94 protein-coding genes and 2 tRNA genes (2 of these 96 only partly in view) are annotated in these 115,343 nt (G+C 58.3%); 19 read left to right on the top strand and 77 right to left on the bottom strand.

Translation table 11 applies throughout. The features are described 5' to 3' along the window. The 4 genes from E7002_RS04455 to dinB all read right to left on the bottom strand — a co-directional run. On the bottom strand, window positions 1-476 hold the beginning of the coding sequence (locus E7002_RS04455; protein ID WP_303727662.1) for an RluA family pseudouridine synthase. Its footprint begins 559 nt before the window's first position; only the first 476 of its 1,035 coding nucleotides appear in the window; its start codon is at window positions 474-476; the stop codon falls past the left edge of the window. Then, window positions 476-1,012: a signal peptidase II gene (gene lspA / locus E7002_RS04450; protein ID WP_303727661.1), complete on the bottom strand. Its 537-nt coding sequence runs from the start codon at window positions 1,010-1,012 to the stop codon at window positions 476-478. The genes E7002_RS04455 and lspA overlap by 1 nt, the downstream gene beginning before the upstream one ends. A 3-nt stretch (window positions 1,013-1,015) precedes the next feature. After that, a complete protein-coding gene (gene ileS / locus E7002_RS04445; RefSeq protein WP_303727660.1) occupies window positions 1,016-3,877 on the bottom strand; it encodes an isoleucine--tRNA ligase in 2,862 nt (953 codons plus the stop codon). 262 nt (window positions 3,878-4,139) lie between these two features. Continuing rightward, window positions 4,140-5,414 (bottom strand): DNA polymerase IV, encoded by a 1,275-nt coding sequence (gene dinB, locus E7002_RS04440; RefSeq protein WP_303727659.1) that lies wholly within the window; start codon window positions 5,412-5,414, stop codon window positions 4,140-4,142. 142 nt (window positions 5,415-5,556) lie between these two features. Here dinB and E7002_RS04435 point away from each other — a divergent pair, with 142 nt between their 5' ends. After that, the gene (locus tag E7002_RS04435; protein ID WP_066662792.1) at window positions 5,557-6,699 is read left to right on the top strand and encodes a histidinol-phosphate transaminase; all 1,143 of its coding nucleotides are present in this window, start codon (window positions 5,557-5,559) and stop codon (window positions 6,697-6,699) included. 165 nt (window positions 6,700-6,864) lie between these two features. Here the strand turns inward: E7002_RS04435 and E7002_RS04430 are convergent, their stop codons facing one another. Further along, entirely contained in the window at window positions 6,865-7,788 is a 924-nt protein-coding gene (locus E7002_RS04430) for an AEC family transporter (protein ID WP_303727658.1), read from the bottom strand. A gap of 238 nt (window positions 7,789-8,026) precedes the next feature. Between E7002_RS04430 and E7002_RS04425 the strand changes: the two genes are divergently transcribed. The 4 genes from E7002_RS04425 to E7002_RS04410 all read left to right on the top strand — a co-directional run bounded on the left by E7002_RS04425 (window position 8,027) and on the right by E7002_RS04410 (window position 13,863). Then, window positions 8,027-8,626 (top strand): TetR/AcrR family transcriptional regulator, encoded by a 600-nt coding sequence (locus E7002_RS04425; protein WP_303727657.1) that lies wholly within the window; start codon window positions 8,027-8,029, stop codon window positions 8,624-8,626. A 39-nt stretch (window positions 8,627-8,665) separates the two neighbouring features. Further along, entirely contained in the window at window positions 8,666-9,811 is a 1,146-nt protein-coding gene (locus E7002_RS04420) for a DUF5692 family protein (protein ID WP_303727656.1), read from the top strand. A gap of 189 nt (window positions 9,812-10,000) precedes the next feature. Next, window positions 10,001-12,541 carry a hypothetical protein gene (locus E7002_RS04415; protein ID WP_303727655.1) on the top strand — a complete coding sequence of 847 codons (2,541 nt, stop codon included), beginning with the start codon at window positions 10,001-10,003 and terminating at the stop codon, window positions 12,539-12,541. Window positions 12,542-12,660: 119 nt separating this feature from the next. After that, complete coding sequence (locus E7002_RS04410; RefSeq protein WP_303727654.1) at window positions 12,661-13,863, top strand: amidohydrolase family protein; 1,203 nt, start codon at window positions 12,661-12,663, stop codon at window positions 13,861-13,863. 12 nt (window positions 13,864-13,875) lie between these two features. On the opposite strand, the gene E7002_RS04405 is transcribed toward E7002_RS04410, so the two are convergent. The 6 genes from E7002_RS04405 to E7002_RS04380 form a co-directional block, all read right to left on the bottom strand. Further along, the gene (locus tag E7002_RS04405) at window positions 13,876-14,286 is read right to left on the bottom strand and encodes a helix-turn-helix domain-containing protein (RefSeq protein ID WP_303727653.1); all 411 of its coding nucleotides are present in this window, start codon (window positions 14,284-14,286) and stop codon (window positions 13,876-13,878) included. Between the two features lies 1 nt (window position 14,287). Continuing rightward, window positions 14,288-14,701, bottom strand: a complete 414-nt coding sequence (locus E7002_RS04400) for a hypothetical protein (RefSeq protein WP_303727652.1) — start codon at window positions 14,699-14,701, stop codon at window positions 14,288-14,290. 185 nt (window positions 14,702-14,886) lie between these two features. Next, the gene (locus E7002_RS04395; protein WP_303727651.1) at window positions 14,887-15,351 is read right to left on the bottom strand and encodes a PIN domain-containing protein; all 465 of its coding nucleotides are present in this window, start codon (window positions 15,349-15,351) and stop codon (window positions 14,887-14,889) included. Next, window positions 15,348-15,668 (bottom strand): type II toxin-antitoxin system RelB/DinJ family antitoxin, encoded by a 321-nt coding sequence (locus tag E7002_RS04390; protein ID WP_303727650.1) that lies wholly within the window; start codon window positions 15,666-15,668, stop codon window positions 15,348-15,350. Before E7002_RS04390 ends, E7002_RS04395 begins: the two co-directional genes overlap by 4 nt. 238 nt (window positions 15,669-15,906) lie before the next feature. Beyond that, the gene (locus E7002_RS04385) at window positions 15,907-16,488 is read right to left on the bottom strand and encodes a macro domain-containing protein (RefSeq protein ID WP_303727649.1); all 582 of its coding nucleotides are present in this window, start codon (window positions 16,486-16,488) and stop codon (window positions 15,907-15,909) included. Between the two features lie 42 nt (window positions 16,489-16,530). Next, a complete protein-coding gene (locus E7002_RS04380) occupies window positions 16,531-17,799 on the bottom strand; it encodes a hypothetical protein (protein WP_303727648.1) in 1,269 nt (422 codons plus the stop codon). Between the two features lie 969 nt (window positions 17,800-18,768). Between E7002_RS04380 and E7002_RS04375 the strand changes: the two genes are divergently transcribed. Together E7002_RS04375 and E7002_RS04370 are read left to right on the top strand one after the other, a co-directional pair. Then, the gene (locus E7002_RS04375; protein WP_303727647.1) at window positions 18,769-20,361 is read left to right on the top strand and encodes an ATP-dependent endonuclease; all 1,593 of its coding nucleotides are present in this window, start codon (window positions 18,769-18,771) and stop codon (window positions 20,359-20,361) included. Continuing rightward, window positions 20,348-22,048, top strand: a complete 1,701-nt coding sequence (locus tag E7002_RS04370) for a UvrD-helicase domain-containing protein (RefSeq protein ID WP_303727646.1) — start codon at window positions 20,348-20,350, stop codon at window positions 22,046-22,048. The genes E7002_RS04375 and E7002_RS04370 overlap by 14 nt, the downstream gene beginning before the upstream one ends. A gap of 423 nt (window positions 22,049-22,471) precedes the next feature. On the opposite strand, the gene E7002_RS04365 is transcribed toward E7002_RS04370, so the two are convergent. After that, window positions 22,472-23,356, bottom strand: a complete 885-nt coding sequence (locus E7002_RS04365) for a DUF4238 domain-containing protein (RefSeq protein ID WP_303727645.1) — start codon at window positions 23,354-23,356, stop codon at window positions 22,472-22,474. 119 nt (window positions 23,357-23,475) lie between these two features. After that, window positions 23,476-24,132: a restriction endonuclease subunit S gene (locus E7002_RS04360; RefSeq protein WP_303727644.1), complete on the bottom strand. Its 657-nt coding sequence runs from the start codon at window positions 24,130-24,132 to the stop codon at window positions 23,476-23,478. Window positions 24,133-24,201: 69 nt separating this feature from the next. Between E7002_RS04360 and xerA the strand changes: the two genes are divergently transcribed. Next, window positions 24,202-25,155, top strand: a complete 954-nt coding sequence (xerA, locus tag E7002_RS04355; protein WP_303727643.1) for a site-specific tyrosine recombinase/integron integrase — start codon at window positions 24,202-24,204, stop codon at window positions 25,153-25,155. Continuing rightward, window positions 25,152-25,646, top strand: coding sequence for a hypothetical protein (locus E7002_RS04350; protein ID WP_303727642.1), 495 nt, complete (start codon window positions 25,152-25,154; stop codon window positions 25,644-25,646). The genes xerA and E7002_RS04350 overlap by 4 nt, the downstream gene beginning before the upstream one ends. Here E7002_RS04350 and E7002_RS04345 read toward each other — a convergent pair. The 8 genes from E7002_RS04345 to pta all read right to left on the bottom strand — a co-directional run bounded on the left by E7002_RS04345 (window position 25,612) and on the right by pta (window position 36,593). Next, a complete protein-coding gene (locus tag E7002_RS04345; RefSeq protein ID WP_303727641.1) occupies window positions 25,612-26,799 on the bottom strand; it encodes a restriction endonuclease subunit S in 1,188 nt (395 codons plus the stop codon). The genes E7002_RS04350 and E7002_RS04345 overlap by 35 nt on opposite strands. Further along, the gene (locus E7002_RS04340) at window positions 26,789-27,793 is read right to left on the bottom strand and encodes a PIN domain-containing protein (protein ID WP_303727640.1); all 1,005 of its coding nucleotides are present in this window, start codon (window positions 27,791-27,793) and stop codon (window positions 26,789-26,791) included. The genes E7002_RS04345 and E7002_RS04340 overlap by 11 nt, the downstream gene beginning before the upstream one ends. A gap of 109 nt (window positions 27,794-27,902) precedes the next feature. Further along, window positions 27,903-29,414 (bottom strand): class I SAM-dependent DNA methyltransferase, encoded by a 1,512-nt coding sequence (locus tag E7002_RS04335; RefSeq protein ID WP_303727639.1) that lies wholly within the window; start codon window positions 29,412-29,414, stop codon window positions 27,903-27,905. Between the two features lie 17 nt (window positions 29,415-29,431). Then, a complete protein-coding gene (locus tag E7002_RS04330) occupies window positions 29,432-29,935 on the bottom strand; it encodes a hypothetical protein (protein WP_303727638.1) in 504 nt (167 codons plus the stop codon). An 8-nt stretch (window positions 29,936-29,943) separates the two neighbouring features. Then, window positions 29,944-33,039, bottom strand: coding sequence for a type I restriction endonuclease subunit R (locus E7002_RS04325; protein WP_303727637.1), 3,096 nt, complete (start codon window positions 33,037-33,039; stop codon window positions 29,944-29,946). 66 nt (window positions 33,040-33,105) lie between these two features. Further along, the gene (locus E7002_RS04320) at window positions 33,106-34,521 is read right to left on the bottom strand and encodes a hypothetical protein (protein WP_303727636.1); all 1,416 of its coding nucleotides are present in this window, start codon (window positions 34,519-34,521) and stop codon (window positions 33,106-33,108) included. A 91-nt stretch (window positions 34,522-34,612) separates the two neighbouring features. Further along, window positions 34,613-35,497: a DegV family protein gene (locus E7002_RS04315; protein ID WP_303727635.1), complete on the bottom strand. Its 885-nt coding sequence runs from the start codon at window positions 35,495-35,497 to the stop codon at window positions 34,613-34,615. A 94-nt stretch (window positions 35,498-35,591) separates the two neighbouring features. Beyond that, window positions 35,592-36,593, bottom strand: coding sequence for a phosphate acetyltransferase (gene pta / locus E7002_RS04310; protein ID WP_303727634.1), 1,002 nt, complete (start codon window positions 36,591-36,593; stop codon window positions 35,592-35,594). Between the two features lie 183 nt (window positions 36,594-36,776). Here pta and E7002_RS04305 point away from each other — a divergent pair, with 183 nt between their 5' ends. Further along, window positions 36,777-37,799: a glycosyltransferase family 2 protein gene (locus E7002_RS04305; RefSeq protein ID WP_303727633.1), complete on the top strand. Its 1,023-nt coding sequence runs from the start codon at window positions 36,777-36,779 to the stop codon at window positions 37,797-37,799. A gap of 352 nt (window positions 37,800-38,151) precedes the next feature. On the opposite strand, the gene E7002_RS04300 is transcribed toward E7002_RS04305, so the two are convergent. The 6 genes from E7002_RS04300 to rnd all read right to left on the bottom strand — a co-directional run bounded on the left by E7002_RS04300 (window position 38,152) and on the right by rnd (window position 43,516). Then, on the bottom strand, window positions 38,152-39,372 hold the full coding sequence (locus E7002_RS04300) for an acetate/propionate family kinase (protein ID WP_066662847.1): 1,221 nt from the start codon (window positions 39,370-39,372) through the stop codon (window positions 38,152-38,154). A gap of 145 nt (window positions 39,373-39,517) precedes the next feature. Next, the gene (locus E7002_RS04295) at window positions 39,518-39,919 is read right to left on the bottom strand and encodes a histidine triad nucleotide-binding protein (protein WP_303727632.1); all 402 of its coding nucleotides are present in this window, start codon (window positions 39,917-39,919) and stop codon (window positions 39,518-39,520) included. Window positions 39,920-39,970: 51 nt separating this feature from the next. Next, on the bottom strand, window positions 39,971-40,231 hold the full coding sequence (gene xseB, locus E7002_RS04290; protein ID WP_066662853.1) for an exodeoxyribonuclease VII small subunit: 261 nt from the start codon (window positions 40,229-40,231) through the stop codon (window positions 39,971-39,973). Between the two features lie 9 nt (window positions 40,232-40,240). Next, complete coding sequence (gene xseA, locus E7002_RS04285) at window positions 40,241-41,593, bottom strand: exodeoxyribonuclease VII large subunit (protein ID WP_303727631.1); 1,353 nt, start codon at window positions 41,591-41,593, stop codon at window positions 40,241-40,243. A 9-nt stretch (window positions 41,594-41,602) separates the two neighbouring features. After that, window positions 41,603-42,265, bottom strand: a complete 663-nt coding sequence (locus E7002_RS04280; protein WP_177168503.1) for a zinc metallopeptidase — start codon at window positions 42,263-42,265, stop codon at window positions 41,603-41,605. 102 nt (window positions 42,266-42,367) lie between these two features. After that, complete coding sequence (gene rnd, locus E7002_RS04275; RefSeq protein ID WP_303727630.1) at window positions 42,368-43,516, bottom strand: ribonuclease D; 1,149 nt, start codon at window positions 43,514-43,516, stop codon at window positions 42,368-42,370. A 73-nt stretch (window positions 43,517-43,589) separates the two neighbouring features. Between rnd and E7002_RS04270 the strand changes: the two genes are divergently transcribed. Then, on the top strand, window positions 43,590-44,498 hold the full coding sequence (locus E7002_RS04270) for a diacylglycerol kinase family protein (RefSeq protein ID WP_303727629.1): 909 nt from the start codon (window positions 43,590-43,592) through the stop codon (window positions 44,496-44,498). A gap of 260 nt (window positions 44,499-44,758) precedes the next feature. Here E7002_RS04270 and E7002_RS04265 read toward each other — a convergent pair whose 3' ends face one another. The 3 genes from E7002_RS04265 to E7002_RS04255 are packed head-to-tail and all read right to left on the bottom strand — an operon-like array spanning window position 44,759 to window position 47,065. Continuing rightward, a complete protein-coding gene (locus E7002_RS04265; protein WP_303727628.1) occupies window positions 44,759-45,622 on the bottom strand; it encodes a TerC family protein in 864 nt (287 codons plus the stop codon). Between the two features lie 27 nt (window positions 45,623-45,649). Continuing rightward, a complete protein-coding gene (locus E7002_RS04260) occupies window positions 45,650-46,210 on the bottom strand; it encodes a Fe-S-containing hydro-lyase (RefSeq protein WP_303727627.1) in 561 nt (186 codons plus the stop codon). 9 nt (window positions 46,211-46,219) lie between these two features. Continuing rightward, window positions 46,220-47,065, bottom strand: a complete 846-nt coding sequence (locus tag E7002_RS04255; protein WP_303727626.1) for a fumarate hydratase — start codon at window positions 47,063-47,065, stop codon at window positions 46,220-46,222. Between the two features lie 120 nt (window positions 47,066-47,185). Between E7002_RS04255 and E7002_RS04250 the strand changes: the two genes are divergently transcribed. After that, window positions 47,186-47,980, top strand: coding sequence for a teichoic acid transporter (locus E7002_RS04250; protein WP_303727625.1), 795 nt, complete (start codon window positions 47,186-47,188; stop codon window positions 47,978-47,980). Between the two features lie 883 nt (window positions 47,981-48,863). Here the strand turns inward: E7002_RS04250 and E7002_RS04245 are convergent. The 13 genes from E7002_RS04245 to E7002_RS04185 all read right to left on the bottom strand — a co-directional run bounded on the left by E7002_RS04245 (window position 48,864) and on the right by E7002_RS04185 (window position 64,075). Continuing rightward, on the bottom strand, window positions 48,864-50,225 hold the full coding sequence (locus tag E7002_RS04245; protein ID WP_303727624.1) for a hypothetical protein: 1,362 nt from the start codon (window positions 50,223-50,225) through the stop codon (window positions 48,864-48,866). A gap of 390 nt (window positions 50,226-50,615) precedes the next feature. After that, a complete protein-coding gene (gene murB / locus E7002_RS04240; protein ID WP_303727623.1) occupies window positions 50,616-52,223 on the bottom strand; it encodes a UDP-N-acetylmuramate dehydrogenase in 1,608 nt (535 codons plus the stop codon). Beyond that, entirely contained in the window at window positions 52,216-54,096 is a 1,881-nt protein-coding gene (locus tag E7002_RS04235) for a TIGR03960 family B12-binding radical SAM protein (protein WP_303727785.1), read from the bottom strand. The genes murB and E7002_RS04235 overlap by 8 nt, the downstream gene beginning before the upstream one ends. A 12-nt stretch (window positions 54,097-54,108) precedes the next feature. Further along, window positions 54,109-55,413 carry a YcjF family protein gene (locus E7002_RS04230; RefSeq protein WP_303727622.1) on the bottom strand — a complete coding sequence of 435 codons (1,305 nt, stop codon included), beginning with the start codon at window positions 55,411-55,413 and terminating at the stop codon, window positions 54,109-54,111. 30 nt (window positions 55,414-55,443) lie between these two features. Further along, the gene (rodA, locus tag E7002_RS04225) at window positions 55,444-56,628 is read right to left on the bottom strand and encodes a rod shape-determining protein RodA (protein ID WP_303727784.1); all 1,185 of its coding nucleotides are present in this window, start codon (window positions 56,626-56,628) and stop codon (window positions 55,444-55,446) included. A gap of 12 nt (window positions 56,629-56,640) precedes the next feature. Next, window positions 56,641-58,785 (bottom strand): penicillin-binding protein 2, encoded by a 2,145-nt coding sequence (gene mrdA, locus E7002_RS04220; protein ID WP_303727621.1) that lies wholly within the window; start codon window positions 58,783-58,785, stop codon window positions 56,641-56,643. 9 nt (window positions 58,786-58,794) lie between these two features. Next, window positions 58,795-59,313: a rod shape-determining protein MreD gene (gene mreD / locus E7002_RS04215; protein WP_303727620.1), complete on the bottom strand. Its 519-nt coding sequence runs from the start codon at window positions 59,311-59,313 to the stop codon at window positions 58,795-58,797. A gap of 8 nt (window positions 59,314-59,321) precedes the next feature. Further along, window positions 59,322-60,242, bottom strand: coding sequence for a rod shape-determining protein MreC (gene mreC, locus E7002_RS04210; protein WP_303727619.1), 921 nt, complete (start codon window positions 60,240-60,242; stop codon window positions 59,322-59,324). 15 nt (window positions 60,243-60,257) lie between these two features. Beyond that, window positions 60,258-61,307 (bottom strand): rod shape-determining protein, encoded by a 1,050-nt coding sequence (locus E7002_RS04205; RefSeq protein ID WP_066662920.1) that lies wholly within the window; start codon window positions 61,305-61,307, stop codon window positions 60,258-60,260. A gap of 257 nt (window positions 61,308-61,564) precedes the next feature. Continuing rightward, window positions 61,565-61,969 carry a nucleoside-diphosphate kinase gene (ndk, locus tag E7002_RS04200; RefSeq protein WP_066662922.1) on the bottom strand — a complete coding sequence of 135 codons (405 nt, stop codon included), beginning with the start codon at window positions 61,967-61,969 and terminating at the stop codon, window positions 61,565-61,567. Between the two features lie 36 nt (window positions 61,970-62,005). Next, window positions 62,006-63,364 (bottom strand): tetratricopeptide repeat protein, encoded by a 1,359-nt coding sequence (locus E7002_RS04195; RefSeq protein ID WP_303727618.1) that lies wholly within the window; start codon window positions 63,362-63,364, stop codon window positions 62,006-62,008. A gap of 52 nt (window positions 63,365-63,416) precedes the next feature. Next, on the bottom strand, window positions 63,417-63,950 hold the full coding sequence (locus E7002_RS04190) for a peptidylprolyl isomerase (protein ID WP_303727617.1): 534 nt from the start codon (window positions 63,948-63,950) through the stop codon (window positions 63,417-63,419). 49 nt (window positions 63,951-63,999) lie between these two features. Further along, window positions 64,000-64,075, bottom strand: a tRNA-Arg gene (locus E7002_RS04185). A 110-nt stretch (window positions 64,076-64,185) separates the two neighbouring features. On the opposite strand from E7002_RS04185, the gene rlmD reads away from it, so the two are divergent. Both rlmD and rsfS read left to right on the top strand, forming a co-directional pair. Then, window positions 64,186-65,502, top strand: a complete 1,317-nt coding sequence (rlmD, locus tag E7002_RS04180; RefSeq protein WP_303727616.1) for a 23S rRNA (uracil(1939)-C(5))-methyltransferase RlmD — start codon at window positions 64,186-64,188, stop codon at window positions 65,500-65,502. A 38-nt stretch (window positions 65,503-65,540) separates the two neighbouring features. Then, a complete protein-coding gene (rsfS, locus tag E7002_RS04175) occupies window positions 65,541-65,954 on the top strand; it encodes a ribosome silencing factor (RefSeq protein ID WP_066662932.1) in 414 nt (137 codons plus the stop codon). Window positions 65,955-66,037: 83 nt separating this feature from the next. Here rsfS and yqeK read toward each other — a convergent pair whose 3' ends face one another. From yqeK to rplU, 7 genes are all read right to left on the bottom strand, one after another. Next, entirely contained in the window at window positions 66,038-66,832 is a 795-nt protein-coding gene (gene yqeK / locus E7002_RS04170; RefSeq protein WP_303727615.1) for a bis(5'-nucleosyl)-tetraphosphatase (symmetrical) YqeK, read from the bottom strand. Window positions 66,833-66,836: 4 nt separating this feature from the next. Next, the gene (gene nadD / locus E7002_RS04165) at window positions 66,837-67,523 is read right to left on the bottom strand and encodes a nicotinate-nucleotide adenylyltransferase (protein ID WP_369692492.1); all 687 of its coding nucleotides are present in this window, start codon (window positions 67,521-67,523) and stop codon (window positions 66,837-66,839) included. Then, a complete protein-coding gene (locus tag E7002_RS04160) occupies window positions 67,523-68,794 on the bottom strand; it encodes a glutamate-5-semialdehyde dehydrogenase (RefSeq protein ID WP_303727614.1) in 1,272 nt (423 codons plus the stop codon). The genes nadD and E7002_RS04160 overlap by 1 nt, the downstream gene beginning before the upstream one ends. After that, on the bottom strand, window positions 68,791-69,918 hold the full coding sequence (gene proB / locus E7002_RS04155; RefSeq protein ID WP_303727613.1) for a glutamate 5-kinase: 1,128 nt from the start codon (window positions 69,916-69,918) through the stop codon (window positions 68,791-68,793). Before proB ends, E7002_RS04160 begins: the two co-directional genes overlap by 4 nt. After that, window positions 69,918-71,312, bottom strand: coding sequence for a GTPase ObgE (gene obgE / locus E7002_RS04150; RefSeq protein ID WP_303727612.1), 1,395 nt, complete (start codon window positions 71,310-71,312; stop codon window positions 69,918-69,920). Before obgE ends, proB begins: the two co-directional genes overlap by 1 nt. A gap of 105 nt (window positions 71,313-71,417) precedes the next feature. Then, on the bottom strand, window positions 71,418-71,669 hold the full coding sequence (rpmA, locus tag E7002_RS04145; RefSeq protein ID WP_066662942.1) for a 50S ribosomal protein L27: 252 nt from the start codon (window positions 71,667-71,669) through the stop codon (window positions 71,418-71,420). Between the two features lie 21 nt (window positions 71,670-71,690). Then, window positions 71,691-72,071, bottom strand: a complete 381-nt coding sequence (gene rplU / locus E7002_RS04140; protein WP_066662944.1) for a 50S ribosomal protein L21 — start codon at window positions 72,069-72,071, stop codon at window positions 71,691-71,693. A 266-nt stretch (window positions 72,072-72,337) separates the two neighbouring features. On the opposite strand from rplU, the gene E7002_RS04135 reads away from it, so the two are divergent. Then, entirely contained in the window at window positions 72,338-73,183 is an 846-nt protein-coding gene (locus E7002_RS04135) for a hypothetical protein (protein ID WP_303727611.1), read from the top strand. 93 nt (window positions 73,184-73,276) lie between these two features. Here the strand turns inward: E7002_RS04135 and thrS are convergent, their stop codons facing one another. From thrS to E7002_RS04090, 9 genes are all read right to left on the bottom strand, one after another. Continuing rightward, window positions 73,277-75,193 (bottom strand): threonine--tRNA ligase, encoded by a 1,917-nt coding sequence (gene thrS / locus E7002_RS04130; protein ID WP_303727610.1) that lies wholly within the window; start codon window positions 75,191-75,193, stop codon window positions 73,277-73,279. 98 nt (window positions 75,194-75,291) lie between these two features. Further along, a complete protein-coding gene (locus E7002_RS04125) occupies window positions 75,292-75,810 on the bottom strand; it encodes a zinc ribbon domain-containing protein (RefSeq protein WP_082867905.1) in 519 nt (172 codons plus the stop codon). Window positions 75,811-75,887: 77 nt separating this feature from the next. Further along, entirely contained in the window at window positions 75,888-78,554 is a 2,667-nt protein-coding gene (locus tag E7002_RS04120; protein WP_303727609.1) for a valine--tRNA ligase, read from the bottom strand. Window positions 78,555-78,628: 74 nt separating this feature from the next. Continuing rightward, the gene (gene clpX / locus E7002_RS04115; protein WP_303727608.1) at window positions 78,629-79,972 is read right to left on the bottom strand and encodes an ATP-dependent Clp protease ATP-binding subunit ClpX; all 1,344 of its coding nucleotides are present in this window, start codon (window positions 79,970-79,972) and stop codon (window positions 78,629-78,631) included. Between the two features lie 37 nt (window positions 79,973-80,009). Further along, window positions 80,010-80,630 carry an ATP-dependent Clp endopeptidase proteolytic subunit ClpP gene (clpP, locus tag E7002_RS04110; RefSeq protein ID WP_303727607.1) on the bottom strand — a complete coding sequence of 207 codons (621 nt, stop codon included), beginning with the start codon at window positions 80,628-80,630 and terminating at the stop codon, window positions 80,010-80,012. Between the two features lie 144 nt (window positions 80,631-80,774). Then, complete coding sequence (gene tig / locus E7002_RS04105) at window positions 80,775-82,334, bottom strand: trigger factor (RefSeq protein ID WP_303727606.1); 1,560 nt, start codon at window positions 82,332-82,334, stop codon at window positions 80,775-80,777. Window positions 82,335-82,419: 85 nt separating this feature from the next. Continuing rightward, window positions 82,420-82,504, bottom strand: a tRNA-Leu gene (locus tag E7002_RS04100). A gap of 144 nt (window positions 82,505-82,648) precedes the next feature. Next, window positions 82,649-84,532 (bottom strand): AMP-binding protein, encoded by a 1,884-nt coding sequence (locus E7002_RS04095; protein WP_303727605.1) that lies wholly within the window; start codon window positions 84,530-84,532, stop codon window positions 82,649-82,651. A gap of 14 nt (window positions 84,533-84,546) precedes the next feature. Continuing rightward, complete coding sequence (locus E7002_RS04090) at window positions 84,547-85,125, bottom strand: helix-turn-helix domain-containing protein (protein WP_066662961.1); 579 nt, start codon at window positions 85,123-85,125, stop codon at window positions 84,547-84,549. Window positions 85,126-85,373: 248 nt separating this feature from the next. Between E7002_RS04090 and serC the strand changes: the two genes are divergently transcribed. Further along, a complete protein-coding gene (serC, locus tag E7002_RS04085) occupies window positions 85,374-86,462 on the top strand; it encodes a 3-phosphoserine/phosphohydroxythreonine transaminase (RefSeq protein ID WP_303727604.1) in 1,089 nt (362 codons plus the stop codon). A gap of 254 nt (window positions 86,463-86,716) precedes the next feature. On the opposite strand, the gene E7002_RS04080 is transcribed toward serC, so the two are convergent. From E7002_RS04080 to E7002_RS04020, 13 genes are all read right to left on the bottom strand, one after another. Further along, window positions 86,717-87,778: a class I SAM-dependent methyltransferase gene (locus E7002_RS04080; RefSeq protein ID WP_303727603.1), complete on the bottom strand. Its 1,062-nt coding sequence runs from the start codon at window positions 87,776-87,778 to the stop codon at window positions 86,717-86,719. Window positions 87,779-87,895: 117 nt separating this feature from the next. Beyond that, a complete protein-coding gene (gene rpoD, locus E7002_RS04075; RefSeq protein ID WP_143117342.1) occupies window positions 87,896-89,104 on the bottom strand; it encodes an RNA polymerase sigma factor RpoD in 1,209 nt (402 codons plus the stop codon). 152 nt (window positions 89,105-89,256) lie between these two features. Next, entirely contained in the window at window positions 89,257-89,850 is a 594-nt protein-coding gene (locus tag E7002_RS04070; RefSeq protein ID WP_303727602.1) for a hypothetical protein, read from the bottom strand. A 535-nt stretch (window positions 89,851-90,385) separates the two neighbouring features. Next, entirely contained in the window at window positions 90,386-91,456 is a 1,071-nt protein-coding gene (locus tag E7002_RS04065; protein WP_303727601.1) for a radical SAM protein, read from the bottom strand. Next, window positions 91,362-92,351 carry an NAD(P)-binding domain-containing protein gene (locus tag E7002_RS04060; protein WP_303727600.1) on the bottom strand — a complete coding sequence of 330 codons (990 nt, stop codon included), beginning with the start codon at window positions 92,349-92,351 and terminating at the stop codon, window positions 91,362-91,364. Before E7002_RS04060 ends, E7002_RS04065 begins: the two co-directional genes overlap by 95 nt. A gap of 52 nt (window positions 92,352-92,403) precedes the next feature. Beyond that, window positions 92,404-93,333: a DegV family protein gene (locus E7002_RS04055; protein WP_303727599.1), complete on the bottom strand. Its 930-nt coding sequence runs from the start codon at window positions 93,331-93,333 to the stop codon at window positions 92,404-92,406. Between the two features lie 5 nt (window positions 93,334-93,338). Beyond that, a complete protein-coding gene (locus E7002_RS04050; protein ID WP_066662985.1) occupies window positions 93,339-94,271 on the bottom strand; it encodes a DegV family protein in 933 nt (310 codons plus the stop codon). Between the two features lie 15 nt (window positions 94,272-94,286). Further along, the gene (locus E7002_RS04045) at window positions 94,287-95,192 is read right to left on the bottom strand and encodes a DegV family protein (protein ID WP_303727598.1); all 906 of its coding nucleotides are present in this window, start codon (window positions 95,190-95,192) and stop codon (window positions 94,287-94,289) included. Window positions 95,193-95,200: 8 nt separating this feature from the next. Then, on the bottom strand, window positions 95,201-96,667 hold the full coding sequence (locus tag E7002_RS04040; protein ID WP_303727597.1) for a nicotinate phosphoribosyltransferase: 1,467 nt from the start codon (window positions 96,665-96,667) through the stop codon (window positions 95,201-95,203). Next, window positions 96,660-98,033 (bottom strand): regulatory iron-sulfur-containing complex subunit RicT, encoded by a 1,374-nt coding sequence (locus E7002_RS04035; protein ID WP_303727596.1) that lies wholly within the window; start codon window positions 98,031-98,033, stop codon window positions 96,660-96,662. The genes E7002_RS04040 and E7002_RS04035 overlap by 8 nt, the downstream gene beginning before the upstream one ends. After that, complete coding sequence (locus E7002_RS04030; protein WP_303727595.1) at window positions 97,999-99,144, bottom strand: DNA polymerase III subunit delta'; 1,146 nt, start codon at window positions 99,142-99,144, stop codon at window positions 97,999-98,001. The genes E7002_RS04035 and E7002_RS04030 overlap by 35 nt, the downstream gene beginning before the upstream one ends. Beyond that, window positions 99,141-99,851, bottom strand: coding sequence for a dTMP kinase (gene tmk, locus E7002_RS04025; RefSeq protein WP_303727594.1), 711 nt, complete (start codon window positions 99,849-99,851; stop codon window positions 99,141-99,143). The genes E7002_RS04030 and tmk overlap by 4 nt, the downstream gene beginning before the upstream one ends. A gap of 175 nt (window positions 99,852-100,026) precedes the next feature. Then, window positions 100,027-102,543 carry a DNA topoisomerase I gene (locus E7002_RS04020; RefSeq protein ID WP_303727593.1) on the bottom strand — a complete coding sequence of 839 codons (2,517 nt, stop codon included), beginning with the start codon at window positions 102,541-102,543 and terminating at the stop codon, window positions 100,027-100,029. A gap of 225 nt (window positions 102,544-102,768) precedes the next feature. Between E7002_RS04020 and E7002_RS04015 the strand changes: the two genes are divergently transcribed. Continuing rightward, on the top strand, window positions 102,769-103,284 hold the full coding sequence (locus E7002_RS04015) for a hypothetical protein (protein WP_303727592.1): 516 nt from the start codon (window positions 102,769-102,771) through the stop codon (window positions 103,282-103,284). Between the two features lie 80 nt (window positions 103,285-103,364). On the opposite strand, the gene E7002_RS04010 is transcribed toward E7002_RS04015, so the two are convergent. From E7002_RS04010 to thyX, 4 genes are all read right to left on the bottom strand, one after another. Continuing rightward, a complete protein-coding gene (locus E7002_RS04010; protein WP_303727591.1) occupies window positions 103,365-104,072 on the bottom strand; it encodes a hypothetical protein in 708 nt (235 codons plus the stop codon). 108 nt (window positions 104,073-104,180) lie between these two features. Continuing rightward, on the bottom strand, window positions 104,181-108,560 hold the full coding sequence (locus E7002_RS04005; RefSeq protein WP_303727590.1) for a leucine-rich repeat domain-containing protein: 4,380 nt from the start codon (window positions 108,558-108,560) through the stop codon (window positions 104,181-104,183). Between the two features lie 467 nt (window positions 108,561-109,027). Further along, a complete protein-coding gene (locus tag E7002_RS04000; RefSeq protein ID WP_303727589.1) occupies window positions 109,028-110,293 on the bottom strand; it encodes a DUF1385 domain-containing protein in 1,266 nt (421 codons plus the stop codon). Between the two features lie 40 nt (window positions 110,294-110,333). Beyond that, window positions 110,334-111,020 carry an FAD-dependent thymidylate synthase gene (thyX, locus tag E7002_RS03995; protein WP_303727588.1) on the bottom strand — a complete coding sequence of 229 codons (687 nt, stop codon included), beginning with the start codon at window positions 111,018-111,020 and terminating at the stop codon, window positions 110,334-110,336. Between the two features lie 83 nt (window positions 111,021-111,103). Between thyX and E7002_RS03990 the strand changes: the two genes are divergently transcribed. Next, window positions 111,104-112,042, top strand: coding sequence for a class I SAM-dependent methyltransferase (locus tag E7002_RS03990; protein ID WP_303727587.1), 939 nt, complete (start codon window positions 111,104-111,106; stop codon window positions 112,040-112,042). A gap of 3 nt (window positions 112,043-112,045) precedes the next feature. On the opposite strand, the gene E7002_RS03985 is transcribed toward E7002_RS03990, so the two are convergent. Next, window positions 112,046-113,482 (bottom strand): response regulator transcription factor, encoded by a 1,437-nt coding sequence (locus E7002_RS03985; RefSeq protein WP_303727586.1) that lies wholly within the window; start codon window positions 113,480-113,482, stop codon window positions 112,046-112,048. A gap of 272 nt (window positions 113,483-113,754) precedes the next feature. Between E7002_RS03985 and E7002_RS03980 the strand changes: the two genes are divergently transcribed. Beyond that, window positions 113,755-115,343, top strand: the 5' portion of a protein-coding gene (locus E7002_RS03980) for an FAD-binding protein (RefSeq protein ID WP_303727585.1). It continues 136 nt past the right edge of the window; the window shows 1,589 of its 1,725 coding nt (coding positions 1-1,589); it begins with the start codon at window positions 113,755-113,757; its stop codon lies off the right edge, out of view.

Below are 115,343 nucleotides of genomic sequence, written 5' to 3'. Positions count from 1 at the left end.
GCGCCGCAGGCATCACTCTTCGCGCACATCATTAGACCGCTCGTATCCATGTCGAGACGGTGCACGATGCCAGGGCGGTCATCACCCTGCACGTGGGCCAGGCTGTCGCGGCCATACGCATAAATGAGTGCATTTACCAGGGTAAACGACGGATGATTGGGCGCAGGGTGCACGCAGAGCCCCGCCTGCTTGGAAATGACGATCATGTCGTCGTCTTCGTAGCGAATATCGAGCGGGATGTCCTCGCCACGCAGGTCGATATGCTGCGCCTGCGGCACTTCCTCGTACACGATGGTGTCGCCCGCACAGACCTTCGTCTTCTTGGTAGCGGTAGCTCCGTTCACGAACACGGCACCCGCCTCGATCTGCTTGGCAGCCTGACTGCGGCTTTCGTAGCAATCGCGAAGCGCCAGGTACGCATCAAGGCGCATACCCTCGTCTTCGCCACCCACCTGGCACATGAGGGCGCGCGCCATTATTCGCCCTTACCCGCGTCGGCAGCAGCGGAAGCCTCGTCGGACGCAAAGATGGAAAGCAACAAGCTAATCATGAGCAGAGCGATTCCCACCGTGACGCCGATGTCGGCCACATTGAACACGGGGAAATCGATAAAGGTGCAGTTAATAAAGTCGACCACGTAGCCATACGCCAGGCGGTCGATGGCATTGCCCAGGCCACCCGAGGCAACAAGGGCAAGCGAGATGACCTCGAGCAGGGCAACCTGGCCCTTACGCGCCACCGAGGCGAACCACAGGATCACGGCAACGCTGATGATGACGCTGAAGACGCCCAGCGCGAACGTGGACTTGCTGAAGATGCCCCAGGCAGCACCGGTGTTGTGCACCAGTATGAACTGGAACAGACCCAGCACATTGTCAACGAACACCTGCCCCACCTGGCCATTGTCGAAGGCAACCTTGGTAATGCGGTCGAGAATAAGCCAAACGGCCACGATGACCGTGAAGGCCACCGTGGCATGCTTGGCGGAAAGTCGCTTCATAGCGTTGGGCATGCGCTATTCCTCGGTGAATCCAATTTCGTCGAGCACGTTGCCGCAGCGCTCGCACACATGGGGATGCGCGGCGTTGCCGCCCAGGTCGCGGTAGTTCCAGCAGCGCGGGCACTTTTCCTTCTCGCTCACGCCGATGGTCGCGGCCATGTCCTCGCCCTCGCACTGCGAAAGTTCGACGCCGCTCACGATGAACAGCTCTTCCAGCATGCCAGCGTCGTAGGACTGCAGCGCCGCGAAGGCGTCGGCGGGAACCTGCAGCTGAACCGTTGCTTCCTGGCTCTTGTTCACCAGGCCGTTGCTACGCGCATCTTCCAGCGCCTTGGTAACCACCTCGCGCGCCTGCAGCACGTAAGCGAACGAATCGGCGATGGCAGCAGTATCGGCAGGCAGCGCAGGCACGAAGTCGTCGCGCGTGGGCCAGCCAGCCAGCTGCACCGATTCGGGACGACCCTCGCGGTTGCGAATGGCCTCGGGGTAATGCTGCCACACTTCCTCGGTGGTGAAGCTGATGATGGGCGTCATGATGCGAACGAGCACTTCCAGGATGTTCATGAGAACCGTCTGGGCGCTGCGACGCAGCGGGCTGTTCGGGGCTTCCGAATACAGGCGATCCTTCAGCGAATCCAGGTACACGGCGGAAAGGTCGCCCACCACGTAGTCGTACAGCGCGCGATACGCACGATGGTACTGGTACGCGTTGAACGCGGCGTCCACGTCGTTGAGCAGCTGTTCCAGGCGCACCATGGCCCACTGGTCGATGGGCGTGAGTTCGTCGAAGCTGGCGACGCAGTTCACCTGGTCGTCGAAGTCGGGCAGAGAGCCCAGCAGGAAGCGGAACGTGTTGCGGAAGCGGCGGTACGCATCGGACACGCGCTTCAGGATGTTGTCGGAAATGGACACGTCAACCGAGTAGTCGGTGGACGCAACCCACAGGCGAAGTACGTCGGCGCCGAACTTGTTGCACACTTCGTTCGGGTCGATGCCGTTGCCCTTGCTCTTGCTCATCTTCTCGCCGTTTTCGTCGACGGTAAAGCCGCAGCAGACAACGCTCTTGTAGGGCGAGGTGCCAAATGCGCCCACGCCACACAGAAGCGAGCTCTGGAACCAGCCACGATGCTGGTCGGAACCTTCCAGGTACATGTCGGCAGGCCACTTCAGTCCGTCGGCCTCGGCGCGGTGCTGCAGCACGCCCACGTTGGACACGCCGGATTCCCACCAGACGTCGAGGATGTCCTTTTCGGGAACCAGGTCGGTGCCGCCGCATGCGGGGCAGCAGGTGCCTTCGGGCAGGTACTCGGCGGGCTGCTTGGTGAACCAAGCATCGGCGCCTTCGGTGTTGAACAGGTCGATGACCGCGTCGAACGTCTCTTCGGTAGCCACGACTTCGCCGCAGTGCGCGCACTTGAACACGGGAATGGGCACGCCCCAGTTACGCTGACGCGAAATGCACCAGTCGGGACGGTCTTCCACCATGGCGCCAATGCGGTTGACGCCCCATTCGGGCACGAAGCGCACGTGGTTGTGAATCTGGTCGAGCGCCTTCTCGCGCAGACCCGTTTCGTCCATGGAGACGAACCACTGGTCGGTGGCGCGGAAAATGACGGGCTCGTGGCAGCGCCAGCAGTGAGGATAGCTGTGGTTGATGTCCTCGTGCAGGATGAGCGTGCCGCGCTCGCGCAGCCATTCGATGATCTTGGGGTTGGCGTCGTTCACGTCCATGCCGCTGAACGGGCCGCCGGTGCCCATGCCCTCGCCCGTGTAGAAACGGCCGTCGTCATCGACGGGCATAACTACGGGAATGCCGAACTTCATGCCGGCCTTGTAGTCGTCGACGCCGTGACCAGGTGCACCGTGAACGATGCCCGTGCCGTCTTCCAGCGTGACGTAATCGGCGTGGATGAACGTGCCCTCTTCGCCAGCATCGCCGAAGATGGGCTGCTTGTACTTGTTGCCAGCCAGCTGCTCGCCCGTGGCGTGCCAGACCTCGCCGTTTACTTCCACCAGGTTGCATTCCCAGCCGAACTTCTCGCAGCACTTCGCCGCCAGCTCGCGGGCGAAGATGGTGGGGCGACCGTCGTGCATGACGGCCACGTACTCGGCCTTCGGATGCAGGATGACGATGACGTCGGCAGGAAGCGTCCAGGGCGTGGTGGTCCAGATGGCCACGTCGACAGAGCCCTCGTAGGCTTCCAGGCCCGCAGGCGTGGTGGTGAGCTCGAAGCGCACGAAGATGGCGGGGCTTACCTCGTCACCGTATTCGATTTCGGCTTCGGCCAAAGCGGTATGGCAGTGGCTGCACCAGTGGATGGGCTTGCGGCCGCGATACACGGCGCCGTCGAGGTACATCTTCTTGAAGACTTCTACGTTCGCGCTCTCGTAGGTGGGTTGGAACGTGAGGTACGGATGATCCCAGTCGGCGTTCACGCCCAGACGCTTGAAACCATCGCGCTGCACGTCAACGAACTTTTCGGCCCATTCACGGCACATCTTGCGGATGACCGACTGAGGCAGCTCGTTCATCTTTTCGGTGCCGATCTTCTTTTCGACCTCGTGCTCGATAGGCTGGCCGTGCGTATCCCAGCCAGGGATGTACGGCGTGAAGTAGCCACGCTGCGCGTTGGTCTTGTTCACGAAGTCCTTCAGGATCTTGTTGAAGGCATGGCCAATGTGGATGGGGCCGTTGGCGTACGGAGGGCCGTCGTGCAGCACGAACGGCTGGCCGTCCTTGTTCTTCTCCAGCACCTTGTGGTAGATGTCGATGTCGTTCCACCACTGCAGGCGCGAAGGCTCGTTCTGAGGCAGATTACCCCTCATCGCGAAGTCAGTCTTGGGCAGAATCATCGTCTGTTTATACGCGTTGGCCACTTCTGTACCTTCCACATATGCCTAAATTTACAAATGGCTATTATAGGGGCAAAACGGGCGCGGTTGAGCGGCGGCGCAAAAACGCCAAATCCACGCGCGCGCCGAATGCGCAGTGCTGGGGAAATGGAGCAATGCATGAAGCGCGGCGGTGCGCGGCGAACGAGCCCGATGTATACAGCTGCTGAGCGCGCCGAATCAAGCCTCTCACCAAGCGCGCATGCAAACGGACCTGTAAACTGCAGCCGCTGGCCGCAATCGACAGTTACTTGTAGTCAGCGGGATTCTTGCTCGAGCTGCCCGTAAGGTTCTGGCGCGTGCGCATCTCGCGGCCGAACTGCACGGCGTACTCGCCAAAGCGATCGCGCACCATGTCGGTGGCTGTCTTCAGATTCTCGCGCTGCTCTTCGCTGGGCAGGCTGGCATCGGGCGCTTCGTCTTCCAGCTCGAAGAGCGAATCTTGCACGGGCGCTTCCCCATCGAATCGCGAAATGCCACACCCCACCAAGCGCACCGCCGTTCCCGGATGCCACAAGTCGCAGAGCATGGAACGCAGATGCGCCGCAATCACGTACTCGTCGTTCGTGGGCCCGGGCAGGCGCTTCTGCGCGCTGCGGACGTTCAGGTTCGCGTAGCGTATCTTCAGGGAAACCGTGCTGCCAGCCATGCCCTTCAAGCGCAGGCGACGCCCCACCTTCGCGGCCACGGTGCCAAGGGCGGCCTCGATGTCGGCGCGCTCCGTTAGGTCGTGCGCGAAGCTGATCTCGTTGCTCACCTGCTTCACCGGCTCGCCCGCGGAGATGCCATCGGTGTCGGCACCCAGGCAACGTGCGCGCATGGCCTCGGCATTCTTGCCGAACACGCGCCGCAGCACGTCGGGATCGGCCGCAGCCACCTGGCCCAGCGTGGTGATGCCGAACTCCTTCAGGTGAGCCTGGGCTACGGGGCCAATGCCGCTCATGCGCGACGTGGGCAGCGGCGCCAGGAAGGCCGCCTCGCGCCCCGGGTACACCACGGTGATGCCACGCGGCTTGTCGGCTTCGGAAGCCGTCTTCGCAACCGCCTTGCTCACGCCCAGGCCAATGGAGCAGGTAACGCCCAGCTCGTGCACGCGGCGTTGAATGCGCATAGCCACGCTCACGGGGCTTTCCGAGCGATGCGCCGTGGGCGTGATGTCCAGGAACGCTTCATCCACACTCACCTGCTGAATGAAGGGGCTTTCGCTTTCCATGATGGCCATGACCTGGCGCGACACCTCGCGATAGCGACTGAAGCGGCCTGGCGTCCAAATGGCCTGAGGGCACAGACGCCGTGCCGTTGCCGCCGCCATGGCGCTACGCACGCCAAATGTGCGCGCCTCGTACGAACACGTGGAGACAACGTCGCGCGCGTCGGCCGAGCCGCCCACGATAACGGGCTTGCCGCGCCACGCGGGATGGTCCAACTGCTCCACGGAGGCAAAGAACGCGTCCAAATCGAGGAGCATGATGGCACGACCGTTCCACGAACTATCGTTCGCTTGCACCATATCTTGTGGCACGAATGCGGTCTCATTGTTGTCTTGTTCGAATCTCATGATGCAAGAATAGCATGCGCCGTGTATTGGGGTTCCAATGTGCTAGCATTGACACTCACGCGCGACGTACGCGCTACGGAAAGCGGGTATTAGAGAGGGGTCACCTATGAGCATGCCATCCCTTTTGGGCTTCAACGGCACGGCCGACTATAGGCAAACCGTCACCACGCTCCCCCAAAAGCCCGTATGCCTTCCGTACGAATTACGCACCGAAATGACCTGGATGGATTTCTGCCATCCGGTAAACCCCATGGGAACCCCCAAGCCGTTCATCCAAGCCATGCATTCCGCGCTGGTGGAAGGCGAGCTTGCCTACGTTCCCGACCGCGACGGCCACGTACTGCGCGACGAGCTGGCCCGCTATCTGGGCATCGACCGCTCGTGCATCCTGGTGGGCACGTCGGTCACGAAGATGATCCGCGCCACCGCGCAGGCCTACGCATGCGGCGTGGTGGGCATTATGATGCCCGCGCCCGCCGATTACGCCCTGGCAATTTCCAACGCTGGGCACGACTACATCGAAATCGAGAACCCCACGTCGTTCGCCACGCTGGACGCCTACACCGCACGCAGCATGTACGGCGACTTCGACGGCATGGTCCTGGCGAACCCGTCCTACCCCACCTCGCGCCTGCTGCAAAGCGACACGCTGGTGCACTACCTGGAAACCTGCGGATGGGTCATCGTGGACGAAAGCTACATCGAACTGGCGTTTGGTGCGGAAAGCCTGCTGCCGCTCATCGAGCGCTACAGCAATCTGATCGTAGTGCGCTCGCCATCGGTTACCTTCGGCATGCCGGGCGTGCCGCTAAGCTACATCGCCGCGAACCCCGCTACCATCAAGCAGATTCGCCAGTTCTACGACGGTGCCGACGCCACCATGTTCGCCGAGGTACTGGCCAAGTCCATCGTGCGCCACGGCGACTACCTAGAGCGCACGCATGAATTCCTGGACACGGAAATCCCCTGGATGCAGTGCATGCTCAGCCTTATTCCAGGCATTAGCATCCACCCCGCCGAGGGCAACTTCGTGCTGTGCGAGTTCACGCCCGGAGAAGAGATGCGCCTGAGCGTTACGTGCGCCGAAGAGCTCATCGTGAAGCTGCAGCTGGCAGGCTTTTTGGTAAACCGCCTGGCAGGATCGCCGGGCCTACCCTCCGACGAGTTCTTCTGCGTCTGCGTACGCACGCGCGAGGAAAACCAGAAGCTGCTCGATGCCATGCGCGGCATCATCAACGGCGACAAGTAAGCTGCGGCGAAATACTTACGAATGCAAGCGCTCGGGAGACCGGGCGCTTTTGTTTTGCGTGGTGAGTTTGGTGGTAGGTGGCGCATGCAAGCGCTAAGAAGCCCAGCCACCCTGGGCTAGGCGACTCGCCGAACCCACGAGTGTCTTGACACACGCAAGCGAAAGCTACAGCAGATACACGGCGACAACGAGCGGCATCGTGATGATGCACAACAGCGTGGTGACCACATTGATGATGCTGGCGTACCCCGCGTCATTGCCGTAGATGTTCGCCATCTGGTTCACCGTGGAAGCCGCAGGAGCTGCCGCACCCAAGAGCGTGATGAGCAGGATGTTGGAAGCGTCGGGCGCAAGGTTCGCAAGCAGCAAGAGCTTCATCGCCCCCAGCGCGAGCAGGGGCAGGGCCACCAAGCGCAGCAGCACGGGAATGGGCAAGCGGCGGAACCGCACCAGGTCGGACGCCTTGATGCCGCCCATGATAAGGCCCGTAAGCAGCATGGCCAGCGGACCAATCATGCTGCCGACAGAGCTTACGGCGTTGCCCAGCGGGCCAGGAAGTTCGATTTGCAGCAAGAACAGCAGGCCGCCCACGTACGTGGCGATCATGTTCGGCGAAAGCACAATCTGCCGCCAGTCGACCGTGGTCTTACCCTGCAGGGTGCTCTTCCCCACGCTCCACAAAAACGCGTTCTGCACGAAGATGAACGGCGTGCAGTAGATGACCCATTCGGAGCCCAACAGGCTCACGACCAGGGGAATGATAAGGTTGCCGGCGTTCGAGTACGTAACCGACGCGCGCTCCACCGCCGTAAGGCCCAGCGGGCGCTTCAGCAGGAAGCACACCAAGTTGTAGGAAGCCTGCACGATGACGGCGGCCAGGCAGGAAAGCATGAAGCCGGAGCGCAGGTCGTCGGTGAGCTCCACCTGAAAGGCGGAGATGATCATGCACGGGCTCACGATGTAGAGCGAAAGCAGCGACACGCCATGGCTGTGCTCGGGCTTCGCGATGCCCGTTTTCACGAGCGCGAACCCCATGGCCATGATGATGAAGAGGGTAAATATGTTCCATGCAAGCGTAAGACTGAGCATGGGGCAATGATACGGCATGTCTGCGCGAGCGCGAGACCACACCACGGAAATGTTCGGCTAAGTTCATCTACTGCAGGCAGTCGAACAGCCGCGGAGCAGCCATTGCGCAGGTTTCCGCCATGAATTCCAGCCGCGCCCACTCCGTTGACGCATCGAGCGATGTGTTCATTGACGCTGCGTCAACGCGAAGCGTATATTCGAGCCATCAGGGTTGACACAGCGTCAATGGAGAGGGGCCATGGCAATGATCGACCAGATTGAAATCACCGATTCGCCAGATCGTCGTGCGGAAATCGTATCCGCCGCACGCACCCTCTACGAAGAGCGCGGCATGGCGCACACCACCGTAAAGAGCATCACCGCCGCCGTGGGAGTCACGCGCAGCCTGTTCTACCACTACTTTCCCGACAAGGACGCCGTGACCGAAGCGGTCCTGGACGATTACGTCGAGGAGTTTCGCGAGATGGTGGAGCTGTGGAACGACAACCGCGAACCGGGCAACGTGCGCAAGGCGCTTCACGATTGCATCCGCATGCTCAAGCGAGGCGTCTTCGACAACGGATCGTTTCGAACAGATTTGGCCCACAACGAAAACGCAAGCCTCTACCTGCGTTTTCTTTCCCGGTCTGCCGACGTGCTCGCACGTTACCTCACTAACACCACCGCCGTTGCCTACGCGCAAAGCCATCACTTGGAAATCGAGCACGTCTACGAGATGTTCTACATGCTCATCATGGGCATGGTCGCATTCATCCGCAGCCATCCCGACGCGTCCGACGAGGTCCTGGAAAGTCTCGTCGCGCAGACGCTGCACCTGGATCTAGGGGACAACGAGTAGCACGGTAGACGCCACTCGTTACAAGGTTAGGAGGAGATTATGCTATTCGACGTGTATGGGGCAAATGCGCTGTACCAATGGGTAGGCTGGGTGCTCGTGTTCGGCGGGCTCATACTACTGAACGAGTTTGCCCGAAGAAGCAAGGCCGGCGGCATCATCATGTTCGTGGCGCTTCCCATCGCCATGACCATCTACTGCATCGCCGTAACGGTGGGCGCCGGGTCGGGCGCCGAATGGGCGCAGAACAACCCCACGGTCCTGTTCCAAAACGGCTGGTTCCACTACGCGAAGGTGTACGCGGCGCTTACCGGCTGCATTGGCTTCATGATCATCAAGTACCACTGGGGCAAGCTGGGCAAGGCCACTTGGTTCAAGTGCTTCCCGTTCATCATCGTGGGCATCAACATCCTCATTGCCGTGGTAAGCGACTTCGAGAGCTTCGTTCACCTGCTGCAATATAATGCGGGCGTCATCCAGGACCCCACGGTGCCCGGATCCGACGGCGCATTCGTCGACGCCGCCACGGGCTCGATCGTATGGGTAACTTCCGAGCATGCCACGCAGATTGCCGGTTTCAACAACCTGTTCAACGGCATTGCGGGCCTCATCGACATCTTCTGCATGACCGGCTGGTGGGCCGTGTACACGTCGAAGAAGAAGGATGACATGGTCTGGGCTGACATGACCTGGGTGTTCGTGATTGCCTACGACCTGTGGAACTTCTGCTATACGTACAACTGCCTGCCCAACCACGCATGGTACTGCGGCTTGGCGTTGCTTCTGGCCCCCACCGTGGCCGCGGCCCTTTGGAACAAGGGCGGCTGGATTCAGAACCGCGCCAACACGCTGGCCATCTGGTGCATGTTCGCGCAGGTATTCCCGCAGTTCCAGGATTCCTTCCCGTCGTTTGGCTTCGACAGCGTATTTGCCGTGAACTCCACGCTGAACACCACCACGAACACCGTGGTCTCGGTTCTGGCGCTTGGCGCGAACGTGGCGGCGATCGTCTACATCTTCTACCGCGCGAAGAAGCTAGGGGTGAACCCCTACAAGCAGGAAGTGTTCATTGGCACGCGCGATTACGAGACCGCCCGCGGCCGCATCGCAGAAGGCGAGCTGCCCGAGCATGAGGTTGCGGAATACGAGCGCGCCCACAAGATTCTAGCTGGCGAGAAGGCCGCATAAGCGGAGCGAACAAATAGACTAGCGAACATCGCCCCGGGCCATTGGCCTGGGGCGATTTTTTCCGGTAAGAGAGTTACGTACCATTACAATTGAAGCGAGAGGCTTTACGTATACGTCAATATTACGGCAATCCGCAAATACAACTTGCATATCCGAGCAAACACAGAAGAGGCGAATGAGCAGTTGACGATGGACGAAATGACAAAAGCGATTGAGAGCGGGGGCGAACAGCGCCCTAACACCACTCGCGCATTTCTGGGTCAGTATTCCGCCACATCAATCCCGAATACACCAATCGAACGGTTTTTCCCAAAGACAGGGATAAGCAAACTTCGTTACTATGGCGTCGAATCGGCGCACGACCTCGCAAACGTGCCCATAGACATAATCGTCGAGGCTTCAAAGACAAGCCCTTCCCTTGTACTTGAAGCAGAACGATGGCTTGTTACCAATTTAAACCTGCACCATAAACCATACAAAACGCCGCATAAATTCGATGGCGCCAAAAAATGCAGCGAAAAAGCCAGCAGCACACCCATTTCGTCAATCACGACCCCGGGAATCGCATCCAAACTATCCGAAGCAGGCTTTGTTTACGTTAGTGACCTCGCAGGCTCTTCAATAGAAGACATTTTAGCCATTAAGGGCATGGGAAGTGGCAGGCTGAAGAAAATGGAGTCTGCGGCAGCCACGCTCGGCCTTACTCTCACATTCAAATCAATAACCGATGATTCGACTAGCCAAGCGACATGCGCTGAACAGAGGTCATTCAGAAAGATGATGTGGGAGTCCATGCTTCGTCACGGATGCACGCACGACAATCTCGTCGAGTCACTTATCAGCGATTATCCCTGCGAAAGAACAGCATTTACGATCAATGTGCCAGATGGAAAAACAGCATTCATCCCCCTCGATTTAACCAACAGCAAGTCGAATATTTGCTCGCTAATCCGCTATCAAAAGGGACCGCTGCTCAAAACCACAGAGCAAGCTTATTCAATACTCCAATCGCTAAGCAAAGGTGGACGCGAATCAATTACCGAAATACGCCCAACGGGAAAACCACTCGAATTAGCATTAGAATCACTCTGCACATCCAGTATCGGAGCAGTCGCCGCAAAGCTCGGAATGGCAAGCGCCTCAACCCTCTTAATCGAGCTGATTAATGCATTAAATAGGCTCGGCTATACAAACCTCCTCCCACAAAAGGCAAAATGTCTGGCAAACCGATGCCCCGATTGGATCAGAGACGTTCCACTATCCGTGTTCGATTTTCTATCTATTCCCAACGAATGCAATACGATTACGCAAGCAAAGACTGTTCAAGATTTATCAAATTACACCGAAAACAACCCACTGTTGTATTGCATCTACGAAGAGATTATCGACTATGCCGACATATGCTACAGGGCGTACAGCAAATTAAACTCGATCCACCAAGCCGTCGCTGACATTATTTCTGATTCCAGCTCAAAACCAAACCAAAGGCAAGTCGACCTAGCCAGCCGGTACTATACGCAAAAAGGACTTGGTGTCACATTAAATAGCCTAGGATCGGAATATGGCATAAGCCGAGAACGCGTCCGCCAAATCATTAAAACGTGCCCCACACAAGATGAAATATCATGCAATATCGTGTTCACAACGCTTAGAATTGCGGTTTATTCGCAGCTCTTACGAACAAATGGCTTTCTTAGCTATGAAGCATTAGAAGCCCTACTAGCAACATACGGCTTTAACTCAAATATTCATCTCGAACAATTCTTAACGTTAGACGCGGGAACGACCTACCGCCAATCAAATCAAACCATCGTGCTAGCAAAGCACCCATGCGCTTCGTGCCCCAAGGCGGATTCGCTCTGCAAAACCGCAAGAAAAGACAGGACTTCAATCTGCCGAACTGATTTCAGTAACATCTGCAAGTGCAAGTCCTGCCCGACGCACGAGAATCTCTCATTTCAAGTAATAGCGGCAACCAATCATGCAGGCTACGAAAAGGGCCAGCTCATACTATGTTATAGCGAGGACGCTAAACAGCATCCAGCATATTTAACAACAATCGAGGACCTCTCAATGGCAGCTCCCCCATTACCCCCAACGGCCGTTCCTCAAGTATTCACTTGCTCGAACTCCGCATATCGCTATATGACTGAAGCTGACATTCCTATCGTTCACATCAATGCCATCTACAAACAAAACGAAAATGACCTTACTGCTCAAGGTATTACCAACCGTGAATACCTTTATCAGTTAATCAAACTTGCCGATAGTCGGCTTTCCCTCAATGCCTACCCATGGGTGACAATCAAACTAAAAACAAATTGCAAGACGTTCGTCGAATTCCTTAAAACCAAAATGGCAAACAACCATGGATATTTGCCATATAAAGAAGTAAAGCAATTGGCGAAAACCGCAGGGTTAACTGAGGACTACGAATCAAAACTCGTTTTGAGTCCTTACCTCTTGCTATGCATAGATCGATGGTACTATTTGCCGGATTTCGCACTAGCGAACAAAGACCAATTGGTCTCCCTGGTAAATAGCTCAACCAAAAACGTCAAAAACGGTCGAATGATATCCGCCAGGGACTTGTACAAGCTATGCACTAAAGACTACCTCGATCTCGGCATTAGAACAGACAAACAACTCTTTAACGCGCTAAAAAGCATCGGCCCGACTAACGCATTTCGAGCAAAGCACTATCCATACCTATTAATAACTAGAAAGTAGACCAGCATCGAAAGATGCAATACACCACAGCACGAAAACGCATCTACAAGAGCAGGCGATAGCTGAAACGGATACAATGACGGCAAACTGGCATGGATCAAGGAGGGAGTGGTTCAGGCATGGTGAAACGCATTTCGCGCAGAGACGCGCTCAAAGCCGGGGGCATGGCGCTTGCGGGCGCAGCGGGGTCGGCGCTGCTAGGGGGATGCGCGCAAACCGCGGGCTCCACAGCGCAAAGCGGCTCGGTGAATAACGAAAGCTCCCTGATCAGCGATCGATCGAGCGTACCCGCGGACGCCACGGGGGCAAACGCCAAGGAGCCGGCGAGCATCGCCTTCACCGACGGCTCCCAGGTGGAGATCGACGAGCCCGGCGTAGACATTCGCTACGACATCGTCGACAGCCACCTGCACTATTGCGACTTCCTGGAAAAGACCGATGGGTTTGCCGCGCTTGCCCGCGCGCAGGACATGAGCGGCGTATCGGAATCGGTCGTCTTCGGCCTGGGCATCGCCAAGCAATGGGACGAGCATACAGACAAGGCTCCCAGCTACTACCTATCAAATGATTCGCGGTGCTACTACTATTCGGGCACCGACTTCCTGCTGGCCGAGGAGCTGCTCGCCCAACCGGAAGACATTCGCAAGCGGTACCACCCCTTCTGCTGCGGCATCAACGGCAACGACCGATTCTCCGCCGACCACATCCGTCAGCTGCTACGCCTATACCCAGGGTTTTGGGAAGGCATCGGCGAGATCATGAGCCGCCACGACGATCTAACGGCTCTTACGTACGGCGAACCGCCACACATCGACCATCCGGCGTTTCTAGACGTGTTCGACCTTGGCGCCGAAGAAGGCCTGCCCGTAATGATTCACCACAACATCACCGCGCAAAGCAGCGAAGAGGTGCTCTACCTCGACGAGCTTAAGCGGGCCGTGGAGCACAACCCCGAGTGCAACATCATCTGGGCACATGTGGGCATTTCCCGACGCGTGGAAATTCAGCACCTGCCCGAGATTGCCGCGGAGATGCTGGCCACGCACCCCAACCTGTACACCGATTTGTCGTGGGTGGTGTACGACTACTACGTACAGGACAACTTCCCCGACCGGTACAACGACGGCGACACGATGGACGACTGGGTGGCGTTGTGCGAAGAATTCCCCAACCGCATCATGATCGGCACCGACAAGGTGGGCCACTGGAAGACCTACCCCGCCGAAGTGGTGAAGTACTACGACCTGCTCGATCGCCTTACGTCGCAAACCGCGCAAGCCATCTGCCACGATAACATTTTGGGGCTTGTGAAGAGGTACTAGTGAGGGCGGGCACTAGGATGCGGAGGCGATTTGCCTATTCAATGACGATGAAGCCAAATCGCTAGACCGCTCGTCCGTTGATTCCGCATTCGCATCATCCAAAGGAACGCTTTCGCAACGCCTAATAACTTCCTCGCGAGGCATAAGCTTAATCGGCATGACATCGCAATCAAGGGCAGAAGCAATGCGAGCAATCGTGCTAATTCGCATGTTCGAATCTTTTGAAAGCATCTTGGATACCGCAGCAGGAGAAACGCCCATCCTCTTAGCAAGTTCCTTTTGAGTCACGCCAAGTTCTTTCATGCGCCCATAGATTTCGCTTTGCAAGTGCAAGTTCATGGAAAACTCGATTACCTCCGGAGAAAGCACCGCATCGACATACTCATCCCCCACAAACTCAGCGAGAGACATTCGCATAGCCATTTCACTCACTCCTCTCTAGCAAGCCATCCACGATTCGAACTTTGGGCCTAATGACTTTTATCACGTCAAACATCGACTTATGCTTATGCGCTTCAAAGGCATCGAGCACCACAAACAATCGCTCTTCTCGAACCCAATACATTACGACGCGCCATAACGTACCGCGAACACGAAGCTCCACAAGACTCAACGAGCCATTGGCAATCACCGAATCAAAGTATCTTTGACGAAATGCAAAGTCCACTCCAGCTTGATAGCCTTGAGCGTCAATGGCTTCAATGATGGAATAGAATTCCGTCAAAACAGGGCGATCCTTTTTGAACCGTTTTTGAAGGATGGTTTTAGACTCGCTTCGCCTTACGAGCGCATAAAAGAATCCAGCTATTTGCTTCAGCATCCACTCATCATTGTACATTGGCCTACCCCTCTATAAATCAACTTATAAGTTGAGTTTTGAGACGCTGCGCCTGCGAAATGGCAAGCAGTCCCATATGAAGGGAATCAGAACGGAATCACGAAGCGATGCGAAAAGGGTCGCGCTAAAGTCGCGGAAAGGATGCGGAAAGAGAGCGAGGAAGCGATTAAGCCATCCGAACCGAATCACCAAGCAATGTCGCAGTAATCTACGCCGGTTCGCTCTTCATACCAAGCAAAGAACGTCGCAGCATCTAAAACGGGGATGCGCCTGTTAGGGTCTCCGCAAAAATCCTTCGCATTACGACTAACGATGACATCGGCGCGTAAAGAAGCGGCTGCTTCGTAAACGAGGGCGTCTTCCAAATCGGCCCAACCAAGCTGCAGCGCCCTGTCCACCTCGTCCGCGCCAAGAGAGCACACATGCACGTACTTACGCAAGCGCCGAAGTTCCAGGGTGACGTCTGCAGCAAGCGAGCGCTTCCCGCCTTCGGTAAGAACATAGGTAAGATCGCCAAACTGCGCGGGGCTCATCCACAACTCAAGCTCGCCCAAGGCGGCTAATGCAAGCATAAGCTGCGCAGATTCGCTAAAGGGGCGTCTATCCCGCAACGCATCGATGAAGATGTTGGTATCCACCAAAGCCTTCATTCGAAATCGCTTTCCGTTGCGTAGCCACGAGAAATAAGACGTTCCCGCTTAAGTCTTTCGGGATCGGAAATATAGAAATCACCGCGATCGACAATAGCTATCGACCGAACCTCGTTCAACGCACGCTGCAGATCTTCCTTGCTTACATGACGAGAAGGCGCAGACGAACGCTCGAATGGCAGCTCCTTATGAGCGATGACGTAATCGTACATACGATTAATGGCCGCGGAGGGCGAAACGCCCAAAGCTTCCAGCGCGCGCTTCCCCGCTTCCTTTTTTGACTTGCTCATGCGAGCGGTTACCATCACATCACTCATAATGCACCTCCTGCATGTACAACGTACAACATGATTTAATTCGCATCAAGAACTAGCATGCAGTTGTTTACGCGCCGAAAAGAATTGCCCCATATGAGCGACCAGCTTAATACGCTCCACGCAAATCGAATGAGGTACTTGAACAGCTACTATGCACATAATGCATATTACGATGAACGAGCAATGTGCACTATCTGCACATTGCTAAGAGCAAATCATGGCAAAACCCCAGGAGACGCTACGCAAGCGAATCGGGCAAGTCGAGCGAATGCGCATAACTCCAGGAAAGATTGGCAGGCGGGTTAGCAAGCCGACGGTACGCCTGCGCCATGAGGCGTGCGACCACATCGTGCGGCACCTTGCCGCAACCAGCGCCAAAGGCGGGAAGCGCAATCGCCTTCACTCCCCCACACATGGCTTCAATGAGCGCGGAACGCGTGGCATGGTAAACGACCATAGGGTCGCGTACGACCGACGGCACACGCATGACGGGCGTATGGACAAGCGTTATACCAGCGTATTCGACCGAGATGCTGGTGGCTACAGGCTGTTCCCCGAACCAATCATCAAGAATCTTACGCTGCACGGCCCGCTTGAGCCCCTCGCCAAAATACGAAACGATAGCCGCGTCGTAGCCGGCGTCCATGAGCCCATACGAATTACCCGGCGCAACGACGCAATCGACCTGGGGATGTGCATCCATGAACCTGGCGAAGTCGTCTTGCGCGACATGTACGCCCGGGATGGATTGGAACGCGCGATTCCAGGCATCAGTCATGCCGGGGGCCACGTCGAGGAGGTAGATGGTTGGGAGGTTCATGGGATGTTCCTGGTCTATCACGCGAATAGATTACGTACCGCTTTACTCATCCTCGTTACGTTTGTCGATGACCCTGGCGTCGTTGGCTTCAAGCGCCTTTTCGTCGGCATGCATTTTCAAGAAGTGGACGCCGTCACCATCGATGAGCATTGCGTCGGCCTCGTTGTAGATGAAATTCATGCGTGCAAGCTCACCCTCGCGCTCTTCGCCTATCAACGCAACTGGATCGTCGACTCCTGCTGCCCGGCGATAGCGGCTCCTTTTGATTGCTGCTTGTCTCTGCGCCTCCTTGTGCAGCGAAAGAGGCGTAAAACGCGGAGCGTTATGAGCCACAAAGTGAGCTGCATCGAAGACCGGGTTCTGGAGCTCGTATCCATCGTCTTCCGCGTCAGGCACGGCAAACAAGCCGCCACGCACCCCCTTGATCCTCTCTGCGAGCAGGCCCTGGGCCCTATCGCGAACCTCGGCATAATCATCGAGGCATTTGCCGATCTTCTCGCGCTCGCGTGCGATTCTACTGACGCTGAAATCCCCGTCGTATTGCATTGAAGCCTGCTCTGCGGCCAAGAAGAGCCGAAACGCAGCCTGCGCGTCTCGCTCCTTGCCTTGGAACTCGTGAAGTCTTGCCCGAACCTCGTCGTCCTTCAAACGCCTGGAGCGTTCCATGCGCGCACCGAACTCGCGCATGGCCTTCACTTGGAACTTCCACGCCTTGAGGGTTTCAACGCATATTCCCTCAATGGAGTTATGCACGGCCTGCCTCTTCTCGGGGTTGGTCGAGATTTCGTCGTACTGGGAGAGATATTCGAGAAGTTTCTCGAACCGAGCTTCTATGTCCGCCTCCCGCTCAAGCCTCATCTCCTGCTGGATTGCGGCGATGCCAGACTCGATGCCCTCAAGCTGCTTGCTTATCTCTGCCATGTAGGCCTGGCCCACAACGATTGCCGCGCCCTGCAGAGCTAGGTTTGCAACCGCAACAGGTTGGAGCTTCGCCTGCCTGATTGCAGCTTGAGGCTGAAACTTGCCATCCTTGAGGATGCCAAGCTGCTTCCACTCCTCCCAGCCGGGAGTCTTTCGATTAAGCAGATCGTTCCATCCTGCACCTTCGGGGAATCGAACGATGGCATGGTCCCATTGGGCCACCGCGTCTGCCGCCTTAGCCGCCATAGGTATCAGGGCGTCGGCGTATGCCTCTCCACCGATGGACCTGACATCGAGGGTCACATGATCATAAAGGGCGAGGTCCACGTCCTCGCTATCTAACTTGGGAACTATTTCGTTACCTTCCGCAGGAACGATGGCATCACCCACGCACTCCTCCCCTGGTTCGGATTCGTCGTCGCGTTTATCGAAAAATGGAAATCGCATTGCCATAGCCACCTGTTGATATATTCCGAATGCAAATGATTTGTAAAACCAATTTTATCAGGCAGCAGAATGCTGGAATATGCGCGGATTGGAAAGAATGCGGCTTCTTGAGCTTGATCCAATACTTGGACGGAGAAAACACTCTCGGGCAGCTCTTACGGAACACCCCACATCGCACCGACTTCATTCGTATTTTGAAATAATCTAGTAGCACCGCGTGTTCCTGTAAACAATAAGGGAGTTCACCACGCTCTGATCATCAAACCCAACGGTCCGAGCAAGAGGGTAAACGCCTCGCTAACGCCCGGGAAATCATAGGGCCCGGATACAATTCGGCATTCGCTTACTAAATGCCGAATTGTTTAATGACGAATCCAACGGAAACGAGAGAGATTGATCAAGGCGATTCGGGCAAAGCGGAGGCGGATAAAATCCCACCGAATCTGGAGACATTAGGCGTACGCCCGTTGGAAAAAATGCTTATATTGCGCATAAATCAGCAAAAGTAAATCTTGCTAAAGCGCAAAACCAGATAACGCGACCCAACCCATCTCAGCACGCCCAACTCTGCATCCTGCCACCATGGGAAATAGCATGCGAGCGAACGACCCTTAACGTCATCTCCCATGCCGAAAGACATTGCTCACGCCACCAGAAAGAACAGCGCAGTTGAAAAGCTTCAGCAAAACGGGATTAAAGCAGCAATACTCCCTTAGTCGGAATTTGAGGCTAAAACATATAATGGGTTAGAACACCTAATTCAAACGAAGTTCTAGACTAAAACATCCCCCTAGAGCCCGCCTCAGGAAGCAAGGTTGTAACGCTCCTGAATGCTACAGGGTTTTGCAACTCCGTCGCTAGCGGCGCGGCAGCTCTGACGGCAATAACCCTCGGATCGGAAGGTGAAAGACTTTGCGAATCTCAGAAATAGTCATTAATAATCACAGCAGAATCCCAGATTGCAAAATTGAGGCTAGAGACAACCTCGTTCTTGTCGGCTCGAACGGAAGCGGAAAGAGCTCTATTTTAAGATGCTTGGATCTTCTTTTTGGAAAAACAACGCAACAGCTATACTACAGCATTACCAAAGCTGACTTTGGCAACGAGGCACTTCCGCTCATCATCAGAGGAAAGCTAGCAGACATCAATGACGACGAGCTCTCGTATTTCCCCGACGAAGTCGATCCCCTCGACGAATTGCTGACCGTCCTTCTGAAAGCCGAGATCGAAGGCGACGATGTCTTGATTAGCCGTTATTGTCCGTATGGCCCGAGCAAAAACAATTTGACCACCGCTCAACTGAGGTGTATCGGATGGAACTTCGTACCATCCGACTTCTCAGCAAGAACACTGAACTCAAGCAGAAAAACAATTATCGACGACTATCTAGACACGATTGACGCATCAGGAAGTCAAAGTGAGCTATCGACAGCGATTGATTCACTCTGCGGAGCAATCAGTAATTCGGAAGCATTCGACGATGCACTAAATTCTTTGGCCGCACTGCTAAACGTGGCTTTACCGAGTGGCATGAAATCCTCGGATCTTCGCTTCATTCCGGGCGCCGCAATTGATGGCAACCTATTAAGCGATGTGCGCTTACAAATAAAGTGCATGTCTGGAGAAATGAGAGAAGCGACAAAGCAGTCAGACGGAACCAAAACGCTGATCGCTTTTGCAGTCTTTAATCTATTGCATTCTGGGGGGATTCTCGCAATAGACGAACCGGAAACGCATCTCCACCCAACAGCACAGCGAAATCTAATGAGCATCCTCCAGGCTAAGGGTGGGCAACTTATTATCGCTACACATTCCGGCATAATTGCAAGTGAATTTAACCCGGATAACATCGTCGTCACCAAAGTAAACGCAACCCCTACGCAACCAAAAAAGGACTTTCTCCAAGAAGATCAAAAAGCCCTGGCCAGATGGTGGATCAGCTCTCGTATTGAACTATTAACCGCCAGCCACATTATTGCAGTTGAAGGCCAATCGGACAGAATGGTTCTGGAAAAAGTTGCCAAGATGACTGACCGCCACCTGGAAAGAGACGGCATAGAAATACTGGAAGCCGGAGGCTGCGGCGAAATGAAGCACGTAATGAAAATCTTTGGCTCTGCAGGGTTTGGAGCAGCCGTAAGCGTCCTTATCGACCAAGATGCCGAAACAAAGATGGCGACAGAACTTGGTGTTGCCGTCACAGACCTGAAGCAAAAGTCTGTATTCGTCTCTCATGCAGACCTTGAAGATGAATATGTTTGCGCACTAGGGTCTAAAAAAATATGGAACGCATTAAACACATCAAGTCTTTTCACCCCGAACATGCTAAGAAATTGCGTCATCAATAATGGGTCGTCATTACCGGGAAACAAAGAACTCGCTTCTTTTTGTAGGAACAAACATAACAAGACCGCCTGCGCCGTTGTTGCATGCAGCCTACTCGATCGCAGCTCGTCACCAAAAGTATCGAGCGTTATAGAGGTTCTAAATAATGCCATCAAATAATCTCGTTCCCACCAAGGAGCAACAAGAAATATACGATTATCGTCCGCTAGATATGATAATTACCGCACCAGCTGGATGCGGTAAAACAGAAGCTCTCGCATATCGAGCGAAAGGCCTTATCGATCGCTTCAGCTTTATCGGAAATGGAAGAAAACTCCTAATCGTGACTTTCACCAATCAGGCTAGAGACAATATTGACGAAAGGCTCAAACGATATATAACAGTCCAGCAGCTTAGACAATGTGTCACCGTTTGCAATTTTCATGGCCTCGCTTCGAGAATAATTAAAGCTCATGGAAGAATAATTGGCTTCGATGATGATTGGAATATTGCAAATTTCGATTGGACAAACAGAGTAATCAATACTCTGAGCTGCAATAAAACCATCAAACGAGAGGTTTCCGAAATCCTGCAATCAACAAAGCAGAAATACGTAACAGATACCGAAGTCAAAACGCAACTGCATAAATGCGCTAGCCCTTCTGGAGACATTGCAGCCTCCATTGAGACAATGCGCATAAAGAAGAAGATCATTACTTACGATGACCAAATCAGGATTGCCTTATGGATTCTACAAGACAAAAGAGTTGCCAAAGTTTATAGCAACCACTTTTTCGCCGCGCTAGTCGATGAATTTCAGGACCTAACTCCGCACCAACTCAATCTAATAATGGCCCTTTGCGGAGAGCGTGTCACTTACGCGGGTGACTTGGCGCAGAGCATCTTTTCATTTGCGGGCGCGGATTCGAAACTAACATACGATTCAATTGCGATTAAAGGAAGGAGGCACATAAGGCTACTCAAATCGTTCCGATCGTCGCCCGCCGTTCTCAATGCCACAAACGCTCTGATTCCAATAACCAAAGGAGACCCTCTCGTAGCCGCATTCCCCGCGCATTGGGGAAATGGAGGTGTATCCTCTTCAGTCTTATTTCCCAACCAGCACGATGAGGCCAAATGGATCGTCGATCTCAGCAAGACCATTCTTGAGCACTGCCCAAATCAAAGAATCGGAATCATTGCAAGAACCGCTTTTCGAGCAAAAGAGGTAAAACGCTGCCTAGAATCGCAAAACATATCCTACGCTGATTGGGGCGATGGATTGTTTAGGCCAAAACTAGCATCAGCGCTACGTAGCGCTTGTGACCTTCTTTCAGACCAGTCATTCAAAACACCATTAGATTTATATCGTTATATTTCAAGCCATTTTGCAACTATTCAACAGATACCCACTGACGAACTGGAAACCGCAAGCGGATGGCTGTTCGACCAAGTAACCCAATTTGGACAGCGGGCGATTCCTTCGATTAAGGGACGAATTCGCGAGAACAAGGGAAACGAAACAATCGCAACCCGCTCAGGTATCCACTGCTTAACGGGGCACGCAGGAAAGGGACAGCAGTTCGACTGGGTTTTCATCGTTGGATTGGAGCAGGGAACCATTCCATTCTACAAAGCCAATACCGACGAGGAAATAGCAGAGGAGGCTAGAATTCTTTCAGTGATGATTTCACGCGCAAGAATCGGATTTATAGCAACGAGCACTTCGTTTAATGCGTCGGGGCGCAGGAATGCTCCCTCCGACTTTTTGCCATATCTAACCGAAATGCCGGGGCATCTCGCAACTGCCAATATGGTAGAGTCCTGGTTTTCGCAAGCCGACTGGCAAGCCATCGCAGAAATGTAGAACCTGCCTGTCCTTCATTATGAAATCCACAATGAGAACGCGAGACTTAACGTAACCACATGCGAGGAGCGCTTTCTAGATTCAGAATGTTGCAAACCAACGATTGAGACAGAATTAACATACCCTTGCACAACTCATTAGCACACGACTCGTACCTGCCAATACGACGCCCCCTACAAGAGCTCCTAATCCATATGAGTCGCAGAAGGCGTCGTTTCAATGAGAGAAAGAAGCGCACAGTAGACCATTTCGAGATCCGCAGATTGCACGCCACGAGGTTAGCATACGTAACGTATCTTTTTCGTTAAGACGCTCCTAGACGACAGTTGCATTTGACTGTAGCACAAGATTCACAAGGGACTTCGCCACATCTGAAGGCGGCGATACTGCCGGACATCATCGAATGCGTCATAAGCCAGGAGCTCAGCACAACGTCTTCAACTCGCCCAAAGCCGAGTCAAGCAAATCACCTGCATTCGCCACGGCAAAATCCCAGACGTCGTTGCCATTCAGCAAAGCGGCATTTAACCGAATCACCTCTTCCTCAGTTGCTTTGCTGTATTGGTAAACATTATTGTCGTCAATAAACAAGGCAGCATATCTGCTGGAGAGGGGCATATAAGCCAGATCGAAGACATAACTTTCGTCGTCAGGCCCCAGAAAGTACACCGGCATGGAAGTTGTTATGAACCGCATAGAAGAAGGCGCTTCAACAATGACCATCCTCTTATCAGCCAATGCGTTATAAATTCGATTGATAGGTACGTCCGGGTGATTGGAGAACAACAATGTCTGCATTATCGCAAGGTCGGCTACAACTTCCAAATTATCACCCAGACCATAGCGGTCTAAGGTAGCCCGCTCCTGTTCGGTGATACCGCCACCAGCTTCAACGTCCTCAACAACATTCTTAACGTTTGCGCGGCCCCTCCCAAGAAATAAGGGGTGACGAACAATATTGCTAGCCGCCAAAATACATGCGGCAAGTCTGCCGTCCAGGAACCCCTTGCCAACGAAGCTTCTCGCGACACAGCATTGCAAAAGCCTGCTGTAGCATGGAGCAAGTCTCCCTTCCATCCCAGAAAGCTGCTCCTCAATACAATTATCCAGGAGTCTATGAGCAGCTTCGTTGCAATCCACATTGCACGAGTCGACCTCGTACAAATTATTTTCGACACACACGTTCTCTGGCGTAGTCACAAAACTCGTACCGCTTTGACGCCGGTAGGCATATAGCCTTCCGTCCGAGTTCGTGAAATATCGCAAGTAGAATCTCGGTATGTAGTGCTGCCTCTTCGTGACGACCATCGCTTGCCCTAAATTATCTTGATGCTGCCAAATCACTTGCCGTTAGACGCATAAAGATCTCGTCCCTGATGCGTCATCCTGCCCTTGCCACCATGTACTACATCGCATACTTTGCCATTTTACCGAGCAGATAGCCGAAGAGGCGCCGTGCTAAGAAATACGTGTAAATGATTATTTGGCAGCGTAGGTAGCTCGACTTCGGATACGTCAATCTTGCCTGACATAAGCTTCGGCAACAAGCAATCTCGCAGCTGCTCGAGCTCCTTATTTTCGTCAACATTGTTTCTGTACAAGGAAAATAGGCCTTCAAGCCCTTTGACATCTTCCGGATTTGGCATTTCGAGAATCAGAGAGTTTAGGTTCTTCTGACTAATCTTTTTCTGAACAGCACCGGTGACAATGTGAGGTATTGCGGTTCTGCTCAGCGCAACATAAAGCATCTCCATAGGGTATTCGTCACAGGGCTTGAGAATGTGTGCGTGATTGTTGACCCAGTACTTCCCCCAAACGTATTGGAGCACTGGATAACCGTCGTCGGTTATCACCGATCCATCCTCGCCAAGCAGAATACGGATGCCGTCGAACAGGTAGTCATCGACATAATCCATGACTGATGTGGCACCGTAATACGGATATGGTCCCTTGCGTTGCTCACGATCACGGCTATTAAGCGGAATGCGTTTTGAGTCTTCGAGTTCAACGATGTCGCCGAACCTCACTTCGCGACAATCGGTTTGCAATGCTGCTTCAAATTGAGCAGTGCCAAGGTCAAGCAAATAATCATTTGTCGCACCCGATCAGCATGTCCAACAGAATGTTTCCATCCCCCGCTGAAAGGAACTGTGATGGAAACAACTATCAACCTCGTACTCATCCAAATGCAACCCATCCTCAACTGCGACCAGCTGAAACGTTTGGGAGAGGTTCTCCGTTTCGCCTTATCACCACGACAAGAAGCTAGCGCCGATCTGCTTCGGCTCTTCCTGACGGCAAAGGAGGTCGAGGGCTGCTCATCCCGCACCATTACCTACTACGAGAGCACCATCCGGCATATGGTCAAATCCATCGGCAAACCATACACCCAGATTGAGAGCGATGACCTGCGGGGCTACCTTGCCGACTATGAGTCCAAGCGCAATGCCAGCAAGGTCACGATCGACAACATCCGCCGTATCCTATCCAGCTTCTTCTCGTGGCTCGAAGACGAGGACTACATCGTGAAGAGCCCCGTTCGTCGCATCCACCGCGTGAAAACCGCAACCATCACTAAAGAAGTGCTGAGCGACGAGGACCTGGAAACCCTGCGCGACAATTGCACGAACGCTCGCGATCTCGCCATCGTCGACATGCTGGCGACTACGGGCATGCGCGTGGGAGAGCTCGTCGGCCTTGATATTGCCGATATCGATCTGCAGGAGCGCGAGTGCATCGTTACCGGCAAGGGAAACAAGCAACGCCCGGTCTATTTCGACGCTCGTGCCAAGCTCCACCTGCAGGCATACCTTGATAGCCGCGCCGATGATAGCCCTGCACTGTTCGTCTCGCTTGATGCCTCTGCAACACGTTTAAGCATAGGCGGAGTCGAGACGCGCCTGCGCAACCTCGGCAAAGAGTGTGGCGTCCTGCGGGTTCATCCTCATAAGTTCCGACGTACACTGGCGACTCATGCAATTGACAAGGGGATGCCCATCGAGCAAGTGCAAAAGCTGCTTGGTCATGCGAGAATAGACACCACCATGCACTACGCGATGGTGAACCAGAACAACGTGAAAGCTTCGCACAGGAAGTATTTGGAATGAGCAAAGCAGAGCTTGTCGATATATGCAGGTATCGGACAGACAGCATACCCGTCGACCCGCAAACCTATATTTCTACAGAATCGATGCTGCCCAACAGAGCAGGCGTCACAGCTGCATCTTCTATCCCTTCCACTGGTAAGGCTCGTGTTTTTCGCAAAGGTGATACGCTCGTCTCAAACATCAGGCCCTATTTTAAGAAGATCTGGCAGGCGACTGCCGATGGCTGCTGTTCGGCCGATGTGCTTGTTTTTGAACCGTCAAACTGCGACGCCGATTATCTTTACTGGCTGCTCTCGGATGATTCCTTCTTCGATTACATGGTCGCCACTTCCAGGGGCACGAAGATGCCACGTGGCGACAAGGCCGCTATCGTGCATTACGAGTTTGAGCGCATGGACGATAAAGACCAGGTCGCTATCGCCAATACCCTCAACCCAATTCGAGAACTAATCAATATCAATCAGCAGACAAATGATTATTTGGCAGCGTAGGTAGCTCGACTTCGGATACGTCAATCTTGCCTGACATAAGCTTCGGCAACAAGCAATCTCGCAGCTGCTCGAGCTCCTTATTTTCGTCAACATTGTTTCTGTACAAGGAAAATAGGCCTTCAAGCCCTTTGACATCTTCCGGATTTGGCATTTCGAGAATCAGAGAGTTTAGGTTCTTCTGACTAATCTTTTTCTGAACAGCACCGGTGACAATGTGAGGTATTGCGGTTCTGCTCAGCGCAACATAAAGCATCTCCATAGGGTATTCGTCACAGGGCTTGAGAATGTGTGCGTGATTGTTGACCCAGTACTTCCCCCAAACGTATTGGAGCACTGGATAACCGTCGTCGGTTATCACCGATCCATCCTCGCCAAGCAGAATACGGATGCCGTCGAACAGGTAGTCATCGACATAATCCATGACTGATGTGGCACCGTAATACGGATATGGTCCCTTGCGTTGCTCACGATCACGGCTATTAAGCGGAATGCGTTTTGAGTCTTCGAGTTCAACGATGTCGCCGAACCTCACTTCGCGACAATCGGTTTGCAATGCTGCTTCAAATTGAGCAGTGCCAAGGTCAAGCAAATAATCATTTGTGCGTCTAGCGACTATCTGCTTTCCGAATATCGCATCAAGCAATGCGACGGTTTTTCTTTGGTCGTTCAGGCTCGGAAGGTTTATCTCGATTCGTGACAGATCATCTGGATGGACACGAAACACTTTCATGCCCTTTACGTACTGCCTAAGAAGCAGCTTGAAGCGAGGAGTGTGCATGAGATAGTTGAGGTAGGCAGGCTCAAGGAGGTCACGGTGCTCAACGCGCACGATCGTGGTCTCTGTACCCGCTACAGCAGGAATGCCTTCAGGGTTGTTGAAAAGAAACGAGTGGCCTAAGTCGTCTACTGTTTCAGAAGTCAAGACGTAGACGATGTCCTGGTCTTGGAGCCACTGCCCGTCCTTTATTCGCTCGTCTGATGTGATGTATGGGATTGGCTTTTGCGGTTCATTGACATCGATGCGAAGCTCGAAGCCTTTATACAAATCGCCATAGTGTATGTATAGGTAGTCGCCATCTTCGTGCATGCGCGCACGTGGCACACTGGCGCCGCGGCTGAATGAGCAAAGCTCCCCAAGCATTCTAGAACACATATCTAATAGCCTCCAAGCTATCCTTGTCATAAGCGATATCAATTATGTGATTGTCGACTAAGCAGAGCATAGACGGTTCATTGGCGACTTGAGAAACGCGAAATACAATCTCGCAGTATGTGGAGTCGCCATCAGGATTAGTTGACCAAAGCGTCGAAAAATACCTTGGGCAGCCGTCGCTATCCATTTCGAGGCTAAACTGCTTCAAATTGTATGATGTGTCGCTTTGGTAGCTTAGGTTGCCGGCCTTGGCGATGGCTTCCATGTTGAAGAAGACCAGGGATCGTAAGATTTCATTGGCTTGGCTCGAGTCTTCTATTTCTTTGAGCGGAAGGCCTGCATCTGCGCCGCGTCTGCTGTTTAATTCGTTTAGGTACTTCTGGAACTCTTCTGGATCAGAGCAGAATATTATGGTTTCGCCGTTAAATTCGTTTTCAAATTCTTCCTTTATTGATTTAGCTGATAAGCGATCGTCTTTGGTTATCAAGACTATTTCATCCATCTTGTTGTCTCGCTTGTATTGCAAAAGAGTTTCCCAAATTAGTGCATCTTTAAACCCCTTGTCAGAGGCTTTGTTTTTCCCCTCGAAGGGAGCTTTTTTTGCCAGCGCTCTTTTTACGACCGACTTGAAGCAGGTCTCTGGTATGGAGGCGACGGTAAACTGCGTCATGCCGAATGATCCGCGTTTGCAATGGGTGTCGAAGTGGTCGTCCAGCCATTTCCTGTAATTCGTGACGCTCAAATTGTGTTCGAATTTCCAGTCAGGAAGAACGATTCTTTTTAAATCATCAGTCTTGTTTTTGTATTTTTCGCATTGGCTACGATGTATTTCTTCAACTACAACTTCAGGAATGACAAATTTCATATCATCATACGCATCAGCATATTCGGCCAAATCGGAGTAAGCTTCCATACGTTGGATGATCCAGGATTTTGAGTAGTCGAAACAGTTTTCCGAAAAAAGTACATTGCTATCAAAAAAGACTGCTATCACTTTGTGCGCCGTCCTAAAGAATTATTTCTGTCATGATTCGGTCCGGGGAAGGGGCCTATTCAAGAGCATAAAACATGGTGCTATTGATGCTCCTGGTTGGTTTGGGTGATTAAAGCCTATAGCCGATAGCCTCCAAGTTCTTTCGAATCTGCTGCTTCAGGCGATCGGATTCCTCGAAACACTTTGCAAGCTCGCCGGTAAGGCGGGCCATCTTCTCCTCAAAGGGCTCGCCGTCATCTTCGTCGTCTTTGATGCCTACGTAACGTCCAGGGGTCAGGATGTAGTCCTGCTTGGCAATCTCCTTAATGTCAACGGCCGCGCAGAAACCCTTTTCGTCTTCAAGCTCGCTCTTACGGAAGGCATCGAACGCTTCGGCGACTTTGGCAATGTCCCCATCGGTGAACTCGCGCAGGCGGCGGCTCACCATGGTGCCCATCTCGCGTGCGTCCACGAAGAGGGTCTTGCGCTGGCGGTTCGGCTCCTTGCTGATGATCCACAGGCTCACCGGGATGCCTGTGCTGTAGAAGAGCCTGTCAGGCATCGCAACGACGCCCTCGACCAGTCCAGCCTCGACGATTGCCTGACGGATGGCGCCCTCGTTATTCTGTTGGGATGAGAGCGATCCGTTGGCCAGGACCAAGCCCATTTTCCCGTTTGCAGCCAAATGGTGAATCATGTGCTGCATCCAGGCGAAGTTGGCATTTCCCTCAGGCGGGATCCCGTATTCCCAGCGGGGGTCTTCTTTTAGCTTGTCCCCTCCCCAGTCTTTGAGATTGAAGGGTGGGTTGGCCAGCACGAAATCAAATCGTTCATTCTTGTGAGCATCGTTAAAGAACGTATCTGCGTTGAACTCACCGAGGTCGGCATCGATGCCTCGAATGGCAAGATTCATCATCGCCATTTTCCATGTGGTGGGATTGCTCTCCTGTCCGTAAACCGAGAGATCGTCGATCTTTCCTTGGTGGTTGCGCACGAATTCCGCTGACTGCACAAACATGCCGCCGCTGCCGCAACAGGGGTCGTATACGCGCCCGTGATATGGCTGGATAATCTCGACCAGCGTACGGACTACGCAAGCGGGCGTATAGAATTCGCCGGCATTCTTACCTTCGGCTTCGGCGAACTTGCTTAGACAATACTCGTACGTGCGGCCTAGGATGTCTCGGGTATCGCCCTTTTCGGCCATTTGCACGTTGGTAAAGAGATCCACTACTTCGCCGAGTCTCCTTTTATCGAGTTCCTGGCGAGCAAAGTTCTTTGGCAGGATACCTTTCAGCTTATCGTTCTCGCTCTCGATGAGCCGCATTGCATTGTCGATTGCTTTGCCAATCTCGGGGGTATGCGCCGCTTCGGCAATCACGGCCCAACGAGCTTCTTTTGGCACCCAGAAAATGTTCTTGTAGGAATACTCGTCGCGGTCTTCCTCGAATCTTTCGCCTTCGTCGATGAGCTCTTGATAGCGTACGTCGAACTTATCGGAGATGTATTTTAGGAAGATGAGGCCGAGTACGACGTTTTTGTATTCAGAGGCATCGATATTGCCGCGTAGTTTATCTGCGGCGCTCCAAATTTGCTGCTCAAAGCCTACTTCTGCCGTATTATCAGTTTTTTTCGGGGCCATAAATGCTCTGCTTTCCATTAGTGTCGTTTTTGCGGCTGATTTCGAGCGCTATTTCTCTGTTTAGGCCCAAGCTTTGTTCGTATTGCGTCAGCGCAGGCATCCGTTAGGGGGTCGCCTATCGCTCTTTTGTAGTCAAATCCGAGGAGCTGCATTGCTTTTAACGTGTCCACAGAAACGAGAGACTTGAATTGCTCGAGGCCAGTAGCGTTGTTGTCTGATAGGTGGGGTTTTAGGATGTCCAGTACGTCTCCTATGGTATTTTGCAGGTGCTCGATATCCTTATCGGTAATCTCGTAGCGTTGTAATTCTGATTCGTATGCGCGAGCAATCGCAATGGCTCGAGCGCGCTCCGCCACCAGTTCGTTGATAATTTCTTCGTACGAGTTACAAATCTCCTCTGTTTCCTTCTTGGTCCGGATTGTCTTGAATTTGTTCACCACCATGCCGGCCGTTTCCTTAGCGGCTAGTACCGCTAGCTCGGCCCCTACAGTTCCAATCATACCAACCGTTTGCTCGTTCATGCGTTTCCTTACTCGTATATCTTCGTGTCGGCCCAGAGCTCGCATTGCGCCATGACGGTAGCCATGGCTTCTTCGGCGCCCTCGGGTGGGTATTTGTATTTGCGAAGCAATCGCTTGATCGTCCTGCGCATACCGGCCCGCGCGCTCTCCTTGCGCTGCCAGTCGATAGTCGCGCTCGACCGCATTGCCTCGGTCAACTCGCGCGTAATAGCAACAAGCTGGTCGTTGTCGTAGAAGTCTTTCACCGCCTGCGGCTTTGTGATAGCGTCGTAGAACGCCATCTCCTCATCCGTCAATCCCAGCTTATCAGCGTCGGAGCGATCCTTCATCATCTCCTTGGCCATGTTCACGAGCTCTTCGATAACCTGCGCGTTCGTCAGCATGCCGTTCAGGTAAGCGTTAAGCGTACTCTGCAACATATCGCTGAACTTCTCTGCCTTCACCACACTAGTCTTCTGATACGTCCGAACACGCTCTTTGATAAGCCGTTTCAGGCTCTCTACGGCTATATTCTTTTGCTTCATGTTGGCGAGTTCCTGTAGAAACGCCTCATCGAACAAAGATATTTCTACAGCATCCTTGCCGAAGAGGTCAATCACGCCGTCGGCCTGCACGGTCTGCTCCAAGATAGCGGTCACGCGCTTGTTGAACTCAGCGTAGGTCATACCGTTTCTACCGGATGGCTGCCGCCCGGTGAGGCGCAACACTTGCACGCGCAGAACGGAAAGGTATGCCGCCTCATGCTGGTCCTCCTCCGACACCAGGCTCTTACAAAGCGAAAGCGCCTGGTTCATCAGCTGGCACTGCTTGACGAAATCCTCGCGGTCTTCCTCGTGCGCTGGCTCCAACAGCCAGTCCGTTCCCTCAGCGATAGCCATCGCAAGCTGCTGCTTGCTATCGGTGAATATCGTCTTGGCATAGTCGAAGCCATACATAAGATCGCGGCAAACATCTAACTTCTCTAGGAATTTCGGATAGGCAGTCGCCGCCACGTCCATGTCACCGTAATTATGCTGGTCGCGGTTGGTGTAATCCTTCATCGCCCGCTTAAGTGCTCGAGCGATGCCAATGTAATCGACAACCAGACCGCCCTCCTTGCCCTTGCACACGCGATTAACACGGGCTATAGCCTGCATCAGGTTGTGGCCTTTCATAGGCTTGAACACATACATAGTGGCCAGACTCGGCACGTCAAAGCCCGTAAGCCACATATCTACTACGATAGCGATCTTTAGCGGATCGTCATCCTTCTTGAACTTGCGCTCCATCTCCTTCTTGTGCGACTTTCCACCACAGACGTCGAACCATTCCTCCGGGTCCTGATTACCCATCGTCATAACAACGCCGAGTTTGTCCCTCCACTGGGGACGCAGTTCCATCATGCGATAGTAGATTTTCATGGCAACAGGTCGGCTGTAAGCCACGATAAGAGCTTTGCCCGCCAGAACGTCAGCACGATTGTTCTCGTAATGCTCAATAATGTCCCTGCAGAGCGCATCAATCGTCTCGGGCGCGCCAAATATCGCATCGAGCCCTCCCGTATCGCGCTTAGCCTTTTCGATGCTCGCCTCGTTGGCCTGTTCGGCGAACTCAGAATAGGCAGCGTCCAGCTGGGCAAGCTTGTCCGAGTTCAGCTTCAACGCAACAACTCGACTTTCGTAGAAAACGGGGCGAGTTGCGTTATCCTCCACCGACTGGGTCATGTCATACACGTCGATGTACTCGCCAAATATCTCACGCGTGTTCTTGTCCTCAGTCGAGATTGGCGTGCCCGTGAAGCCAATGTAGCTCGCATTCGGAAGGGCCTTGCGCACAACTCTGGCCGCACCAATTCGGATGTTGCCCTCAGCATCCATCGACTCAGTAAGGCCGTACTGACCACGATGCGCCTCGTCAACCATCACAACCACGTTGCTCCGGTCGCAAAGAGGCTCGTCACCATCCATGAACTTCTGCATTGTCGTGAAGATGATGCCATTCGCCTCACGCCCGATGAGCAGCTGTTTGAGATGCTCTCGGCTCTCAGCTTGCACGGCCGTCTGCCGCAGGAAAGGCGCACACCGCGTGAACTGGCCATATAACTGGTCATCCAAATCGTTGCGGTCGGTAATTACCACGATGGTCGGGCTACTCAAACGCTCCTGCAGCAAGTGCGCGAAGAAAACCATCGAAAGCGACTTTCCCGATCCCTGCGTGTGCCAAAACACGCCGATCTTGCCGTCGCCTTCAACCGCCTCCACGGCACGTTCGGCCGCTTTCTTCACGCCAAAATACTGATGATACCCCGCAAGAATCTTGATAACCCTGCTCGCATCATCATTGAAGCAGACGAAGTTCTTGACAATGTCGAGCAATCGCGCCTTCGGCATCATACCGTCAAGCATCGTCCTCCAAGTGGCCGACTTCGTTTCCGAATAATCGCCATCTACGCTCTTCCATGAGACATAGCGGTCCTCGTCGGCTGTAATCGTGCCCACACGCGTCTCGCTCATGTCACTCATCACGCAGAATACGTTCGGTACGAACAGGCTCGGTATCTGCTTCATGTACTGCCGCAGCTGTAGGTAAGCATCCGAAGCGTCGGTCTCCTCACGCGAAGGCGACTTCAATTCGAAAATGACGAGCGGCATCCCGTTTACGAAAACGATCACGTCGGGACGCTTCTCCGAGTACTCCACGAACGTCCACTGGTTCACCACGTGGAAGTCATTATTGTCAGGATCGTCAAAATCAAGGAGGTAGACGATGTCGTCGCGCTCTTCCTTGCCATCGAAGAAATGAACCTCGACGCCAGACTGCAAGTAATCGTTGAAACGCTCATTACGCTGCTCGAGCGATCCGGCATCGATGCCATCGAGCTTCAATACGGCTTCCTGTATAGCCCGCTCAGGCAAAGCCGGATTGATTCGCCGTAACGCCGATGGCAACACACCCGGTAGAAACACATCGTCATACTTATCGCTCGTGCGGGCCACGTCAGGCCCGTAAAGGTAGTCGTAACCCAGATCGTCGCGCAGATGCTCTATGACCACCTGCTCGTAGAAGTCCTCGTTAATGGGCATAGAAAACGAGCTATACGACATAGACGATGTGCTGCCTGACATGCAAACCACCTTAATCCAAGCTCAACAACAAACTATTACAAACAACAAGGGCAGAGTGCGTAAAAACTACGCTTCAGACAACAGCGGTTTCATGCCCTCTTGAAAGCGCAGTGATTCATTTAACGCAATCGAATTAGAATCAAAGACCAAACCAACTATTCGTTCAATCACAGAGTCATCAAAGCCTATACGCTTGAGAGTCTGAGCGTACGTAAGCACTTCCAGAAAACGAATCCGGTCAATATCAGAATCACTCAAAGCACCTGAATAAGTGCCGTGAAAAACTCCGCCCCTCAATTTAGTCAATGCGTCCGCTATTTGAAATATTTCGTCATCCGATAACGTTCTCGCTTCACCACAATTGCCCAAATGAAATAAGGCGCTCAGCGATGAATCGACAGCCGATTTTAATAACCCATAGGCTCTCATGATCGACTGACGCTGGCCACGATTTCTTCCGATTCCGGACACCCTATTATTGACCTCTTTCAAAAAACAGGCCACAACGTCAGAACCGTCAGAGGGAAAAGCTTTAGCATATTTAAGAAATTTTCGCCTTACAGATTTGTACGGATCGACCTCGTATTTCAAATACAATTCCCTGTCGGCATTACACTCAGCCTCAAATGCCGTATAGATTGAAGTAAAATCAATCAATGAATAATCTTCTTTAAAACAACGAAGCTCATTTTCCGGATAGTGTCTACAATCATATTCGGTATTATCTGCAGCAAATTGCAAAACCTTCTCTATATGCGGAAGATATAAGCGAAATCCGGCAATATGACCCACCTTCGCAAGAGGAACTCGAGAGGACGAGCATTCACGCAAGCGTCCAATAAAGCTCTTTTTATCGGACGTCCCAGAAAAAAGATCGACTCGAAGTCGCCCATACGAATGTCTATATCTGACAATCTGCAAAAACCGAACTAGTATTTTATATACCCTGAAGACATAATCAACACTGTTAGAGGGCTCGAAAGAAACCTCAATCTTCGGATGAAGCATCAAGTCGCTTGACGTGCCGCGACTGAGAATTCCCCCGTATTTTAATGCGACCCCGACAGATGAGCCTTCAAATATAATCTTCCAGGCACGAACGAGTTCAGACCCATAGACTAAGTCGACTTGATTACCCTCTTCGAAATTAGACTTGAAATAGTAATAATCAGCGGGACTGAAAAAATCATCAACCGCCTCACCAGTAAGCTCAAAACCGGAAACGGGCTTGTCAATGTACCTTTCGAAAATATAGCGAGGATACAAGTCAACGGCGCCACAACAAGGCTTAGCGTAATCAATGCTAGCATCGGACTTTTTCCCAGATAGCGTGCGGTAGCTAATGTCAAATCCAGCATCGATGCAATGACGATAGATTATTGGGTAATCATTTTCGTCTTTTGCGTACAAACGCAAACTATCAGAACGCTCAACCAGTAGACAATCCGCACCAAATAAATGCGTGTGACTTATCTCTTCCATACCAGTAAATCCGATCAACAACACCAGTCAAAAAGGCGGATGCCGCCATAGCTTCTCCAGAGGCCAATAACTGCCGGAGCAAGAACCTCCTCTACCCCCTGCTCCCCGCAAGGAAGAACAACGCAAGCGTACCCGGGCCAGAGTGCGACCCGATAACCGGATCCACGTAGTTAATCGTGAAATCCCGAATATCAAACGACGGCTCGGCCTCGATCATGGCCTTCAGCTCCAGGGCATCCTCCAGGCAGTCGCCATGCGAGATGGCAATATGCTGCGGGCCGTAGCTGGAATCGTACGACTCGACCATATGATTGAACAGCGCCTTGATGCTGCGCTTGCGGCTGCGCACCTTCTCGCGGGGAATCAGATGCCCGGGGTTGTCCATATGCAGTACGGGCTTGATGGACAGAATGTTCGCCGCCGTGGCACTCGTGCGCGACACGCGCCCACCACGATACAGGTACATCAGATCGTCCACGGTAAACCAATGCGCCAGATGGAACCTATGCTCTTCCAGCCACGCATGCGTGTCCTCGATGCTTTTCCCCGCCTCGCGCATATCGGCCGCGTACAGTACCAGCAGGCCCTGGCCCAGCGACGCACCGCGCGTATCGCACGTGTAGATCTTGCGCTCGGGGTACTCGCTGCGCATGTTGTCCAGCAAGTTCACCGTAGCCTCGTACGTACCCGAAAGCCCGCTGGAAAAACCCACGTACAGAATGTCCTGCCCGCGGTCCAGAATGCTACGGATGATATCGGACGACGCCTGCTGGTTCGGCAGGCTCGTCGTGAACACCTTGCCCTCGCGCATCATGCGGTAAAACATGCCCAGGTCGGTGGTTTCGCCCTTCAGGTAACTCGTGTACTCGTTACCCTCGTTCATGAAGCGCAGCGACAGGATTTCCAGCTCATGCGCGTCGATGAGCTCCTCAGTCAAGTTACAACTGGAATCGGTGAGAATCGTATAGCTTGGCATGCCCACTCCTATATACCCAATAACCTGGGATTAGCCTACCACAAAAACGCGGCGGCAGGTCTTCCCCACCGCCGCGCCTATGCACGCGTTTTCGCTACTGCGCCTTCTGCGCTTGGCACTGGACGCACGTGATGGCCACCACGCCCACGATGTCGGCAGCCGACGCGCCGCGCGAAAGGTCGTTCACGGGCTTGGCCAGGCCCTGCGTAATCGGGCCGTACGCTTCGGCCTTCGCCAGGCGCTGCACCAGCTTGTAGGCGATATTGCCCGCGTCCAGGTCGGGGAACACCAGGATGTTCGCCTTGCCAGCCACCGGCGAGCCCGGCGCCTTGCTGGCACCCACGCTGGGCACGATGGCGGCATCGGCCTGCATCTCGCCGTCGATGAGCATCTCGGGCGCCGTTTCCTTCGCTAGGCGCGTGGCCTCGATCACCTTGTCACGATCGGCACTGGCCACCGTGCTCTTGAACGTGGAGTGCGACAGCAGCGCGATGCGCGGTTCCGTGCCAAAGATGGTCTGCCAGCTGCGACCCGTGTTCACGGCAATCTGCGAGAGCTTTTCGGCGTCGGGCTGAATTTCCAGGCCACAGTCGGCGAACATGAACACGCCGTCGTCGCCGTACTCGCAATCGGGCACCGCCATCACGAAGAACGAGCTCACGGCCTTCACGCCCGGGGCCGTCTTCAGGATCTGCAGCGCCGCGCGCAGCACGTCGCTCGTGGCATGGCACGCGCCGCACGTCATGCCGTCGGCGTCGCCCAGCTTCACCATCATGGTGCCGAAGTAGATGACGTCATCCATCTTCGCCAGGGCGTCTTCCATCGTCACGCCCTTGTGCTTGCGCAGCTCGTAGAACGCTTCCGCGTAGCGCTGGCGGTCTTCGCTCTTCGCAGGGTCCACGATGCGCGCGCCTTCCAGGTTATACGCGCTACCCGCAATGGCTTCCGCATTGCCCAGGATGACCAAATCGGCAATGCCGCCCGCCAGAATCTCCTGCGCCGCGGCAAGCGTGCGCTCGTCGTCGCCTTCCGGCAGTACGATCGTCTGCTTGCTCGCCTTCGCACGTTCAAGCATGGCATCGATGAATGCGCTCATAAAATCGCCTTTCTTTCAGCTATTATGCCTGTCTAGAGAGTACTTTATTCAGTTTGTATGATGATACCCGATATCAATGTCACCAATTTGTAGAATGAGCGTGCGGCAGGAATTAGCGGCCGCGTGCACCCATTTGGTGCACTTGTGCGTTACCCCCAGGGTTGGGAAGGAAATCTACCAAAGGTGAAGACAATCTCGTTCGCCATCCCGTGCTATAACTCGGCCGCCTACATGGACAAATGCATCGAATCGCTGCTCACCTGCGGCGACGATATCGAAATTCTCATCGTGAACGACGGCTCCACGAAGGACAACACCTCCGAAAAGGCCCACGAATGGGAAGAGCGCTACCCCGGCATCATCCGCGCCATCGACCAGGAAAACCGCGGCCACGGCGGTGCCGTGAACCACGGCCTGGAATGCGCCACCGGCCTGTACTTCAAGGTGGTCGACTCCGATGACTGGCTCGATTCCTCCGCCATGGTGCACGTCATGGCCTACCTGCGCCGCCAGGTAGAACGCAAGAACCCCACCGACCTGGTCATCGGTAACTACGTGTACGAAAAGGTGCACGAAGGCACGCGCACCGTCATCGGCTACCGCAACGTGTTCCCCCAGAACCAGGAATTCACCTGGGACGACATCAACCGCTTTCACAGCAGCCAGTACCTGCTCATGCATTCGGTCATCTACCGCACCGACATCCTGCGTGGCATGAACCTGCAGCTGCCCGAGCATTGCTTCTACGTGGACAACATCTTCGTGTACGCGCCGCTGCCCCACGTGCGCACGCTGTACTATATCAACGAGGACATGTACCGCTACTTCATCGGCCGCGAAGACCAGAGCGTAAATGAGTCCGTCATGCTTTCCCGCATCGACCAGCAGCTTCGCATCACGCGCACCATGATCGACGCGGTGGACGTCATCAACGACGTGCCGCAGCCCAAGCTGGCCAAATACATGGAAAACTACCTGTCAATGATGATGTGCATCTGCAGCGTGTTCCTGCGCATGGAAAAGACGCCCGAGAACGAGCAGAAGCGATCCGATATCTGGAAGTACCTGGAAGACGCCAACCCCGAACTATATCGCCACGTGCGCTACAACGTGCTGAACATGGGCACCAACCTGCCCTTCGAGTTCGGCCGCCGCATTGGCCTGGGTGGCTATCGCCTGGCGCAGAAGATCTTCAAGTTCAACTAGCGCGCATTCGCATCTCTAACGCAACTGGCCTGGGATTTCTCCCAGGCCAGTTTTCTTATGCCCGCAATGTCGTAGCTATCCCTGTCCTTTTCCGGAAAAGGACAGGTTTGGGGGTGCTGATACGGACTCGGGATTCGCATTTTCCCAGGTCGCGAACTGAAGCAAGGTCCAAAAGTTACATTTTTCCGGAAAAGGACAAGCTTTGGCCCGCGATAAAGCTCCGGACAGCACGTTTCCCCAGGTCGCGAGTTGACACAGGGGTCGAAGCAACATTTTTCCGGAAAAGGACAGTCCAGCGGCACTTGCGCGCCCCATCAGACCACACGCGCACCCCTTAGGCCGTACGCCCGCCCTACCCCTTGTAAGGCACGATCTGGCTGGACTTGTGCACCAGCGCGTACGTGTCGCGCGCAATCATGAGCTCCTCGTTGGTGGGCACCACGATGATGCGCACCTTCGACTTGTCGTGGCTGATCAGGCGCTCAAAACCGCGCTGCTCGTTCTTCGAGGAATCCACCACGATGCCCATAGGCTGCATGCCCGCAAAGATAAGGCGGCGGATGATCGAGCTGTTCTCGCCAATGCCGCCGGTGAGCACGATTACGTCGACGCCCGCCATTACGGCCATGTACTGGCCGATGTACTTCTTTACCGAGTTCGCGTACATGTCGTACGCCAGCAGCGCGCGCTCGTTGCCTTCCTGGGCGGCTTCCTGCACCGTACGCATATCGTTGCTGATGCCGGAAATGCCCAGCAGGCCCGACTGCTTGTTCAGCAGGTCCGATACGTCCTGCGTGGAAAGGCCCTCGTGGTCCATGAGGAACGGCACGATGGCCGGGTCGATGGCGCCCGAACGCGTGCCCATCATCAGGCCGTCGAGCGGCGTGAGGCCCATGGAGGTATCCACCGCCACGCCATGGTCGATGGCGGAAACCGAGCACCCGTTACCCAGGTGGCACGTAATCATCTTCAGTTCCGAAAGCGGCTCGCCCAGAAGCTCGGCCGCGCGCGAGGCAATGTAGCGATGGCTGGTGCCATGCGCGCCGTACTTGCGGATGCCGTACTTCTGGTACAGCTCGTACGGAATGGGATACATGTAGGCCTTCGGCGGCAGCGTCTGGAAGAACGCGGTGTCGAACACGGCAACCTGCAGGCGGTCGGGCAGCACTTCCTCGCAGGCCTTGATGCCCTGCAGCGCCGAAAGGTTGTGCAGCGGAGCCAACTCGGCCAGTTCCAGGATCTTGTCCTTCACGTCGGGCGTGATGACCACCGACTGGTTGAAGTACGCGCCGCCCTGCACGATGCGATGCCCCACCGCGTCGATCTCGCTGACGGAGTGGATGGGGGCACGCGGGCCTTCTACCAGCGAGCGCAAAACCACTTCGATAGCGGCCTTGTGATCGGGCAGGAAGGTGTCGATGACGACTTCGTCTTCGTCGATGCCGTGCTTGTGGAAGGAATCCTTCGAGCCAACACGTTCGCAGAGGCCCTTGGCTATGACCTTTTCGGTAACGATGTCGATGAGCTGATACTTCAGCGACGATGATCCGGCGTTGATTACCAGAATGTTCAAAGTCGGCCTCCTTCCATCTCTGGGGATTCTACCAACACACGCGTGCATACGCCGTCTACCTGCGGCGTTTATCGGCAAGCGGCGGTGCCCCGTTGCAGAGCGCCGCCGCTTAAGTGAAGGCTTATTCAAATGCGGGTTTTAAGTCCTATTCTGCGGAGGAACCGTGAATTTCCGCGGCATTCGTAGCCGCCGTGCCCCAGTCCTGGTCGTTCGGGCGCGGCATAAGGCCGCCACCGAGCACGTGCACATGCAGGTGACGCACGCTCTGGCTGGCGTTTTCGCCCGTGTTCACCAGCAGACGGAAGCCGTCCTCGTGGATGCCCTTGATGTCAGCAACCTTCTGCACCGTGGCAAACAGGTGCCCCAGCACGTCCTCGGGCACGTTGTCGGCCACGTCGGAGTAATGGTCCTTCGGGATGATGAGCGTATGCACGGGCATGAGCGGCTCCATGTCATCGAAGGCGATGACCTTGTCGTCTTCGTACACCACGCTCGTGGGGATTTCGCCCTTGGCTATCTTGCAGAAGATGCAGTTCTCATCATGCATGAGGGTTCCTTTCGTGAAATACCAGCTAGATGGTTGGATTACATTGTAGCCCTACGCCTTGTGCAGCGTGGTGTCGATTTCGTCATCGGTGGCGTCCTGTTCCAGTTCGCCCATGAGGGCGTCGACCTTCTGCTGGGCGCCGTCGAGCCTGCCACGCAGCTCGCGCAGCAGCGCCACGCCGCGCTCGTAGGCAGCCAGGCTGTCTTCCAGTTCCAGCGTGTTGCTTTCCAGCTGTGCCACGATCTGGTCGAGCTGGGCCATGGCCTGGCGGAACGACAGTTCGCTGATGGGGGTTTCCTGAGCTTCGGGCATGAGTGCTCCTTACGATTGGCTTGGGTTGGGAGTGGACGATTCTACGGCGCAGTCGAGCGTGCCATCGCTCACGCGCACGGAAATGCGGCTGCCAGCGGGGGCCTGCTCGACGGTTTTCACGATGGCGCCCGCTTCGGTGCGGGCGAGCGAGTAGCCGCGACCCAGAATGGCCAGCGGCGAGAGGTCATTCAAGCGGGCGGCGCGCATGCCGATCTGCTGCTCGGCGGCAGGCAGAATGGCCTTCCCCGCCGTGCCCAGGCGCTGCGCCTTGCCAGCCAGCTGCTGCCCCGTAGCCTGAAGCGCCGTGCGGCCATACGTGGCCAGGCGCGTTTCGTACTGCGCCAGCGCGGCGGCGTCGCGTACCAACCCGCCGGGGATGGCGCGCTGTAAGCGACCTGCGGCGATATCGATGGCCTGCGCGGGCGCGGCCAGCAGGAAGTGCGGGTCGCGGAAGAAGGGCTTGTCCTCGAAGCGGCCGATGACCATGCTGCTGCGCTCTAGGCGGCCCGCCAGACGGTCGTGCATGGAGCGGCCACGCGCCAAGATGCCCTCGCGCAGCTCGCGGATGTCGGGCGCAGCGCTTTCGGCAGCGGCCGTGGGCGTGGATGCGCGCAGGTCTGCCACCATGTCGGCGATGGAGGTGTCGGGCTCGTGCCCAATGCCGGTGATCACGGGTACGGGACACGCCACGATGGCGCGCGCCAGGCCCTCGTCGTTGAAGGGCATAAGGTCCTCGAACGAGCCGCCGCCACGCACCAAAAGCACTTCCTCGGCACCGGCGGCTACCACGCATTGCAAGCCCTCCACCAGGCCCGCAGGCGCTTGCGCACCTTCCACGGGCACGCCAGCCAGCACCACACGCGCCAGCGGGTAGCGGCGGCGCAGCGTGCGCAAAACGTCGTGCACGGCAGCGCCACGCGGCGATGTAACCAAACCAATGACCTGCGGGTACGTGGGAAGTGGGCGCTTGCGCGCGGCATCGGTGAGGCCTTCGGCCTGCAGCTTGCGCGCCAGGTTCGCTACCTTCGCGCGCAAATCGCCTTCGCCGGCAAGCGCCAGGCCGAAAACGTCGAAATTCATGCGACCCTTCGCCGCATACAGGGTAAAGCGTCCGGTAAGCTGCACGAGCATGCCCACGCGCAACTGCACGCCCGTGGCGCGGAAGCGGTTCTGCCACATCATGCAGGGCATGGAAGACGCCTCGTCCTTCACGGTGAAGTACACGGCCTTGTAGCCGGGCTTGTTCGAGACTTCCGACACCTCGCCCACCAGCGTGACGGTGCAGGATTCAAGCGCGCCCTTCGCAAGCTGCATGGCCTGCGAAACGCTGAGCGGCTTGCGTACGCCTTCCCCCTCTGCCATGAACGAGCCCTAGCGACGCTGGCCGATGAGCCAGAGCAGCTGCAGCGCAGATACGAGCGCGGCGGCTACGTACGTGAGGGCGCAAGCGCGCAGCACGCTGAAGGCGCCGGCGCGTTCGCCCTGAGGCAGGCCCGCGGCTTCCAAGTACTGCATGGCGCGGTGACTGGCGTTGAATTCAACCGGCAGCGTGACCAGCTGGAACAGCACTGCGAATGCATACAGGATGATGGCCAGGTCGATAAGGCCTGCCAGGTTCATGAAGATGCCGGCGAGCAGAGCGATCATCCAGGCGTTCGAGGCGAAGTTCACCACGGGCACCAGCGCCGAGCGGAACTTCATGGGGCCGTAGCCCTGCGCGAACTGGCACGCATGGCCAACCTCGTGGCACGCCGTGGCAATGGCCGTGATGGACGGCTGGCTATACGCATGCGGGTCAAGCGTGATGGAGTTGTTGCGCGGGTCGAAGTGATCTTCGCTTTCGCCGCCGCGATGGAACGGCACGCCCTGCACGCCGTTGTATGCAAGCATGTTCTGGCCCGCCTGCACACCCGTGAGGCCCCAGGAAGAGGGCACGTTGGAGTACTTCTTGATCTGGGAGTTCACGTATGCCTGGGCGCCAAAGCCGATGACGGTGGATACGACGATGAGGATGATATAACCGGTAGAGAACATGAACAGGCCTTTCGTAGCCGCGAACGCACATGCGTTCGCTGTTTGTTTGAACAGGATTATATACGCAGTCCCTGCATAACCCCTACCCCCAGCAGGAAAAACCTACGATTCGCTCGTTTTCGTTACCTTCAGGTTGCCATCTTCCAGCGAGAGCGAAATCTTGCCGTCGAGCAGCTCGAGCAGTTCGTTGCCCACGATCTGCGCGCGCCAGCCCTTCAGCAGCTCCACGTCGCGATAGCCGCGCGCCAGCGACACCAGCTCGCTGTGGCCGGCCAGCGTCTGGAACGCCACGCCCGCCTCGCGCGAGCGCAGGCGCACGAGCGCCGACATGACGTCGATTTCCAGGTCGACGTTGTGCTCGTTCTTCTGCGGACGGTCGTGCGCGGGCCACTCCTCTTCGGGAGCATCCAGGCCACGCACCAAGGCGGCAACCACGTTGCGCGCGTCGGCCGTGCCCAGCTTGTCGGACATGCCGCGCACCATGAACAGTTCGTCGATGGTGCGAGCCTCGCGCTTGCACGCCTCTACGATCTGCTCGTCGGTAACGACCCACTTGCGCGGAATGTCGAGCTCGCGAGCACGCTTCTCGCGCCAAGCCGCAACCTCTCGCGCGGCGGAAAGCTGACGGCGGGAAAGCTGCGAGACGCGCTTCAGACGGCGGAAACGCTCGCGCGGGTCGTCGTGATAACGGCTCTCGTCGACAAGTGCGGCGAAATCGTCGTCGAGCCAGTTGATGCGGCCAAGCTCGGAAAGGCGCTTGGACATGCGGCGATACATCTTAGGCAGGTAGATAACGTCATCGGCAGCGTACTTGATCTGCGAGGACGAAAGCGGACGACGCGACCAGTCGGTAAACGAGTCCATCTTCTTCAGCTGCACGCCGCACACGTCGTTCACCAGGGCGCCGTAGCCAATCTGCTGCGTGTGCCCCATAAGGGCCGCGGCAAGCTGCGTGTCGAACACGGGCTTGGGCATGGCACCGGTTTCGCGGAGCAGGATTTCGATGTCCTGCGTGCCCGCATGAAACACCTTCATGATGGTGGGCGATTCCAGAAGCGGCACGATGGCCTTCAGGTCTTTCACGCCGAAGGGATCGATGATCACGGTTTCCTTGTCGGCCTGCATCTGCAGGAGGCAAAGCTTCGGATAGTACGTTTTCTCGCGCAAAAATTCGGTGTCGATGGCGAGAACTTCGGATGTCAACGCTCGGTCAACGAATGCCTCGAGCTGGGCCTGGTCGGTTATGAACACGCTTTACAATCCTTACCACATATGGGTATACCTAGTTAATACGCTTTGACATCATAGCAATAGAAGGGGCGCTGTGAAACTTCTCGTACTGAATAACCTATCTTCTGGATACGGCGGCGATCTCATTTATGACTTCGCGCGCTCGTTTGCCAAAACAGGCGATGAGGTTTGCATTCGCTGTGTCGACGCCGATTCGTCGTTCACGGAAGCGCTGGCCGACGCGTCCGAATTCGACGCCGTGGTGGCCTCGGGCGGCGATGGCACACATGCAGCCGTTTGCTATTTGCTACGCAACACGGGCACGCCCATCCTGCCCTTCCCCGCCGGCACCGCGAACCTGCTCTGCATGAACGTGATGTCGCCCATCGAGCCGTTTGCGCTGGCCCAGCTGGTGCGCGAGGGCGAGTGCCTCGACTTCGACCTGGGCGAGATTGTCACAAGCGAGGGCAGCCATGGCTTCTCGATGATGGCGGGCTGCGGCTACGACGCCACCATGATGGCCGACGCGCGTCGCGACAAGAAGCGCTGGGGGCCCGCCGCCTACTTCAAGGCCGCGTTCCAAAACCCAAACCCGCAGGTGGCGCACCTAAAGGTCACCGTCGACGGCGTCACGCACGAGCACGAGGGCGTGGGCGTCATGCTGGTTAACTTCAGCAAGATCCAGTTCGACATCTCCATCACGCCGCGCAACCAGCCCAACGACGGGGCGCTCGACGTGCTGGTGCTCACCACGCAATCGGCTTGGGACCTGCTGCCCACCGCGCTCGGCGCCGCGTTCGACCATTCGGGCGGCACGCTGGAAGCGAGCAATGCGCTCGTGTACTACCGCGGCCGCGACATCCGCGTGGAATCCGATCCAGAACTGCTGGTTCAGTACGACGGCGAGCCGCTGGAAGCGCACACGCCCTTCACCGCGCGCGTGCTGCCCGCCGCCTGCAAGATCATCGTCTCCGACGACGGCTACAAGCTGTTCACCGCGTAATAGGGCGGTTTGCGCCCTACAGCCACGCTGCGGGACGCCCTAGAAAAACGCCACCCAACTTTCACGCAAACGAGCGTGCGTGCGAGCCCACGCACGAACAGGTCTCGCACTCGAGCCTGCACGCATGCATACGCACTCGATCGCGCAGATGACCAGGCAAGCAACGAGCGTGCAACACGTTTACGCGCACCGAAACTTGCACCCCAAACGCAAAAAGGGCGCACGGGATACCCCGTACGCCCAATTCGTAGAACGCAAAGCTAGGCGTCGATTTCGCCCTTCTCGATGAGCTCCTGACGCATTTCCTCGCGGCCGCGCTCGATCTCGCGCTCGCGATGGAAGGCTGCGGCGCGCTTGTTGTACGTCATCTGGATGATCTCCATCACCAGGCTGAAGATCATGGCGAAGTACACGAGCACCTTTTCCAGCGACATGCCCAGCGCCTCGATCTCGACGCCCGTATGCAGGCCAAAGCCGTCGAGCGTAAGCAGCACGCCAATGGACAGGATGAACACCAGCGCCAGGATGGTGATCTCGGCGTGCTTGTTAATGAAGTCGCTCACCTGGTCGATGAACGCCATCATGAGCAGGATGGCGGAGATCACGGCGATGATCATGATGATCAGGTGCTCGGCCATGCCCACAGCGGTGATTACGGAGTCGATGGAGAACACGATGTCCATGACCATGATGGTGCCCACGGCCTGACCCAGGCCAATCTGGTGCGCCTTCTTGTCGGCATCGTCGCCATGCTTGGCGCGCAGCTCCTCCAGGGCCAGCATGCTACGCAGCTCGCTGGCGCCCTTGTAGATGAGGTAAATGCCGCCGGCAGCCAGCAGCATGTCGCGCACCGAGAACCCATGCGAGTAGAAGCCCAGGTCCACGGTGAAGACAGGCTGCGTCATGTGAATGAGCCACGACGCGAAGCACAGGAAGATGACGCGCATGACCATGGCACCCGCCAGGCCCAGCTTGCGGCCGATGTGCTGCTTGCTTTCGGGCAGGCGGTTCGTGGTGAGGGCGATGAACGCAATGTTGTCCACACCCAGGACGATTTCCAGGAATACCAGGGTCAGCAGGCTGATCCAAGCTTCCGCGGTAAGGAAAATCGAAAAGTCAATCATGTGATAGTGCTCCTTGGGTAAAACGTTCTATTGGCCAACGCGGTAGCGCGCGGGGCCTTCTTCGTACAGGTTCCCGCCGTGCGCATCGATGGCCACGATGCACGGGTAGTCTTCCACGACCAGGCGACGAATGGCTTCGGGGCCCAGGTCGTCGTACGCCACGACGTCGCACTCCTTCACCGACGAGGCGATGAGCGCGGCGGCGCCACCCACGGCGGCGAAGTATACCACGCCATGCTCCACCATGGCATCGATAACGCCCTGGCTACGCGGGCCCTTGCCAATCATGCCAGCCAAGCCGGCCTGCTCGATCATCTGAGGAGTAAAGGCATCCATGCGGCCGCTCGTGGTGGGGCCGCAGCTGCCAATGACGTGCCCGGGCTTGGCAGGCGTGGGGCCTGCATAGTAGATGACCTGGCCCTGCAGGTCTACGGGCAGCTCTTCGCCCGCGTCGAGCGCCGCAGTCATGCGCGCGTGCGCGGCATCGCGGCCCGTGAAGATAACACCCGAGATGGAGACCATGTCGCCGCAACGCAGCGAACGTGCCACTTCGGGATCGAGAGGAGTGGTAATGCGCTTGATATCCATGGCTCCCCCTTACAGTACGACGCTCTTGTGGCGTGCAGCATGGCAGTTCAGCGTAACGCCCACGGGCATGGTGGCAATGTGCGTGGGGTACGTCTCGATGTGCACGGCCAACGCCGTAACGCGGCCTCCAAAGCCCTGCGGGCCAATGCCCGAGCGATTGATGGCTTCCAGCAACTCAGCCTCGAGCTGGGCATACCGCTCGTCGGGATTGGGCGCGCCCACCTTGCGGCGCAGCGCTTCCTTGGAAAGCATGAGCGCCTTGTCGGCGTTGCCGCCAATGCCCACGCCCACGATAGTCGGCGGGCACGGATTGCCGCCCGCTTCCACCACGGCGCGCAGCACGGCATCCTTCACGCCCTGCAGACCCTGGGCCGGCTTCAACATGAACAAGCGGCTCATGTTCTCGCTGCCCGCACCCTTCGGCATGATGGTGAGCGTAACCGCATTGCCGGGCACCAGGCGCGTGTACACGATGCCGGGCGTGTTGTCGCCCGCATTCACGCGGTTCAGCACCGGGTCGACCACCGTGGACTTGCGCAGGTAGCCTTCGGTATAACCCTTCGCGATGCCCGCGTTGATGGCCTCCTCGAAATCGCCGCCCACGATGTGCGCTTCCTGCCCTACCTCGGCGAACACGATGACCATGCCCGTGTCTTGGCACATGGGCACGCCGTCTTCGCGGGCGATACGCGCATTGCGGCAGATCTTCTGCATGGCCCAGCGACCAAACTCGCTCTCCTCGCGCTCGGCCGCGGCGTTGATGGCCTCCTCGGCGTCGCGCGGCAGGTCGCACGCAGCCTCCATGCACAGCCGCGCCACTTCCTGGGTAATGGTGGCAGTTGAGATATCTCTCATGCTTCCCGGATCCTTCCCGTTTGTACTCTTGAAGGACAGTGTAGCGCCCCCGGGCCTGCCGTTGGGAAACCTCCAGACCGAATGCTATAATCTTCCCCTGTTATACGCTAAGGAGCATCTATGTTGGAAATCCCCCAGTTCCTTCGCCCGAAGGACACGAGCGCGCATACCGTAGAATCTTCCGGGCCCGTGCGCTACTACGACGGCAGCGCCCTGTCGCGCCCGCTCGACCTGCCGAAACGCTATTTCTACCTGCTGGGAGCAATCGCTCTCGCCGCGCTGGTCATTGGCGTTTCCTGGGGAATCAACTGCTACGCCAACGTGGTATACGGCAGCCAAGACGAACAAGACGCCGTAAACGAGATGCTCACCCGCGGCGAAACCATCCAGTCGCCCGCGCTCATCAATCTCGTGGGGCTCGACGCGCAGGGCGTCATCGACACGCAGGCGCAGCAGGGCCAGACGGTCATCGACATCTCGTCGGTTTCGAAGAACACCGAATACATCAACGTCATCAAGCTGCCTTCCGACGTTACCGCAGTTGACGCGCTTGCCTACTACACCACGGGAATCGCGAACCTCTCGACGTCGGAAGCCGTGAAGCTGCTCACGGGCAGCTGGCGTCTGGAGCAGCAAAACGCCGGCAACACCGACCTGCACCTTACCTACGCCGACTTCACCTCGGGCACGGTTGACGCCGCTGTCGCCAACGCCATGGCCGACCAGGGCTTCGATTCCGCGTCCGTGACCGATTCGGGCGTCGACTCGAACGGCAACACGTACCAGAAGGGCACCATCGAGGTCGATGGCGCCACCTATACCTGGACGGTAAGCGCCTGCGCCCTTTCCGAGGTGTACGACAACTCGGGTCTGCCCAGCACGGCGCAATACGTAGGCGTACGCCTGGCCGCGTAAGTCGCCGGTCGCGTAAGCTTCTAGCCCAATCCGCAGACCGCTCCCGATAGACATGCAAGCGCGCTCGCCATGAAACGGCAGGCGCGCTTTTTGCTGTGCGTATGTCCATTTACGAACACACTATTTTCGACGAAGCGCTTCATGTTACAGGCGCGCTTCTCGCCTCAATCGCTAGAAACACGCACCCTTGGGATTTCTGGAAATCCCAATTGGAGATGCAAGCACGCTGTTACGAAAATCCGCTTCCCAACGCAGGCACGAATCGCAACGGGCAAAGGAAGAATCGATGCCTACACGACATCGCTAGCTGAGCGCGCCAGCCACCCCAGGGCAAAATGAGCAAAATCGGGACCCGAAAATGCAAAAAAGTAATCGTTTACACGTTGCTCGTCACGCTGGGGCGAACCCCGCGTTTCGCGAACTGGGAAAACGCAAACCGCCATGCTCAGGATCGGGTCTAAAGACGCCCAAAGCCCTTGCAAAACGTCCAATCTACGTGTAAATGGTTACATTTCTTACATGAGGGCGCTGAAATCTGCTCAGTTTGCGAATCGCCCCGAAGTGCGACTGATCTAGCCCAGTTTTTGACACGAGAAGGGGGCGATTTGCACGCACTACATGTGGGATTATCTTTCTCAATCACAAACGAATGGAAACACCGACTAACTCGCCACGTCTTAAGGCGTCAGCACCAGAAATGCAATCCACTTCCGCAGATTTGACGCGCACCATTGGGATTTTCGGAAATCCTACAATTCACAGGCACCCGAAATAACGCGATCTGGGAAACGCAGACTACAGACCCCGACGGACACCCAAGCCCTTGGAATTTCCGGAAATCCCAATCGGGGATGCAAGCGCAAGCTCTACCCCTCGCAAGGCGCTACGAATTGGAAGACGACGCGGTCGCAGACTGGCTCGTTAGATCGCTGGAACTCGAAGACGAACCAGAGGAACCGCTACTCGACGAATCGCTCGAAGTGTCGGACCCCGTCGACGAGGAGCCACCCGTCGAATCGCTGCTCGAACCCGAGCTCGAAGAGGAACCGTTGCTTGACGCGCTATCGGACGAGCTTGAAGACTCGCTCGACGTATCGGAGCCGGCAGAGGACGAACCAGATTCCTGCGAGCTGGAGTTCTGTGCCTGCTGATCGGTCGCTGCATTGGAAGACTGGGCGGACTCGGCCTCGGTCTCGGCGCTCTTCTCGGTCGTTTCCTTTTCGCTGTCCTTGGGCTGCTGCGTCTCGGTTGGCGTCGAAGCGGAGGTAGAAGCGGCGTCGTTCGCGCTAGTCTGCGCAGTGGTCGTGCTCGGCGACGACAGCACCTCGGTGCTCCCCCAGCCCTGGCCACCAGTAACCAACGTCACCAGGCCCGCGGTAATGGCAATGGCGACAAGCGCGGCCACAACCGAAACCACGATCGCCCAGCGCTGAACCTGCGACTTACGCGCGCGATTGCTACGCGCCTTGATGAGCGAGTTGCGCGCTGATGCAGAACGACGGGCGGAAGCATGCGCACCATCACTCGAAGCGGTAGAGCGTTGCGCGTAGCCGGCAGCATCGGAGGACGCGTGCGAAGAACCATACGTGCTCGTTCCGGCAGCAACGGCCGCATTTGCGCCCTCGGCAGGTAGAACCGACGTCGCACCCTGAGCGAACGTAGAACGCATGGAGGCGTCGGCCTCCGAAAACGTCGCACTATCGGGCGGCAGCATCGACGTCGCGCCATCAGCAGATAGAACGCTCGTTGCAGCATCGGCTCTCAACGCGCTTGACTCGGCAGCGTATGCGCCATAGCGCACCTCGCCTGCGGGGACGACCAAAACCGTGGCAGCGCCCGCAGCAGCGGGAATCACGGACGTCGCATCAGCAGCGGCAATCCCCGTCGCGCCAGCAGCGCCAGCCGCACCCGACGCAACACCAATATGCGCCGCATTATCCCGCGATAGCGGAGAAGGCGCCGCTTGCCCAGCCAAATCCGACGGCGACTTGGCGGCATCGCCAGCCGCATCGTCGTTCGAACGAATCTTGTCGGCCGACTTCAGCATGATGTTCTTGTACACCTGGGCGGAAACCGTGGCCACGATCGAACCTACCGCCGTACCCAGCAACGAGCCCGCGATGCCAATCTGCGACGACAGCAAAAGTGACGTCACCGCCGCGAGCGCCGTAGCGATTACCTGGGCAAGAGATAGATTTTCGAACAACGAGCCTTTCTTTTTCGCAGCAACAGCCGTTTCGGTCATATACACTCCTTCGCATTTCTTCGTCCTCTACGCTAGAAGGGAATTCTGAAGAAAGCGTTAAGCGACACAGCGGTTTGTCGATTCGTTACGAAATGGGCGCAGAAGCCCAACAAGGCATACACGCCCTGGAGTACGCCGAAGGTGAACCGCGATAGTCGCGAGGGAATCAGCCGTAAGGCGCCCCGGACTCGATAAAGCCACCGCCAAGAGCCACAAAACGTAAGCGCTCACAACTAACAGTGCCGCAGCTCACGGGACGGAAACGGAATTACGGCACGCGCCACAGCAAAAAGCGCCGCGGCCACACGGGCCACGGCGCGTTACACGCTCTACACGGCGCACGGCATGGCAGTTACCACCCAGCGCCCAAGCCAGCGAAAAAGGCCCGCACTAGAACCCCCACATGCGCACTTCGGGATGCATCTCGACGCCAAACTGCTCGTGCACGGTACACTGGATGTGCGCGATGAGCGCCTGCACATCGGCCGCCGTGGCACCACCGGCATTCACCACGAAGCCCGTGTGCTTTTCAGACACCTGCGCACCACCGATGCGATATCCACGCAAGCCAGAATCTTGAATGAGCTTGCCCGCGAAATATCCCTCGGGGCGCTTGAAGGTAGAACCCGCGCTGGGCATCTCGAGCGGCTGCTTCGACGTACGACGCTCGGTAAGATCGTCGACGCGCGCCTGAATGGCCGCGGAATCATCGGGAGTAAGGTGCAACTTGGCAGACAGCACCACGTAGCCGCGATCGTCCATCATGCTATGACGATACGACCAGCACGCCTCGTCGTGCGAAACCGTAACGATCTGCCCTTCGGGCGTAAGGCACGTGACCTCTTCCGCCACCTGGGCAAATTCGCCATCGTAGGCACCTGCATTCATGATGGCGGCGCCACCCACCGTGCCGGGAATGCCCGACGCGAACTCGTAGCCCGCCAGGCCCGCAGCGCATGCAGCCTGGGAAACGGCCTCGTTCGTGGCGCCCGCCTGGGCGAACACGCACTCGTCCTCAACGTGCACCCGGGAAAACGCAGGCCCCAGTTCCATGACCACGCCACGCAGGCCCGCATCCGACACCAGCAGGTTGCTGCCGCACCCAATCACGTGCAGCGGCAGATCAAACGCACGGCATGCCGCGCAAACCGCCTGCACGTCCTCCACCGAAGCGGGAACGCAATACAGGTCGGCCGGACCGCCAATCTGGAAGGTCGTATGCGCGCTCATGGGCTCGCACGCCCGCATGCGCGTAGCCGGCAGCACGTCGCGCAACGCGCGCTGCGCGCACGTCACCGCATACGCCTGCGCACGCTCGCGCACGTCATCAACGCTGGGCGCCCCCGCATACTGCGCGATGCGCATGACGGTCTGCACGTTGGCACCCTCCACGTGCTGCATGAGCACGTCGGGACGCAGGCTGCCCTCGGGCTTCGCCTGCAGGCAGAACACGAGCAGATTACCCAGCGCGAACGGCTCGAAAGGCAGGTAGTCGGCCACATGGAACGTGCGCGTCTTCACCTTGCCCTTCTTCTCGCGCGTGACCTCGATATCCTGCGGCAACTGCAGCTGCGCGGCCGGCACGCCGCACTCCACCGCATACACGCCGAACGGGAACGCCACGCTTGCCGCAGTATCCTTCCGCGGAATGTAGCAGCACGAAATCATGGGGAACGCCGGCACCGAAGCCTCGTTCAGTGCGCGCAGCGCCTCTTCCTCGGGAACGCGCTCGGTAAGGAACACGTCGAAGATCTCGTGCAGGCCGCCCACGCCCACGGGCAGGGCTCCGCCAAACGCGATCTTCATGTGGGGCGAAAAGCCGTGCGTGATGGCGAAGGGCAGCTTCGCACGGCGCACGGTACGCTCCAGGTAATGGGTCATATCTAAATGCGAGAGCATGGAAACGCGCCCAATCTGGGCGTATTCCACGCGCAGACGGTAGAGCACCTCGGGCACGCCACCCAGCTCAATCGCCGATTTCGGTTGCGGCTTAGCCATGGCGCACCTCCTGCGTCTCAACCTGAATGCCGTAATCGGGGCACAGGCCACAACCCGTGCAGCCCTCGTACGAGCAATCGGGCGTGGTGACTTCCTTCAACGCGCGCTTGTACTCCACCTGCAGGTACTTCAGGTGAACGCCCGCGGAAATGTGCTGCCAGGGCAGAATCTCGGCAAGGTCGAAGCGACGACGCGCCATGGCGTCGATGTCCATGCCCAGCTCGGCGCCCGCATCGCGCCAGGCGTCCTCGCGGAAATGCTCGGTCCACGCGTCATAGCGCGAACCCTTGCGCCACGCCAGCTCCAGCAGGTCAGCGCACTCGCGCCCGCCGCGGCTCATGATGGCCTCCACGAAGCTCGTGGCGGGATCGTGCCAGCTCACGTTGATGGCGCGATACCGCACGCTATCGCGCAGCACGTTCACGCGGCGACGCGCCTCGGCAGGCGACATCTGCTCGCACCACTGGAACGGCGTCTGCGCCTTTGGCACGAACAGCGCGCACGAAATGCCAAACTGGATGCGACCGCGCTCTTCCGGCGGCACGACTTCCTTCACGCGCTCATACGCACGATTCACCAAGTCGGCAATGCCCTTCACGTCCTCATCGGTTTCCGTGGGCAAGCCCAGCATGAAGTACAGCTTGCAGCGGCGCCAACCCTCGCCGAATGCCGCAGTGAGCGCGCCGAACAGGTCATCCTCGGTCACGTTCTTGTTGATGACGTCGCGCAGGCGCTGCGTGCCCGCCTCAGGGGCGAACGTCAGGCCGCCGCGCTTTTCGCCCGCAACCATCTTCGCCATGTCGACGCCGAACGAGTCGAGGCGCTGCGACGGAATGGAAACGCGCACGCCCGTGCCCGACACCTGCTCGTTCAGGCGCGTGAGAATCTCGCGGATCTGCGAGTGGTCAGTCGTGGAAAGCGACGTGAGGCTCACCTCGTCGTAGCCCGTATGCGCCAGGCCCTGAAGCACGCCTTCCACGATGTTGTCGGCGGAACGCTCGCGCACGGGGCGATACATCATGCCCGCCTGGCAGAAGCGGCAGCCACGCGTGCAACCGCGCAGCACTTCGGCACTCAGGCGGTCGTGCACCAGGTCGCCAAAGGGCACCACGCACGGCTCCCAGCAACTGCTCGTGGAAAAGCCCTCGTAGATGCGACGCTTCACGATCTGCGGCGCCTCTTCCACCATGGGCTCAACGCGGAATCCCGCCTGGGCAGCCTCTTCCCCGGAAAGCTCGCGGTACAGGCTGGGAATGTAGTTACCCTCGATGCGTGCCAGGTCGCGTAGGATCTCCTGGCGGCTCTTCCCCGCCATGCGACCCTCGTGTACGCACGCAACCGTTTCGGGTACGGCTTCCTCGCCCTCGCCCACGCACATGCAGTCGAAGAACGGGGCGAACGGCTCGGGGTTGCACGTGCACGGGCCACCAGCCAGCACGAACGGATCGTCCTCGCCGCGGTCGGCCGCACGCAGCGGCACGCCCGAAAGATCGAGCGTTTCAAGCACGTTCGTGGCCGCCAGCTCGTGCGGCAGCGTGATGCCGATGCAGTCGAACTCGCGCAGGGGCGCGCAGCTTTCCAGCGAGAACAGCGGAAGGCCCTCTTCGCGCATGACGTCGCCAAATTCGGCCGCAGGCAGATACGAGCGCTCGGCCCACATGCCCTCGCGGGCGTTCACGGCATTCACCAGAATGCGAATGGCCTGATTGGCTTGGCCAAGTTCATACGTGTCGGGATACACCATCACGAGCGACGCATCGTTGGGATGCGCATCGAAGTCGTGATGAACGGACCCGAATTCATGATTGATGTAGCGTACCGGACGTTCGGCACGCGGAAGCAGACCCCGCAGACGGGGCCACAGATCGGTCATTGTACGCGGCATCTAACGCTTACCTCCGCGCGAATCGATAAACGAATCCACCATGGCACGGGCGAACTCGTCGGGCTCTATGCCCTGTTTACGGCAAAACACATGAATGGTCTCGCGGACGGCGGGAACGACCTCGCACACCGCATGACCAACGACCGGCGCCACGGCATCGGCCGATTTACGCAAAACGGGACCCGCCTTCTGGGCAACGGCGTACGCCGCAGGAAGGGCAACGTCGGTCGCGAACCCAATTACGACGGGGGCGGCCTGCTGCGCACGGGCGGCAACGCTCACGGCCGCCTTGCCGGCAACGTCTACCGCAACCTGAGCTACGGCCTGGGCATATGGCTGCACCGTGCCCTGCGCCGAAGAAACGGCCTCACGCACGCGCGCCAATGCGCGCTCTTCGTTGGGCTCTTCGTAGATACCATCGGACAGTCCCTCGAAATACGCGATGGTCGCGTGCCCCATGGCCTCGGTAGCACCAGCGCCGATGCCACAGCGAATAACGCCACCCAGCACCGGGAACGCCCCAATGAGGGAACGTGCCACCGAACGCGAGGCAAACGCGCCACCCAGCAGCACCAACAGCTCGCGCCAGCGATCCCTTCCCAGGGGCTGGCCATACGCTGCGGCAATCTGCAGCACCATCTTCGCCTGGTTGAGCGTCATAAGGGGCATGTCGGCACCGGGAATGAACGGCACCAGGCCAATGCCCGCATTCTGAACGGACGTGGCATGCACCGCTTCCAGCGAAAGCGGACGGCGCACAAACGGGAACGACAGCGCGAAGGCCAGGCGCTTCACGCGAAACGTCGCAACGATCCACTCACCCACGCCCATGAGCAGCGTGCGCTCGCGATCTACCGTGAACGGATACGGTTCCTGGTTGAACTCGTCATCTTCCGGGAATACACCGCCGTCGACCTGCGGGTCAGGCGCAACGACGTCGCTTTCCAGCAGCGGGCACCCCACTGCCTCGGCGATTTCGCGCACGAGGGCCGGCATATCGGTGACAGTGAGCGCGGGCACGCCCGCGGCAATGAGCGCCTGGGCAATGCTGCCCGTGCGCAGGCCCGTGCCAGCAACGATGACGGCCATGTCGTATTCGGAAGTTACTGCAGAGACGTCTTCCCAGTCGAACAGATCGACCTGCGCCTGCGAGGACTGCGGCGTAAAGGCGCGCGCAACGACATCGAGCAGCGAGGGCGACGATTCCGGGTCGACGAGCAGCGCCAAACGCAGCGGCATGGCGCGCGCGGATTCAATATCGGTTGAAGCATCGAGCACCGCGGTGGGATCGATGGGAAGCATCATGCATCTCTCCTTTTGCCGAGCGCGAGCGCTCTACCTACCGTTATGAGCCCATACCGAGCCAATGAAGCCCAGCATGACGAAATTGACCACCATAAACGAAGTACCGTAGCTCATGAAGGGCAGCGGAATGCCCGTAATGGGCATAAGGCCGCACGTCATGCCAATGTTCTCCAGAATCTGGAAGAGCCACATGCCGGCCGTGCACATGACGATGAGCGTGCCGAACATATCGTTGGCATTGTAGGCAATACGATAGCACACGAAGAGCAAGGCGGCGTAGAGCGCAATGAGAAGCAGCGCCCCCACGAATCCAAGCTGTTCGGCCAGCACGCAGAAGATGAAGTCGGTAGGCGATTCGGGCAGATAACCCAAGGTAGACTGCGTGGCATTGCCTAGGCCCTTGCCCAGCAGGCCACCGCTGCCAATGGCGATCTTCGCCTGCGTAAGGTTATAGCCGTCGCCCGTGGGGTCGTAGCTGTTGTCCAGGAACACGAGCAGGCGCGACTTCTGATAATCCTTCAGCAGCACGTCTTTGCCGGCGATGGAATCGGCGACGGGATCGAGGATGAGAATCGCCGCCACGGCAGCCGCCATGACGCCCAGCGAGATGAGGATGAAGCGCGGCCGCGCGCCACCCACGATAAGCGCCGTACCTGCGATGAATAGATACACCATGCCCGTGCCCAAGTCGGGCTGCGTAAGAATGGCCACCACGGGAACCATGAGAATGCCCAGCGCCTTCAGATATTCGCGCGCGCTACCCAGCTTACCGCCGTAGCGCGCGATGACGCTTGCGGCCAGCAGGATAACCGTGATCTTGGCGAACTCGCCTGGCTGGAAGCGCGCGGGGCCAATCTTCGCCCACGAGTTGGCGCCATTCACGGAAAGGCCAACGCCCGGTATGTGCGGCAACATGATGAGCACGATGTTGATGATAAGGAACAACGCCATGTAATGCGACAACTGGTGATAGTCATAGCGGAAGAGCAGCAGCATGAGCACGGCGCCCACGAGCACGCCGGAAAGCTGGCGCGTGAAGCTGTACGACTCGTTGCTCACCGTAGCCGTATACACGATGATCAGGCCATACGCAACCAGCGCCGCCACTACCAAAACGAGCGTAGGGTTGATGTACTTGAAGCGCGACGGGCGCGTGGCCGCCGCAATGCGCGCGTTGGGCGACTTCACCGAGTCGATCTGCGTCATGCGCTGCACGTTGCTCATGGGCTAGTCACCTCGCGAAGACGTCGTATCGGTACTGGAGGATTCCACCACCGTATAGGCACCCGTAACCGTGCCCATAGAATCGGCCGTAAGCGAGCCGTTGTCGTAGGCAATGGCTGCCTGCAGCACCTCGGAAACGATAGGGATGCAGTTGTTCGCCGCGGAAACGCCCTGCTCGGCAAGGCACGCGCACACGTACTTCGGGTTGTCGTACGGAGCGTAGCAGCAGAACCAGGAATAGTCCTTCTTGCCCGACACCTCGGCAGTACCCGTCTTGCCGGCCATTTCGAAACCGCAGCCAGAAAAATAGTTCGAATCGTAGTTGTTGAGGGTCATCACCTTGCGCAGACCCTCGCGCACCGTGGCAATGTGCTCGGCACTCATGGTGGGCTCGGCGATGACCTCGGGCTCGTACTTCAAAACCGTTTCGCCCAGCGAATTGCGCACCTCACGCAGCACGTGCGGGCGATAGACCTTGCCCGTGGCGATGCCGCAGTACGCCGCAGCATTCTGCAGAGGCGTGATGAGCACGTAGCCCTGGCCGATGGCCATGTTCGTCATGTCGCCACCCTGCCAAACGGCCTCTTCGGGGGCGTCCTTGAAGTACTCGCTCTTCCATGTGGGCGTGGGAACGCGGCCGGTGGCCTCGCCGGAAAGGTCGATACCCGTCTTCGCGCCGAAGCCGTATTCGCAAATGTAGTCCTGCATGGCGGTTTCCGAAAGCGTGCCGCTCTCGTAGAAGTTCTTCGCGATCTCGTAGAACACCACGTCGCAGGAGTTTGCAATGCCGTCGACCAGGTTCAACGTGCCGTGGCCCGCCGTCTTCCAGCACTTCTGGGCGTAGCTGCTGCCGAAGCCCGTCCACGTGCCCGTGCACGTCCAATCGCTGCTGGAGCTGGCAACGCCATTCGTGAGCGCGGCCATGGAGGTGAACGCCTTGAACGTAGAGGCGGCCGGATAGGTGCCGGCCACCGCGCGGTCCATAAGCGGGTAATGCGATTCCTCGGTGTTGAACTCGTCCCACATGTCCTGGGAAATGCCGCCGATGAAGCTTTCGGGTGTGAACGTAGGATAGCTGGCCATGGCCACCACTTCCCCATTCGTGGCATCCAGGCACACCACGGCACCACCCGTGGCGTTCGCGGAGCCCAGCTTGCCATCGGGCGCCAGGTACTCGCGCAGCGCGTCGTCGGCCACCTTCTGAACGGGACCGCGAATGGTGAGGTAGATGTCGTTGCCGCGCAGAGGAGCCGTCTCGCTTACCACCGACTGCACGTTGCCCTGCGCGTCGGTGAGCAGGGTGCGCGTGCCGTGATCGCCGGAAAGCAGATTCTCATACGTGTATTCCACGCCGCTCTTGCCCACCGAATCGCCCGACTGCAGGTTCTGACCCGCCGTCTCGTTCTCGAAATCCTCGGAGGAAGCGGTGCCCGTGTAGCCCAGGATATGGGCCGCCAGCGCGCCGTACGGATACGAACGCGACGTTCGCATCTCGCACGTAACATTCGGGAAGGCCGAAGCATGCTCGCTGATGAAGGCGATGTTGCGCAGCGTAACGTCGCTGGCCACCACGCGCATGCTCTGCGCGCCGCTCGTGCTATCCAAAATGCGCTGACGCACCACCTGGAACGGAATGCCCAGCAGCGCGGACAGGCGACGAACCGTATCGTAATCATCGGCCACATCGGACGATGCGAGCACCGTGTAGTTGGAACGGTTGCTCACCAGGACCAGGCCGTCGCAGTCGTAGATGACGCCGCGAGGCGCAGGCGTGTACACCGTGGAATACAGGTTCTGGGAAGCCTGGCTAGAATACTCGTCGGATTGCAGCACCTGCATGCTGAACAGCTTGGCGATAAGCGAGCCGAATACGGCAGCTGCCATGATGCCCATGGTCACGAAGCGGCTGGTAATGGCCTCGCCCGTAGAACCGCTGGCCGTCTTCGACGTGGATACTTCGGTATGCCCCGACGTGCCGAAGCCCGTCTTGTGCTTTTCGGGTGCCACGCCGTACGTGTCGATGGAATGAATCTCGCGCGAGGTGGCCACCTTGTCACGCGAGCGATTGCCCATGCGGCGTGCGACCAGCACGGCCACCACGATGACAAGTACCAGCGTTACTATTCCCGCAATAATGGCTGCAAGCATGGCAAACCCCTAGCGCAAGCGGGAAACGGACTTCATCTGCAGCTGCGAGTTCGTGAGCAGGCGAGACAGGAGCGGATACATAAGCAGGCCCACCACGCAGTCGTACAGCGCGCACGGAACGGCGCGATACGCAAAGGCTTCGATGGGGTTCAGGTTGCTGGAAAGGCCCAGCAGGAACGCCGCATAAAGCACGTCTACCACCAGGGCAAACAGCATGAGGATGACAAGGGGCATGAGCACCGTGCCGTTGGCGAAGGCGGCATGGGCGCGCGACGCGAAGAACGACGCGAGCACCAGCAAGAACGCCAGCGAGCCCACGGGACCGTAGCCCAGAAGGTCGCTTACGAAGCCCAGCACGAACGCGATAATGAGCACCGAGTCGTCGGAGAAAAGCATGGCCACAACGAGCGTGTAGACGATCAGGAAATTGGGCATGACCTGGAAAATAGCGATATTGGGAGCAACGACCACCTGCAGGAACACCGCGATGATCGCGCCGATAATGCAAATCTTCGTTTCGCGCTGCATCGTGCCTCCTATTCGCTGCTCGAAGATGACGAAGTTGACGAGCTCGACGACGAGCTAGTAGAGGTGGTCGTGGAGCTTTCGGCTGCGGCGCCTTCGGAATTCATGGCAGTAACCACCATGACCTCCTCGAGCGAGCCGGTGCTGGCGTTCGGTTCCACGATGATGGTGCGGTCGTCGTCGCCGGCGTTGCCGTCGACCTTCACCACGGTGCCGATGATGATGCCGCGATAGTAACCGCCGCCCAGGCCCGACGTGATGACGACGTCGCCCTTCTGCACGTCGACGCTGCTGGAAACGTCTTCCAGATACAGCAGGCCGTCGAACGAGCCCTTCAGGATGCCCTCGGCGCGGCTGGACTGAATCATGGCCGCGATACCCGTTTGCGGGTCGGCCAGCAAGCGCACTTCCGCGGTGCTTTCGGTGGCGGAGATAACCTGCCCCACCAGGCCGCTGCTGCCAATGACGGGCAGACCGGCGCGAACGCCGCTGGAAGTACCCGCATCGATGGTAACCACCAAGTTCCACGCGTCGGTGGAACGCGAGAGCACGCGGCACGTAACGCCTTCCATGCTGTACATGTCGGCCACGTTCATGAGCTCTTGCAGGCGCTGGGCTTCCTGGCGGTATTCCTCCAGCTCGGAAATGGTCTGACGAAGCTCCTGGTTCTCTTCCGTGAGCTCGGTGACCGTAGTGGCCTGCGTGGCGTCGGTGATGCTATCGGAAGTAGAATCTTCGGCGGCGGAAATAGTGGCGCTCACCAGCTTCAACGGCGTGAATACGCTGGATACGCCACCCTGCACCTTGTGCAGCAGGCCGCTGGAACCCTCGCGGGCGTACATGGTGACGCTCACGAGGGAAATGACCAACAGGACGATGAGCACCAAATAGGGCCGCATCGCCGATGGATCCTGTTTGAAATTCAAAGGCATACCGAAAAGCGCGCCTTACCTGGAACGCATGAGCGTCTGCTTCAACGCGGTGGGCGTTTCCAGAACCTTCAGGCAGCCCATAACCACGTTGGTAAGGGCCGTCTCGCTTACCCAAACGGGAATCTCGAGCTCGCGAGCCAAGTACTGGTCGAGGCCGGAAAGCAGGCCGCCGCCACCCGTGAGCAGGATGCCGTTCTGGATGATGTCGGATGCCAGGTCGGGGTTCGTCTTCTTGAACGTTTCCTTGATGTGGAGCACCATTTCGTCGCAGGAAGACTGCAGCGAAGCGCGCACGTCTTCCGACTGAATGGTAACTTCCTTCGGCTGTTCAGTGAGAACGTCCTGACCAGAAATAATCATGTCGCGCTCGCGGCCGTCTTCGAACGGAAGAATGGAGCCGATCTTGATCTTGATGACTTCAGCCGTGCGTTCGCCGATCTTGATGCCCAGCAGGTCGCGCAGGTACATGGCAATAGCCTCGTCCATACGGTTGCCGGCAAGACGCAGCGAAGACGACGTAACGATGCCGCCCAGCGAGATGACGGCCACTTCCGTGGTACCACCGCCGATATCGACGACCATGGAGCCGGTAGGCTCGGTTACGGGCAGGTCGGCACCCATGGCAGCGGCCATGGGCTCTTCGATGAGGTACGCCTGACGCGCACCCGCCTGAATGGTGGCTTCGAATACCGCACGCTTTTCAACGCTGGTAGCGCCGCAGGGAATGCACACGACGATACGCGGCTTGGGCTGCCAGGGGTACTTGCGCTCGACCGCCTTGTTGATGAAGGCGGACAGCATGGCCTCGGTGACGTCGTAGTCGGCGATAACGCCGTCATGCAGCGGATGTTCCGCCGAAAACGCATCGGGGGTATGGTTGATCATGTTCTTGGCTTCATGACCAACGGCAAGAACGCGGTGCGTGCTCTTTTCTATTGCAACAACCGACGGTTCGTTGATAACGATGCCTTCGCCCGTAATGGCAACCAGCGTGTTCGCGGTGCCCAGGTCGATTGCCATATCGTACGATGATCCCGCCGAGTTGAACCAATCCATAAACGACATAAAGGCAGTCCTTCATACTCGGAATTTCCAAATGCAAATGGTAACACAGCCACGTGGCGCACCACGTAAATTCATACGCGAACTATAATGCATACCCGCTGGTGCGAAGCCACGTACGCACGGTATTCCGCACGGTGCATGCCTGCTGGGCCCCGAAGGAACGAGCCCAGGCGACGCGAAACGCCCGCGCGCCCCACCCCATGGCACGAAAAAGGCCGGCTCCGAAGAGCCGGCCCCAAACTGCGATTTCTCGGCAATTAGTTGAAGAAGATGCCGATTTCGCGCTCGGCGGACTCGGGAGAATCGGAACCATGGATGACGTTCTCGTCCATGATCAGGCCGAAGTCGCCACGGATGGTGCCGGGGGCAGCTTCCGCAGGATTGGTGGCGCCCATGAGGGTGCGAACCTTGGCAACGGCGCCTTCGCCAGAAACGACCATCTTCACCACGGGACCGCTGGTGATGTAGGAGATGAGGCCCTCGTAGAAAGGCTTGCCCTCATGCTCGGCGTAGTTGGCCTGAGCCTGTTCCATGGTAACCATGCCCAGCTCCATGCGCTCGACCTTCAGGCCAGCGCGCTCGAAGCGATTCACGATCTCGCCGATGTGGCCATTGCGCACGCCGTCGGGCTTGATCATGGTGTAAGTCTTCTGTACTGCCATCAATAATCCTTTCTTTCCTGATAGCACTGCTAACGATTAGTTCTGGCTCGCGAAATAGAGCTCGATATTCGATATCTTCCAGCCAATGCCGTCACGCGACATGGTGATCTTGTACTGGACCTCGCCGCCCTCGCTGGTGGAAGCCGTTACGTATTCCACGCTGGAATTCATGGAAGCTTCCTGGCCGTCGATGGTGACGTTGGCATCCTGCACCACCGGGTCGAGCATCTTCTCGACCTTTTCGCTGGAAAGGTCGGAGGAGAACACCGAAGATGCGTTGGTGGGATCGGCGAAGAGCTGCTTCACCACGCTTTCCTGCGTGGGATAGCCATAGCCCTGGGAATAGGCGAACACGCCAGCGCCCGCGGCGAGCACGAGCACCACGATGAAGGCAACCAGGATCTTCAGGCCCACGTTGCGGCGCTTGCGATCCTGCCTGGCAACGCCACGGCTCCACTGCTCGATTTCCTCTTCGGTTGCGTTGAAGAAGCGCTCGTCGCCCGAATTGTACTTGTCGGACACGCCGTAGCTGTCGGCGTAGTAGTACGGGTTCTGGGCCGCAGCGGCCATGTCGGTTTCGTGGTAGATGGGAGCGCCGTCGCCCGGCACGTCGAGGCCCGACATGTCGGCCGTGGCAGCAGGGTCGTCTTCCACGGCGGCCAGCACCTGGGTGCCCTGGGCAACCTGGCCAATGGCGCGCTGGTAGTCGACGCTCGCGGCGTCGTTCAGGAAGTACGTCTTGTCGGCAAGAGCTTCCTCGAAGGCATTCACGGCCTGCTGGAACTGGCCCGTTGCCGTGTAGGCCTGGCCCATGTTCGCATACAGCTTGTTGCGCGTGGCAGAGTTCATGTCGAACTGCAGCGCGCTTTCGTAGGAAGCCACGGCGTCGGCCGGACGGTCGAGCGCCATGAAGCAGATGCCCAGGTTCAAAAGGGCCTGAGCGGGGTTCGGGTTCGCCTCGTCGAGTGCGGCGGAGCGGAACGCGGAACCAGCTTCGGCGGACTTGCCCAGCTTCAGGTAGGCCTTGCCCATGCCCGAATACGCCTTGTACACGGAATCGTACTTGGCATCGGAAACGGCAATCTCGAAATGCTTGACTGCATTCTCGTAGTCGTGCAGCGCGGCGTACGAATTGCCCAGATTGCAGTTCACGGCGCCGATGCCCTCGTACGAGTTATCGGCCGTGGCCTGCGTGTAGGCATGGATGGCTTCCTCGTAGTCGTGTAGCTTCATGAGGCAATTGCCGATCTGGTGATACAGCAGGCCCAATTCGCCTTCCGCTACTTCTTCCCCATCGCTTAAGCCCTGCAGGCACTGGGTGAAGCCCTCGAGCGCGGAAACGTAATCGTTCACGCCATAGGCTTCGCGTGCCCTCTGGAATAAGACGTTGTTCATAGTGCCGATCTGTCCTCTCGTGCCGAATGACTGCCAAGCAAGGGGGGCTTGACTAGTCGTTCGCGCCTTCGATGGTAATGTGCTCGATGACATCGCCCACGCGGAGCTGGCCGATGACATCCTTGCCCTCGATGGTCTGGCCGAACACGGTGTAGTTCGGATCGAGGAAGTGCTGGGCACCCAGGCACAGGTAGAACTGGGAGCCAGCGGAATTCGGATCCTGCGAACGGGCCATGGCCAGCGCGCCATCTTCATGCGAGTTGTTCGGGTTCGTGGTGAACTCCTCGCGGATGGTATAGCCGGGGCCGCCCGTGCCCAGGCCGCCGAAGGGATTAGCGGCAGCAGCCTGCACCTGCGCGGAATCGAGGTCGCGGGTGTTCGGGTCGCCGCCCTGGATGACGAAATTGGGAACATGGCGGTGGAACTTCAGGTTATCGTAGAAGCCCTTCTGGGAAAGCTCGACGAAATTGCCCACGTGAATGGGGGCATCGGCGCCCGCGAGCTGCACCTTGATGGTGCCCTTGGACGTTTCGATGACGGCGATTTCGTTTCCGTTGGGCTGATAAGCCGGGGTGTACTGCGCCATGTGCGCTCCCTTCCGAATTCATAGGGTACGTATGCACCCGTAATAAACCTGGTGCCCTCGACAGGATTCGAACCTGCGACTTTCTGCTCCGGAGGCAGACGCTCTATCCCCTGAGCTACGAGGGCGCATACACGATTTGTGATTATACGCTATCTTCCCTGTTTATCATCCCATGCACATTTGAACTGCATAGCCACTTGGTAACATGGGCGCATTGGCAAACAGAAGGAAGTACATGCAAACGAAACTGCACATAGATACGCTGGCGTACGGATCGGCGGCCATTGGGCGCGATGAAGGCGGTCGCGCCGTGTTCGTGGAAGGCGGCGCCCCGGGCGATACGGCCCTGGTGGAAATCACGGAGGAACGCAAGTCGTTCGCGCGTGGCCATGTAGTCGATGTGCTGCAGCCAGGCGAAGCGCGCGTGGCCCCCACCTGCCCGCTTGCCGGCGCATGCGGCGGCTGCTCGTGGCAGCACGTAGCCTATTCGGCCCAGCTGGAAGCGAAGCGAGCGAACGTCGTGTCGCAGCTGCGTCGCGTGGCGCACGTCGACGCGCTGGAAGTCGAATCACTGGTGGCGGCCTGCGTGCCCTCGAAGCGCCAGATGGGATACAGGAACAAGCTGGAAATGGCCTGCGAGACCGACGCGCAGGGGCGTCTGCAGCTGGGCTTCCGCAAGCCAGGCTCGCACGAGCTCTGCCCCGCCAACGCCTGCCCGCTGGCCCATCGCACCATCGAAAAGGCGCCCAAGGCCCTGCGCGGCGCGCTGCGCTATCTGCAGGGTTCCGGCGATCTGGGCATCTACCGCGTGGGCGTGCGCAGCAGCCTGCGCACGAAGGATACGGAAATCGCCCTATGGACGCGCCCCGGCAGCTTCCCGCGTGCCGCTGCGGCAAAGACGCTCGCCAGCACGCTCAAGGCCACGAGCATCGTGCGCGTCATGGCCGAAGAGGGCTCGGCGCGCGCCGTGAAGGGCGTGGAGGTGCTAGCCGGCAAAGGCCACTGGACGGAAGACCTGTGCGGATTCACGTACCGCGCAAGCGCCCCCAGTTTCTTCCAGGTGAATACCGCCCAGGCGGAAAAGCTCGTGGAGCTTGCCCTGGAAGGCCTGCAGGTAACCGAAACCGACCGCATCGCCGACCTGTACTGCGGCGTGGGCACCTTCACCCTGCCCCTGGCCGAACGCTGCGGCGACGTGCTGGCCGTGGAAAGCGCTGGCTCCAGCGTGCGCGACCTGCGCGCCAATGCCGATAGCGCCCAGCTATGGGTCGACATCATCGGCGGCGACAGCGCCCGCGAACTGCCCGCCATGGGTCACTTGGACGCCCTGCTGGTCGATCCGCCCCGTTCCGGACTGGCCGACGGCGTGCCCGCAAGCATCGCGAAGGCCGCGCCCCAGCGCCTGGCCTACATCAGCTGCGACCCGTGCACCTGGGCGCGCGACGTGGAGCGCCTTTCCAACGAAGGCTATCGCCTTACGAAGGCCACGCCCGTGGACCTCTTCCCGCAAACCTTCCACTGCGAAGTGGTGAGTATATTCCAACGTGCCTAATGCGGTAGAATACCCACAGCACCAAGCTAAGGAGAACAATGACTGATTACAACGTACGTGAAGCCGCGCTGGTAGCGGCCAAGGCAGCCGACGAGAAGAAGGCCACCGACATCATGGTTCAGGAAGTGGGCGAACTCTCTTCCGTAGCCGACTACTTCGTCATCGCCACGGCGGCGAACAACCGCCAGGTCGACGCCATCATCGACGCCATCGAAGAAGACTGCCGCGAGAAGATCGGCGTGAAGCCCATCCACCGCGAGGGCATCGAAGCCGGCACGTGGGCCCTGCTCGACTACGGCGATTTCGTGGTACACGTGTTCCAGCCCGAAGCGCGCGATTTCTATCGCCTGGAAACGCTCTGGAACGACGCACCCGTCATCGACCTGGCCGAAGCCGGCATCACCGACGCCGAGTACTCCGACCGCATCGCGAAGCTCATGGGTCGCGAATAGCGCAAGCGAACATCGCACGAATAGCAACGGGGTGGCCGAATCGATCGGCCACCCCGTTTCGTTTGCGTATGATTCCCGCGCGCCTAGAACTTCATGGTGCGCACGAAGCCGTACTTCCACATGAGGGAATTCCAGATGTCCACCGTTTCCGGATAGAGCTGGCGGTCGCGGCTGACCAGGAACGTGAAGGTGTACTTGAACGCGTCGAAGTAGAGCTGTTCCAGCGGAACCTTCCCCACTTCCTTGCGCAGGCGCTTGATGCCCTTCATGTCGCCGAACGTGCGATTGGGCTCGATGATATCGGCCACGTAGATGATGCAATCGAGCGGCGACATCTCGGCAGCGCCCGAGGTATGGCGCGCGATTGCCTGAAAGACTTCCTCGCCGAATTCGGGGTATTCCAGACGCAGGGCCGCAGCGGCCGTGGGGCCATGCAGCAGCCAGGGCATGTTTTCCGAGATCTGGGGGTCGAGGTCGACGCCCAGGGTTTGGGCGCGCTCGCGAATCTCGTACACGCCCAGGCCCTTGTCCCAGTCGTGCAGGATGCCCGCCATGCGAGCAACCTTCGGGTTATAGCCATACAGCTTGGCGAGCTTCTTGGCCGTCTTGGCCACGCCAACCGAGTGCTTGTAGCGCTTCTTGCCCACGCGGGCAGCCAGAAGCACCTTCATGCGCTTGTAGTTCTTCTTGCCGAAGACCTTCTTCGACGCGGGCTGATACGGCAGGTCGCCACCGGAAAGCTCGATGAGCTTCTCACGCGTGAGCTCTTGGCGCTTGGCGGCCTTCCTCGCCTTCTTGTTCTTCTTTTTCGCTAGCTGCTTCTTCTCGAGCTTTTCGAGCTCCTTCTGCAGCTGCTTCTTGCTCTTCTTCTTGCCCATACGTCTATTCCCCCAATCCAGACGCGCGGTACAAGCCGCGATCCTGAATGTATTGCCAAACACCCTGCGGGCAAAGATAGCGGATCGACTTGCCCTGGCCTACCCATTCGCGCAGCATGCTCGACGAAACCGACAACGCGGTCATCTCTAGATAGCTTACGTCAAAACACCCATGCTCGGCTAGGGTTCTTCTATATTCGTCGGACATTACGAATCCTGGTCGCGTGGCGGCGATAAGATGCGCAAGCTTCGAAAGGCCCTGAGAATTGCGCCAGCTGACAATGGAAAGCATGGCGTCGGCGCCCGTGATGAAGTAGAGCTCGACGTTTTCCGGATAGTAATCGCGTAGCTGGTGAAGCGTGTCGATGGTATACGTATCGCCACCGCGTTCGATTTCGATGGGGCTCACGTCGAAGGCGGGATTGTCGGCACAAGCCAAGCGGCACATTTCCAAGCGGTCGGCCGCGCAGGTGACCTTCTGGTGCTTCTTGAACACGGGCTGACCCGCTGGAATGAAGAGCACGGCATCTAGATCGAACGCATCGCGCGCCTGTTCGGCGCACGCCAAATGGCCAATGTGAATGGGATCGAACGTACCGCCCATGATGCCCAGGCGATACGTGCGGCTAGCGTCCGCAGAGCCATCGGGGGCAAGACCCAAACGGTCGAAGTTGTCGCTAATAACGCTCACTAGCTTCTCACCTGGCCGGAGCCACGAAGCAGGTATTTGTACGTGGTAAGCGCCGCAAGCGCGAAGGGCCCGCGGGTGTGAAGCTTCTGGGTGGAGATGCCAATTTCGGCACCCAGGCCGAATTCGCCACCATCGGTGAAGCGCGTGGATGCGTTCCAGTACACGGCAGCCGCGTCGATGCTTGCCAGAAATTCCTCGGCAGCAGCTTCATCTTCCGTGACGATGCATTCGGAATGACGCGTGCCAAAGCGATTCACATGCTCGATGGCGGCATCCAGGCCGCTCATGCAACGCACGGCAATGTCGAGGTTCAAGTACTCGGTGGCCCAGTCCTCTTCCGTAGCGGGAACGAGCTGCATGGAAACGCCCTGCTCGATGAGCTGCTGGGCGATGGCATACGCATGCTCGTCGGCGTGTATAACCACGTCACGCGATGCAAGTTCGGGCAGGATAACGGGAAGCACCTGCTCGGCAATGGAATCATCGACAAGCAGCGATTCGATGGCGTTGCATACGCCCGGGCGCTGCGTCTTCGCGTTTACCACGATATCGCGCGCCATCTCGACGTTGGCCGGTTCATGCACGTACACGTGGCAGTTGCCCACGCCCGTTTCGATGACGGGCACCGTGGCGTTCTGCACGCAATGCCGAATGAGGCCGGCGCCACCTCGCGGAATGAGCACGTCGACGATGCCGCGCATCTGCAGCAGTTCGTCGGTAGCAGCGCGGTCCTTCGTTTCCACCGCGCAGATGCAGTTGATGGGCATGCCAGCAGAAACCGCGGCATCATGCAGCAAGTGAGCAAGATACACGTTCGAATTGAACGCAATGCTGCCACCACGAAGAACGCAGGCATTACCCGTCTTCACGCAGATGCCAGCGGCGTCGGCGGTAACGTTGGGGCGCGCCTCGTACACCATGGCAACCACGCCCATGGAAACGCTCACGCGCGTGAGGTTCACGCCCGAAGCAAGGGTGCGCTCCTGCTGCACCTGGCCCAAGGGGTCGGGAAGCTCGGCAAGCGATTCAAGGCCGCATGCCATGCCCTCGATGCGCTCGGCCGTAAGCTGCAAGCGATCGAGCAGCGGCTCGGCCGTACCCGCCTCGCGGGCAGCCTGCATGTCAAGCTCGTTCGCCTGCACGATGTCGGCCACATGCTCGCGCAGCGCCTGCGCCATGGCATGCAACGCACCATTACGCACGCTAAGCGACGCCTTTCCGCAGGCAACGCTGGCCTTCTTCGCAGCTAGGGCAACTTCCTTCACGCTCATTCAAACACCACCAATTCATCTCGATGGACTATAGGAGACTCCGCCAAAGGCGCCAGCAGGCGATTTGCCGCCATCTGCGCCTGGCTATACCCACGCGCGAGCAGGATTTCGTCGCTGGAAGCGGAAACCTTGCCACGGGCAAACAGATGCCCGCGCGCGTCTTCGATATTCACGATATCGCCCGCATCGAACGTGCCCGTAACGTTGGTTACGCCCACGCACAAAAGCGAGCTGCCCTTTCCCACGAGGGCATCACGCGCGCCGTCGTCAACGACGATCGAGCCCTTCGCGGAATCGCCCAGGGCAATCCAGAGCTTGTAGTTCGTTATTTCATGCGGCACACGACGCGCTTCGAAGCACGTGCCCACCGATTCGCCCTGCACCAAGCGCTCGAGCGCATGGGGTTCGTGACCATTGCACACCACGAGCGGAATGCCGGCGATCATGAGCACGCGTGCGGCGCGAATCTTCGTGACCATGCCGCCACTGCCCACCGAAGAGCCAACGCCCCCGGCAGAAGCCATGATTTCGGGCGTGATGAAATCGACGCGGTCGAGCTTGCGCGCATGGGCATCTTCGCGCGGATTAGCCGTGTACAGGCCGTCGATGTCGGAGAAGATGACGCACATGTCGGCCTTGATAAGGCACGCCACAAGCGCAGCCAGCGTATCGTTGTCGCCGAAGCGGATTTCCTCGACCGAAGTCGTGTCGTTCTCGTTCACCACGGGAACGACGTCGTATTCCAGAAGCGCGCGCAGCGTTTCACGCGCATGCACGTAGGCATGGCGACTGGCCGTGTCGTGGCGCGTAAGCAACACGAGCGAGGTGACCACGTCGTGCGCGCCAAAGACCTCGCTATACGCGCTTGCCAAAGCACCCTGCCCCACCGACGCGGCAGCCTGCAGGCTGGGCATGTCGCTGGGACGCGCATCGAGCCCCAGCACCTGCACGCCACAGGCAATGGCCGCAGAGGAGACGATGATGGGTTTCCAGCCCGCCTTGCGTAGGGAGACAACCTGTTCGGCCAAGGCCTCCAGGTACCCCCTATCGAGGGCGCCGTCTTCCCCCACCAACGTGGACGAGCCGATCTTTACGACGATGACCTTGCTGCGCGCGTGCTTCACTAGATGTCCAATCCTGCGTAGATGTCTTCGTGCATACGGGACGATTCGAATTCGAACGAACGGCCCACGATGCGGATTTCGTCGCCATCACGCGCACCTGCCGCTTCCAGGGCGGCATCGATGCCCAGGCGCTTGAAACGATGCTGCAAGAAGGCGATGGCTTCTTCGTTTTCCCAGTCGCACTGCACGACCATGCGCTCCACCTGGGTGCCCACCACGCGGTAGACGTCGGAGGAGAGCTTGACGACCTCGAACTTCTGCTCGCGTGCCTGGCGCTTGCGCTCCCACACGTGATCGTAATGGGGCTCGGCTTCCTGGGCTACACGAGCTGCTTCGCGGATCTCGTGTACGCGCGTACCGATGGCAGCAGCAAGAGCGTCGAGCCCCTTGCCGGTAACGGCGCTGGTGAGGTACAGCTTCGGGTCGATGGGGCTTTCGGCAAACTCGTTGCCGCCCGCAGCAGCCAGCGAGTCGGCCTTCACGGCCTCGCGCAGGCGTTCAAGATTGTCCTCGAACCCAGGCATGTCGACCTTGTTCGCCACCACGATACGAGGACGTGCGGCGAACTCGTCGGAATACAGTTCCAGCTCGCGGTTGATGATGCGGTAGTCTTCCACGGGGTCGCGGCCCTCGAAGCCGCCCGTGATATCGACCACGTGCACGATGATGGCCGTGCGCTCCACATGGCGCAGGAACTCGTGACCCAGGCCCTTGCCCTCGTGAGCGCCCTCGATGAGGCCAGGAACGTCGGCAATGACGTAGTCGTAGTCGTCGCTGCGCACGACGCCCAGGTTGGGCTGCAGCGTGGTGAACGGGTAATCGGCGATCTTGGGCTTCGCAGCACTCACGCGCGAGATGATGGAGCTCTTGCCCGCACTGGGCACGCCCACCAAGGCGGCGTCGGCCATGAGCTTCATTTCCAGCTCGATCCAGCCTTCGTGGGCAGGTTCGCCCAGTTCGGCGAAGGCAGGAGCACGACGCGTGGAGGTAACGAAGTGGATGTTGCCACGGCCACCTACGCCACCCTGGGCCACCACGACGGCATCGCCATCGTGCGTAAGGTCGGCGATGGTCTCGCCCACTTCCTTCGTTTCCTCGTCGTATTCGCGCACGATGGTGCCCATGGGAACCTTCAGGATAAGGTCGTCGCCATTGGCGCCGTGCATGCGGCTACCCTTGCCATGCGTACCGCGCTGCGCCTTGAAATGGTGCTTAAAGCGATAGTCGATGAGGGAGGAAACGCTGCCGTCAGCCTGGATGACCACGTTGCCACCATGGCCGCCGTCGCCACCGTCGGGGCCGCCCTTGGGAACATGGGCCTCGCGGCGGAAGCTCATGCAGCCAGCGCCGCCGTCGCCACCCTTCACGTGAATATGCACTTTGTCTATGAACATAGTCGTTTCGCCTGTCTATCGGGCTTTACGGTTGTAAGCCATTCTAATGCAAAAGGGGCTCCCCATATTCTGGGGAGCCCCGACACTACAGATTATGCGTGCGATTTACGCCTGCGGACGGACGTGAACCTTGCGCTTGATACCCTTCGTGTACTCGACAACGCCGTCGCACAGAGCGAACAGGGTGTCGTCCTTGCCACGGCCGACGTTCTCGCCGGGGTGGAAGTGGGTGCCGTGCTGGCGGACCAGAATGTTGCCGGTGATTACCTGCTCGCCAGCGAACTTCTTGCAGCCCAGACGCTGTGCGCGGGAATCGCGACCATTGCGAGTGGAACCGAGGCCTTTCTTATGTGCCATCTTACTTCAACTCCCTCGTTACTACTCAGCGTCTGCCGCGGCCTTTTCAGCCTTCTTGGCAGCAGCCTTCTTGGTGGATTTCTTGGCAGCCTTTTCGCTACCGATGGATTCGATCTGCACGCGAACCAGGTTCTGGCGATGACCACGAAGCTTCTTGTAGTTCTTGCGCTTCTTGAACTTGAAGACGAGCTGCTTCTTGCCCTTGAACTGCTCGAGAACAACAGCGGTAACCTTGGTGGAACCGGCCTTTGCGGAAACGGGCTCGACCTTATCGCCATCGACAATGCAAATGGCCTGGAGCTCTACCTTGCTGCCAGCCTCGGCATCAAGCTTTTCGACTTCGATGATGTCACCAGGGGCAACCTTGTACTGCTTGCCGCCAGTCTTAACGATTGCGTACATGTATATTTCTCCTTGAAAGTGTCAAAACGCAAGGCGTTAGTTTATCGGCGCAAAAACCGATAGTCAACGTCTTATTCAAGAAAATCCTGCACCTGCGCATAATACGCACACGTGTGCGAGAGTGCGCGGATGGCTGCCCATGCGGTTGCGTGGAGGCCGCAAAAGCAACCTATTCATCATACTTCCCTGCCCTGCGAAGAACAATGGGAATGGAAACATATCCCACTTTCCCATACAATCTAAATAGTTGGATAAAGGGGGCCATCATGAATAGGGTCGTTCAGATAGCAGCATCCGGAATCATCGCAACTATGCTCGCCGTGGGCATCACGGCATGTGGCGGAAAGCAGGAAGCCGATTCCTCGGCCAACACGCAAACCGACACGAGCGCGCTATCGCAAGATGGCAACACGCAAACCAAGGCATCCAGCATCACCGACGGGCCCACCGTGCGCGCAAAGATCGACGAAGCGCTGGCCACCAGCTACAAGAACGTCACGTGCGAATGCAGCACCGAAACCACCACCACGCTGGGGCAGCTGCAAAGCAACGGTTCATCGAAGACCCAGGTGAAGATAGACGCCACTTCGAACCCGCATCGCTACTACACCTCCTACGACGTGCCCGGCGAAGACGGCCAGCCCATCCCGCTCGAAGTGTACATCCAGGGCGATGACGCGGTGGTCATCCAAGGCGAAGACTCCATCGGCGTAAACGTTGCCGGCAACAGCATGCAGGCCCTCGTAACGCGCCCGGGCCTGTACCTCGACGCAACCTGGGTCGACGCCCTGCTCGACCACGCCCAAAGCTGGCAGATGGAAGTAAAGGACAACGAGACGAAAGCCGCCGCCATGATCGAGCCCCAGGCCGTCGTCGACCTGGGCCTCTTCGATACGAGCACCTGGCCTCTCAATGCCGAGGCGCAGCTCGCCGCCCTATCGTTCACCATCGACGAGAACAACCGCATCACGAACGCCACCATTTCGGTGGGCGTTACCGGCAGCGGCGCGCAGATGATCTTGAACCTGGTGAACACCTACAAGGACTACGATACCACCGACCTTGCGCCCACGCCCGAGCCCAAGTACCTCGCCGAACTACCCGAGGAATAGCCCCACCGCTTACACGCATCGGGCTTTACCCAGAACAAATAAGGGGAGCGACCGCCTGGCCGCTCCCCTTTCGATATTTATAACGCGATGCACTTAGAGAATGCGCGCACCTTCGATAATGGACACGAATTCGTCGACGGACATAGAGCCCTTGTCGCCCTCTTCGCGCGTGCGCACGGAAACCGTGTTCTCTTCCACTTCCTTGTCGCCCACGACGAGCATGAACGGAACCTTCTGAGCCTGAGCCTTGGCGATCTTCACGCGCATAGGCTCGTTCTGCTGATACACGCTCACGCGGCCGTCCACCTGCTGGAGCTTGCGGGCGATTTCGTTCGCAGCTTCCAGATGACGGTCGGCGATGGGGATGATGACGACCTGCGTGGGAGCCAGCCACAGGGGCAGGTTGCCCGTGGTGTGCTCGATGAGGATGCCCAGGAAGCGCTCGATGGAGCCGAACAGCGCACGATGGAGCATCCAGGGACGCTCTTCAGAATTGTCGGCCGTGCGGTAGCTGATGTCAAAGCGCTCGGGCAGGTTGAAGTCGACCTGCACCGTGGAGCACTGCCACCAGCGGCCGATGGCGTCCTTCACCTTGATGTCGATCTTCGGGCCGTAGAACGCGCCGTCGCCCGGGTTGATCTCGTACGGGATGCCGCGGCGCTCAATGGCCTGACGCAGGAAGCTTTCGGCCTTCTCCCACATGTCATCGGTGCCGATGGACTTTTCGGGACGCGTGGAGATTTCGGCCGTGTACTCGAAGCCGAACTCGCCCATGATGTTGTCGGCCAAATCGAGGATGGCGCAAACTTCGTCGACTACCTGGTCTTCACGGCAGAACACATGCGCGTCGTCCTGCGTGAAGCCACGCGCACGCATGAGGCCATGCACGGCACCGGACAGCTCGTGACGATACACCGTGCCGAACTCGAAGAAGCGGATGGGCATCTCGCGATACGAGTGGATGGCGTTCTTGTACAGCATGACGTGACCCGGGCAGTTCATGGGCTTCACGCCATATTCGCTGTAGCGGGGCTCTTCCTCGTCACCTTCGTTGATCTGGAAGAAGTACATATTGTCGTGGTAGTAGCCGTAATGACCGCTCGTCTTCCAGACATCGGCCTTGTAGATGTGCGGCGTGATGACCTCTTCGTAGCCACGACGATACAGCTCGCGACGCAGCCATTCCTGCAGCAGACGAATGACGCGCGCGCCAGCAGGCAGGTACATGGGCAGGCCCACGCCCGCCATGTCGTCCATCATGTAGATGCCAAGCTCGCGGCCCAGCTTGCGGTGGTCGCGCTTTTCGGCCTCTTCCAGGTTCGTGAGGTACTCGGACAGTTCCTTCTTCTTGAAGAAGGCCGTGCCGTACACGCGCTGGAGCTGCTCGTTGTTGGCGTCGCCCTTCCAGTAGGCGCCTGCGACCTTCATGAGCTTGAAGGCGCCGATAACGCCTGCGCTGGGGATATGCGGACCGCTGCAAAGGTCGACGAAGCTGCCGTGGCGGTAGATGCTAATCTCTTCGCCTTCGGGCAGGTCGTCGATGTGCTCGGCCTTGAACTTCTGGTTGGCGAAGATTTCCTTGGCCTGCTCGCGCGAGACCACTTCGCGCACGAAGGGTTCGTCGGCGGCAATGATTTCCGCCATCTTGGCTTCGATCTTCTGGAAATCGTCGGAGGAGATGGAATCGCTCAGACCGAAATCGTAGAAGAAGCCATCGGCCGTTTCGGGGCCGAATGCAATCTGGGCGCCCGGATAGAGCTCCTGCACGGCTTCCGCCATGATGTGCGCGCACGAATGGCGCAGAATGCCGAGTGCCTCGGGAGACTTCGCGGTGATGATTTCCACCTTGGCATCAGCGACAACCTGCGTGTTCAGGTCGACAAGATCGCCATTGATCTTGCCTGCGATGGCCGCCTTCGCCAAGCCGGCGCCAATGGATGCCGCTACATCGGCAACCGTGGCCCCTTCCTGGACTTCCTTGACCGTTCCGTCGGGTAGTACGATGTTCATAAAACTTTCCTTTCGCCGGACGTAGACAAAACGTCTGCAAATACAAGAGCGCCCTGCAACATACGCAGGACGCCCCATTTACACTATGATATGCGGAATTAACCGCGAGCCTGCGTGGGATTGTGAGGACGCCCCTGAGAAGGCGCACCAGTAGTTCGACGCGCGCCCTGAGGACGGCGACGAGGCTGCTGACCCACCGGCTTTGCGCAATACGGGCACACCGACCACGAAGGGTCGAGGGCATGACCGCAGTTGGTGCACAGGTTCTTCAGGCGCTGGTGGCAGTTCGGGCAGATGACGTAATCGGCTTCCACGGGATAGCCGCAGCTAGCACATTCGCCGTACTTCATGAGCTCGCGCTGCTTGAGCGCAATTTCCAATTCCTGTTCCGAGCGGTCGACGTCGAGCAACGACGGACGCAGGAGCACATATGCCAGAACGCCCAAGCCGGGAACCAGGGCAACGATGGCCCAGATCCACCAGACGGCGCCACGCTGATACGCGTCGCGGGCAACCCATACGACAACCAAAACGTACAGGATGACGAGCATGGCGATGATAACCATGAACACGCCCTGCACCTGCGGCGTTATGAACTGTGATAGCAATTCCTGCATAAACGTTTCCTTGCGTATAAACGATTGCACAACGGCGGCCCGCAAGCCAACCGTTGTGCAATTATAGCAAACGGATCCTAGTTGAGTTCCGCAATCTGGCTTTCTACACGTTTCAACTGGTCGGACAAATCGGCGTGCTTAGCGCGGTCCTTTTCGATGACCTCCGGGGCCGCCTTCGCCAAGAAGCCGGGGTTCGAAAGCTTGCGCCCGAACTTCTCGATGTCCTTCTGGAGCGAGGCACGCTGCTTTTCCAGGCGCGCGCGTTCCGCTTCGAAGTCCACATGGCCGGAAAGCACGGTGTATACTTCCAGGCCCGTGCCCAGCGTGACGCTGGACTCGGCGGGCTTTTCGGCGTCGCAGCCAACCTGCAGCGACTCGATGTTGCCCATGCCGCAGATGAGCTGTTCCTGCTCGGAGAGCAGCGCGGCGTCGGAGGCGGCTTCCACCTTCACGGTAACGGAAAGCGCCTGCTTGGGCGAAATGCCATAGCGAGAACGCGTAGCGCGCACGGCGGAAACCACGTCGCACACCATGATCATGGCACGCTCGGCCTGCTCGTCGCGGTACTTGGCCAGGCTTTCAGCCTCGGGCCAAGCGCAGGCGATCAGGTACGGGTCCTCGCCTTCCACCGGCAGATCCTGGAAGATCTCTTCCGTGATGAACGGCATGATGGGATGCAGCAGACGAAGCGCCGTGTCGAGCACGAACACCAGGTTGCGCTGGCATGCCAGGCGGTCGGCCGCATCGGAGCCGGAAAGGCGGCTCTTCGAGAACTCGATGTACCAATCGCAGAACTCATTCCAGAAGAACGCATACAGCTCGCGGGTGACGTCGCTGAACTCGTAGGCATCGAACGACTCGTCGACACGGGCCACCAGGCGGGCCAAACGGCTGAAGATCCAGCGGTCGGCCGGCGTAGAGACTTCCGGTTCGCCGGGCTCGAAGCCCTCGAGGTTCATCATGACGAAGCGCGCTGCGTTGCGAATCTTGTTCGAGAAGTTACGGCTGTTTTCCAGCTTGCTCTCGTTGAACTTCAGGTCCTGAGCGCCCGTAACCTGCATGAGCAGGCCAAAGCGCATGCCGTCGGCACCATAGTCTTCCATGAGCTTCAGCGGGTCGACGCCATTGCCGCGGCTCTTGCTCATCGGCTTGCCATCGGAGCCCATGACGGTGGGATAGATGATGACGTTCTCGAACGGAATGGTGCCCATGCAGTATTCGCTGGCCATGACCATGCGGGCAACCCACAGGCCCATGATGTCACGCGCCGTGGCGAGCACCTGTGTGGGGTACGCCTTCTTCAGCTCGGGAGCCTGCGTGCCTTCGCGCGTCCAACCCATGGTGGCAAAGGGCCACAGCTGGCTGGAGAACCAAGTGTCGAGCACGTCTTCGTCTTGGCGAACGGCAGCGCCGCACTTGGGGCACGTGTGGATGTCTTCCACGCTGGCGTCTTCCCAACCGCACTCGTCGCAGTAGAACATGGGAATGCGGTGACCCCACCACAGCTGGCGGGAAATGCACCAGTCCTTCAGGTTCTCGAGCCAATCGAGGTAGACCTGGCTCCAACGCGCGGGATGGAACGTGATCTCGCCCGATTCCACGGCCTTTGCGGCAGGCCCCTTCAGGCGGTCGACGGACACGAACCACTGCTCGGACAGCCAGGGCTCGAGCTTCGTATGGCAGCGATAGCACGTCATGACGGAATGGTCGTGGTCTTCCACATGGTCGAGCAGGCCATGCTCCTCGAACCAGGCAACCACGGCTTCGCGTGCTTCGTCGCGCGACATGCCGCTGAACTCGCCGTAGCCTTCCACTACATGGGCGGTTTCATCGAAGATATTGATCTTCGGCAGGTCGTGGCGCTCGCCCATGGCCCAGTCGTTCGGGTCGTGAGCAGGCGTGACCTTCACGAAGCCGCTGCCGAAATCGGCATCGACGTAGTAGTCGCTGAAGATGGGAATCTCGCGGTCGACGATGGGCAGCTTCACCTTGGCGCCCACGAACTTCTGCTTGTCGGGGTCCTTCGGGGAAACCGCAACGCCCGTGTCGCCGAGCATGGTTTCCGGACGCGTGGTGGCCACGATGATGTAGTCGAGACCGTCGATGGGCTCGACCAGCGGGTAGCGCAGATGCCACAGATGACCGGGCTCGTCTACGTATTCGGCCTCGTCATCGGCGATGGCCGTGGTGCAATGCGGGCACCAGTTCACGATGCGCTTGCCGCGATAGATAAGGTCGTCGTGATACCACTCCACGAACAGACGACGCACCGCGTCGATGTAATCGGGATCGAGCGTGAAGTGCTCGTCGGAATAATCGCAGCTGCAGCCCATGCCCTTGATCTGCTCGACGATGGTGGTGCCGTAATGGGCACGCCAGTCGTAGCAGGCCTCGATGAACTTCTCGCGGCCAATTTCCAGGCGGCTAATGCCCTCTTCGGCCAGCTTCTTGTCGACCTTCGTCTGCGTGGCGATGCCAGCATGGTCGGTACCCAGGACCCAGCGCGTCTGATAGCCCTGCATGCGGGCACGACGGATGCAGGCGTCCTGAATGGTGTCGTCGAGCGCATGACCCATGTGCAGCATGCCGGTGATGTTGGGAGGCGGAATAACCACGGTGTAGCAATCGTTCTGATGCTTGCCAAAACCAGGCGTGCGCTGGAAGTAGCCACCCTCGTTCCATGCCTTGAACAGGGGCGCTTCGTGCGCCGCGAAATCGAAGTCGATTTTCTTCTTATCGGCCATTGCCGCTTCTACCTTTCATCCGTACACAACACGACCTTCGCATGCACGCAAGCGAACATGCGAAGGTCGGAAAACTATGCGCTTACCGCTTCACCCGACGCGATGACATTGGCGCGGGGCTTGATTTCGGGCTTGGTTTCGCCCGTAACGTCGCTTGCACGTACGACAACCGTAGTTGCTTCGGTGAACTCGGGCAAGTCGTACATGATATCCATCAGGATATTCTCGCAAATGGAACGCAGGCCACGGGCACCGGTATTGTGCTCGAGCGCCTTGCGCGCGATGGCCAGCAGGGCATCCTGCTCGAAGATGAGCTCGCTGTTCTCGAACTCGAACATGCGGTGGTACTGCTTGACCAGCGCATTGCGAGGCTCGGTGAGAATGCGAACCAGGTCGGCTTCCGAAAGCTCCTTCAGGTTCGTGATAACCGGGATGCGGCCCACGAATTCGGGAATCATGCCGAACTTGTTCAGGTCTTCGGGGAGCACCTGCGCCAACAGCTCGGCGTCTTCGTGCTTCTTGCTTTCGGGCAGTTCAGCATTGAAGCCAATGCCGCTCTTGCCCACGCGCTCGGCGATGATGTCGGAAAGACCCACGAAGGCACCACCCAGAATGAACAGGATGTTCGTGGTGTCGATGTGGATGAGCTCCTGCTGGGGGTGCTTGCGGCCGCCCTGCGGGGGCACACTGGCCTCGCAGCCTTCCACGATCTTCAGGAGCGCCTGTTGCACGCCCTCGCCCGACACGTCGCGCGTAATCGACAGGTTTTCCGCCTTGCGGGCAATCTTGTCGACCTCGTCGATGTAGACGATGCCGATTTCCGCGCGGGGAATGTCGAAGTCGGCGGCCGTGATGAGCTTGAGCAGGATGTTCTCGACGTCTTCGCCCACGTAGCCCGCTTCGGTGAGCGTGGTGGCGTCGGCGATGGCGAACGGAACGCGCAGCGTGCGCGCAAGCGTTTGCGCCAGAAGCGTCTTACCGCTGCCCGTGGGGCCCAGGAGCATGATGTTGCTCTTGGCAAGTTCGACGTCGTCGTCGGAGGCATCGGCATCGAGGCTGATGCGCTTGTAGTGGTTGTACACGGCCACGGAAAGGGCGCGCTTGGCTTCTTCCTGGCCCACCACGAAATCACTGAGGCGATCGTAGAGCTCGTGCGGCGTGGGCAGGTTCTCCAAAACGTCGGCAGGAGCCGGCTCGCTGGACTCGTAGGACGCGGCGAGCTCGGGGTTCTCGTACGCATCGTGGGTGTTCATGCCCATGTCGCGCATCATGGCCTCTGCGCATACGGAGATGCACTCGTCGCAGATGCAGATGCCATTGGGGCCGCTGATCATGGAGTTGACCTGCTGCGGCGTTTTACCGCAGAAGGCGCACCTGATGTCTTCCTCGCGGGTTCCGTCGTTCCTGTTTTTCGTCATTGAATTCTATCCTGCCCTATGTTCCCTCTGGGATTGTCTATGCGTTCTGAGCGACGCGGGAAGAGACCACCTGGTCGATGAGACCGTATTCCATGGCTTCCGTAGCGCTCATGAAGTTATCACGCTCGGTGTCGCGCTGGATGGTTTCCAGGCTCTGGCCCGAGTTGTCGGCCAGGATCTGGTTCAAGCGCTCACGGATGTAGAGGATCTCCTTGGCCACGATGGCGATTTCGGTCTGCTGGCCCTGGGCACCGCCGGAAGGCTGATGAATCATAACGCGGCTGTTCGGCAGCGCATAGCGCTTACCCTTCTTGCCGCTGGACAGCAGCACGGCGGCCATGGAAGCGCACTGGCCAATGCAGATGGTGCTCACATCGCAACGGATGTAGTTCATGGTGTCCAGAATGGCCAGGCCAGCGGTAACGCTGCCTCCGGGGCTGTTGATGTACAGCGAGATGTCCTTTTCAGGATCGGCGGATTCCAGATGCAGCAGCTGAGCCACCACGGAATTCGCAACGTTATCGTCGATCGCCTCGCCCAGGAAAACGATGCGCTCGTTCAGCAGGCGGGAATAGATGTCGTAGCTGCGCTCGCCACGAGGCGACTGCTCGATGACATAAGGAATAAGCGCAGACTGCGGGGTAACAAATTCGTTCATAAACGACCTCTGTTCTTCCTTGACTCCTAATTGACTGCAGACATTATACGTAAGTGAAACGGGTTGACGACCCATGCCGCCAACCCGTTATCTTTACGCAATCGTGTTAATGCGACGTAACGTAACTACGGTTCCCCGTGCTGCTTATTCGGCAGCGAGAATAGCGTCGACCAGCTCGGCCTTCTTCAGACCCTTGACGTCGATGCCCATGCCCTCGGCCATTTCCTTCAGCTCGGCAACCTTCATCTTGTTGAGGGCCGTCTTGTTCGGCTTGTCGGAAGCAACAGCCTCAGCCTTGGGCTCTTCGGCGGTAGCCTTCTTCTCGGCCTTCTTTTCAGCCTTGGGGGCAGCCTTCTTCTCGGCCTCTTCCGCGGCAACGCTGTTCAGCTTCTCGCCCGGCTTGAGCTCTTCGACCTTCATGCCTTCGATGATGGCATCGAGAGCGCGGCTGCGGCGCATGCCCGCACGCAGGGAGGCGATGCGGCCAGCCTCGCGCCATTCGCGCTCGAGGGCAGCGGCGTCGTCGGAGCCAGCCTTTTCGAATTCAGCGGTGATTTCCTCGTCGGTGATTTCGATCTTGGCGTTGCGAGCCCAGGCGTCGAGAGCAAGATCCTGCTCGGTGACATCCTTGGCCTGACGCTTCAGGTCGTCCTTGAAGGTGTCGGGGGTCATGCCCATCTGAGCCAGGTAGGCGTCGAAGGTCATGCCGGACTGCTGAATCTGCATGAAGAAATTCTGCAGCAGGTTCTGCTCTTCCTGCTCGCACAGCGAGGCAGGAGCTTCGCCCTGCAGGCGCTCCTGGATGGCATACAGTGCTTCGTTCTCGCGCAGGCGAGGCATCATCTGGGACTTCTGATCCTTGATGCTATCGGCAACGCGGTTGCGCAGCTCTTCGACGCCACCTTCGAAGCCAGCCGTCTCGCGGGCCCACTCGTCGGTGATTTCGGGGAGGATGCGCTTCTTGACCTGGTTGACCGTAACCTCGAAGGCAACCTTGCCCTTGGTACCGGCAGCCATCATGGAAGGCTCGGCAGCCATGTCAATCTCGAAGGACTTGGAATCGCCCTTCTTCATGCCCACCAGTTCGGCGTCAAAGCTAGCGGGGAACAGGCCCTGACCAAGCTGGTACAGGCGAGATTCGCTTTCGAGCGACTCAATGGCGTTGTCCTCTTCGTCCTTGGCGGAAATGGCCAGCTCGGCGAAGCTCTCTTCCTTGAGCTTCGTGTTGGCGGCAGCATCTTCGAACGTGTAGTAGTAGTTGCGCAGCTCTTCGATCTGGTCGTCGATTTCGGCGTCGGTGGCTTCCTCGGAGGGGAGCTTCACGGAAATCTGATCGTAGCTGGAAAGCTCGAATTCAGGGCGGGTTTCCACGGTGACGGTGAAGCTGAAGGGCTTGCCGGCTTCGACCATGGCCTCGGCGTCCTCGAACTTGGGCTGGCTGATGGCGATAAGGTCTTCAGCATCCATAGCCTGGGGATACAGCGAGTTCAGCACATCGTCGGTGACGGTGGCCACCACGGCTTCCTTGCCCAGCACGTTGTCGATGACGGGACGGGGAGCCTTGCCCTTGCGGAACCCGGGGAAATTGTACTTGTACGCGAAGTCCTTGTACTGCTTCTTGATGCGCGCATCGACTTCCTTGGCGTCGATCGTGATCGTCAGCTTCTTCTGGTTGCCGTCCAGAGCCTGAACTTTGGTTTCCACTCGAAATCCTCCATCTGTTTTCTTTACCCAAAAATGCGCATAGGCGCATTTGTGTACGTTTGTGCAGCTAAACGCTTTAATGTGTTGGTGCGGGTGAAAGGACTTGAACCTTCACGAGTTTCCCCACCAGAACCTAAATCTGGCGCGTCTGCCAATTCCGCCACACCCGCGCGTATTCTGCCAACGCGCGTATACGATACCCGTCTTGGGGCGAAGGATACAAAAGATTGCAAAATAAACGCACGCGCCACACAAAATAGCGGGGTGGCCGAAGCATTTCGACCACCCCACCCCATTGGACCTTTTGCCAGAACCTAGTGCTCGCGGAACATGCCGCCCTTGGAATCGTCTTCCTGGCTGGCGCGCAGGGCCTCTTCGTCGGCGAACACCGTCTGATTCACGCGGTCGGTGAGCTCCTTGGCCATTTCGCGCAGCTTGAACTTCTGCACCTTCTTCGCCGGGTTCATGGGGAACTCGTCCACGAAGAACACGCGCTTGGGCACCTTGAAACGGGCAATGCGCGGGATGGCATAGGCGCGCACGTCTTCCTCCGTCATGTCCTCGAAGCCGGGGCGCGTGCGGATAAAGGCACCCACGATCTCGCCAAGCTTCTCGTCGGGAATGCCCACGACCTGCGCGTCGAGTACGCCCGGCATGGTGAGCAGGAAGTTCTCGACTTCCAGCGGGTAGATGTTCTCGCCGCCACGAATGATCATGTCCTTGATGCGGCCAGTGACGCGGTAGTAGCCGTCTTCGTCGACCGTGCCCATGTCGCCCGAATGCAGGTAGCCGTCGGCGTCGATGGCCTCGGCCGTCTTGTCGGGCATCTTGTAGTAGCCCTTCATGACGTTGTAGCCCTTACAGCACAGCTCGCCATGCTCGCCAGGCGCGCACTCATGGCCGTCGTTCGGGTCGACGACCTTCACGCTTACGGGCGGGTGCTTGCGGCCTACCGTATGGCACTTGTGGTCGATGTCGTCGTCCACGCTGGTCTGCGTGAACACGGGGCTCGTTTCCGTAAGGCCGTAGCAGATGGTGATATCCTTCATGTTCATCTTCTCGATGACCTCTGCCATGGTGGCGGGAGGACAGGGGCTGCCAGCCATAATGCCCGTGCGCAGGCTGCTCATGTCGTACTGGCTGAAGTTCGGATGATTCAGCTCGGCGATGTACATGGTGGGTACGCCATAGACGGCCGTGGCCTTCTCGCGGTCGATGGCACGCAGCACCATTTCCGCGTCGAAGCTCTCGACGCCCACGATGGTAGCGCGATGCGTAAGGATGGCCATGATGCCCAGCACGCAGCCAAAGCAATGGAAGTACGGTACGGGCAGGCAGACGCGGTCGTTCGGCGTGAGCTTCATGCCCTCGCCGATGAAGAAACCGTCGTTGAGGATGTTGCGATGCGTGAGCATAACGCCCTTGGGGAATCCCGTGGTGCCGCTCGTGTACTGCATCATGACCACGTCGTTGTTGTCGAACGACTTCGTAACCTCGTACAGCTCCTCTTCCGCTACGTGCTGCCCCAGCAGAAGCAGCTCGGGCACGCTGTAGAAGCCACGGTGCTTTTCCGGCCCCATGTAGATGAGGTTCTTCAGGAACGGGTACTCTTCCGTATTCAGGTAGCCACGCTGCTGCGTGAGCGACTCGGGAATGAGCTCGCGCACGATTTCCTTGTAATCGATGTCGCGAAACGAGTCGATGATGCACAACGCCTTCATGTCGCTCTGCTTGAGCACGTAGTCGAGCTCGTGGCTCTTGAACACGGGGTTCATGGTGACCATGACCACGCCAATCTTCGCGCAGGCATACATGAACGTCACCCAGTCGGGCACGTTACGCGCCCACACGCCCAAATGGTCGCCCGGACGCATGCCAATGTAGAGCATGCCACGCGCCAGGTTGTCGGTGCGCTCGTCGAATTCGGCGTACGTCCAGCGCAGGTCGCGGTCGGGATACACCATGAACTCGTGATTGGGCTCGATCTCGGCGCGCTCGCGCAGGTACTGCCCAATCGTCTTTTCGGAATGCATGGGGAAATCCTGGTCGCCCGGCAGCACCGGCGTGCCATCGGCACGCGGCGAGGGGTTGTCGAATTCCTTCTGCTGCTCGCGACGATGCGCGATTTCAGCCGGCGTCCAGCCGAATTCCTCACGCAGATGGTCGCGGTTCGTTTGCTTGTTCTGTTCTTCCGACATGATTCACCCCAGCCCTACACCGGCGTGTACACGCACGCCAGGAACTTCGCCGTCTGACCCTTATGGGCGCGCACCTGATGAGGCACGATGGAGTCGTAGTAGATGGACTCGCCCGGATGCAGCACGTAAAGTTCCTTGCCATACTCGATTTCCACTTCGCCTTCCAGGCCGAAGAGGAATTCCTCGCCTTCGTGGCCCACCAGCTTGTGGTCGAGCTCTCCCGAGGGAGAGATGGTGATGATAAAGGGATCCATGTGGCGCGAGGGATGGCCCGCGGCCAGGCTAAAATAGGAAAGGTCGCCGGCATCGCTGGCGGTTTCCAGGCTCTTCATGCGCACGACTTCCTTCATCTGCGACTGCGAGATGTAGGCAGGGCCCAAATTGTCGTCATCGTCCATGAGCGTGCCCAGGCGAACGCCCAGGGCGCGGGTAATCTTAATAAGCGGGGCAAGCGACGGGGGTAATTCGCCAGCCTCAAGGCCCTGGATGGTCGCAAGATCGGCACCGGTGCGATCAGCAAGATCCTGCTGAGAGAGATGGTGCGCTTCGCGCAGCGTGGTGATTTTAGCGCCGAGCTTGTTTTCTTCGGTCATCCTGAACCTCCTCATTTGTAGCCGGAAACCGGCCCACCGCCCTTCGGTGGTTTTGCACATTCTAGTGCTTACTGGTACAGCTTACCGCAATTACACAATACTATCGCAGACTAAAGTACGAAATACCGAGGCCATCCATGTAGATGCGAAAAGGTTATCGCCGAACAGGCAGAAAGTCGGCCGCACGCGCCCCAGAGAGTGCTACAGTCGTTGAAACCTATTGAGCCAACCGATGCAAAGGAGGGTACATGCCACGCGTTTACAATTTCTCGGCCGGACCGGCAATTCTGCCTGAGCCCGTGCTCGCCCAGGCGGCAGCCGACATGATGGATTACCAGGGGTGCGGCATGTCAGTAATGGAAATGAGCCATCGCTCCCCCGCCTTCCAGGGCATCATCGACAATGCCGAAGCCGACCTGCGCGACCTTATGGGCATTCCCGAAAACTACGACGTGCTGTTCCTGCAAGGCGGCGACAGCCTGCAGTTCGCCGCGGTGCCCATGAACCTGGCGCTTGCCAAGCATGGCGTGGCCGACTACATCGTCACGGGTCAGTGGTCGAAGAAGGCGCAGCAGGAAGCAGCGCGCTTCATCGACGCGCGCATCGTGGCAACCGGCGCTGAAGATAACTTCAGCCATCTGCCCGATTGCTCCGATCTGCCCATCTCCGAAGACGCCGACTACGTGTACCTGTGCCAGAACGAAACGGTGCATGGCCTGCGCTTCGCCCAGCTGCCCGACACGAAGGGCAAGGTGCTCGTAAGCGACCAGAGCAGCATGTTCCTCTCCGAACCCGTTGACGTAAGCCAATTCGGCCTCATCCACGCAGGCGTTCAGAAGAACGTGGGACCCGCAGGCGTGCAGATCGTCATCGTACGCCACGACCTGGTGCCCGAAGGCGGCATCGACGGCGTGCCCGTCATGATGAACTACAAGACGCACGTGGATAAAAAGAGTCTGTACAACACTCCCCCGTGCTGGAACATCTACATGTGCGGCCTGGTATTCAAGCATCTGAAGGAACTGGGCGGCCTGGAAGCCGTGCAGAAGATGAACCAGGAAAAGGCTCAGCTGCTCTACGACGCCATCGACGAAAGCGCGCTGTTCAAGGGCGTAGCCGCGAAGGAAGACCGCAGCATGATGAACGTCTGCTTCGTTACGGGCGATGCCGACCTCGACGCGAAGTTCGCCAAGGAAGCCACCGCCGCGGGCCTTACGAACCTGAAGGGCCATCGCAGCGTAGGTGGCCTGCGCGCGAGCATCTACAATGCCATGCCGCGCAAGGGCGTGGAAGCACTCATCGCCTTCATGAAGGACTTCGAGATTCAGAACCGCTAAGCGCAACCCGAAACCCAACACGAGAAATGCCGCTCCGAATGGGGCGGCATTTTTGCTGGAAGTGGGTGACAGGGGGACGGTTCTACTGTCACCCCTCGAAATCGCGTATCACTGTTCAACTAGGTAAAAGGGGTGACAGGATAACCGTCCCCCTGTCACCCCTTACTACCCGACTAAGGTGACAGAAGGTACGTCCCCCTGTCACCTGCCCTGTTCAACTAGGTAAAAGGGGTGACAGGATAACCGTCCCCCTGTCACCCTGCGCGCTTCACCAGGAAGCAGCGGTGAATCTTGGGATTGCGCTCGAAATCGTGCGGGATGGTCTGTTCGCTGATGTCCTGCACGGAAAGCCCCGCCGCATCAAGCGCCGCGGCATCGATTTTGAACCCACGCAGGTTGCAGCTGAATACGATGGTGCCCTCGGGTTTCAACACGCGTGCGATAGCCTGCAGGAGCTTGGCATGGTCGCGCTGCACGTCCCACGTGCGCTCACCCATAGCCTTGCCGTTGCTGAACGTCGGCGGATCGCAGAATACCAGGTCGTAACGATGCGAAGTGGCAGCCTCCTGCACGATCCAGCTGGTCACGTCGGCACGCACGAAATGATGCGGCGCACCCGTGAAGCCATTGCGCTGCATGTTGCGCCGCGCACGGTCCAAATACGTTTGCGACATGTCGACGGTCGTCGTGGAAAACGCCCCGCCGCCAGCCGCATGCAGCGTAGCCGTACCCGTGTACGAGAACAGGTTCAGGAAGCGCGTGTCCCGCGCCATCTTCCCCACCATCTGACGCGTCACGCGATGGTCCAGGAACAGGCCCGTGTCCAAATACCCCGAAAAATCGAGTTCAACCAGGTAATCAGTCTGCTTCAGATAATCGGGCTCGGTGGTGAACGCCACGTGCGATTCGTGCTGCTCATGCGTGTACTGACCACCGCCCTTGGCCTTGCGGCGCTGCTTGGCGAACACGTTTTCGGCGGGAACGTCGAGCGCAAAGGGAACCACGGCGAGCACGTCTTCGAAACGCGCCGCTGCCTCGTCTTCGCTGATAGATGACGGAGCACGGTACTCCGCCACCACGCAATAGCGATTGCCTTCCGACTCGCCCTTGCCCTCGAAGAGCTCGATGGCCACGTTGTACTCGGGAATATCAGCGTCGTACACGCGATAGCAGGCAATATGCTCGCGCTTTGCCCACTTGCGGCGTTCCTTGGCCACCTTGCGCACGCGATCGACGAACTGGCGCACCTTCGCGTCATTCACCTCGACCGCATGCTCGGCGCCACCATGGGCGTCGGGTACGGAAATCGTGGGCATACCGGCTCCTTGCAGTACGAGCGCTCCAGGCGCAGCTAACAAAAGAAAAGCTGGCATTCCGACAGGCACGAACAATGCCATACCGCGGAATGCCAGCGAAAAAGCGAAAACGGAAGATTAATCCTCCAGGTAATCCTTCAGCTTCGAGCTGCGGCTGGGATGACGCAGCTTGGCGAGCGTCTTGCTCTCGATCTGGCGAATGCGCTCACGCGTAACGCCAAATTCCCTGCCCACTTCTTCCAGCGTGCGGGGATGACCGTCCTGCAGGCCGAAGCGCAGCATGATGACCTTGCGCTCGCGCTCTGCCAGGCCGTCGAGGACCTTGGTGAGCTGTTCCTGCAGCATGCTGAAGCTAGCAGCATCGGGCGGCACGATGGCGGCATCATCTTCGATGAAGTCGCCCAGCTGGCTGTCTTCTTCCTCGCCGATAGGCGTTTCCAGGGAAACGGGCTCCTGGCTGATCTTCTGGATTTCGCGCACGCGATCGGGCGTGAGATCCATTTCCTCGGCAATTTCTTCCGGGGTTGGCTCGCGACCAAGATCCTGCAGCAGACGACGCTGGATGCGCACGAGCTTGTTGATGGTTTCCACCATGTGCACGGGAATGCGGATGGTGCGGGCCTGGTCGGCGATAGCACGCGTAATGGCCTGGCGAATCCACCAGGTAGCATACGTGGAGAACTTGAAGCCCTTCGTGTAGTCGAACTTTTCGACGGCGCGAATGAGGCCCAGGTTGCCTTCCTGAATGAGGTCGAGGAAGAGCATGCCACGACCCACGTAGCGCTTCGCGATGGAAACGACCAGACGCAGGTTGGCTTCGATGAGCTGCTGCTTGGCGTCGAGGCCCACCTGCTCGATGCGGGTGAGGCGACGGCGCTCGCGGCGCTCGAGCTCGATGCCCTCGGCTTCAGCGGCCTCGAGCTTTTCGGTGGCTTCCACGCCAGCTTCGATCTTCATGGCGAGGTCGATTTCCTCGGAGGCATTCAGCAGAGGAACCTTGCCAATTTCCTTCAGGTACATGCGCACCGGATCGCCGGTGAGCAATGCGACGGAGGTATCGGAGGAACGACGGCCGCGGCCCGTGCGCGAACGCGCATGCGTCACCTTCGGGAGGTTGACGTTCGTAGTTGCCTTGAGTTCTTCCTCGGGGATACCTTCGAGCAGGTCGTCGCCATCCTTGTCAAGCGAATCCTCGCTCGACACGCCCTCGTCTTCGGGAGCTTCGTCGGTTACCGTTTCGGGTGCTTCGACGTCTTCCAGATCGATGGACTCTTCATGCTCGACATCTAGCGCTTTTTCAGAAGTTTTACGAGAGGCTGCTGCCACGTTACTCCCTTCACAGCTGTTTTTACCAACCCTGTTCACGTGAAACAGGGCATAGAGATACAGCAGAATACTTTACCACACTTGTACCGTTTTCCGCCCGTCGCGCGACAAGAACATCACAGTCTTGCGGGTCCTGACTTTTCCGAAAATCTTTATGACCCCTGTTCACTAAAACACACGTAGGAGTCGATGAAAAAGTCCATCGGACTGCCGATAAGGCGCTCAACTGTTTGCGAGAGCCCATCGGCCTCCAAAAGTTCACGAGCCTCCGACCCATCCAACGAAACCGCCGAAAGACTGCCAGCTTCACCATCGAGGGCATTCGCGGAGATACGATACTCAACAGAGAGAGAAGAAGCTGACTGAGTTGCTGCGTTATAACATTCGGAAATTGAGACGTGCAATATATCTCCCGAGTCCAATTCGACAGAAAAGGTTTTCGTAAAATCCAATCGACATAGGACGTCCGAATTATTAGAGCTCGGCTCTCGAGTAAACGAATAAGTGACGTCCAGCCCCTCTTCAGTCGCAGAAACCTCAACCCCTTCTCCACCCGTTCTTCGCCAGTCACCAAGAACAGTGCCACCCACTGAATCAGCGAATGAGCCTAAATCGCATACGAGCAATTCGTCTCTAACGTCATTAACAGCGAGCGTTTCTTCGTCCGAAGCGCAGGCGAATAAGAAGGTCGCAATTATGGAGCAGAAAACAAATAAGGCGATACGGTAAATGCGACGAATGTTCATAGCATCCTCAGGAAATTCTCGTACACATCAGGAAATCGAAGCCTCAGATAGCTTTCCGCTTCTCTGGAATTTAAATTCGCTACATCCGACGAGCTAGTTCCGAACATTATCTGATAAAAGAGAATGTCTTCAATAAATTGACTCCGCGAAGTTAACATCAAAAGAGTCCGGCGGAACGGATTGATCAGACGCATAGAGCAAACGCGGAAATGGGCAAAAAGCGAATCCGCCGATAACCGTAAAAGCAAATGACGTAAACGAACGCCTCGATATGAGCCGCTTTTGCAACGAATCGGTGTTCGACCCCATAGTCCACCTCTGCATCCGATACAAAATAACACTAGTTAACGAAGCTATATACTCATTCGAGGATATTATATTTGCTCAGATGCCATGTAAAGAATAAAGTTGTTTTCTTTCGGCCTAAACAGATAGCGCAAAACAGCGATCTGCCAATCAATTCATGTTTAGCTTGATTACGATTGCATGCGGATAACTATAAGAACCAGCATCACCCACACTAACGCAAATAAACCTAAACCACTCCCGTGTTATCGAAAGCGGGGATGAAGCTTTCGGTAGCGGCACCGCCTTCTTGCCAGAAGTAATCGACCATTCCCAGGCCATCGGCGAAGTCGAGGAGCTGGTCATATTCTTGCTCGGGGACTGCATGGTTAAGCTCGGGCAGGTTGGGGAAATCGCGCATGGGCGTGTATTGGTTCATGATGCTGTAGAGCACGCTGGATCCGTATTCGTGCCAGAGGTAGTCGATGATGCGCTTGCTTTCCTGCAGACGGCCGGGCATAAGCAAATGGCGAATGACAACGCCGCGTTCCAGGCGTTCTTCCCCACCAAAGGGGCCAAACACGGGCTCGCCCGCTGCCTGTGCCATCGCAGCCAAAGCCTGCGAAGCAACATCGAAGTATTCGGGCGCATGGGAATACGTGCGTGCAGCATTGCTTTCGCCATCGCGCCAATAGCGGAAATCCGTGAGGTACACGTCAATGCAATCGGAATACTCGCGTATGGTCGAGGCATTCTCGTAGCCACTCGTGTTGCAGATGAACGGCAGCTCGAAGTGACGCTTGGCAACGCGCTTTCGCTCGAACTCGGAAAGGGCACCCGCTTGCACGCGCTGCTCTAGCAGCGCATCTTCCATGTCCGCAAGCAATTGCTGTGCCTGGCGAATGAAGGGAAAGTAATGACTAGGCGTAACCAGGTTAATGTTCGCCGCGCCCTGCTCGCGCAGCTCCACGAAGATGCGCGCCAAGCGATCCACGCTCACGTCGGTGCCGTGGTTGCCGCAGGCTATCTCGACGTTCTGGCAGAAGACGCAACGCAGAGGGCAATGGCTAAAGAACACGGCCCCGCTACCAGCACCTACGCTAATGGGAGGCTCCTCCCATTCATGAAGCGCGGCGCGCGCAATACGCAGCTCGCGAGCTGCGCCGCACACGCCGCGCTCCCCCGCCGCGCGGTTCGCACCGCACCGGCGAGGGCAGAGTTCGCATTTAGTTGGCAGAATAGCCACCGAAACCGCCAAAATCCTCTTCGTCATGATGATGGTGATGATGACCGCAATCGCACTCGTCATCATCTTCGTCATCGTAATCGTCGGTAGCGCCCAGCGACGTATAGGCCTCCTGCGCGCGATCCCAGTCGAGACCGAACTTCGAACTCTCCTCCTCGTCGCGATACACGAGGGAAAGCGCAGATGCGGCCATGTCAACACCACCAATGGTGGCAAGCAAGCGCAGCAGATAATCGGCCGCTTCAGACAGCGGAACGATGAGGTTGAACTCATCGGCGCAGGCCATGACGGTCTCGATCTCGCCAAGCAGCACCTCCACGGTGCACGTACTCGTGAAGGAATTCTCCTCGAGCGCATGTGCCAGGCTTTCGATCTGAGGCGATACCATCTGGGCACGCACGACGCGATCGGCCGCAGCCACGGAAGCGGGAAGGCCACCCGCCACGCGGCAGAGCGCATCGGCTTCCATGAACGCCTGAAGCGCCATGATCTGTTGGATGGTGAACGAGCACTTGGCCAGCTGGGCATCGCCCGAGCCACCGCAGGGCTCCACCGTGCCCACCAGGGCGGCAAGCATCTCGGCTACGGCATTGGCATCGGCTTCCTCGCCTGCCACCAGGACAAGCAGGTTCTGCGGATTGCCAAACGCATTCGGCAGCGTAACGTCGCGCACCACAAGCGGCGCTTCCACGACATGCAGGTCGTTCACCTGGGCTACCGCGGAAAGCTCACGCGCGAGCGACGGAGTGGCGGCGCTAAAATCAACCAGATAGGCACCGGGCTTCGCCTTCGAGATGACGCCATCCTCTTCCAGATAGACGTTCTCGAGCGACTCCTGCGACGTGCAGTACGTGAAGATGACGTCGGCACTGTCGACGTCGGATGCCGCAGGAAAGCCAGCGGCAGCAAGGTTCTGGGCGAGTACCTGGCAGATACCCTGATGACCCACGAAAACAAAAGACTTGGGCATATGCCCTCCTTTTCGTCGAAGCGGGATGCCTTAGCATCCCGCGTTGTTCAGACTAATTAGACTTAACCCTGTTGGCGATGCGATCGGAAACCGAAAGGTTCTTCCTACGATCGTTGCCCCAGAAGCAACAGGAAAGCATGCCCGGCCCCACGTGGCAGCCGATGGTGGGCCCGATGTTCAAGTTCAAGAACATCGCCCCCTCGTCTTGCTTGGTAAGCAGCGCCTCGAGCTTATCCACATCGTGAGGGACATCGGCATTGCCCACGGCAATGGGCTTGCCAAGCGAGTCGACGTCACGGTTCTTCATATAGAAATCGACCATGCGCTTCATGCCCTTCTTGCGGCCGCGCGATGCGCCGATGATGGACAGCTTGCCCTGCAGATCGAACGTAAGCAGCGGCTTTACGTCGAGTTTGGTGCCCGCCACCGCCACGCTGGCGGGAATGCGGCCACCGCGATGCAAGCATTCGAGATCTTCCACCATGAAGATGATGTGCGTGAAGTACCGGGCCTCGAGCGCCCAATCGGCAAGTTCCCTGGCCGTCATGCCGCTCTGCTGCAGGCGCATGGCCTCCTGCACGAGCAAGCCAAGCGGCGTGGAACCAATAAGCGTATCGACCACGTAGAGCTCGATACCCTCGCCAAATTCGCGCTTCATGCGATCGAGGGCCGTAAGGGCACCATTGTATGCACCCGAAATGCCGCTCGACATGCACAGGTACACCGTGGGAACACCCGATTCCACGGCAGCACGGAAGGCTTCCTCGTAGACCATCTGGCTAGGCTGCGACGTGGTGGGCATAGCGCCCTTGCCGATCCACTCGTAGAACTCATGAGGAGTGCGCGACTGGAACGAATCGTCTACGTAGCTGGCCATATTGTCGGAATACGAGAACGGCAGCATGGTCACGCCGGGGACATCCCACATTTCCTTGGGCAGGTCACAGCAAGAATCGATGATGAGATTGCACTTGTAGTTCATGGTTGCTACTTACCCTTCACTCGGCGTGCGATGCGATCGGCCACGGAAAGCTCTTCGCGGCGATCGGGACCCCAGAAGACCACGGCGAGCATGCCGGAGCCCACGTGGCTGCCAATGACGGGGCCAATGCTCGAATCGACGAACACGGCCGTGGGGTTCACCTTGCCGATTTCCCCACGCAGGCGCTCCATGTCCTTCGGGCAATCGGCATTGCCCATGAGCACCTGGTTGGAGCCGCCGGAAGCGTCGAAATGCTTATCGTAGTATTCAGCCAGCTGGCGAATGCCCTTCTTGCGACCGCGCGCCATGCCCACCAGGGACAGATGGCCTTCCAAGTCGAAGCCGAGCAGCGGCTTCACGTCGAGCTTGGCGCCCGCAAGCGCAACGCCCGAAGGGATGCGACCACCGCGACGCAGAGCATCCAAATCGTCGACCATGAACTGCGCGTTCACGAAATAACGCGCCTCTTCGACCCATGCAACCATTTCCTCGGCGGAAAGGCCGGCCGCACGCTGCTCGATGGCGCCCATGACCAGCAGGCCCTCGGCAATGGAGGCAAGCTTCGTATCGACGATAAGCAGCTTGCCATCGGGATGCTGCGCAGCCAGCGAATCGCGCATGAGCACCGCAGCGTCGTAGCTACCAGAAAGGCCACTGGAAAAGCTCAGGTACACCGTGGGAACACCGCTGGCATACGCCTTCTCGAACTCGTCGTGCAGCACGCGCGCAGGCAGCTGGGACGTCGTGGGAGGCTGGCGCTTCTTGTCGCGCATGGCGGCGAAGAAATCGCGGGGCGACGTGGTCTGGTACAAATCGTCGATATGCTCCACGCCGTCGAAGACATACGGGAACTTGATGAGCGTAACGCCAGACTTGTCGACGGCGCTCAGGGGAAGATCGCAGCAGGAATCCACGATCAGGTTGCACTTCGGCTGCATAACACCTCTATTCTGCTAATGCGTGCACGCTAGCTGCTGCACATTGCCCGTGATCTTCAGGGCAAGCGGATTATTGCATTGGTAGGCCAAGCCCATGGCCGGGCCCACGTGACAGCCCACAACGGGACTAACGGGAACGACGTCAACGGAGCGCCCAATGTGCGGCTCGACCACCTCGCGGGCCCACTCAACGGCTCGCTCCTTGCTACCGATATAGTGAACCACCAGGTGCTTCAGGCCACCAGCTTCCTGAATGTCCTGGTCGAGCTGGGCAAGCATACGCGAGAGCGCCTTCTTCTGGGAACGCACCTTCGCAATCACGCGCACGCTGCCGTCGGTAACCGTGAGGATGGGGCGCACGTTCATAAGGCCACCCAACAGCGCGCTGGCGGCGCCAATGCGACCACCTGCACGCAGGAAGGCGAGCGAATCGGGCGAGAAGATAATGCGCGAGCTCTGCACGCCGAAAAGCGCACGCTGCACGCAATGCGAGAGCGAATGGCCCGCATGCACGGCATCGAGTGCTTCGACCACGCCACCCGTGGAGTCGCCACCCGTAGCGCTGGTGTCGATAAATGCGTAGCGAAACGAAGCGTGACGCGCTTCGACCACGCGAGCTGCGCGAATGGCACCCTCGTACGTACCCGACAGACCCGACGAGAGGAACAGGCCGATGACGCTATCGCCCGCCTGGGCGGCATCTTCCAGCTCCTTTTCCACTTCGAGCGGAGAAGGTTGGCTCGACGTGGGAATATCTTCGATCATCTCGCCAATGCGAGAATAGAATTCGTCGATATCCATCTGGGATTCCACGTATTCCCTGCCCGCATGGCGCACGAAGAGCGACAGCACGCGCAGCTCGGGGGCGTTGCGCACCTCGGGCGGCAGATATACGGTGGAGTCTACAAGAACGCGAATCACGGCAATCCTTACTTCAAGCCCCGCAGATGAGCCGCCAAGTCGCGGCGACGGACGAACAGGCCCGCTTCAAGGCCCACGGGGTACGAATGGGGGTTGTACAGGCGCTTGCGCGATTCGTCGAGTTCCGAGAACCCACGAACGGCGCGCTCGCGTGCCTGCATGGCATCGCGGTATTCCGCGGGAAGCACCACTTCCCCACCCTGCACGAGCGGATGGAGCAGCGTTTCGTGACGCAGGCCAGAAAGCGTCTTCTGGCGCAGTTCGTCGGTGGGGTCTACGATGCGCTCCTGCTCGTTGATGGGCTCGTTCACGTCGAATACCATGTCGCCGGCGATGGAGCCGTCTTCCTGGTAGTAGCGGCGAATGTCGAGCACGCCGGGGAACGTGAGCTTGGCGGTACTTTCCGTGACCTTCACGTGTTCGCGCCAACGGGTCTCGCCCGGATTGCGCGTGGCGGCCAGCTTGTAGACGCCGCCCAGCGTGGGCTGGTCGTATGCCGTGGCAAGCTTGGTGCCCACGCCCCAGCTACCCACGATGGCGCCCTGCTCGCAGATGGAGTGGATGGCATATTCGTCGAGGTCGTTGGAGAGCACGATGCCCGTTTCGGTAAGGCCAACCTCGTCGAGGCGCGCGCGGCATTCCTTGGCGAGCCATGCAAGGTCGCCCGAATCGATGCGCACACCCAGCAGCTTCTCGCCGCGTTCCTTCATTTCCAGGCCCACCGTGATGGCGTTTTCCAGGCCCTGCTTCACGTCGTACGTGTCGATGAGTAGCACGCAATTGCGCGGGAACAGCTTCGCGTACGCACGGAAGGCAATGATTTCGTCTTCGAAGGCCATGACCCACGAATGGGCATGCGTTCCCGAAACAGGAATGTCGAACATCTTGCCGGCAAGGACGTTGCTGGTAGAGGCGCAGCCACCTACCACGGAAGCGCGGCTGGCCCACAGACCACCGGTGCCCTGGGCGCGACGCAGGCCGAACTCGGCCACGGGGCCACCTGCGGCCAGGCAGACGCGCGCCGCCTTCGTGGCGATGAGCGACTGGAAGTTAACGCAGTTCAGAAGTGCGGTTTCAACCAACTGGCACTGAATGATGGGGCCCTTCACGCGCACGAGCGGCTCGTTGGGGAACACGAGCGTTCCCTCGTGAACCGCATCGACGTCGATGGAGAGCTTCATATCCTTCAGGTACCGCAGGAAATCGGCATCGAACAGCGGCCCGCCCGCAGGGGCGGAAAGGCCGGCCAGGTATTCGATGTCGGATTCGCTGAACGAAAACGTCTCGAACATTTCCGCCAGCTGGGCCATGCCGCACGCCACGGTATAGCCACCCGCGAACGGATTCGCGCGGAAATACATGTTGAAGCAGGCCTCTTCATCGTCCTTGCCGCTCTGCCAATAGCCCTGGGCCATGGTGAGCTGGTACAGATCGGTGAACATCGCGTAATCGACGCATGCACCGGCATTACTCATTGGATTCGCCTCCCGACGTATGGCTGCGGCGACGGCTGCGACGATGCGTGCCGCCACCCTGTTTCTGCTGGCCGCCTTGGCCCTTCGCGTCGCGCGACTGGGAAAGCGCGCTTGACTTCTGACCAGGACGCGGCTTGCCCTGCGAGCCGCTATTGCCGCTGCGCGTGCGCGGCTTGCGCGACGACGACTTCGCCTGCTTGCCTTCCTGCGAGGAATTCTTCTTGCGCGACGATTCCTGCTTACCGCCATTGCCGCCACGCGACTGCTTTTCGGAAGCGCTGCTGCGCGACTGCTTTTCCTGCGAGGAGGACGAGCCCTTGCCACGACCGCGCGAACGACGGCGACGCTTGCGCGTACCCGATTCCGAGGATTCTTCCTCGCGCTTCTTCTTGCGCTGCGGGTTGTGATGCGCCTCCGGCTTGGCGAGCTTGTCTTCGGTGGTGAAGCCAGCGGTATCGAACGAGGCCAGGCCCACGGAGCTGGCGAACGGATCGGGATTCGCGTATTCGTCGAACACCTCGCCAATGCTCTTCGGACGCTTGGATTCGGCATCTTCGGGAACGGGGTCCATAGCGGAAAGCGGGAACGTGACCTGCTTGCCGTCGCCTTCCTCCAGGCGCACCGTAACCTCTTCCTTGGGCACGTTGAGCGAAGTGACCTTCGCGCAGCCTTGCGGCGTGGAGATCTTGGCATTCTGCTTGGGCGCACGGCTCTTGAAGTCCTTGTACGCGTCGAACTCGTAACGCAGGCAGCACATAAGGCGGCCGCACACGCCCGAGATCTTCTGCGGGTTCAGGGAAAGATCCTGTTCCTTGGCCATGCGGATGGACACGGGCTTGAACTCGCAGCCCATGCGGCGGCAGCAGAGCTCCTGGCCACAATGGCCCAGGCCACCCACCAGGCGCGCCTCGTCGCGCACGCCAATCTGGCGCATGTCGACGCGCACGTGCAGCTCGCTGGCAAGCTTGCGCACCAGGTCGCGGAAGTCGATGCGCTCTTCGGCTTCGAAGAAGAACACCGCGCGATCGCCCTCGAACAGGTACTCCACCATGACGGGATGCATGTCGGGGTTCGATTCGGCCGCCATTTGGCGGAAGATGGGCAGGGCATCGCGGCCCAGTTGGCGAAGCTCTTCGATCTTCTCCAGGTCTTCTTCCGTGGCAACACGCACCACGGGCTTAAGCTTGCTCTTCAAGCGCGAGAGCTCGGATTCGTCGACTTCGATGATGCCCTTCGCGCGGCCGTAGTCGGTGCCGCGCTCAGTCTTCACGATAACCTGGTCGCCATCGGCAATTTCCAGGTCACCTGGGTCGAACCAGAGCGTACGAGGGTTATATTGCAACGCCACGGGCGCAATGCGAACCATACAGTTCCTCTCTTATCTGCAATAGAAGCACATCGATACACGTTTCAGGGGAAACATTATATCGAATAGCCTTATCGGCTTCATCGACCGCCACGAGCGCACGCGAAATGGCGGCCGTGTCGGCACGTGCGGCGGCCTCTTCGATGCCGCCACGATAATCTTCGTTGATAACCAGCTGACCAGCCCCGCTGCGCACCATGAGCACATCGCGAAGCCAGGAGCGGATGATGGACGTGGTCTGGAAGAGCATGGCGCGGCTCTTCGACGACAGCGCGCGCTTGTTGCGCGCCTCGATCTGGCGCAGCGCCGAAGCCGCCATGAAGTCGGAGGATGCGGCGAGCTCCTCTTCCAGCTTGGCACGCACCAAGTCGAGCGGCGCCTTCGTCTTTTCCAACAGCTCGGCGGCGTATTCCAAAACATCGAGGTCGTCGGCCAGGGGCAGCGCCTGCAGAATGTCGATGACGCGCCCGCGAAACGCGAAGCGGTCGGAGCTCTTCACGAACTCGATGGCGCCCGTGATGGAGCCATTGCACGCTTGGATGGCGGCAAGCGCGTGCTGTTCCGAACACCCGCTGTTCTGCACCACGATGCCAGCGGCTTCCGCAGGGGGAATGAACCTGAACGGCACCACCTGGCAACGCGAGACGATGGTGGGCAGAACGCCGTCGACCGTGCGGCCCATGAGGATGATGGTGCAATCCTCGGGCGGTTCCTCGAGCGTCTTTAGGAATGCGTTGGCAGCCTGAACGGAAAGGCGGTCGGCGCGGTTAATGATGTAGACCTTGCCCTTGGCCTGGATGGGAGCAAGCGTGACGTCGCTGACGATTTCGCGAATCTGTCCCACCAGGTAGTCGCCCGATGCGCTTTCGGGTTCGTAGAAGCGCACATCGGGATGGCGATGACGCATGATGCGCTTGCACGTATCGCACGTACCACAGCCGCCCTCTTCGCAAAGGATGGCCTGGGCAAAAGCGTATGCAGCCTGCGTCTTGTTGGACCCCACGGGACCCGTGAACAAGTACGTCTGGCCTACGCGACCCGACGAGATGACGGCGCGAAGAAAGCGACGCACCTGAGGCTGGCCAAGAATGCGATTGAACGAATCACTCACGAGCGAGCACCCGATTCGACGCGCTTGCGCCTCTTGTTGGCCTGCTGAAAGAAATCTTCGCTAAACGGCAGGTTTTCAGGATCCCAACCCAGGCAATCGGCCACGGCGCGAAAGACGGAGCGCGCGGTTTCCGACTTCGGGCCCGAGGACTCCACAACGCGCACGCGCTGCGGATCGACTTGGTTCAGCCCCTCGAACGCCTGGTTTACGCGCTCGTGGAAATCGAGGCCCGCCTGTTCCATGCGGTCGGCCCCCTGGGCGCGCGTGGCGCGATGCAGGGAATCGGCGGAAGAGGCGGCCTTCAGCAGCACCGTGCGATGCGGACGAATGCCCTGACAAGCGAACGCATTTGCGGAACGCACGAAATCCAAGGAAAGCCCCCGGCCATAAGCCTGGTAGGCCACCGTGGAATCGTAGAAGCGGTCGCACAAGACGACCTTGCCCGCTTCGAGCGCGGGCTTGATGACCTCGGAAACAATTTGCGCGCGAGCAGCCTCATAGATGAACAGTTCGGCTTCCGGCGTCATGGCGCCATGGCTGGGATCGAGCACGATGCCGCGCAGCGCTTCGCCAATGAGCGTGCCACCCGGCTCGCGCAGGCACAGCACTTCCCGCCCCTGGGAACGCAGGGCATCGGCCAGAAACGCGATGTGCGTGCTCTTGCCCGCGCCATCGCCGCCTTCGAACGTTATGAACGTGCCCTCCATAGGCGTGAGGTCCTTCCCCAATTCGAAAAGCGGGCACAACCCGCCTGGTTTCTTGCAACGATTATAGAAGCCGCCGCGCTGCACGTTCGCAACGCGGCGGTAACATCGTTCAATCTCCGTTTATCGCAGATGCGCACGCAAGCGCGCCACCCGCGCAAACGCGTTTCGCGCTAGGCTACTTCTTCGCCTTGGAAGACTTCTTCGCGGGCGCCTTCTTGGCCGCGGCCTTCTTCGCGGCGCGGGCGGCCTTGCGCTCCTCCTTCTCCTTCGCGGCGATTTCCCTACCAGGGCACTCGAAGTTGGGGCACAGCTTCCACGGACCGCGGTTGGTAGTCACGATGACCATGGGCGCGCCGCAGTGCTCGCACACCTCTTCGGTGGCGGTAAGCTCGCCGTACTGCGGAAGCGGATAGCGCGTCTGGCATTCGTCGAAGTTCTCGCAGGTAATGGAACGCTTCAACGTGCGCGGGTTCTTGCGCGCGATGAGCTTGCTCGTCTTGCCCAGTTCCTTGCACTTGGGGCAGAGGCCCACTTCCACGTCGGGCTCGCGGTTCGTCTCGCATTCCGGGTCGATGCACTGCATATGCGGCTTGCTGCGGAACGGCGTCACCTTGATCATGGGCATGCCGCACGTCTCGCACAGCTGATCGGTGGATTCCACCTTGCCCTTGGGCAGCGGATACGTGACATCGCATTCAGGCCAGCCCGCACAACCAATGAACATGGAACGCGTCTTCTGGCTGGCGCGCAGCTGCAAATCCTTGCCGCACTTCGGGCACTTGCCCACGTAGGCGTCGGCGGCCACGGCGTCGGCCAGGGCCTCCTTCACCTCTTCGGAATGAGGCATGAGCTCGGCAAGCTGTTCGCCCAAAAGCGCACGACTGTGCGCAACCACGCTCTCACGCGTGTTCTCGCCCTTGGCGATGTTGTCCATCTCGCTTTCCAGCTCGGCCGTCATATCGGCCGTGGTGATGTGCGGCGCGAAGCGGTCGAGTGCGTCGACGACGGCCATGCCAAGCGCGGAGGGCTCGATGGGGTCGTTCACGATGTAGCTCACGTTGTACAGGCGCTCGATGATGGCATGGCGCGTGGACTTCGTGCCCAGGCCCAGCTTCTCCATTTCCTGGATGAGGCGACCCTGAGAGTAGCGCGCGGGAGGTTCCGTCTGCTTCTTGGTGAGCTCGGCACCGCCAAAGCCAATGACCTGCCCCGCTTCGAGCGCAGGAAGCTGCTCGTCCTTCTTCATGCCATACGGGTAGATCTCGCGGAAGCCCTTGTGCACCATGACGTCGCCCTTGGCGGCGAAGATCTCGCCGTTCACGTCGAGGCTCACCTTGGTGCCCTCGATCTCGGCCGCATCGGAAAGCGTGGCCAGGAAGCGGCGGGCGATGAGGTTGTACAGCTTGAACTCCGCGGGACCCAGCACGTCGGGACTGGCAGCCGTAGTGGGATAGATGGGCGGATGGTCGGTGTCTTCCTGTTTGCCGCGCGTGGCATGCAGCGGGCCGGAAGCCAGCAGCTGCTTGCAGTACGGCGCATAGGCAGGGTTTTCCGACAGGCGGTTCACCACATCGGCCAGGTCGAGCGAATCGGGATAGACCGTATTATCGACACGTGGGTAGCTAATGAAGCCGTCCATGTACAGGCTTTCGGCGAGGCGCATGGTGCGCGCGGGGCGAATGCCCTCGGCAGCGGCGGCGGCCATGAGCGACGTGGTGTTGAACGGAGCCGGCGGATTCTGCTTGCGCTTGCGCTTGGCTACGTCGACGACCTTGGCAGTAATGGCGCCCTCGACATGCTCCATCACGGCCTGGGCTTCGGCTTCCACCTTGAAGCGAGCCGTGGAATGCGGGGCGAAGAACTCGATGCCATCGTCGTCGAACTTTCCGCGGATGACCCAAAAGTCTTCCGGAACGAAGGCCAGGCGCTCGCGTTCGCGCGCCACGATGAGGGCGAGCGTGGGCGTCTGCACGCGGCCGGAGCTGCGCACGTTGCCATAACCAGCGAACTTCACGAGCGTAAGGTAGCGCGTGAGGACGGCACCCCAGATGAGGTCGATGTCCTGACGCGATGCACCAGCCGAAGCCAGGTTATCGTCGAGCTCCACCAAGTTCTGGAACGCGTGCGTGATCTCTTCCTTGGTGAAGGCGGAATAGCGCGCACGCGAAACGGGGGCATCGGGGTTCTCCAGGCGAATCTGAGACAGCGCATCGGATCCGATGAGTTCGCCCTCGCGATCGAAGTCCGTTGCGATAACGATGCTGTCGGCCTTCTTGGCCAGGTTCTTCAGCGAACGGATGATGTCCTTTTCCTTGGGAAGCTTTTCGATGGGCGCGTACACCAGATACGGCAGCGCATCCATCTTCCACGTGGAGAGCAAGACGCCGTCTTCCGTGAACGGCTTGCGCTTCTTGAAGGGCGGCTTGGGAAGGCTATCGGGCACATTTGCCTCGAGTACCTCGCCATTGGCGTCGACGCCGCGCCAACCGCCGCGTTTCTTATATACAAGCTGGGGAGCAAAGTCGGGTTCCAGAATATGACCACGCAGACCAATGGTGACCCATTCTTCCCCTTCGACGGTGAATCGATACACGGGGGTGTTGTATACCTTGTCACGCTTCGGACTACCCGCGCCAAGCAGCTGCGAGATTTTCTCGGCTGCGTCATTCTTCTCTGTTACAACCAGTTTCACACGAAGCCCCTCTCTTTGATTTAACGTGCGTGGGGATACCGCGCCGCATCGGGCGGCCCGGCTAAACAGTGCGTAATCATACCGAAAGCAGGCGGAGTTGTCGATTTCGTATTTTCTTTGTCCGCTCATGCTGAATGTCACACGCATCTTCTGAGTAGACATCCCCAAACCCCTTGCCTAGACCTATAGTATGCGCAGGGGAAAAGAGAAAGCATGGGGCTAAAGATGTATGTAAGACGCTTTCTATTTATGGGCGGCTGCGTAGCCGTCATTGTGGCCATCGCCGTATCGGGGTATCTGTCGCTCTTTCCGAACGAACAACCTACGGCATCCAAGAGCGTGGCGTCGCCGTCACAACTCATTCAAACGGTACGAACTGCCAACGAAGCACCATTTGCAACGCGCGCACCGAAGACCGTCTTCGACACCACGGGCGTGAAGACCAGCGTTCAGCAGGCGTTCTTCGACAATGCAGCATCCATTGCAGAGCAGACGGGCATGTCGGAATCGTCCGTGGAGGCAAGTGTTACGGCGCTTGACGTACCCAGCTGGACGGCCGTGGACCTGCCAGGAACGGCCACGGTAAACGCCACGTACCAAATCGAATGCGATGGCACGACTGCGGAACTCATCACGTATCTCGACAAGTCGTACCTCACCGTTTCGCTGCACGGCCAGAACACCACCCTCTCGGTGCCGCAAAACGCGCAGCAGTACTTGGCTTACCTGGGGTACGAGTAAAAGCGAAGCAAAAGGGCAGCAAGGGGGGTCGCGTCCGATGGGCGCGACCCCCTATCTGTATCTAAGCGACGCGAGCAAAACTACGCAGCGTGGATAATCGTAATCTCGTCGGTGTTCTTCCAGATACGCTTGCCCGCAACAGTATCGCCTGTGCCTGCCTGCAGCTCGCTAGAAAGCGATCCCATGACCGTGCAAACCTCGTTACTGCTGTTGGCGTTCAGCACATTGGCTGCTTCAATAGAATAAGCACTTGAACCATCCGTAAGAGCCGAGGTGGAATTCGTAATGGAGAGAACCATGGGAGCAAACCGAGCAACGCCAGTGCAAATACCCGTTGACGTGCCAAACGGGTAGAACTTCAACTGGCTATTTTCCTCGTAGGTCAGGTAGTTGGGGGCCTTGTTCTGTGCAGGGTCGCCACCCCACTTCACCGTATCGCCGGCACCCCAGGACACCCCCGCCACGTTCAGAAACTGATCGAGCTTTACATACGTTGCGGCTGTGGCTACGTACCATGTACCACCCTTGATGTACAACCCCGAAACCGCATCACCAGTGCTTTGGAGGCTTTCAAACTCCGCCTTCGTAAACTCCGCAATAAGCTCAGGCTCTTCATCGCCCGTCTGCTCGTATACCGCGATGAGCGCGTTGTCATCAGCGTACGCTTGCGCAGGCTGCGCCGTGGCAAAGCATGCCACGCATGCAGCTAGCGAAACCAACGCGAGCAGCCCCATCACCTTCCTTGTGAATACCGCGTCGAACCTCATTGTCTTTGCGAATTTGCCCATATCCTCTCCTTTCGGATTATCACCCGCGGCCCTTTGCCGCAGGTACTTACCAGATGAAATAGAGTGGAAGCCGGCATCGTGGCCAATGGCCACGATGCCGAGCTAGCCCTACAGCCCGTACCAGGCAATGCCCTCGGCATTCCAGCCAAGGCGCACAAGGTTGTCGTTTTCGTCTTTGCTCGTGGTGTAGTTGTGGGAACCCGTCAGAGCGTTCGGGTTGTACTCGCGGTAGAGGGGCGTGGCCTTCGCGTCGTCTGAGTACCAGCCGATACCCTCGTATCGCCAGCCAAGCCCAACGAGCCAGTCGCGCTCCTCCACGCTCATGGTGTAATGGTGGTCTCCTCCGTTCGGGTTGTACAGGCGGTAGACCGGCGTGTTGCTTGTGGAGGGGGCCATCCAGCCCACGCCCTCGTAATTCCAGCCGAGCGACTGCAGATTGTCGCGCTCTGAAACAACCGCCGTGTAGAAGTGCTCGCCGCCATTAGGGTTGTACAAACGGTACATCGGCGTTTCGGCTGCCATAATCTGGAACTCCGCCTGGGCCGTTCCCTCGTAGTCACCCATGCCGGTGATCACCACTTTGGCGGTGCCAATTTCGACGTTGTCAACATAATCGAGGGTGTAATCCTGGCCAAGCGCGAGCGGTACGCCGTCGACGTCGACCGTTACCTCGGGCTCCAATGCCTCGCCCGTGTATACCTGCGACGAATCATCGAAGACGATATTGGCGCTCTCGATGGAGAAAGGAGCCAGGGTGAAGTACCTACCACCGTTGGTGCGAGTTTTTTTATCGCTATTCCCCGCCACAAGATTGATAACGGCCTTGGCATTCGGAGAACACGTCACTACAACGTTTTCGCATAGATTAAATGCGCCCTTGCCAACTCCCTCATAGATATTCGAGGGCAGAGTATCGCTCTTCGTTTCAAAGACCAATGATTTCAGACTACTGCACGTTCCAAACGCAGTTCGTCCCAAGGTATCGACATATGGCGGAAAGGTAAATGTGGCGAGATGAAGGCATCCAGAGAATGCGTAACTACCAATACTCGTAAGCTGAGATCCCTCTGCAAAAGTCACGCTTTGGAGGTTGGATTCGAACGAAAGCTTTACCGTTCCATCCTGGTTTAAAAAGCTTCCCCGTTCAATATAAAACGCATAGTCCCCGATGGTCTTTACACTTGCTGGCACCGACACGCTTGCGATTTTTATCAACGAATACATCTCGGGAGTTATGGAATCATAGTCACTGGTTAATCTGGTTCGCTGAGTGGAAAATGCGTTGTCCCCGATGGCAGTCACAACGTACGTCTTGCCGTCATGTTCGACGGTGCCTGGGATTTCCACAGTGATGTCATATCGTTGGGAATACACGAGGACACCCGTGACGGTGGCCTCAAGCGTTTCGTCGTCGTAGTCATACGATAGGTCATAGAGCGTGCCTGGGATGATTTGGAATGTCCCCGAAAGCGTACCCGTGTACGAGCCCATGCCTGTGGCGACGAAACTGGCGGTTCCGATTTCCACGTTGTCGCTGTAGGCAATCTCGTAGTCCCTGCCCTCAACGAGCGCTACTCCGTTGTAATACAAAGTTGCCGGCGTATAGGCGGTTCCGTCGTAGATTTGGTCTGCGGCCTCGTACGTGGCGTACGATAGGTCGAGCAGCTGGCCAGAGTCGGTGATATTGAAGAACATGTTGACGTAGTTGCTGAAGTTCTGGACGCTTACGCCGGATTCGTCTGCGTACCAAGTACTCTGAACCGTCACGCAACCGATAGTGGTTCCCCCAGCAACGCCCGTATTGTACGTGTCATAGCCATCGGTCCAGCTGCCGTACTTCAGGTAGTACTCGTAGCCTTCGCGCAGCTCGTGCGTGACGCCGTTCACCGTGCACGTCAGCCCCTCAAACGTGGGATGTATGCTTGCACCGCCCGCATAAGGAAGCGTCGTGGAAGGGCTCTGCGCTTCGTTGCCCTCGGAAGAGGATACCCATGGGTATGTCTGCCCGGCAAACGAGATCGTGGCATTGTCGAATTCGCAATCGCTCACAAGGCTCAGTTTCTTGATGGTGTAATCCGCGGTAGTCGTCTCGTCCGCTACGAAGTGAACTGACCCCTCGACGGGAGCGAGGGTGACGGTGTATGTTCTGGCGTTAACCGGTTCCGGCACCTCGTTTCCCATGTAGTCCCGAATGCTTGTCACGCGGTACTCAGAGGGGTCGATCGCACTGCCCCCACACGTGACCTTGATGGATGATGCGCTAAGCGGCTGCGCCTCGAAGTTGTACGTTGTTGGCTCGATGACGACCGTGCAATCGGCGATGCTGCCGGCCTCGATGCCATACGCCACGTTCGAGATGGTGCCTTCGTATTGGCCGATGCCATGAACCGTTGCCATATAGCCCTCGCCAATTTCGATGGCATCCTGCTGCGGCTCGACGTAGTAGTCAACGTTCTGCGTGAGCTCCTCACCCGCAAGCGTCACGCTCACCGTGGGTACGCTCGCCGAACCCGTGTACTTGGCGTTGGCGGTGGTAACGGCTACACCCGCAGAGATGTCGTTCGCGTTGCTCCAAGGGGAGTTCCACGAGAGCATGGGGTAGCCCAGGTTCGCGCCAAGATCACCCTCGTCGCCATTAGAGGAGACCCAGTACGTGTCCCAGCCCGAGGTGACCGTGCAGGCGTTTAGCGCCGCAATGGCGCCCGATGCGCGCAAATCATCGGCCGACATGACCTTGTTGCTCGAAACCGAACCCGAGACCTCCGACTCTACGGCGTCGTCGCCGTAGATCATGTCATCGTTCTCGACTACACCCGAGAGCAGCACACAATCATGCGTGTAGCCCTCGTTGTCTCCCACAATGCCGCGCTGGCGCATATTGCTATTGGCAATGATGGTTCCTGCGTTGTAGCAGGCGTAGCATTCGGGAACGGGAGAACACTTTACCTGGTCGCCAATTGAGTAGTCGTATTCGTGATAGTACGTCAGGAAACCCGCAATGCCGGAAGCGTAGTAGCCGCTTCCCACGTTCACCGTGCGCTCTGCCTCGTCGTTCCAGGTGGCGCTCATCACGGTTGCAAAATTGGCGCAGTAGCAGATATCACCATGCGACGAGCCTACGATGCCAGCGGGTCCAGGCTTGTTCCAGCGCGTGGCGATTACGTACGTGCGCGCCTCGATGGCGGTGTCGCCCGAAACATACGTCTTGTACATGTCCATGCAGCCTGAAACGGTGGTGTAGGTGCCCGTGGCGCCGGCAATGCCGCCTACGCAGTTCAAACCATAGAGGTCGCCATAGTTCACGCAGTTGGACAGCTCGATGGGATCGCTCTCGTTGCCGTCATCTTGGGTGACGTTAGCAGTTGCGCTTTCCCCCGACATAACGTTACGCAGCGAGCCAACGATGCCGCCTACGGCCGTGCCATGCTCGGCGCGGAGGTAGCCAACATTCGAGATTTCCGAAGCTACGGTCTTGCTGCCATTCACGCAGTTCGACACGGAACCCTGGCTGTAGCCGACGATGCCGCCCACGGCTTCGCTACGCGCGTACGCGGTGGAGCCGAAGCGATCGACGCCCGATTCGCTAGGGGTGTCAATGGTGATCTGGGCCGTGTTCACGCAGCCCGAAACGCTGCCATGCTTGCTTGCATCGCCTTCGATAGGAGCGTTACTCGAGCCCATGCGCGTTTCGTCGCCACAAAATCCCACGACGCCGCCAACGCATTGCACGATGCGCGAGCATTCCACGTCAGTTTCGGGAGCGGTGGCGGAGCTTACGGAAAGCGCGCCGGAGTTGGCGCATCCGCTCACGCTGCCAACGCACACGCCCGCCAGGCCACCAATATAGCTGGCCGTCTGGGGCGCTTCCGCCGTCTGGACGCAGTCATCGGAAACCGCGACGCTTGCGGCATTCGAGCAATTCACCATGCTGCCGCCAACGTAGCCCGCAACCATGCCCACATGGTCGATGGGTGCCGTATGGTTTACGGCAACGAGGCTCGCATTCGATCCAATGGCAACGTTGCTCACGCTGCCTCCCACGTATCCGAAAAAGCCCAGGTAGCTTGCGCGGTCGATGGCATCCTCGTCTTCGGTTCCTGCGCAGATCCGAAAGCCGTCGAACACGTTGCTTCCACCATCGAACGAACCCAGAAACGGGTGCTCGACGCTACCAATGGGCGTCCACGAAATGCCCCCGAAGCCATAATCGCCAACAAGGGGCACAACCACCGTGACGGTTGCGCCCTCGAATGTGATCGCCTCGTCGGGGGTGCCGTCGCCGTTCACGTCGGCCGTTCCATTGACCAAATTCGCAAAGCCACGAACGTCACCTACGCTGGAAAGCGTATAGCTATCCTGCCCAGGGGTGTACCAATCGTATGTCGGATCGGTAGAAAGCGCGTGCGCCAAAACGGGCCCTACGGCCAGGCACGCTACCGCGAAAACCGCCACGAAGGCGGCAATCACCCCACGTTTCAATTTGCTCATTGCATTCGTCCCTTCCTTCCGCAGCTTCCCTTTGCTGCGTCTCGCAAAACCAACTGATTATTCGACAGCACTTTTGTTTGCGTCAGCTGGGTGGAAGTGACCAAACGACACGCATTACCCCCGCCCCACACCGGCGCCGCATCGTGCTAAATGCCAGATACGGCTGGATGGATGGGATACCCTCTCAGTCCCAATTATTCGTAGATAAGATAATTCAGCGTGGAGTATATTCTTATCCGCGAATAAAGTAAATAGAAATACTGGTTACCTTACGGGAAGCGAGAGTTGCTAACGCGCTAGCAAGTGCAAAAAGGGATCATCATCAGGAGCGTAGGAACTATGCGGGATTGCCGCTTGGGCGCAAAATCATATTCACGTATGAACGAAATAATAGGGGGACCGCGCTCAAATGAGACGCGGTCCCCTGCATGCGTTTAGCTGTTGCTTCGCTTCTATATGGATTGCCCCTAATTCGCGCGAGCGGTAACGCCAGCGGCAGCTTCGCGCTCCTCGCGCTCGAGCACGAGCTTCATGGCCGCAATGGCGCATTCGATCTGGTCGTCGCTGGGCTCGCGCGTCGTGAGGTACTGCATCTGCATACCCGGCCACAACACGACCTTCACCAGCGGGTTATCGGGATGGCTGCCCGCCCACTTCACCGTGATCTCGTAGCTGATGCCGGCGATGACGGGCATAAGCACGATGCGCGTAACAATGACGAGCGCCAGTTTAGGCAGCCCGTCGGGAACGCCCCACGCACCAATGAGCGCGTTGATGGGCGTGATGGTGTACACCAAAATGGCGATGACCATGACCATAATGAGGAACGCCGTGCCGCAGCGCACGTGCAGGCGCGGGAAGCTACGGGCGTTTTCGGGCGTAAGCTCCAAGCCATGTTCGAAGCAATGAATAGTCTTGTGCTCGGCGCCATGGTAGCCGAACATGCGCTTAATGTCGGGCATGAGGCCAATGAGGGCGATATACCCCACGAAGACGAGCACGCGCAGCAAGCCATCGACCAGGTTCCATGCAAGCGTTGCCTGGTCATACTCACCCACGATGACGTTCGTGATGGCCGCAGGCGCCACGATAAATAGCACAATACCCAGCACCAGGCCCAGCACCATGCTCGCCGTCATGGCCCCACGGGAAAGCACGCCTTCATCCTGGCCTTCCTGAGCGGGCGCCTCTTCGGAATCTGCAGCACTTGCGGATTCGGTGCCCAACTCGGGCGTGCCCTTGTCGCTAGGCTCTGCAGCACCCGGCTCGGTCACCACTTCCAACGTACGCTGGGCACACAGGCCATCGACCATCTCGTCGGGATTGCCAAAATCACGCGACCAAGAAAACGGCTGGTCATCCGCCTGGTTCGCGGACGACGCAACTTCGCTTACGACAGGCGCCACTTCAGCGTTTGCCCGCTCACCCTCTTCGTCTTCGTCGGCAAAGGCATGCGTAGCGGCGATTTCGAGCGCCTTGTAGCCCAGGGCAAGCGATTCCACGAAGGCCGTGCATCCACGCACGATGGGAACGCGCAACCAGCCGTTCTTCGCGCGGCCACTAGCCAGATCGTGCTCTTCCGTGTAGATGGTTCCCTGCGGTTCGCGCACGCCAACCGCCCAATTGAACTTGCCTCGCATCATGACGCCCTCCAAGAGCGCCTGACCACCCACATGGGTCTTCAGGGCGCCGTCTTCGGAAAACGCGCGAGACAGGTCGGACTTCTTCTTCATGGAACCTACTTCACGGAACGGGACACGACAAAACGAAGCGCTACAGGCTTGCGCGATCGATACGCGGATACGGCTCCCCGCAGGTCATCTTACCCTCGGGGCAATGGCCACGCACGCAACCCGGGCCTGCATCGGCGAACACGAACGGGGCGAGCGGACGCACGAGCGCGAGCATCTGCCAGGCAAGCTCGCGAATCTCCCACTGTGCGCGATTGCAGCAACGCTCGGAGAAGAAATGATACAGGGTACGCGCGTTCATGGTGACGACGATCTTCGACTCCGCCGCATTGGGAAGCAGATAACGCGCATCTTCGGCCGGAATGCCCAGCTCGAGCAGCTTGACGTAAGCGTCGGTAGCCGCATCGATAGCCTTCTGATAGACTTCAACCGCCTCGGCGCTTTCCGAAACGGTGTTCGGCGTGACAACGGCAACGCCCTGCTTGAACTTCACATACCTCTGGCTCTGCTGGTTATAGCTGGCAATGCGATGACGCACGAGCTGATGCGTAAGCGCACGGGAAACGCCGTCGATGGCGAACGTGAACGAGGCATGCTCGAGCGTGCTGAAATGCCCGCTGCTCATGATGGTGGAAAGCACGCTGTGAACGCGCTCTTCGGACATCGTCTCCATGAGCTCCGAAGCGCCCACGGGGGCATAGCACAGACGCGCCGCCGTGGCGATGGCGCGCTCGGGGTCGGGGGTATGATATAGAAGTTCAACGTGCATAATCTACCTTCTTCCCACTCGAGAATAATCCGCCTTCTGCTTGTTCTACAATACCCTTGGTAGGCACCGAAAAAGGGAGCAAGATGACGAATCCGCATAACTCGCAGTCCAACGGCGAAACCATATCCCTCCTCCAGGAATCCGACTGGAACGAGGAGTGGAAGCGACTTCAGCGCATACGCCGCCGCGCCGATGATGCGCAATATTGGAACAAGCGGTCAAAGAACTTCAGCAGCAAGGACTCCCCCAGCCCCTACGTTTCCGCATTCCTGGAAATGGCCGCCGTACAACCGGGCGAACGCGTGCTCGACATGGGCTGCGGAACGGGTAGCATCGCCGTGCCGCTCGCGCTGGCAGGAAACCACGTCATCGCCGCCGACTTCAGCCAGGGCATGCTCGACGAAACCGCCGCGCGCGTGGAAGTGGCCGAACGCGAACATAATGCGCATATCGCCGACCGCATCGAAACGAAGCTTATGAGCTGGGACGACAACTGGAACGAACATGACATGAGCGCCCATTGCGTCGACGTTGCCATCGCCTCGCGCTCCATTGCCACCCACGACCTACGCGAGGCGCTCATGAAATTAAACCATGTGGCCAGCCGCCGCTGCTGCGTTACGCTCACCACGGGTTGCAGCCCGCGCATGGACCGCAACGTCCTTTCGGCTATCGGCGTACGCAACCGCCACGGCAACGACGCGCAATACGCCTGGAACATCCTACTCAACGACGGGTTCGAGCCGACGTGCAACTACATCCGCAGCACGCGCCTGGACACGTTCGACGATCTGGAAGACGCAGCCGTTGACTTCGGACGCATGATCACCGACACGCTCGACGAGACCGACACGGAGGGCATCGCCCAGGCGAAGCGTAACTTGGAATCCTGGCTGCGCGACAACCTGATACCGAACGAGCACGTGGGAGAACCCGACAGCAAGGGCATTCCCCAGAAGGCCCTGCGCCTGCGCAACCCGCGCATTATCACCTGGGCATTCATTTCCTGGGAAACGAAATAGCCGCTACGCGCACCCATGGTCGAGCAGCACGAACAGCTCCTCGCGCGAATGAACTTCGAGCTTCTGGTAAATGTGCTTCACGTGCGTGCGCACCGTGCTTTCCGAGATGAACAGCTTCTCGGCAATGTAGGCGTTCGAATGACCACGCCCCAAATACGATAGGATCTCGTTCTCACGACGCGTAAGCTTCTGCGAAATGGCAGCGGGAATGGTCACGGTTGACGGACGATGGGAGCTCAGCTGAGAGCCATCGGCATCCTCCGCGCGCGAAGCGACAAGCTCGCCTTCCCCATCCACATCCGCTACGGCCGTAATGGTTCGCCATGATTCCCACCCCAGTGAAATGACCATGAGGGCGCAGTACACGGCGATGATCACGTAGATCACGGGCTCGTAACTGTCCAAGCCGCCGAACACGTTCACCCACATGAGGCCGCAGAGCGAAACGACGCCACCCAAAAACAGCGCAAGCCCCACCACGAACTCCCGGCGAAACTCCCCCGCATGCATGACTGCAATGACCTGCCCCAGCGCGACAATGGCAAGCGCCGAAAGAAAGATGTACACGAGCCAAAGCGCCGCCCCATGCGGAAACGTGCCCGCAGGAAAACTCACGAAGACAATAACCACGCCACCGATGATGGGAGCGATCACGCGATAGATGAAGGCGGAAGCCGGCTTATCCGTGCGAATAAGCAGAATGGGCACGATGAGCAGGGCCGCGACAATTGCGCCAATGAACTCGGCGTCGACTGCACCCCACAGCAGCACCTTGTTGATGCTCATCATGAATGCGTAGATGACCAGCCCGATGACGGGCAGATGCAAGACGTGGAACAAGTTGCGCGTCGAAACGAGCTCGCCTTCAGGGGACGAACCCTCGGGAGAGGCATCCCGGCTGGGCGGGTCCATCAGCGCGGGGCACACGCCGCCAACGATGGCGATTAGCACATAGACAACCGCGCGCGGATAGAGCGGCAGCGCCTGAAACCCAATGCCCACCAACGACGTGGCAATGCAGAGCAGCGAACTGCAAACGAGACCTTCCCGAAAGTCGAGCGCCGAGAGGAACGATGCCCAGCGCACGGTGATCACCACGGTGGAAGCGCCGCACACCGCGCCCACGATTGCAACGGCCACGGGCGGCACCGTCCAACCCAACGACAGTGCCGCAAAAACAACGATGGATGCAGCGTAAAGCAGGCTCGCGCAGATAAGCACACTCCGCGGAGGATTCCACGAGACGCGGCGCGAGCAAATGACGAGCACAAGTGACGCTACCGCCAGGGCGATGAACATCGAGAAGATAAAGTACGGCATGAATCCTGCTGCGGCGCCCCCGCGAAAGACCGACGCATTGGGCGAGAAGATGGGCGTGGTAACGGCAAACAGGCCGAAGAGCGCAATGCGCCAATCGAACGAACGAGCAATTCCAGACACGTCGCGAAGCCCTCCCTACAAGCTAGACGATAGCGCGATTATACCTTTCCCCTTTCCCACTCACCACAATAGCATTTGCGCTGAACAGGCATTTTACGAAAATACCCCAAATCCGCGATGCCGCAAAAGGGCGCCCGCAAGGCAAATACCCCATTTCCGCAATTACGCGAAAGAGCCGAGCAGCCTAGGGTTGAGGCAGGTTAGGAGACAGACGCAACAGCGTCAGCGCCGACGCACATGGGAGGTCGGCGCGTACCACAAAGGAGGGAACCATGACCGAACCCGTACAGCTCTCGCGCAGGAATTTCCTGAAGGGCGGCGCCCTTGCATCGTTGGCGTTGGGCGGTGCAGGCGCGCTTTCCGCGTGCTCTTCGCCCAAGGCGAAGACCGAGAGCACCGCTGAGGCAGCCGAGTCTTCCTGGAAGACCACACCGAGCGAGGTGACCAGCTTCGAGAGCACCACGTCCTGCGACGTCGTCGTTGTAGGCATGGGCTATGCAGGCACCACGGCCTTCCGCGAGCTGGCAGAAGAGGGATACGACGTCATCCTGGTGGAAAAGCAGGCCAAAGATACCTTCGCTGCCGTGGGCAACGAATTCGCCTCGCTTAACGCCAAGGTGCTGCAGGATCGCGGCGTACCGCACATCGACCCCGTTGAGTTCTACCAGAACTGGATGAAGATCACGGGCAACAGCGCGAACCAGGACCTGGTGATGAAGTTCGCCCAGAACTCCGAGGCGAACTGCAACTGGTACCTCGACCAGTGCACCGAAGAGGATCTGGCTTCCATGACCACCTCGTTCTTCCCCAAGACCGAGCATCAGATGGACGAGCTTTCCGGCATCAAGTTCTGGCCGAGCGTATGCAGCTTTTACGGCGACTGCAACGAGACGAAGCTCATCGGCTACAACCGCGCAGCCGGCGAGAAGGCAGGCGGCACGGTGAACTGGGAAGAAGAAGGCTACTACGTCGTCATGGACAATGGCGAGGTTGCCGGCATCGTCACGAAGAGCGGATCGGGCTACAAGAAGTACGAATGTAAGGCGGTCGTACTGGCCACGGGCGGCTTCGGCGGCAACCAGGAAATGATGAATGACCTGATGTCCGACGCCTATGGCAACCTGGTAGGCGACGAGCAGCTCTCCAGCATGAGCACCAACGACGGCGCGGGCGTGAAGATGGCCTACTGGGCCGGCGCGCACCTGGAGACCACGCCCGTTCCCGGCATGAACTTCCGCGGCCTTTCCGTGCCCGGCAAGATGAACTGCCTACCCCAGGCCGTATGGATCGACGAAAACGGCAAGCGCTTCTGCAACGAGTACTACCCCACCAGCGAGCAGCGCGGCCTGACGACGCAGATTCGCGCCCGCAAGACCAAGTTCGCAGTTTGCGATGCGAACTTCCCCACGTACCGCCAGTACACCATCCCCCAGCACGCGGGCTTCACCGCAAGCGAGGAGAACATCGCCAGCCTGCAGGAAAGCCTGGACAAGGCATATGCCGTATTCAAGGGCGAAGCTACTGCCGATGACGCATCGTCGGAAGCCGCCGCTGGCCCCATGACCACGGTGACCTACATCGCCGACGACACGCTCGAGGGATTGGCTGGCCAGATGGGCCTGACGGGCGATGCCAAGACGAACTTCCTGGAGCAGATCGAACAATGGAACTCCTACTGCGCGGCAGGCGCTGACGCCCAGTACGGCCGCGACGCGAAGGTGCTCTTCCCCGTTAACACGCCCCCGTTCTACGCCTGCACCTACGAACCCGAATTTGGCGAGACGATGGTCACCTGCGGCGGCATTATCACCGACGGCGAGCAGAACGCCCTGGACGAGAACTTCGAGCCCATCCCCGGCCT

The sequence above is a fragment of the Denitrobacterium detoxificans genome (genome assembly GCF_015062615.1).
GTDB classification, from domain to species: Bacteria; Actinomycetota; Coriobacteriia; order Coriobacteriales; family Eggerthellaceae; genus Denitrobacterium; species Denitrobacterium detoxificans_A.
This window is presented reverse-complemented; position numbering and strand designations above follow the sequence as displayed.

What these genes read in the sequence shown, in the direction of transcription:
- lspA (WP_303727661.1), bottom strand. Translation starts at nt 1,012, where the DNA reads ATGCCCAACGCTATGAAGCGACTTTCCGCCAAGCATGCCACGGTGGCC.
- E7002_RS04435 (WP_066662792.1), top strand. Translation starts at nt 5,557, where the DNA reads ATGAGCATGCCATCCCTTTTGGGCTTCAACGGCACGGCCGACTATAGG.
- E7002_RS04430 (WP_303727658.1), bottom strand. Translation starts at nt 7,788, where the DNA reads ATGCTCAGTCTTACGCTTGCATGGAACATATTTACCCTCTTCATCATC.
- E7002_RS04425 (WP_303727657.1), top strand. Translation starts at nt 8,027, where the DNA reads ATGGCAATGATCGACCAGATTGAAATCACCGATTCGCCAGATCGTCGT.
- E7002_RS04420 (WP_303727656.1), top strand. Translation starts at nt 8,666, where the DNA reads ATGCTATTCGACGTGTATGGGGCAAATGCGCTGTACCAATGGGTAGGC.
- E7002_RS04415 (WP_303727655.1), top strand. Translation starts at nt 10,001, where the DNA reads ATGGACGAAATGACAAAAGCGATTGAGAGCGGGGGCGAACAGCGCCCT.
- E7002_RS04410 (WP_303727654.1), top strand. Translation starts at nt 12,661, where the DNA reads ATGGTGAAACGCATTTCGCGCAGAGACGCGCTCAAAGCCGGGGGCATG.
- E7002_RS04405 (WP_303727653.1), bottom strand. Translation starts at nt 14,286, where the DNA reads ATGGCTATGCGAATGTCTCTCGCTGAGTTTGTGGGGGATGAGTATGTC.
- E7002_RS04400 (WP_303727652.1), bottom strand. Translation starts at nt 14,701, where the DNA reads ATGTACAATGATGAGTGGATGCTGAAGCAAATAGCTGGATTCTTTTAT.
- E7002_RS04395 (WP_303727651.1), bottom strand. Translation starts at nt 15,351, where the DNA reads ATGAAGGCTTTGGTGGATACCAACATCTTCATCGATGCGTTGCGGGAT.
- E7002_RS04390 (WP_303727650.1), bottom strand. Translation starts at nt 15,668, where the DNA reads ATGAGTGATGTGATGGTAACCGCTCGCATGAGCAAGTCAAAAAAGGAA.
- E7002_RS04385 (WP_303727649.1), bottom strand. Translation starts at nt 16,488, where the DNA reads ATGAACCTCCCAACCATCTACCTCCTCGACGTGGCCCCCGGCATGACT.
- E7002_RS04370 (WP_303727646.1), top strand. Translation starts at nt 20,348, where the DNA reads ATGCCATCAAATAATCTCGTTCCCACCAAGGAGCAACAAGAAATATAC.
- E7002_RS04365 (WP_303727645.1), bottom strand. Translation starts at nt 23,356, where the DNA reads ATGGTCGTCACGAAGAGGCAGCACTACATACCGAGATTCTACTTGCGA.
- xerA (WP_303727643.1), top strand. Translation starts at nt 24,202, where the DNA reads ATGGAAACAACTATCAACCTCGTACTCATCCAAATGCAACCCATCCTC.
- E7002_RS04350 (WP_303727642.1), top strand. Translation starts at nt 25,152, where the DNA reads ATGAGCAAAGCAGAGCTTGTCGATATATGCAGGTATCGGACAGACAGC.
- E7002_RS04345 (WP_303727641.1), bottom strand. Translation starts at nt 26,799, where the DNA reads ATGTGTTCTAGAATGCTTGGGGAGCTTTGCTCATTCAGCCGCGGCGCC.
- E7002_RS04335 (WP_303727639.1), bottom strand. Translation starts at nt 29,414, where the DNA reads ATGGCCCCGAAAAAAACTGATAATACGGCAGAAGTAGGCTTTGAGCAG.
- E7002_RS04330 (WP_303727638.1), bottom strand. Translation starts at nt 29,935, where the DNA reads ATGAACGAGCAAACGGTTGGTATGATTGGAACTGTAGGGGCCGAGCTA.
- E7002_RS04325 (WP_303727637.1), bottom strand. Translation starts at nt 33,039, where the DNA reads ATGTCAGGCAGCACATCGTCTATGTCGTATAGCTCGTTTTCTATGCCC.
- E7002_RS04320 (WP_303727636.1), bottom strand. Translation starts at nt 34,521, where the DNA reads ATGGAAGAGATAAGTCACACGCATTTATTTGGTGCGGATTGTCTACTG.
- E7002_RS04315 (WP_303727635.1), bottom strand. Translation starts at nt 35,497, where the DNA reads ATGCCAAGCTATACGATTCTCACCGATTCCAGTTGTAACTTGACTGAG.
- pta (WP_303727634.1), bottom strand. Translation starts at nt 36,593, where the DNA reads ATGAGCGCATTCATCGATGCCATGCTTGAACGTGCGAAGGCGAGCAAG.
- E7002_RS04295 (WP_303727632.1), bottom strand. Translation starts at nt 39,919, where the DNA reads ATGCATGATGAGAACTGCATCTTCTGCAAGATAGCCAAGGGCGAAATC.
- xseB (WP_066662853.1), bottom strand. Translation starts at nt 40,231, where the DNA reads ATGCCCGAAGCTCAGGAAACCCCCATCAGCGAACTGTCGTTCCGCCAG.
- xseA (WP_303727631.1), bottom strand. Translation starts at nt 41,593, where the DNA reads ATGGCAGAGGGGGAAGGCGTACGCAAGCCGCTCAGCGTTTCGCAGGCC.
- E7002_RS04280 (WP_177168503.1), bottom strand. Translation starts at nt 42,265, where the DNA reads ATGTTCTCTACCGGTTATATCATCCTCATCGTCGTATCCACCGTCATC.
- E7002_RS04265 (WP_303727628.1), bottom strand. Translation starts at nt 45,622, where the DNA reads ATGATTGACTTTTCGATTTTCCTTACCGCGGAAGCTTGGATCAGCCTG.
- E7002_RS04260 (WP_303727627.1), bottom strand. Translation starts at nt 46,210, where the DNA reads ATGGATATCAAGCGCATTACCACTCCTCTCGATCCCGAAGTGGCACGT.
- E7002_RS04255 (WP_303727626.1), bottom strand. Translation starts at nt 47,065, where the DNA reads ATGAGAGATATCTCAACTGCCACCATTACCCAGGAAGTGGCGCGGCTG.
- E7002_RS04250 (WP_303727625.1), top strand. Translation starts at nt 47,186, where the DNA reads ATGTTGGAAATCCCCCAGTTCCTTCGCCCGAAGGACACGAGCGCGCAT.
- E7002_RS04245 (WP_303727624.1), bottom strand. Translation starts at nt 50,225, where the DNA reads ATGACCGAAACGGCTGTTGCTGCGAAAAAGAAAGGCTCGTTGTTCGAA.
- murB (WP_303727623.1), bottom strand. Translation starts at nt 52,223, where the DNA reads ATGGCTAAGCCGCAACCGAAATCGGCGATTGAGCTGGGTGGCGTGCCC.
- E7002_RS04235 (WP_303727785.1), bottom strand. Translation starts at nt 54,096, where the DNA reads ATGACCGATCTGTGGCCCCGTCTGCGGGGTCTGCTTCCGCGTGCCGAA.
- E7002_RS04230 (WP_303727622.1), bottom strand. Translation starts at nt 55,413, where the DNA reads ATGATGCTTCCCATCGATCCCACCGCGGTGCTCGATGCTTCAACCGAT.
- mrdA (WP_303727621.1), bottom strand. Translation starts at nt 58,785, where the DNA reads ATGCTTGCAGCCATTATTGCGGGAATAGTAACGCTGGTACTTGTCATC.
- mreD (WP_303727620.1), bottom strand. Translation starts at nt 59,313, where the DNA reads ATGCAGCGCGAAACGAAGATTTGCATTATCGGCGCGATCATCGCGGTG.
- mreC (WP_303727619.1), bottom strand. Translation starts at nt 60,242, where the DNA reads ATGCCTTTGAATTTCAAACAGGATCCATCGGCGATGCGGCCCTATTTG.
- E7002_RS04205 (WP_066662920.1), bottom strand. Translation starts at nt 61,307, where the DNA reads ATGTCGTTTATGGATTGGTTCAACTCGGCGGGATCATCGTACGATATG.
- ndk (WP_066662922.1), bottom strand. Translation starts at nt 61,969, where the DNA reads ATGGCAGTACAGAAGACTTACACCATGATCAAGCCCGACGGCGTGCGC.
- E7002_RS04195 (WP_303727618.1), bottom strand. Translation starts at nt 63,364, where the DNA reads ATGAACAACGTCTTATTCCAGAGGGCACGCGAAGCCTATGGCGTGAAC.
- E7002_RS04190 (WP_303727617.1), bottom strand. Translation starts at nt 63,950, where the DNA reads ATGGCGCAGTACACCCCGGCTTATCAGCCCAACGGAAACGAAATCGCC.
- rlmD (WP_303727616.1), top strand. Translation starts at nt 64,186, where the DNA reads ATGCAAACGAAACTGCACATAGATACGCTGGCGTACGGATCGGCGGCC.
- rsfS (WP_066662932.1), top strand. Translation starts at nt 65,541, where the DNA reads ATGACTGATTACAACGTACGTGAAGCCGCGCTGGTAGCGGCCAAGGCA.
- yqeK (WP_303727615.1), bottom strand. Translation starts at nt 66,832, where the DNA reads ATGGGCAAGAAGAAGAGCAAGAAGCAGCTGCAGAAGGAGCTCGAAAAG.
- E7002_RS04160 (WP_303727614.1), bottom strand. Translation starts at nt 68,794, where the DNA reads ATGAGCGTGAAGGAAGTTGCCCTAGCTGCGAAGAAGGCCAGCGTTGCC.
- obgE (WP_303727612.1), bottom strand. Translation starts at nt 71,312, where the DNA reads ATGTTCATAGACAAAGTGCATATTCACGTGAAGGGTGGCGACGGCGGC.
- rpmA (WP_066662942.1), bottom strand. Translation starts at nt 71,669, where the DNA reads ATGGCACATAAGAAAGGCCTCGGTTCCACTCGCAATGGTCGCGATTCC.
- rplU (WP_066662944.1), bottom strand. Translation starts at nt 72,071, where the DNA reads ATGTACGCAATCGTTAAGACTGGCGGCAAGCAGTACAAGGTTGCCCCT.
- E7002_RS04135 (WP_303727611.1), top strand. Translation starts at nt 72,338, where the DNA reads ATGAATAGGGTCGTTCAGATAGCAGCATCCGGAATCATCGCAACTATG.
- thrS (WP_303727610.1), bottom strand. Translation starts at nt 75,193, where the DNA reads ATGAACATCGTACTACCCGACGGAACGGTCAAGGAAGTCCAGGAAGGG.
- E7002_RS04125 (WP_082867905.1), bottom strand. Translation starts at nt 75,810, where the DNA reads ATGCAGGAATTGCTATCACAGTTCATAACGCCGCAGGTGCAGGGCGTG.
- E7002_RS04120 (WP_303727609.1), bottom strand. Translation starts at nt 78,554, where the DNA reads ATGGCCGATAAGAAGAAAATCGACTTCGATTTCGCGGCGCACGAAGCG.
- clpX (WP_303727608.1), bottom strand. Translation starts at nt 79,972, where the DNA reads ATGACGAAAAACAGGAACGACGGAACCCGCGAGGAAGACATCAGGTGC.
- clpP (WP_303727607.1), bottom strand. Translation starts at nt 80,630, where the DNA reads ATGAACGAATTTGTTACCCCGCAGTCTGCGCTTATTCCTTATGTCATC.
- E7002_RS04095 (WP_303727605.1), bottom strand. Translation starts at nt 84,532, where the DNA reads ATGTCGGAAGAACAGAACAAGCAAACGAACCGCGACCATCTGCGTGAG.
- E7002_RS04090 (WP_066662961.1), bottom strand. Translation starts at nt 85,125, where the DNA reads ATGACCGAAGAAAACAAGCTCGGCGCTAAAATCACCACGCTGCGCGAA.
- serC (WP_303727604.1), top strand. Translation starts at nt 85,374, where the DNA reads ATGCCACGCGTTTACAATTTCTCGGCCGGACCGGCAATTCTGCCTGAG.
- E7002_RS04080 (WP_303727603.1), bottom strand. Translation starts at nt 87,778, where the DNA reads ATGCCCACGATTTCCGTACCCGACGCCCATGGTGGCGCCGAGCATGCG.
- E7002_RS04070 (WP_303727602.1), bottom strand. Translation starts at nt 89,850, where the DNA reads ATGAACATTCGTCGCATTTACCGTATCGCCTTATTTGTTTTCTGCTCC.
- E7002_RS04065 (WP_303727601.1), bottom strand. Translation starts at nt 91,456, where the DNA reads ATGACGAAGATGATGACGAGTGCGATTGCGGTCATCATCACCATCATC.
- E7002_RS04060 (WP_303727600.1), bottom strand. Translation starts at nt 92,351, where the DNA reads ATGCCCAAGTCTTTTGTTTTCGTGGGTCATCAGGGTATCTGCCAGGTA.
- E7002_RS04055 (WP_303727599.1), bottom strand. Translation starts at nt 93,333, where the DNA reads ATGAACTACAAGTGCAATCTCATCATCGATTCTTGCTGTGACCTGCCC.
- E7002_RS04050 (WP_066662985.1), bottom strand. Translation starts at nt 94,271, where the DNA reads ATGCAGCCGAAGTGCAACCTGATCGTGGATTCCTGCTGCGATCTTCCC.
- E7002_RS04040 (WP_303727597.1), bottom strand. Translation starts at nt 96,667, where the DNA reads ATGAGTAATGCCGGTGCATGCGTCGATTACGCGATGTTCACCGATCTG.
- E7002_RS04035 (WP_303727596.1), bottom strand. Translation starts at nt 98,033, where the DNA reads ATGGTTCGCATTGCGCCCGTGGCGTTGCAATATAACCCTCGTACGCTC.
- tmk (WP_303727594.1), bottom strand. Translation starts at nt 99,851, where the DNA reads ATGGAGGGCACGTTCATAACGTTCGAAGGCGGCGATGGCGCGGGCAAG.
- E7002_RS04015 (WP_303727592.1), top strand. Translation starts at nt 102,769, where the DNA reads ATGTATGTAAGACGCTTTCTATTTATGGGCGGCTGCGTAGCCGTCATT.
- E7002_RS04010 (WP_303727591.1), bottom strand. Translation starts at nt 104,072, where the DNA reads ATGGGCAAATTCGCAAAGACAATGAGGTTCGACGCGGTATTCACAAGG.
- E7002_RS04005 (WP_303727590.1), bottom strand. Translation starts at nt 108,560, where the DNA reads ATGAGCAAATTGAAACGTGGGGTGATTGCCGCCTTCGTGGCGGTTTTC.
- E7002_RS04000 (WP_303727589.1), bottom strand. Translation starts at nt 110,293, where the DNA reads ATGAAGAAGAAGTCCGACCTGTCTCGCGCGTTTTCCGAAGACGGCGCC.
- thyX (WP_303727588.1), bottom strand. Translation starts at nt 111,020, where the DNA reads ATGCACGTTGAACTTCTATATCATACCCCCGACCCCGAGCGCGCCATC.
- E7002_RS03990 (WP_303727587.1), top strand. Translation starts at nt 111,104, where the DNA reads ATGACGAATCCGCATAACTCGCAGTCCAACGGCGAAACCATATCCCTC.